Origin of the sequence: Haemophilus seminalis, assembly GCF_006384255.1 — a bacterium.
Lineage (GTDB): Bacteria > Pseudomonadota > Gammaproteobacteria > Enterobacterales > Pasteurellaceae > Haemophilus > Haemophilus seminalis.
Window position 1 is genome coordinate 57,672 of record NZ_VCED01000005.1, and the last position, 114,822, is coordinate 172,493.

The 114,822-nt window shown below is 38.7% G+C and carries 127 protein-coding genes, 1 tRNA gene, 1 other RNA gene and 3 pseudogenes (2 of these 132 running past the window's edge); 95 read left to right on the forward strand and 37 right to left on the reverse strand.

Annotation, left to right across the window (positions count from 1 at the left end):
• From FE813_RS07440 to hmrM, 5 genes are all read right to left on the reverse strand, one after another.
• Positions 1-282, reverse strand: the beginning of a protein-coding gene (locus FE813_RS07440) for a glycoside hydrolase family 32 protein (RefSeq protein ID WP_139990071.1). 1,173 nt of this gene lie to the left of the window's left edge; 282 of the gene's 1,455 nt are visible here — the first part of the coding sequence; the start codon lies at positions 280-282; its stop codon lies off the left edge, out of view.
• Between the two features lie 78 nt (positions 283-360).
• The gene (gene cscK, locus FE813_RS07445; RefSeq protein WP_139990072.1) at positions 361-1,287 is read right to left on the reverse strand and encodes a fructokinase; all 927 of its coding nucleotides are present in this window, start codon (positions 1,285-1,287) and stop codon (positions 361-363) included.
• 69 nt (positions 1,288-1,356) lie between these two features.
• The gene (gene tyrS, locus FE813_RS07450; protein WP_139990073.1) at positions 1,357-2,544 is read right to left on the reverse strand and encodes a tyrosine--tRNA ligase; all 1,188 of its coding nucleotides are present in this window, start codon (positions 2,542-2,544) and stop codon (positions 1,357-1,359) included.
• A gap of 224 nt (positions 2,545-2,768) precedes the next feature.
• Positions 2,769-3,485, reverse strand: coding sequence for a DNA/RNA nuclease SfsA (sfsA, locus tag FE813_RS07455; RefSeq protein ID WP_139990074.1), 717 nt, complete (start codon positions 3,483-3,485; stop codon positions 2,769-2,771).
• A gap of 8 nt (positions 3,486-3,493) precedes the next feature.
• On the reverse strand, positions 3,494-4,888 hold the full coding sequence (gene hmrM, locus FE813_RS07460) for a sodium-coupled multidrug efflux MATE transporter HmrM (protein WP_139990075.1): 1,395 nt from the start codon (positions 4,886-4,888) through the stop codon (positions 3,494-3,496).
• Positions 4,889-4,930: 42 nt separating this feature from the next.
• Here hmrM and ribE point away from each other — a divergent pair, with 42 nt between their 5' ends.
• Positions 4,931-5,545, forward strand: a complete 615-nt coding sequence (gene ribE / locus FE813_RS07465; protein WP_139990076.1) for a riboflavin synthase — start codon at positions 4,931-4,933, stop codon at positions 5,543-5,545.
• Between the two features lie 71 nt (positions 5,546-5,616).
• Here the strand turns inward: ribE and FE813_RS07470 are convergent.
• The 8 genes and pseudogenes from FE813_RS07470 to FE813_RS07510 all read right to left on the reverse strand — a co-directional run.
• A pseudogene (locus FE813_RS07470) lies at positions 5,617-5,682 on the reverse strand (IS3 family transposase); the annotation flags it as partial.
• Between the two features lie 259 nt (positions 5,683-5,941).
• On the reverse strand, positions 5,942-7,087 hold the full coding sequence (locus FE813_RS07475; RefSeq protein ID WP_139990077.1) for an Arm DNA-binding domain-containing protein: 1,146 nt from the start codon (positions 7,085-7,087) through the stop codon (positions 5,942-5,944).
• Complete coding sequence (locus FE813_RS07480; RefSeq protein ID WP_235898320.1) at positions 7,054-7,257, reverse strand: excisionase; 204 nt, start codon at positions 7,255-7,257, stop codon at positions 7,054-7,056. The genes FE813_RS07475 and FE813_RS07480 overlap by 34 nt, the downstream gene beginning before the upstream one ends.
• 251 nt (positions 7,258-7,508) lie before the next feature.
• Positions 7,509-8,141: a BRO family protein gene (locus tag FE813_RS07485; RefSeq protein WP_139990078.1), complete on the reverse strand. Its 633-nt coding sequence runs from the start codon at positions 8,139-8,141 to the stop codon at positions 7,509-7,511.
• Positions 8,142-8,400: 259 nt separating this feature from the next.
• Complete coding sequence (locus FE813_RS07490) at positions 8,401-8,655, reverse strand: hypothetical protein (RefSeq protein WP_044332619.1); 255 nt, start codon at positions 8,653-8,655, stop codon at positions 8,401-8,403.
• A gap of 86 nt (positions 8,656-8,741) precedes the next feature.
• On the reverse strand, positions 8,742-9,242 hold the full coding sequence (locus FE813_RS07495) for a hypothetical protein (RefSeq protein WP_139990079.1): 501 nt from the start codon (positions 9,240-9,242) through the stop codon (positions 8,742-8,744).
• Between the two features lie 123 nt (positions 9,243-9,365).
• Positions 9,366-10,637 (reverse strand): hypothetical protein, encoded by a 1,272-nt coding sequence (locus tag FE813_RS07500; RefSeq protein WP_139990080.1) that lies wholly within the window; start codon positions 10,635-10,637, stop codon positions 9,366-9,368.
• Positions 10,638-11,035: 398 nt separating this feature from the next.
• Positions 11,036-11,257 (reverse strand): hypothetical protein, encoded by a 222-nt coding sequence (locus FE813_RS07510; RefSeq protein ID WP_118879933.1) that lies wholly within the window; start codon positions 11,255-11,257, stop codon positions 11,036-11,038.
• Positions 11,258-11,271: 14 nt separating this feature from the next.
• On the opposite strand from FE813_RS07510, the gene FE813_RS07515 reads away from it, so the two are divergent.
• Entirely contained in the window at positions 11,272-11,445 is a 174-nt protein-coding gene (locus FE813_RS07515; protein WP_139990082.1) for a YegP family protein, read from the forward strand.
• Positions 11,446-11,818: 373 nt separating this feature from the next.
• Here FE813_RS07515 and FE813_RS07520 read toward each other — a convergent pair whose 3' ends face one another.
• From FE813_RS07520 to FE813_RS07530, 3 genes are read right to left on the reverse strand one after another with little or no spacing between them, the layout of a single operon-like run.
• On the reverse strand, positions 11,819-12,637 hold the full coding sequence (locus FE813_RS07520; RefSeq protein ID WP_139990083.1) for a DNA adenine methylase: 819 nt from the start codon (positions 12,635-12,637) through the stop codon (positions 11,819-11,821).
• 42 nt (positions 12,638-12,679) lie between these two features.
• Positions 12,680-14,050, reverse strand: coding sequence for a ParB/RepB/Spo0J family partition protein (locus FE813_RS07525; protein WP_118808584.1), 1,371 nt, complete (start codon positions 14,048-14,050; stop codon positions 12,680-12,682).
• A gap of 57 nt (positions 14,051-14,107) precedes the next feature.
• Positions 14,108-14,806 carry a LexA family transcriptional regulator gene (locus FE813_RS07530; RefSeq protein ID WP_139990084.1) on the reverse strand — a complete coding sequence of 233 codons (699 nt, stop codon included), beginning with the start codon at positions 14,804-14,806 and terminating at the stop codon, positions 14,108-14,110.
• A 111-nt stretch (positions 14,807-14,917) separates the two neighbouring features.
• On the opposite strand from FE813_RS07530, the gene FE813_RS07535 reads away from it, so the two are divergent.
• The 19 genes from FE813_RS07535 (at position 14,918) to lysC (ending at position 24,945) form a co-directional block, all read left to right on the forward strand.
• Entirely contained in the window at positions 14,918-15,106 is a 189-nt protein-coding gene (locus tag FE813_RS07535) for a transcriptional regulator (protein WP_005679233.1), read from the forward strand.
• 48 nt (positions 15,107-15,154) lie between these two features.
• A complete protein-coding gene (locus FE813_RS07540; protein ID WP_139990085.1) occupies positions 15,155-15,598 on the forward strand; it encodes a YmfL family putative regulatory protein in 444 nt (147 codons plus the stop codon).
• Positions 15,599-16,176: 578 nt separating this feature from the next.
• Entirely contained in the window at positions 16,177-16,851 is a 675-nt protein-coding gene (locus FE813_RS07550) for a phage antirepressor KilAC domain-containing protein (protein ID WP_139990087.1), read from the forward strand.
• Complete coding sequence (locus tag FE813_RS07555) at positions 16,848-17,708, forward strand: phage replication initiator YdaU family protein (RefSeq protein ID WP_139990088.1); 861 nt, start codon at positions 16,848-16,850, stop codon at positions 17,706-17,708. Before FE813_RS07550 ends, FE813_RS07555 begins: the two co-directional genes overlap by 4 nt.
• Positions 17,705-18,340, forward strand: coding sequence for a replication protein P (locus FE813_RS07560; protein WP_139990089.1), 636 nt, complete (start codon positions 17,705-17,707; stop codon positions 18,338-18,340). Before FE813_RS07555 ends, FE813_RS07560 begins: the two co-directional genes overlap by 4 nt.
• Positions 18,337-18,918 carry a DNA N-6-adenine-methyltransferase gene (locus FE813_RS07565; RefSeq protein WP_139990090.1) on the forward strand — a complete coding sequence of 194 codons (582 nt, stop codon included), beginning with the start codon at positions 18,337-18,339 and terminating at the stop codon, positions 18,916-18,918. Before FE813_RS07560 ends, FE813_RS07565 begins: the two co-directional genes overlap by 4 nt.
• On the forward strand, positions 18,915-19,838 hold the full coding sequence (locus tag FE813_RS07570) for an N-6 DNA methylase (RefSeq protein WP_139990091.1): 924 nt from the start codon (positions 18,915-18,917) through the stop codon (positions 19,836-19,838). The genes FE813_RS07565 and FE813_RS07570 overlap by 4 nt, the downstream gene beginning before the upstream one ends.
• A gap of 4 nt (positions 19,839-19,842) precedes the next feature.
• Positions 19,843-20,268, forward strand: a complete 426-nt coding sequence (locus FE813_RS07575) for a recombination protein NinB (RefSeq protein WP_139990092.1) — start codon at positions 19,843-19,845, stop codon at positions 20,266-20,268.
• A gap of 223 nt (positions 20,269-20,491) precedes the next feature.
• Positions 20,492-21,052 (forward strand): recombination protein NinG, encoded by a 561-nt coding sequence (locus FE813_RS07585; protein ID WP_139990094.1) that lies wholly within the window; start codon positions 20,492-20,494, stop codon positions 21,050-21,052.
• 1 nt (position 21,053) lies between these two features.
• Positions 21,054-21,422, forward strand: coding sequence for an antiterminator Q family protein (locus FE813_RS07590; RefSeq protein ID WP_139990095.1), 369 nt, complete (start codon positions 21,054-21,056; stop codon positions 21,420-21,422).
• Positions 21,423-21,522: 100 nt separating this feature from the next.
• The gene (locus FE813_RS07595; protein ID WP_005653907.1) at positions 21,523-21,705 is read left to right on the forward strand and encodes a type II toxin-antitoxin system HicA family toxin; all 183 of its coding nucleotides are present in this window, start codon (positions 21,523-21,525) and stop codon (positions 21,703-21,705) included.
• Positions 21,706-21,736: 31 nt separating this feature from the next.
• Positions 21,737-22,186, forward strand: coding sequence for a type II toxin-antitoxin system HicB family antitoxin (locus tag FE813_RS07600; protein ID WP_139990096.1), 450 nt, complete (start codon positions 21,737-21,739; stop codon positions 22,184-22,186).
• Between the two features lie 284 nt (positions 22,187-22,470).
• The gene (locus FE813_RS07605) at positions 22,471-23,112 is read left to right on the forward strand and encodes a BRO family protein (RefSeq protein WP_139990097.1); all 642 of its coding nucleotides are present in this window, start codon (positions 22,471-22,473) and stop codon (positions 23,110-23,112) included.
• 216 nt (positions 23,113-23,328) lie between these two features.
• On the forward strand, positions 23,329-23,490 hold the full coding sequence (locus tag FE813_RS10495) for a hypothetical protein (RefSeq protein WP_168769761.1): 162 nt from the start codon (positions 23,329-23,331) through the stop codon (positions 23,488-23,490).
• Between the two features lie 32 nt (positions 23,491-23,522).
• Positions 23,523-23,596, forward strand: a tRNA-Trp gene (locus FE813_RS07610).
• Between the two features lie 58 nt (positions 23,597-23,654).
• Complete coding sequence (locus tag FE813_RS07615; RefSeq protein ID WP_139990098.1) at positions 23,655-23,912, forward strand: phage holin family protein; 258 nt, start codon at positions 23,655-23,657, stop codon at positions 23,910-23,912.
• Entirely contained in the window at positions 23,893-24,447 is a 555-nt protein-coding gene (locus FE813_RS07620; RefSeq protein WP_139990099.1) for a lysozyme, read from the forward strand. Before FE813_RS07615 ends, FE813_RS07620 begins: the two co-directional genes overlap by 20 nt.
• On the forward strand, positions 24,420-24,755 hold the full coding sequence (locus FE813_RS07625; protein WP_118785722.1) for a DUF2570 family protein: 336 nt from the start codon (positions 24,420-24,422) through the stop codon (positions 24,753-24,755). Before FE813_RS07620 ends, FE813_RS07625 begins: the two co-directional genes overlap by 28 nt.
• Positions 24,667-24,945: an Rz1-like lysis system protein LysC gene (gene lysC, locus FE813_RS07630; RefSeq protein WP_139990100.1), complete on the forward strand. Its 279-nt coding sequence runs from the start codon at positions 24,667-24,669 to the stop codon at positions 24,943-24,945. Before FE813_RS07625 ends, lysC begins: the two co-directional genes overlap by 89 nt.
• 118 nt (positions 24,946-25,063) lie before the next feature.
• Here lysC and FE813_RS07635 read toward each other — a convergent pair whose 3' ends face one another.
• Together FE813_RS07635 and FE813_RS07640 are read right to left on the reverse strand one after the other, a co-directional pair.
• Positions 25,064-25,411, reverse strand: a complete 348-nt coding sequence (locus FE813_RS07635; RefSeq protein ID WP_139990101.1) for a helix-turn-helix domain-containing protein — start codon at positions 25,409-25,411, stop codon at positions 25,064-25,066.
• A complete protein-coding gene (locus FE813_RS07640) occupies positions 25,395-25,646 on the reverse strand; it encodes a type II toxin-antitoxin system RelE family toxin (RefSeq protein ID WP_005643377.1) in 252 nt (83 codons plus the stop codon). Before FE813_RS07640 ends, FE813_RS07635 begins: the two co-directional genes overlap by 17 nt.
• A gap of 77 nt (positions 25,647-25,723) precedes the next feature.
• Here FE813_RS07640 and FE813_RS07645 point away from each other — a divergent pair, with 77 nt between their 5' ends.
• The 19 genes from FE813_RS07645 (at position 25,724) to FE813_RS07735 (ending at position 41,969) form a co-directional block, all read left to right on the forward strand.
• Complete coding sequence (locus FE813_RS07645; protein WP_139990102.1) at positions 25,724-26,227, forward strand: terminase small subunit; 504 nt, start codon at positions 25,724-25,726, stop codon at positions 26,225-26,227.
• Positions 26,220-27,455, forward strand: coding sequence for a PBSX family phage terminase large subunit (locus FE813_RS07650; RefSeq protein WP_139990103.1), 1,236 nt, complete (start codon positions 26,220-26,222; stop codon positions 27,453-27,455). Before FE813_RS07645 ends, FE813_RS07650 begins: the two co-directional genes overlap by 8 nt.
• A gap of 9 nt (positions 27,456-27,464) precedes the next feature.
• Complete coding sequence (locus tag FE813_RS07655) at positions 27,465-28,853, forward strand: DUF4055 domain-containing protein (protein WP_065265087.1); 1,389 nt, start codon at positions 27,465-27,467, stop codon at positions 28,851-28,853.
• Entirely contained in the window at positions 28,819-30,465 is a 1,647-nt protein-coding gene (locus FE813_RS07660; RefSeq protein ID WP_139990104.1) for a minor capsid protein, read from the forward strand. Before FE813_RS07655 ends, FE813_RS07660 begins: the two co-directional genes overlap by 35 nt.
• A complete protein-coding gene (locus FE813_RS07665; RefSeq protein WP_005705827.1) occupies positions 30,465-30,683 on the forward strand; it encodes a hypothetical protein in 219 nt (72 codons plus the stop codon). Before FE813_RS07660 ends, FE813_RS07665 begins: the two co-directional genes overlap by 1 nt.
• Positions 30,683-31,102 carry an HD domain-containing protein gene (locus FE813_RS07670; RefSeq protein WP_139990105.1) on the forward strand — a complete coding sequence of 140 codons (420 nt, stop codon included), beginning with the start codon at positions 30,683-30,685 and terminating at the stop codon, positions 31,100-31,102. Before FE813_RS07665 ends, FE813_RS07670 begins: the two co-directional genes overlap by 1 nt.
• Positions 31,103-31,200: 98 nt before the next feature.
• Positions 31,201-31,935, forward strand: a complete 735-nt coding sequence (locus tag FE813_RS07675; protein ID WP_118856334.1) for a DUF6651 domain-containing protein — start codon at positions 31,201-31,203, stop codon at positions 31,933-31,935.
• A gap of 65 nt (positions 31,936-32,000) precedes the next feature.
• Positions 32,001-32,951 (forward strand): major capsid protein, encoded by a 951-nt coding sequence (locus tag FE813_RS07680; protein WP_139990106.1) that lies wholly within the window; start codon positions 32,001-32,003, stop codon positions 32,949-32,951.
• Positions 32,952-33,090: 139 nt separating this feature from the next.
• Positions 33,091-33,528, forward strand: coding sequence for a DnaT-like ssDNA-binding protein (locus FE813_RS07685; RefSeq protein ID WP_065265040.1), 438 nt, complete (start codon positions 33,091-33,093; stop codon positions 33,526-33,528).
• A gap of 2 nt (positions 33,529-33,530) precedes the next feature.
• Positions 33,531-33,932, forward strand: a complete 402-nt coding sequence (locus tag FE813_RS07690) for a hypothetical protein (RefSeq protein WP_139990107.1) — start codon at positions 33,531-33,533, stop codon at positions 33,930-33,932.
• Positions 33,925-34,317 carry an HK97 gp10 family phage protein gene (locus tag FE813_RS07695; RefSeq protein WP_139990108.1) on the forward strand — a complete coding sequence of 131 codons (393 nt, stop codon included), beginning with the start codon at positions 33,925-33,927 and terminating at the stop codon, positions 34,315-34,317. The genes FE813_RS07690 and FE813_RS07695 overlap by 8 nt, the downstream gene beginning before the upstream one ends.
• A gap of 6 nt (positions 34,318-34,323) precedes the next feature.
• On the forward strand, positions 34,324-34,716 hold the full coding sequence (locus FE813_RS07700; RefSeq protein WP_118856326.1) for a phage tail terminator-like protein: 393 nt from the start codon (positions 34,324-34,326) through the stop codon (positions 34,714-34,716).
• A gap of 8 nt (positions 34,717-34,724) precedes the next feature.
• Positions 34,725-35,735: a phage tail tube protein gene (locus FE813_RS07705; RefSeq protein ID WP_118856324.1), complete on the forward strand. Its 1,011-nt coding sequence runs from the start codon at positions 34,725-34,727 to the stop codon at positions 35,733-35,735.
• A gap of 98 nt (positions 35,736-35,833) precedes the next feature.
• Complete coding sequence (locus FE813_RS07710; RefSeq protein WP_046949759.1) at positions 35,834-36,238, forward strand: phage-derived protein YdaY family protein; 405 nt, start codon at positions 35,834-35,836, stop codon at positions 36,236-36,238.
• A gap of 92 nt (positions 36,239-36,330) precedes the next feature.
• Positions 36,331-36,576: a phage tail assembly chaperone gene (locus FE813_RS10875; protein WP_444546725.1), complete on the forward strand. Its 246-nt coding sequence runs from the start codon at positions 36,331-36,333 to the stop codon at positions 36,574-36,576.
• A gap of 38 nt (positions 36,577-36,614) precedes the next feature.
• Positions 36,615-36,941 (forward strand): phage tail protein, encoded by a 327-nt coding sequence (locus FE813_RS07720; protein ID WP_235898322.1) that lies wholly within the window; start codon positions 36,615-36,617, stop codon positions 36,939-36,941.
• A 9-nt stretch (positions 36,942-36,950) separates the two neighbouring features.
• Positions 36,951-40,190, forward strand: coding sequence for a phage tail tape measure protein (locus FE813_RS07725; protein WP_139990111.1), 3,240 nt, complete (start codon positions 36,951-36,953; stop codon positions 40,188-40,190).
• Positions 40,191-40,284: 94 nt separating this feature from the next.
• Complete coding sequence (locus FE813_RS10545) at positions 40,285-40,746, forward strand: hypothetical protein (RefSeq protein WP_204628476.1); 462 nt, start codon at positions 40,285-40,287, stop codon at positions 40,744-40,746.
• Between the two features lie 335 nt (positions 40,747-41,081).
• Complete coding sequence (locus FE813_RS07735) at positions 41,082-41,969, forward strand: phage antirepressor N-terminal domain-containing protein (protein ID WP_139990112.1); 888 nt, start codon at positions 41,082-41,084, stop codon at positions 41,967-41,969.
• 160 nt (positions 41,970-42,129) lie between these two features.
• Here the strand turns inward: FE813_RS07735 and FE813_RS07740 are convergent, their stop codons facing one another.
• A complete protein-coding gene (locus tag FE813_RS07740; protein WP_065265030.1) occupies positions 42,130-42,510 on the reverse strand; it encodes a type II toxin-antitoxin system PemK/MazF family toxin in 381 nt (126 codons plus the stop codon).
• 244 nt (positions 42,511-42,754) lie between these two features.
• Between FE813_RS07740 and FE813_RS07745 the strand changes: the two genes are divergently transcribed.
• The 13 genes and pseudogenes from FE813_RS07745 to FE813_RS07800 all read left to right on the forward strand — a co-directional run bounded on the left by FE813_RS07745 (position 42,755) and on the right by FE813_RS07800 (position 52,118).
• Positions 42,755-43,273 carry a phage antirepressor N-terminal domain-containing protein gene (locus tag FE813_RS07745; protein ID WP_139990113.1) on the forward strand — a complete coding sequence of 173 codons (519 nt, stop codon included), beginning with the start codon at positions 42,755-42,757 and terminating at the stop codon, positions 43,271-43,273.
• 234 nt (positions 43,274-43,507) lie between these two features.
• A complete protein-coding gene (locus FE813_RS07750; protein WP_139990114.1) occupies positions 43,508-43,786 on the forward strand; it encodes a type II toxin-antitoxin system RelE/ParE family toxin in 279 nt (92 codons plus the stop codon).
• 9 nt (positions 43,787-43,795) lie between these two features.
• The gene (locus FE813_RS07755; RefSeq protein WP_139990115.1) at positions 43,796-44,101 is read left to right on the forward strand and encodes a HigA family addiction module antitoxin; all 306 of its coding nucleotides are present in this window, start codon (positions 43,796-43,798) and stop codon (positions 44,099-44,101) included.
• 88 nt (positions 44,102-44,189) lie between these two features.
• Positions 44,190-44,903 carry a phage minor tail protein L gene (locus tag FE813_RS07760; protein ID WP_139990116.1) on the forward strand — a complete coding sequence of 238 codons (714 nt, stop codon included), beginning with the start codon at positions 44,190-44,192 and terminating at the stop codon, positions 44,901-44,903.
• Positions 44,904-44,905: 2 nt separating this feature from the next.
• Entirely contained in the window at positions 44,906-45,640 is a 735-nt protein-coding gene (locus FE813_RS07765; protein WP_139990117.1) for a C40 family peptidase, read from the forward strand.
• Positions 45,583-46,170, forward strand: a complete 588-nt coding sequence (locus FE813_RS07770) for a tail assembly protein (protein ID WP_139990118.1) — start codon at positions 45,583-45,585, stop codon at positions 46,168-46,170. Before FE813_RS07765 ends, FE813_RS07770 begins: the two co-directional genes overlap by 58 nt.
• 10 nt (positions 46,171-46,180) lie before the next feature.
• Positions 46,181-48,719 (forward strand): annotated as a pseudogene (locus tag FE813_RS07775) (TipJ family phage tail tip protein); the annotation flags it as partial.
• 1,115 nt (positions 48,720-49,834) lie between these two features.
• On the forward strand, positions 49,835-50,260 hold the full coding sequence (locus FE813_RS07780; RefSeq protein ID WP_139990119.1) for a hypothetical protein: 426 nt from the start codon (positions 49,835-49,837) through the stop codon (positions 50,258-50,260).
• Positions 50,260-50,856, forward strand: coding sequence for a DUF6453 family protein (locus FE813_RS07785; protein ID WP_139990120.1), 597 nt, complete (start codon positions 50,260-50,262; stop codon positions 50,854-50,856). The genes FE813_RS07780 and FE813_RS07785 overlap by 1 nt, the downstream gene beginning before the upstream one ends.
• An 11-nt stretch (positions 50,857-50,867) precedes the next feature.
• Positions 50,868-51,161, forward strand: coding sequence for a hypothetical protein (locus FE813_RS07790; protein ID WP_139990121.1), 294 nt, complete (start codon positions 50,868-50,870; stop codon positions 51,159-51,161).
• A gap of 114 nt (positions 51,162-51,275) precedes the next feature.
• The gene (locus FE813_RS07795; protein ID WP_139990122.1) at positions 51,276-51,617 is read left to right on the forward strand and encodes a hypothetical protein; all 342 of its coding nucleotides are present in this window, start codon (positions 51,276-51,278) and stop codon (positions 51,615-51,617) included.
• Positions 51,614-51,769: a hypothetical protein gene (locus FE813_RS10500; protein WP_180978713.1), complete on the forward strand. Its 156-nt coding sequence runs from the start codon at positions 51,614-51,616 to the stop codon at positions 51,767-51,769. The genes FE813_RS07795 and FE813_RS10500 overlap by 4 nt, the downstream gene beginning before the upstream one ends.
• On the forward strand, positions 51,750-52,118 hold the full coding sequence (locus FE813_RS07800) for a hypothetical protein (RefSeq protein ID WP_139990123.1): 369 nt from the start codon (positions 51,750-51,752) through the stop codon (positions 52,116-52,118). The genes FE813_RS10500 and FE813_RS07800 overlap by 20 nt, the downstream gene beginning before the upstream one ends.
• Before the next feature lie 288 nt (positions 52,119-52,406).
• On the opposite strand, the gene ssrA is transcribed toward FE813_RS07800, so the two are convergent.
• Positions 52,407-52,772, reverse strand: a transfer-messenger RNA (tmRNA) gene (gene ssrA, locus FE813_RS07805).
• A 105-nt stretch (positions 52,773-52,877) separates the two neighbouring features.
• Here ssrA and FE813_RS07810 point away from each other — a divergent pair.
• From FE813_RS07810 to FE813_RS07895, 17 genes are all read left to right on the forward strand, one after another.
• Positions 52,878-53,381, forward strand: coding sequence for a hypothetical protein (locus FE813_RS07810; RefSeq protein ID WP_139990124.1), 504 nt, complete (start codon positions 52,878-52,880; stop codon positions 53,379-53,381).
• A 65-nt stretch (positions 53,382-53,446) separates the two neighbouring features.
• A complete protein-coding gene (gene dinB, locus FE813_RS07815) occupies positions 53,447-54,514 on the forward strand; it encodes a DNA polymerase IV (RefSeq protein WP_139990125.1) in 1,068 nt (355 codons plus the stop codon).
• A gap of 32 nt (positions 54,515-54,546) precedes the next feature.
• Positions 54,547-55,083, forward strand: a complete 537-nt coding sequence (locus FE813_RS07820; protein ID WP_139990126.1) for an elongation factor P hydroxylase — start codon at positions 54,547-54,549, stop codon at positions 55,081-55,083.
• A 200-nt stretch (positions 55,084-55,283) separates the two neighbouring features.
• On the forward strand, positions 55,284-56,375 hold the full coding sequence (locus FE813_RS07825; protein WP_139990127.1) for an SEL1-like repeat protein: 1,092 nt from the start codon (positions 55,284-55,286) through the stop codon (positions 56,373-56,375).
• On the forward strand, positions 56,375-57,586 hold the full coding sequence (locus FE813_RS07830; RefSeq protein WP_139990128.1) for an MBL fold metallo-hydrolase: 1,212 nt from the start codon (positions 56,375-56,377) through the stop codon (positions 57,584-57,586). Before FE813_RS07825 ends, FE813_RS07830 begins: the two co-directional genes overlap by 1 nt.
• Before the next feature lie 12 nt (positions 57,587-57,598).
• Complete coding sequence (locus FE813_RS07835; protein ID WP_139990129.1) at positions 57,599-58,258, forward strand: tetratricopeptide repeat protein; 660 nt, start codon at positions 57,599-57,601, stop codon at positions 58,256-58,258.
• 36 nt (positions 58,259-58,294) lie between these two features.
• A complete protein-coding gene (locus tag FE813_RS07840) occupies positions 58,295-59,356 on the forward strand; it encodes a tetratricopeptide repeat protein (RefSeq protein ID WP_258038744.1) in 1,062 nt (353 codons plus the stop codon).
• 109 nt (positions 59,357-59,465) lie between these two features.
• Positions 59,466-60,548 (forward strand): peptide chain release factor 1, encoded by a 1,083-nt coding sequence (gene prfA, locus FE813_RS07845; protein WP_180978718.1) that lies wholly within the window; start codon positions 59,466-59,468, stop codon positions 60,546-60,548.
• 52 nt (positions 60,549-60,600) lie between these two features.
• Positions 60,601-61,041, forward strand: a complete 441-nt coding sequence (locus FE813_RS07850) for an RDD family protein (RefSeq protein ID WP_180978714.1) — start codon at positions 60,601-60,603, stop codon at positions 61,039-61,041.
• Positions 61,041-61,919, forward strand: coding sequence for a peptide chain release factor N(5)-glutamine methyltransferase (gene prmC, locus FE813_RS07855; protein WP_139990132.1), 879 nt, complete (start codon positions 61,041-61,043; stop codon positions 61,917-61,919). The genes FE813_RS07850 and prmC overlap by 1 nt, the downstream gene beginning before the upstream one ends.
• Positions 61,919-62,722, forward strand: coding sequence for a SirB1 family protein (locus tag FE813_RS07860; protein ID WP_065264705.1), 804 nt, complete (start codon positions 61,919-61,921; stop codon positions 62,720-62,722). The genes prmC and FE813_RS07860 overlap by 1 nt, the downstream gene beginning before the upstream one ends.
• 14 nt (positions 62,723-62,736) lie before the next feature.
• Entirely contained in the window at positions 62,737-63,591 is an 855-nt protein-coding gene (gene kdsA / locus FE813_RS07865; RefSeq protein ID WP_139990133.1) for a 3-deoxy-8-phosphooctulonate synthase, read from the forward strand.
• A gap of 88 nt (positions 63,592-63,679) precedes the next feature.
• Positions 63,680-64,054 (forward strand): helix-turn-helix domain-containing protein, encoded by a 375-nt coding sequence (locus FE813_RS07870; RefSeq protein ID WP_139990134.1) that lies wholly within the window; start codon positions 63,680-63,682, stop codon positions 64,052-64,054.
• 245 nt (positions 64,055-64,299) lie between these two features.
• Positions 64,300-64,383 (forward strand): IS3 family transposase, encoded by an 84-nt coding sequence (locus FE813_RS10815; RefSeq protein ID WP_139990170.1) that lies wholly within the window; start codon positions 64,300-64,302, stop codon positions 64,381-64,383.
• Between the two features lie 114 nt (positions 64,384-64,497).
• Positions 64,498-66,453, forward strand: a complete 1,956-nt coding sequence (locus tag FE813_RS07885) for a site-specific recombinase (RefSeq protein ID WP_139990135.1) — start codon at positions 64,498-64,500, stop codon at positions 66,451-66,453.
• A 55-nt stretch (positions 66,454-66,508) separates the two neighbouring features.
• Entirely contained in the window at positions 66,509-66,883 is a 375-nt protein-coding gene (locus FE813_RS07890; RefSeq protein ID WP_139990136.1) for a transposase, read from the forward strand.
• Positions 66,880-67,686 carry an IS3 family transposase gene (locus FE813_RS07895; protein WP_180978715.1) on the forward strand — a complete coding sequence of 269 codons (807 nt, stop codon included), beginning with the start codon at positions 66,880-66,882 and terminating at the stop codon, positions 67,684-67,686. The genes FE813_RS07890 and FE813_RS07895 overlap by 4 nt, the downstream gene beginning before the upstream one ends.
• Before the next feature lie 61 nt (positions 67,687-67,747).
• On the opposite strand, the gene FE813_RS07900 is transcribed toward FE813_RS07895, so the two are convergent.
• Positions 67,748-68,188 carry a LexA family protein gene (locus tag FE813_RS07900; protein ID WP_139990138.1) on the reverse strand — a complete coding sequence of 147 codons (441 nt, stop codon included), beginning with the start codon at positions 68,186-68,188 and terminating at the stop codon, positions 67,748-67,750.
• Positions 68,189-68,475: 287 nt separating this feature from the next.
• On the opposite strand from FE813_RS07900, the gene sstT reads away from it, so the two are divergent.
• The 3 genes from sstT (at position 68,476) to FE813_RS07915 (ending at position 71,000) form a co-directional block, all read left to right on the forward strand.
• Positions 68,476-69,720 (forward strand): serine/threonine transporter SstT, encoded by a 1,245-nt coding sequence (gene sstT, locus FE813_RS07905; RefSeq protein ID WP_009500594.1) that lies wholly within the window; start codon positions 68,476-68,478, stop codon positions 69,718-69,720.
• Positions 69,721-69,840: 120 nt separating this feature from the next.
• Positions 69,841-70,449 (forward strand): NAD(P)H-dependent oxidoreductase, encoded by a 609-nt coding sequence (locus FE813_RS07910; RefSeq protein WP_139990139.1) that lies wholly within the window; start codon positions 69,841-69,843, stop codon positions 70,447-70,449.
• Positions 70,449-71,000, forward strand: coding sequence for a TorD/DmsD family molecular chaperone (locus FE813_RS07915; RefSeq protein ID WP_139990140.1), 552 nt, complete (start codon positions 70,449-70,451; stop codon positions 70,998-71,000). The genes FE813_RS07910 and FE813_RS07915 overlap by 1 nt, the downstream gene beginning before the upstream one ends.
• A gap of 47 nt (positions 71,001-71,047) precedes the next feature.
• Here the strand turns inward: FE813_RS07915 and FE813_RS07920 are convergent, their stop codons facing one another.
• A complete protein-coding gene (locus tag FE813_RS07920; protein ID WP_139990141.1) occupies positions 71,048-71,602 on the reverse strand; it encodes an NAD(P)H nitroreductase in 555 nt (184 codons plus the stop codon).
• A 97-nt stretch (positions 71,603-71,699) separates the two neighbouring features.
• Between FE813_RS07920 and sppA the strand changes: the two genes are divergently transcribed.
• On the forward strand, positions 71,700-73,553 hold the full coding sequence (sppA, locus tag FE813_RS07925; protein WP_139990142.1) for a signal peptide peptidase SppA: 1,854 nt from the start codon (positions 71,700-71,702) through the stop codon (positions 73,551-73,553).
• A 65-nt stretch (positions 73,554-73,618) separates the two neighbouring features.
• On the opposite strand, the gene mnmC is transcribed toward sppA, so the two are convergent.
• Entirely contained in the window at positions 73,619-75,631 is a 2,013-nt protein-coding gene (mnmC, locus tag FE813_RS07930; protein ID WP_065265006.1) for a bifunctional tRNA (5-methylaminomethyl-2-thiouridine)(34)-methyltransferase MnmC2/FAD-dependent 5-carboxymethylaminomethyl-2-thiouridine(34) oxidoreductase MnmC1, read from the reverse strand.
• A gap of 148 nt (positions 75,632-75,779) precedes the next feature.
• Between mnmC and fabB the strand changes: the two genes are divergently transcribed.
• Positions 75,780-77,000, forward strand: coding sequence for a beta-ketoacyl-ACP synthase I (gene fabB, locus FE813_RS07935; RefSeq protein ID WP_065265005.1), 1,221 nt, complete (start codon positions 75,780-75,782; stop codon positions 76,998-77,000).
• Between the two features lie 61 nt (positions 77,001-77,061).
• Here fabB and FE813_RS07940 read toward each other — a convergent pair whose 3' ends face one another.
• Positions 77,062-77,325, reverse strand: coding sequence for a GrxA family glutaredoxin (locus tag FE813_RS07940; protein WP_005628952.1), 264 nt, complete (start codon positions 77,323-77,325; stop codon positions 77,062-77,064).
• 116 nt (positions 77,326-77,441) lie between these two features.
• Between FE813_RS07940 and FE813_RS07945 the strand changes: the two genes are divergently transcribed.
• The gene (locus FE813_RS07945; protein ID WP_139990143.1) at positions 77,442-78,350 is read left to right on the forward strand and encodes a RimK family alpha-L-glutamate ligase; all 909 of its coding nucleotides are present in this window, start codon (positions 77,442-77,444) and stop codon (positions 78,348-78,350) included.
• 56 nt (positions 78,351-78,406) lie between these two features.
• Here FE813_RS07945 and hypF read toward each other — a convergent pair whose 3' ends face one another.
• Both hypF and FE813_RS07955 read right to left on the reverse strand, forming a co-directional pair.
• The gene (hypF, locus tag FE813_RS07950; protein WP_139990144.1) at positions 78,407-80,677 is read right to left on the reverse strand and encodes a carbamoyltransferase HypF; all 2,271 of its coding nucleotides are present in this window, start codon (positions 80,675-80,677) and stop codon (positions 78,407-78,409) included.
• Positions 80,678-80,762: 85 nt separating this feature from the next.
• Positions 80,763-81,989, reverse strand: a complete 1,227-nt coding sequence (locus tag FE813_RS07955; RefSeq protein WP_139990145.1) for an ATP-binding protein — start codon at positions 81,987-81,989, stop codon at positions 80,763-80,765.
• Positions 81,990-82,418: 429 nt separating this feature from the next.
• Between FE813_RS07955 and FE813_RS07960 the strand changes: the two genes are divergently transcribed.
• From FE813_RS07960 to hycI, 11 genes are all read left to right on the forward strand, one after another.
• Positions 82,419-83,018 (forward strand): 4Fe-4S dicluster domain-containing protein, encoded by a 600-nt coding sequence (locus FE813_RS07960; protein WP_046938549.1) that lies wholly within the window; start codon positions 82,419-82,421, stop codon positions 83,016-83,018.
• A gap of 42 nt (positions 83,019-83,060) precedes the next feature.
• Entirely contained in the window at positions 83,061-85,082 is a 2,022-nt protein-coding gene (hyfB, locus tag FE813_RS07965) for a hydrogenase 4 subunit B (RefSeq protein WP_139990146.1), read from the forward strand.
• A 9-nt stretch (positions 85,083-85,091) separates the two neighbouring features.
• Positions 85,092-86,054, forward strand: coding sequence for a respiratory chain complex I subunit 1 family protein (locus FE813_RS07970; protein ID WP_005631964.1), 963 nt, complete (start codon positions 85,092-85,094; stop codon positions 86,052-86,054).
• A 9-nt stretch (positions 86,055-86,063) separates the two neighbouring features.
• Entirely contained in the window at positions 86,064-87,509 is a 1,446-nt protein-coding gene (locus FE813_RS07975; protein ID WP_139990147.1) for a hydrogenase 4 subunit D, read from the forward strand.
• 10 nt (positions 87,510-87,519) lie between these two features.
• A complete protein-coding gene (gene hyfE, locus FE813_RS07980) occupies positions 87,520-88,158 on the forward strand; it encodes a hydrogenase 4 membrane subunit (RefSeq protein ID WP_005626080.1) in 639 nt (212 codons plus the stop codon).
• Between the two features lie 4 nt (positions 88,159-88,162).
• The gene (locus FE813_RS07985; protein ID WP_005636980.1) at positions 88,163-89,701 is read left to right on the forward strand and encodes a hydrogenase 4 subunit F; all 1,539 of its coding nucleotides are present in this window, start codon (positions 88,163-88,165) and stop codon (positions 89,699-89,701) included.
• 19 nt (positions 89,702-89,720) lie between these two features.
• On the forward strand, positions 89,721-91,451 hold the full coding sequence (locus FE813_RS07990; protein ID WP_139990148.1) for a hydrogenase large subunit: 1,731 nt from the start codon (positions 89,721-89,723) through the stop codon (positions 91,449-91,451).
• Between the two features lie 10 nt (positions 91,452-91,461).
• Entirely contained in the window at positions 91,462-92,037 is a 576-nt protein-coding gene (locus FE813_RS07995) for a formate hydrogenlyase complex iron-sulfur subunit (protein WP_005626087.1), read from the forward strand.
• Positions 92,034-92,810 carry an NADH-quinone oxidoreductase subunit B family protein gene (locus FE813_RS08000; RefSeq protein ID WP_139990149.1) on the forward strand — a complete coding sequence of 259 codons (777 nt, stop codon included), beginning with the start codon at positions 92,034-92,036 and terminating at the stop codon, positions 92,808-92,810. The genes FE813_RS07995 and FE813_RS08000 overlap by 4 nt, the downstream gene beginning before the upstream one ends.
• A gap of 261 nt (positions 92,811-93,071) precedes the next feature.
• Positions 93,072-93,479, forward strand: a complete 408-nt coding sequence (locus tag FE813_RS08005; protein WP_139990150.1) for a formate hydrogenlyase maturation HycH family protein — start codon at positions 93,072-93,074, stop codon at positions 93,477-93,479.
• Positions 93,472-93,930: a hydrogenase maturation peptidase HycI gene (gene hycI, locus FE813_RS08010; RefSeq protein ID WP_139990151.1), complete on the forward strand. Its 459-nt coding sequence runs from the start codon at positions 93,472-93,474 to the stop codon at positions 93,928-93,930. Before FE813_RS08005 ends, hycI begins: the two co-directional genes overlap by 8 nt.
• An 83-nt stretch (positions 93,931-94,013) precedes the next feature.
• Here hycI and FE813_RS08015 read toward each other — a convergent pair whose 3' ends face one another.
• The 8 genes from FE813_RS08015 to FE813_RS08050 all read right to left on the reverse strand — a co-directional run bounded on the left by FE813_RS08015 (position 94,014) and on the right by FE813_RS08050 (position 100,858).
• Complete coding sequence (locus FE813_RS08015) at positions 94,014-94,961, reverse strand: ribose-phosphate pyrophosphokinase (RefSeq protein WP_139990152.1); 948 nt, start codon at positions 94,959-94,961, stop codon at positions 94,014-94,016.
• A gap of 1 nt (position 94,962) precedes the next feature.
• On the reverse strand, positions 94,963-95,904 hold the full coding sequence (gene ispE, locus FE813_RS08020; RefSeq protein WP_139990172.1) for a 4-(cytidine 5'-diphospho)-2-C-methyl-D-erythritol kinase: 942 nt from the start codon (positions 95,902-95,904) through the stop codon (positions 94,963-94,965).
• Positions 95,905-95,915: 11 nt separating this feature from the next.
• Positions 95,916-96,536 (reverse strand): lipoprotein insertase outer membrane protein LolB, encoded by a 621-nt coding sequence (gene lolB / locus FE813_RS08025; protein WP_032825338.1) that lies wholly within the window; start codon positions 96,534-96,536, stop codon positions 95,916-95,918.
• A 71-nt stretch (positions 96,537-96,607) separates the two neighbouring features.
• A complete protein-coding gene (locus tag FE813_RS08030) occupies positions 96,608-97,858 on the reverse strand; it encodes a multifunctional CCA addition/repair protein (RefSeq protein WP_139990153.1) in 1,251 nt (416 codons plus the stop codon).
• 6 nt (positions 97,859-97,864) lie between these two features.
• The gene (locus tag FE813_RS08035; RefSeq protein WP_065249654.1) at positions 97,865-98,476 is read right to left on the reverse strand and encodes a TIGR04211 family SH3 domain-containing protein; all 612 of its coding nucleotides are present in this window, start codon (positions 98,474-98,476) and stop codon (positions 97,865-97,867) included.
• Between the two features lie 67 nt (positions 98,477-98,543).
• A complete protein-coding gene (locus FE813_RS08040; RefSeq protein WP_139990154.1) occupies positions 98,544-99,806 on the reverse strand; it encodes an inorganic phosphate transporter in 1,263 nt (420 codons plus the stop codon).
• A gap of 24 nt (positions 99,807-99,830) precedes the next feature.
• A complete protein-coding gene (locus FE813_RS08045) occupies positions 99,831-100,511 on the reverse strand; it encodes a TIGR00153 family protein (RefSeq protein ID WP_139990155.1) in 681 nt (226 codons plus the stop codon).
• 134 nt (positions 100,512-100,645) lie between these two features.
• A complete protein-coding gene (locus FE813_RS08050; RefSeq protein ID WP_139990156.1) occupies positions 100,646-100,858 on the reverse strand; it encodes an excalibur calcium-binding domain-containing protein in 213 nt (70 codons plus the stop codon).
• A gap of 163 nt (positions 100,859-101,021) precedes the next feature.
• Between FE813_RS08050 and FE813_RS08055 the strand changes: the two genes are divergently transcribed.
• The 8 genes and pseudogenes from FE813_RS08055 to tnpA form a co-directional block, all read left to right on the forward strand.
• Positions 101,022-102,059, forward strand: coding sequence for a CYTH domain-containing protein (locus FE813_RS08055; RefSeq protein WP_139990157.1), 1,038 nt, complete (start codon positions 101,022-101,024; stop codon positions 102,057-102,059).
• 125 nt (positions 102,060-102,184) lie between these two features.
• Complete coding sequence (gene radA / locus FE813_RS08060; RefSeq protein WP_139990158.1) at positions 102,185-103,561, forward strand: DNA repair protein RadA; 1,377 nt, start codon at positions 102,185-102,187, stop codon at positions 103,559-103,561.
• Between the two features lie 121 nt (positions 103,562-103,682).
• Positions 103,683-104,162 carry a leucine-responsive transcriptional regulator Lrp gene (gene lrp / locus FE813_RS08065; protein ID WP_139990159.1) on the forward strand — a complete coding sequence of 160 codons (480 nt, stop codon included), beginning with the start codon at positions 103,683-103,685 and terminating at the stop codon, positions 104,160-104,162.
• Positions 104,163-104,170: 8 nt separating this feature from the next.
• Complete coding sequence (locus tag FE813_RS08070; protein WP_139990160.1) at positions 104,171-106,978, forward strand: DNA translocase FtsK; 2,808 nt, start codon at positions 104,171-104,173, stop codon at positions 106,976-106,978.
• A gap of 17 nt (positions 106,979-106,995) precedes the next feature.
• Positions 106,996-107,613 (forward strand): outer membrane lipoprotein periplasmic chaperone LolA, encoded by a 618-nt coding sequence (gene lolA / locus FE813_RS08075; protein ID WP_005633722.1) that lies wholly within the window; start codon positions 106,996-106,998, stop codon positions 107,611-107,613.
• 60 nt (positions 107,614-107,673) lie between these two features.
• The gene (locus tag FE813_RS08080) at positions 107,674-109,014 is read left to right on the forward strand and encodes a replication-associated recombination protein A (RefSeq protein ID WP_139990161.1); all 1,341 of its coding nucleotides are present in this window, start codon (positions 107,674-107,676) and stop codon (positions 109,012-109,014) included.
• A 20-nt stretch (positions 109,015-109,034) separates the two neighbouring features.
• The gene (locus FE813_RS08085; RefSeq protein ID WP_139990162.1) at positions 109,035-110,210 is read left to right on the forward strand and encodes a multidrug effflux MFS transporter; all 1,176 of its coding nucleotides are present in this window, start codon (positions 109,035-109,037) and stop codon (positions 110,208-110,210) included.
• Between the two features lie 212 nt (positions 110,211-110,422).
• Positions 110,423-110,755, forward strand: a pseudogene (gene tnpA / locus FE813_RS08090) (IS200/IS605 family transposase); the annotation flags it as partial.
• A gap of 761 nt (positions 110,756-111,516) precedes the next feature.
• Here tnpA and FE813_RS10715 read toward each other — a convergent pair.
• The 3 genes in view from FE813_RS10715 to FE813_RS08105 are tightly spaced (at most 20 nt apart) and all read right to left on the reverse strand, a layout consistent with a single transcriptional unit that may run on beyond the window.
• Positions 111,517-112,767: a glycosyltransferase gene (locus FE813_RS10715; RefSeq protein WP_235898323.1), complete on the reverse strand. Its 1,251-nt coding sequence runs from the start codon at positions 112,765-112,767 to the stop codon at positions 111,517-111,519.
• Between the two features lie 20 nt (positions 112,768-112,787).
• A complete protein-coding gene (locus FE813_RS08100) occupies positions 112,788-114,023 on the reverse strand; it encodes a hypothetical protein (RefSeq protein WP_139990163.1) in 1,236 nt (411 codons plus the stop codon).
• 10 nt (positions 114,024-114,033) lie between these two features.
• Positions 114,034-114,822: the 3' portion of a DUF2827 family protein gene (locus FE813_RS08105; RefSeq protein ID WP_139990164.1), read on the reverse strand. It continues 342 nt past the right edge of the window; the window shows 789 of its 1,131 coding nt (coding positions 343-1,131); its start codon lies off the right edge, out of view — the gene reads right to left on this strand; the stop codon is at positions 114,034-114,036.

Sequence of the window (114,822 nt, forward strand, 5' to 3'; positions counted from 1 at the left end):
TAAATCATCTGCATGTTGGAAGACTTGAAAGTCATTTGTAATAAAATGTTTCCAGTGCTTCATCCCATGTAATGCATCAAAGGGAAACCATTGATAAAAAAGATGATATTTTTCACCATCAAACACTAAACCATTCGGATCATTTAATAACCCTATTGGTGGGGCAAGGTGATAGGTCGGATAGAAATCTTTATCGCTTTTCACCGTTTGACGTATAGTGTTGAGCTCACCTGGTTCTGCTGCAAGAATACTTTTGTATTTACCGTTGTTAAAAATGATCATTATGGTGTTGTGTCTAAATTGAAATGTGCGAATTCAGTGAAAAAAAGTGTGTGAACCTTTTATTCATACATTCAGCAACTAATTTTCTAAAAATTCAGTTAATTGATTTTTATTTGGCAGGGCGGACATCGCGCCTTTGGCTGTGGTTGCCAGTGCGCCACAAGCATTTGCTTGACGAATAATACGAACTAGCACATCAATATCACGCCAATTTTCATGTTGAGAAAGTCCTGCTAATAAACCACCCACGAAAGCATCACCAGCACCGGTGGTATCAATTGGTCTCAATGCCTTACCTGCAACGACATCCTTTTTCCCTGCAAGGTGATACAATGCCCCGTCTTTACCTAAGGTGACAATAATCAATTTCTCAGGATAAAGTGCGGTGATTTTTTCAAATGCTTTTTCAAGGCTGTCAGTATTGGTTAAAAGTATTAATTCTTCTTCGGAGAATTTCAATACATCAGCGAGGGCTACCGCATCCATCACAACGCTTTTCATTTCATCTAAGCTTGCCCATAGTGATTCGCGTAAATTGGGATCAAAGGAAAAAAATCCTCCTGCAATTTTAATACGGCGAATTGCTTCAAAAGTTGCCTCACGTGATGGGTTATTAATGAGAGCAATAGAACAACAGTGTAACCATTCACCAGATTTAAAATGAGGGAGATCATTGGTTTGTAAAAACTGATCCGCACTTGGATTAACCATAAAAGTGAAGCTACGTTCACCATTATCTAATCCCACTACTACCGTTGATGTACGATGTTGAGGATCGAGAATCATATGGGTTGTATCTACGTTTTCCGAATTAAGCGTTTCTTGCATAAATTGACCGAGAGGATCATTCCCCACTCTTCCGATAAATGCACTTTGTCCACCTAAACGCGCAACCCCTACCGCCACATTTGCAGGTGCGCCACCCGCACAACGTAAATAGTGATTTTCACCGTCTGAGATTAAATCGACTACAGCATCACCAGTTACCCAAATTTTTTGATTCATTTTACGTTCCTTTATACGACAAAATTGATTAAAAATAACCGCACTTTAAAGCGCGGTTATGTTATGTTCTTATTCTACCGTTATACGAGCAAATTTTCGTTTACCCACTTGGTAAACATTTGTACCTTTTGGTGCATTGTCTTTTACGTTATCGACTTTTTCACCATTGATTTTTACACCGCCTTGTTGAGCAGCGCGAATTGCTTCTGAAGTGGAAGGCACAAGCCCGGCTTCTTTTAATAAGGTAGCTAAACCCATTTCGCCAGAGAACGTAAATTCAGGCATTTCATCAGGCATTGCGCCTTTTTGGAAACGATTAATGAATTCTTGTTCTGCAGCGTTTGCTGCCTCTTCATTGTGGAAACGGGCAATTAATTCTTTTGCTAGTAAGATTTTTACATCACGAGGATTTTTGCCGTTTTCTACTTCCGATTTTAATTGTGCAATTTCACTTAATGGACGGAATGAAAGAAGGTTATACCAATCCCACATGAGTTCATCTGAAATAGACATCACTTTACCGAACATATCGTTTGGTGCTTCTGTTACACCGATATAGTTGCCAAGTGATTTAGACATTTTTTTCTCGCCATCTAAACCAACGAGTAATGGAAGTGTAATCGCAACCTGTGGTTTTTTGCCTGCTGATTTTTGTAATTCACGACCAACAAGTAAGTTGAATTTTTGGTCTGTACCGCCTAGTTCTACATCTGCATCTAATGCAACAGAATCATAGCCTTGTAGCAATGGATAAATAAATTCATGGATGGCAATAGGTTGATTGTTGCCAAAGCGTTTTTTGAAGTCGTCACGTTCAAGCATACGCGCAACAGTGTAATTACTTGCAAGACGAATCATACCTTCTGTACCAAGTTTGCTTAACCATTCAGAGTTGAAGACGATTTTGGTTTTTTGTGGATCGAGAATTTTATAAATTTGCTCTTTGTAGGTTTCCGCATTGCGCAATACATCTTCACGGCTGAGTGGAGGACGCGTTGCATTTTTACCTGATGGATCGCCTACCATTCCAGTGAAATCACCAATTAAGAAATAGACTTCATGACCGAGTTGTTGAAATTGACGTAGTTTGTTTAATACAACGGTATGCCCTAAATGAATATCTGGTGCGGTTGGATCGGCGCCTAATTTTACTTTTAATGGGCGATTTTCTTTCAGTTTTTCGATTAAATCCGCTTCTGAAAGGATTTCATCAGTACCGCGCTTTAGTTCCGCGAGAACGGTATTAATGTCAGTCATTATTATTTCCTAATTATGTTTTTTGAAAGGTTTTATTATAGGGATTCTTGGCGATTTGTGAATAAAAAAAACGCCTATTTGTGGGGAAATAGGCGGGAATGTTGGAGTGATTATCTGTTGAACGCTTCAAATTAAGAAAACGCTCTGTTATTGTTGGAATGACTAGATGATAATTGTTATCAATAATCTTGTCAATAGGAAAATGAAAATAATTCTCAAAAATATTATTTTATATAAGGCACCGATTCTGTTAAGGAAAGTGCGGTAGGAATTCCATTAGAAATTTCAAATTTACCCGCATAAGCATAGGCTTCAACGCCTTGTTCTATTGCTTCTTTTAATAAGCGATCATATTCGGGATCGATATATTCTGCGATTTTGAAACGATCAAAACCATTATGTAGCCCAGCAAATAGTACGACTGCACGATGACCTTGTTTTTTCATTGCGAGTAATTCACGGACATGTTTTTGTCCACGCGTAGTAACCGCATCAGGAAACATACCTAAATTTCCTTTGACTAAGGTGATGGATTTCACTTCCACATAACAATCAGGTAAGCCTTCAGATTTCAGTAGGAAGTCAATTCGGCTGTTTTCTTCGCCGTATTTCACTTCAGGATAAATTTCGTCGTACATTGACAATTCTTTGATTTGCTTATTTTGTAGTGCTTCAAAGACAAGCTGATTAGAACGATGCGTATTGATACAGCAAAGTTGCCCGTTTTCAAGTTGAGTGAGTTCCCAAGAATGAGGATATTTACGGGTTTGGCTATCGGAATGTGAATACCAAATTGTGTCGCCTTTTTCACCGCAGCCAGTCATCGCGCCTGTATTAGCGCAATGAATTGTCATAATATCACCCGTAGGCAGTTCAATATCCGCAAGAAAGCGTTTGTAACGACTAATTAACTTTGCCGATTGTAAAGCTGGAAGTTGCATAAAGTTCCTTATTTGAGTTTTTCTAAACGTTGTAAAATGGCGTTATCGCTCATGGCTTGCATTTTTTTCATTCTCAAAGAAAGTAAGAATGCCGCAAAAGTGAGTGAGACCACAAAGGCAATCCAGAAACCTTTCGCATCAATGTGAGGCACAAGCCAATCTGTACGACCGAGTATGTAGCCAAGTGGCACACCAATTACCCAATAAGAGAAAAGGGTGATGTATAAGATGACTTTGGTATCTTTATAGCCTCGTAAAATGCCGCCAACCACCATTTGGATGGTATCTGAAAATTGATAAAGTGCGGCAAATAATAATAAATTTGCCGCCATGGCGATGACAATTTCGTCTGTTACGAAAATAGAGGCAATTTCATAACGGAAGAAAATCGTAATTAATGCAGTAATGATTGTCACCGTTAGCCCTAATAATAAGGCGGCATAGCTTATTTTTTTCGCATTTTGTGGAGAGCCAGAGCCCAATGCTTGTCCGACTAAAATCGTTGTTGCCATACCAATTGACAGAGGGAACATAAAAATGAAAGAGCTGGTATTCAATGTAATTTGATGGCTCGCCACAACGGTTGAGCCTAGCGGAGAAAGCATTAACGAAGTGAGGGCAAATAACGCCACTTCACAACAAAGTGCAATAGCAATGGGCAAGCCTAAACGCAGTAGTTTTTTAAGCGTTTTGGGATTCGGCATTTCAATTAATTGGCTAAATACTTTTAGCGAACGTTCTTGAGCATTCGTGTAGGAATAGAACATCATCATTAAGCACATTGCCCAGTTCACAATCGCTGTCGCAATACCACAGCCCACTGCACCAAAAGCAGGCATACCAAATTTTCCATAAATAAAAATGTAATTAAGCGGAATATTGAGCAGTAAACCTAAAAAGGTAATGATCATCGCAGGCTTGGTTTTGGCAATCCCATCATTTAAACAACGAAAATTAATTAGCATCAAATAAGCAGGCAATCCCCACAACATCGCATGTAAATAATCACGTGCTAAATCTGACATTTTGCTTTCCATTTGCATATATTGCAGCGGAATTTCACAGAAATAAATCAGCAAGCCTAAAGGAAGACTCACGCCTAACACAAGCCAAATGCCTTGGCGAACTTGATGGGCAATGCGATGGCGTTGACCAGAACCGTTTAAATAAGAAATAGTCGGAGGCAGCGCCAATAATAAGCCTTGACCGAAAAGTACTAATGGCATCCAAATCGATGCGCCAACAGAAATGGCAGCCATATCAGTAGAACTCACTCGACCAGCCATAATGGTATCCGCTAATCCCATTGAGTTTTGTGCGATTTGCGCCAACAAAATGGGTAAAGAGATTTTAATTAATTTTTTAATATCAGCGTGATATTGGGATAAAAGACGAAAATTCATAAATTTGATATACTAAGAAAAATTTTTAGAAAAGGAGAAAATATGTTTACCGGAATTGTACAAGGCACTGCGCCTATTTATTCAATTACAGAAAAGGCTAATTTTAGAACACAAGTGGTAAAATTACTACCTGAAATGCGTAAAGACCTAGAAATTGGCGCATCGGTGGCAAATAATGGTGTATGTTTAACCGTGACTGAAGTCAATGGCGATCTCGTTAGCTTTGATCTTATGCAAGAAACCTTAAGAATTACGAATCTAGGCTTGTTGAAAGTAGGCGATAATGTGAATATCGAACGAGCCATGCAAATGGGAACCGAAATCGGTGGGCATTTGTTATCTGGTCATGTGTATTGCACCGCAAGCATTTCAAATATTATCGCCAGTGAAAATAATCGACAAATTTGGTTTGAGCTGCCAAGCGCAGATGTAATGAAATATATTTTAACGAAAGGATTTGTTGCCGTAGATGGCATCAGTCTGACTATTGGCGAAGTAAAAGGCACGCAATTTTGTGTGAATTTAATCCCTGAAACTTTACAACGAACCTTAATGGGGCAACGTAAAGTGGGCGATATTGTGAATATTGAAATCGATCCTCAAACTCAAGCCATTGTGGATACCGTGGAAAATTATCTGAAAGCGAGAAATTTATAGTCCATTGAAATAAAAAGAGCGGTTAAAAAACACAGAATTTTTAGCCAACTCTAAAGAGTTGGACTGTTAAATCAGGGCTGGGTCCTATAATTCACAGGACTTAGCCCCTTTAGTTTACATTGAATACGCTTATTATTTTAATAATGAATGCTATTCTATTAGCTTGTAGGATCTTTCTCTATTCGAGTGTTTTATAGTGACATATGGGGAATAAAAAAAGCCCTTGAAGTCAATATTTTCAAGGGTTTTTAGGATTTGATAAGTTTGCTTGGGATTGTTATTTGGTGGAGCTGGGGGGAGTTGAACCCCCATCTCGGTAATATATAACTTCATGATTTTATTATATAAAGTTTGTTTACTATTGAATCGCGGATCAAATGCGTATCTTTTGGGGAATTACTTCCTTGTATTCCCTTCGTATTCTTTTAGGTATCGACCATAGTGACGGAACAGCATTTCCGGTCCTTTATGCCCCATTTGATTGGCGAGCCAAAATAGGTTTTTACCTTGAGAGATATGCATTGTGGCAAAGGTGTAGCGAGTTTGATAGGGGTTTCTATAACGAATTCCAGCTTGAGTAATTGTTGGAATCCATGCTTTCTTCCGAATTGCATCAGCAGAAGCCCATGGTTTTTTTGTTTTCGGATCGCTAAACACAAAATCACTTTTTCGAGTGAAATTAAGTTGATCTTGTAGCGCATCTATTGCTACATCATCAAGCTCAATCAAACGAGTTCCAGATTTTGTCTTAGTGCCTTTGATTACACCTACAACTTTAGCTTTTTGTACGTGCGCCGTTTTCTCCTTAAAATCAATATCGATCCAGCGTAAAGCGCATAGTTCCGAGCTGCGCAAGCCTGTCCGTAAAGCAAACTTGAAAAGGTTTCGCCATTGCTCAAAACGGCAATTATCAAGAATCAATTCAATCTCTTGTGGCGTAAATGGATCGACTTCATATTCATCATCTTGCGATGCTGTTTTGTTAGTTGATTTATAGCGATCTACTGAGATCTGCGATACGGGATTAATTTGTAAAATGCCGTCTGTTACGGCTTCATCTATCGCGCTACGTAAAACGGACAGCTTGTTACGTATTGTTTTGGTTTTTGTGCGTTGCTGCTTAATCCAGTTTTTAATCATTGCTGGCGTAAGACTATTTACCGCTACTTTATGAAAATCAGATAGCTCATTAATCACCTTTTGATACCCCGCAATAGTAGATGGCGATAACCGGCGAACTTTAGCTGTTTCAATGTATTCATCAAGATAATGCTTAATGGTTACGCCTTCCACAAGTTTCCCGAAGATCCTTAATCTAGATGACGTTGGAAAGTAGTCGGCATAATTAAAAGTATTACGCTCTATTTTGTTTTGAATTTCGCCAAGCAAGCGGCCAGCATAATTAATATTTGATTGAGTTACAGGTAAAGAGAGTGGCTCGCGACAGCGCACTCCCTTAAATGTAAATGTGATATTAATTGTTTCACTTGCTTTATGTTTACGAATCGTTACGCCACGTGGATTTTGTTTTTTCGCGCCCATTTATCAACCTCTTCCAAATCTATGAAACGCTCCTTGCTACCATCTACCGATAAAACATGAACTCCTTTCTGCCATATACCACGATTTAATCGCATATTGATTTGCTCTGCTGTCAAACCAAATACTTTACAATAAGTCACAATAGGCATTGTTTTGGCTGGAATAATCATAATATTTTCCATATTTCCTCCAATAAAAAACCGCCCATAAGAGCGGTGGTTTGTTAATATTGTTGTATCTGTTCGGTGTGACAGATTTTGCCGTCACAGTCTTGATTAAGGTTTAGGGCGTGCGCTATATACACCACAAATGCACACACGAGCGTCATGATTAATTTGTTCATTTTCTGTTCCTTTTGTCGGATTTTAGGTGTGAGAATCCGCCACAGGCTTAAAAAAGTGCGGTCGGATTTTGTGGTGTTTTATTGGTCGATAAGGTTTTTCGCTCTTTCCCAGTTCATTCGATTAGATGCTTTAAATGGCGCAATCAATTTCTGAATAGTTGGGAGCGTGTTTTTGTATTGGCGTTGATATTCTTGGTGATGGCTGATCACCATACCAGTGAAATAAGAGCCGATAGTTTCTAACGGCTTAATCATATCGCCAAGTAGGGTATTCATCTGCTTGTGTCCACACCAAAGCCAGACAAGTTGTTCGAGTTCGTACTCGGTAAATTCAAAGGTGAATTTCTTTTCAGGCTCTGGCAAGGATAATTGTTGTGGTTGAAGTTGATATTTTCCTGTCTTTCTGATTGCCGGTAAAACTTCTGAAGTTATCCAACGTTTTACTTTTTTAGCTTGCTCTAATTTTGAACTCAAGACTAATGAATACATTCCGCTTTCATTCACGAAGAGAACTTGAGCACGTTTATTGATAGTATTCACGATCTCGCGTTTTGCTAGGTCGTCAGAATCAACGTGTTTTCTTAATGCGTCATGTGGATTTTTATATTGCAACAATTCTGCAAGCTGAGTTGCTCTAAAAAAGATTTCATTGTTTTCTACAATGGTTTGAACAGGAGTGTTTTCAAAATTGAAAATTGTAAGAGCTGACATTTTGTAATCCTTTTTGCTATTTGTTTGTTTAAACAAGCCACTTTCGACAGTGGCGTCGGGAGGTTCGAAAACCCTGCAAAAAGGAAAGGGCTGGACGTATTTCCAGAAGGTATTGTATTAGTCGCCCTCCCGACATAGTCAGGATTACGGATATAAAAAAATCGCCATATGGCGATCAGTTGAACTATCCGCCTTTTTGCATTAGGTTTCGACACCTGTGATGGATAGTAATATAAGAATTTTGGGTTGTAAAGCGAAATTATTTTTTTATTGCTTCTGACAAAACGTGAAATAACGTCGGATAAAACTGCTCAACACGCTGACGAATTTCACGCATTTGTTCGAGGTTTAAGTGCGGTAATCTTTCGATAATTTGCTGTTGTAAATTCACTCGTTCAGTTTCTTGCGTTTCACGTATATCACCAATCAATTTATTCAACGCGGCTTCTTCGGTAAGGTTATGGCTTTTGGCGTATTGTTTAATCCATTCTTGATGTTCTTTACTGACTTTCATTTTCTGCTCCTTTAGGTATAAAAAAAGCTGTCAAATGACAGCTTGAAAGTGAGAATATCCTAAATGATTGGGCGGTGGGTGTCAAATTAAATTGTAAAAGTTTTCATTACAAGCTGTTTATAGGCTTCAACAACTTGAGTAAATTTACTTTGCTCATCGTCATCAATACGAACCCCGAAAGAGGGCGTGCCGTCAATATTAGGAAAGACGAATCTTACGGAATTTTCTGAAAGATAATAAGCTGTGATAACAAGTCGAACCGGTTTTTTGGGGTAGATTGTTGGACCTTCTTCCAGTGTTAACGTTAATCCAAATGTGATATCCGGATTGTGTAAACAGTCATATTCGGCTTTAAGTTGGTGCGCGTCACTTGGCGCGCCATTGCAGTCAGTTATTTTCACATAAAGTTCTGTCGGGGCGGGGTCATTAAGTTGTTTTTTGTAGGTTCTCTCGAGTAGTCCCAAATCCATTGCCAGCGCTACTCTAAGCTGTCTGATTTGCTCTCTTAATGTTGCTCTGCGTTCAATTAGAACGTTGTTGTATTGTTGCTGTTGTTTACATAAGTCTTGGTATGTGAGTGATGCCATTTTGTTCTCCTGTGAATTTTGGGCACAAAAAAAGCCGTTGGAGACGGCTTAGATGTGGGGGGTATCTTAATCCGATGTGAGCGGTGTTGTCAATAAAAAGCGCTGAGAATTTGAGGGAGCGAGTTATTCATCATCAATTAATTCTTTTGTTTTCTTTGGAATGTCATTCACCTCTCCTTTAATACCATCAACAGCTTTATCCAGGCGTTTTCCTACGCCATCGATAATCGTTTCAAGTGGTGTGCTTTTTAAATCTTTATCAAAGACTTTGGTTGGATTTATCCCTAAATTATCCACTGCAATTTGCAGAAGTTGCTGATGTAATTTAGGGTCTTGTTCTTGTACTTGTTTCTTATAACCTTCAAATGCCATTGCTGAGGAATATTTGTAGTTATAATCCTCCCTTAATCTAAAGAGATAAGCCCGTTCTTTGGCTTTTAACCAGGCGATGACAAGTAACGGGATTGTCACAATAGACTTAGCAAGAAATTGTAAAATATTAAGACTGTCTGTTGCACTCAGGCTTGTTGAATAATTGATAAATGAAATAGCAGATGTTGCAACAAGTGAGCCAAGCAAAATTTTATCTACAGCTTTCATTTTACTATCGATATTTTCAGATTGAGTTTTAAACGAACCTGCCATGCTTGCTCGGTTGGCGTCTTCAATAATCATTTCAATCTCCTCTTTTTGTTTATTGAATAATTTAATCATACCTTCAATATCTTCATGATATCTCTCTATTTTTGGTTTATTGGTTTCCGCCGTGGTTGCTAATGTCGTGATTTTAGTAAGATTATTTTGTGCGGTGATTGCATAGGTCGAAATATTGTTACTTAATGTGTCTGACTGTTCGTGCCACTGAGAAATTTCAGTTATTTGTTCTTGTGCATCGTTATAAGATTTTTTGAGTGTAATCAGCGAGTTTTTTAAATTTTCGAACTCCTTTTTATCCTCTACTAACTGTTCTTCAAGTGAGATATGTTCTTCTAAATTCAATTTTGCTTTGGATATATCAGCAGCAATAGCATTGAGTTCTTCTTCTGTTCTTAATTCACCTTTAACTTCAATTAAATATAATTCCTTGATTGTCATTCTTAGTTTGACTAGAGATAAAATAAATGAATTTACATCATATTCATCCCATTTATTATTCGTTCTTTTTTTATTAAGGATACGAATTATTTTTTTAATTAATTGAAGAGAAATATATTTTGCATAGGAAATTTCAAGGGTTTTTCCAGATTTTTCTATTTTCTCTATTAAGGGATAAAGTTTCTCTATTTCTTTGATGATTTCGGGTGATTTTATTTCTCCCATCCACTCATAGTCTTTGTTGATTTTTGTATTAATTAAGTTTTTTAACTCAGTCAGTCTTGCTTTAACGGTTTTCATAGCATTCCCTTTATATATTAAAAATTACTTTGATTGTAAGGTAATTTTTCGGGATAAAAAAGCCCCCGTTTTACGGAGGGCAAACCTAAGGAACCGCATAAGTTTTAAGCCCTCATGCTCGGCTAACCTCGTTTGTTTTATGTTTGCCATTTCAAAACACACTTCATCTATCATTCGCAACGGTTTCACATGCCATTGTGTCTCTGTACTAGCAAATGTGTTTTGAAATGTGATATTGCGTTTAGCTTTTCCCACCGACTGGCTTCGTTTGTCATTACCGCAATATCTCACACTCATTGGTGCAGGGCTTTTAATCTGCAACTGGCGATTTTCACAAATGGCATTTCACGAGTGTGTTTTTATCCAAATTGTCTAAAATTGTGATGATTATCACTTACTTAAGTGAATTTTTTGACTATACTAACAATTAACCTTGCAAGCCATGATTTTTCCTTAACCGGAATATAAATAGAATGATGGATTACGCCATCTACAGTTGCTTGGGACATTGCTTTAACCTTTTCTTTCGCTTCTTCGAATGAATGAGCGTAAACTTCTGAGCTCCATTTGGAACCTTTAAAGTTGTAAGAAATGGCATAGCGTTTCATTTCATCTTGCATAAGGTACTACCTCTATGTATTTTCAAATTTTTAAAAGTAAGGCTAATAATCAATGGTACTGGCATTTAAAATCTGCCAATCATGAAATTATTGCTCACGGAGAAGGTTACATTAATAGAGAAGATTGCGTACATGCAGTTAATCTTGTAATGGACACCACTCGAAAAACTCCATTTTATGAAGCCTAATAACCAAGCCCTGTTCATCAGGGCTTTTTTATCACAATTTTTAAAGAGCATCGAGATTGTGTATCTCGTTTTGATGTGGATATTCTACTTAAAGTAGTTTTAATTGCAACTAAAATTTGTGCAAAAGTAGATATATTTTCTATTTAAAGTAGTAAATATTTGATTTTGAATTAGATTTATTTTTGACTATTTGCTGAATTTGTGACCTAGATCACAAAAAAAGAGAGTAGATGAGAGTGTGATTTTAAAAAGTGCGGTCGGTGTTTAGCACAAAATTGAGAAGAAATGGCAAAATTGAACAAATGAACTTGTTCAGTGAACAAAATAAAGTGCGGTAGGAATTGCAGGTAAAAGAAAACCGCCACGAGGGCGGTCATAAGATAAGATTATCACTGTAAATAACAATTTCAGTCGCTTTCATCTTTTTATTAGCTGAGTAATTCAGCGAGTATTCACTTTGGCGGTATTGGTGGTAAATTTCTCTAATGTTTGGGTGATTATCATAAGAGACAACCCAATGCATTTTTACCTTGGCCAACTTTTCTTGAATAGCAACGTGGTCCTTATGTTGGTAATAGTTACGATAAAGCCCTTGCCCTTTTTCATAGTATGGTGGATCGAGATAAATTAGTGAGTTAGCAGGAATGTTATAATCAAGCGTAGAAAGCCATTCCTCGGTATCAAAATTGGTAACATGAATATGCTTGGCCACACTACCAATTCTTTCTATTCGCTGAATTAAATCCGCTTTATTAAAACGGCTATCTAGTTTGTAATTGCCAGTTTGATTTAGTCCACCAATAACACCTGCTTTCAGAATGCCCGAGCGGTTGGTGCGATTAAGAAAGAATGCAGCAAAACCATACTCTAAAGGAGAGATATTTTCTTTCTCTTTGAGTATATTTTTTTGTTTGTGCCACTCTTCAATGGTTACTTTGGTATCGTTGGCCAAGCGGATAAAATCTTCGGTTTGTTCGGTAATAGACTTCCAGAAATAGTAGATGGCTAAGTCTAAATCATTGATGTGAATATCGGTACAATAGTCACTAAAGAGTAAATCCAATGCAACACCAGCCCCACCAGCGTAGGGTTCTACATAGTGCCCGTGCAGATCATTATTTTCAATAATTGATTTTATTGTCGGGGCAAATTTAGCTTTGCCCCCTGGATATCTTAATGGAGTATGATACATAATCAGGGCCTATTATTAATACATGCTCGTCATTATAATTCTTTAGTTTGTATTTGGCCAGCGGAATTTTTGCCACATTGCAATAATAAATGGACGAAGATTATTATGTGCGCTAATAATTTGTTCTGCGCAAATATTGTGCGCATAATTGTGTAGTACGCCATGTAATAAATTCAATGTTCCCACACCATCTTTCTTTGTAGCGCATTCATTGGTTAGAGCAGATAACTCTTTATCCTCTAAATGTTGATTTGCCTTGAAATACTGTGCGATGCCAAGAATCTTTTCTCTAAGTTTTGAATTCTCATCAGTTCTTTGAGTCTTAGAACCTTCATGAAATTGTATAGAGTTTCCAGATTTTAATAGAAAATAGTCACAACTTTGTTCAATTAGAGCACGTAGTAATGCTGCTGTTGCGTAGGGATGCTTTTCTATATCCATGGTATTAATTTCAGAATAAATTGATTGTATTTTACTTACGGGGATATCTAAATCATAATCAATTAATTGTGCTGATTTACCTTTAGTCGTCCTAGTAGTTCTCTTTTGTATAGTATTTTTTTGTGAAATGGCACTGCCTGTAGGTGTTGTAGATGATATACCTGGAATTAATTCAATTTCTTTATCTAACCTGTTGCTTGGAATTTTTCCAATACTTTTTAGGTGTTGAATATAGTCTAGTCGATTCCTTTTATTTGAGCGGGACCCTATATTGTAATTTGGGTCATCAAAATCATTAAAATATTGGGTAATGATCGCAGTGAATTCTTCTTTTGTAATATTAATGAGGATATTGCGTTCTGTGACACCGGTGGTAATACCGAAAGCATCTCTTACCTCTGGAGTACTTAACATACGTGTTATTGTTGTAATCACTTTCTGAGATTTCTCAGGAGAAATTAAATTATTCTCTAATGAAAAATCAAGAATAGTCAATGCCGCAGCATGATCCGGTTTTCCATCAACGCTTTGATCAAATCGAGTTTTTTGTTCAGGGCTCCAAGGCTTTCTTGATGTATTTGAACTAGATGTATGCAAAGTAGATAACCAAGGTAGTGCCTCGTCCCTATTTGGAAATACATGAACGGGAATTTTTGTGATTTGATTTTTTACTTTTCCTTGTAGAGTTGTAAAATATCTTTGGTACTTTTTAGGTGCCAAACACGGTTTATCTAATAGCTTTAAAGCACAAACTCGACGATTACCTTCGACTACTAATTTTTTGTTATTTTCGGTGATAATCCCAACAAGATCTAATGGGTTCGTCATCCCCTTTTCAGCAATATCTTTCGCAAGATCTTTTACCTTCTCATTCTCAATGAGATAACTGATAATTGCTTTTTGATTTTCAATTGGGATATGTCTTGGATTTTTAGGGTCCAAATATAATGTTCTAATGCTTACGTTAGCCATATTCTTTCCTTAGGTCTTGGTTAGTTATTACAGATCAACAATATCCAGTGTTAGTTTCTATAGTAAAACTGAATACCAAAAGACTTTTCCAATGACTGATATATCTTGCATGTCAGCTATCTCATCCGGATGTTCTTCGCTGTTGTAACTACGTATTTTCACTTGTTCGTTTGGCATATTGTAGAGTAGCTTTATGCGCAACAAGCCGCCGTGATTGATAGCGTATATCTTGCCGTCTCGGATTGTCTTATTGCCCAAATCAATTCCCACCGTTGTTCCATCCGGAATAACCGGCTCCATTGAATTTCCATCTGCAATTACACATACCGCATTTTCGTACTGTACGCCTTGTTTACGTAGTGTTGCTTTGGAAAAACGTAATTTGAAGTTGTTATAGTCCATTATGTCATCAGCAAAGCCGTTTCCGGCAGCAAGCCTAATATCTTGATAAAACGGAACGGCATATTCATCGCTATTTAGTGGGGTATTGCGATCCCATAAGTCGAATGAGCCAACGTCTTTCACATTAGAAGTTAGTTGATTTTCTAAAGAATCGGCTGTGCCGTATTTCAAATGAGCGGGACTAACTCCAAAGTACTTCGCCATAGCTTCAATTTTCTTATCTCTCGGGGTTGCAGTGCCTAAAGTGTAACGTCTAGCCATTTCATAAGTTACGCCAATAGCTTTTTGTAGATCCACAATATTTTTGCCTTGTTTAGCCATTAATTCATTAAGTCGGCTTGCTAAATCTGTCATAGACGCTCCTTTAATTCTACTAAAGGTAGAAGATACAAAATTAAAATAGTTGATTCAATTCTATTTTTAGTAGTAGAATTACACTACTTTAAATAGAGTGAAGAGGTTAAAATGCTACCAATCGAAAAAGCTTATGAAATCGTGGGCGGTATTTCGGCTATGGCTCGACATTTCAATCTTACCCCTTGGGCTGTTTCCAAGTGGCGTGAAAAAGTACCTGCGGAACGTTGCGCAAAGATTGAAGAACTTACAGCTGGAAAAGTCAAGAAATCCGAATTACGTCCTGATTTATGGGATTAATTTACCAACACCAACAGAAAAGAAAACCATAAAAACAAGGCAAAAATTATGGAAATGAAGAAAGTTATTATCGAAATGATTGATCGGATCCCTGGGGGGAGAAGTGCGGTAGCAGGATTTCTAGGTTTTACCGAAAGTGAATTAAAGAATCGCCTTTATCAAATAAAAGGGCAACGATTCAAAAACGAAGAATTGATTGCACTGCAACTTGAGTATGGATGCACTGATTTTATCGATGAGCTTTGCCGTACCGCTGGTGGTCGTTTTGTACCTGATGTGGCAGAGGATGAATTAGACAAGGTTGAGCTTGCTAATTTACAACTGCACGAGCTTTCGGCTCGTGGCTTGTTATTTGCTGTATTAGAAAAGGCTTTAGAAGACGGTGAAATCACTTCACAAGAAGAAGACAAAATCCGTCAAGCATTGAGTAAACATTTGGCAGCAACACAACATTCAGTTGAACTTGCGATTTCTTTGTATAAGCCACAATGAAGAGCTAAGGATCATTTTTGATTTTTCTTAAAAAATTTATCTAGCACAACAGGCAGAAGAATAAGGCTCCAAAAGAAAAATGACAATTTGAGTACAAAGTAAGGCCAACTTGACTCAGTTAGCAAAAATTTAAAACCAAACTCAATAAGTTCTTCTTTACTAAATGAACCAAGTGTAGTTAGAACGGCAATGCACATCATTGATGGAATGTAGGCGTAGTTATCTAAAGTTTGTTGATATTTCCTTACTCCCCATTTGTGCAATAAAACTAATCCCAGAGGGATGCCGTTTACAAGTATTCCAATGAGCCAATACGGAATATCACTTCCAATAATTAGCCGTGGAAGTAATAGAAAGACAATAAAACATAACCCGACGAATAAATCACGGAATGTAACAAAGGACATAAAAAGAATGAGTAAATTGAAAAGTAGATTGCGCATTATTGCACAAATCTGGCGAGAGGATAGCGAGTTTCGTTACTTTACGGCGATTGCCATTCTTTTTGTGGTTGTGAGTTTTTTTTAATAAAAAAGCCACGAGGAGATTTCGTGGCTAATTCATTAAGGAACATACAGATGAACCAATTATTAACGATTACGAAAGAAAACACAAGTACTTTGACGATGAGTAGTCGTGAAATTGCGGAGTTAATCAATAAAAACCACAGCGATCTGTGTCGTTTAATCGAAAGACTTATCGCAAAAGAGGTGATTGGGGGGTATCAGCCAATGGCTTACACCCATCCACAGAACGGTCAGACTTATTATGAGTACCATCTAAGCAAACGAGATAGTTTAATTGTTGTTGCTCAGAATTGTCCTGAATTTACTGCGGCAATCGTTGATCGCTGGCAAGCGTTGGAAAATCAACAAAAACCAACCGCACTTATTCCGCAATCTTTTTCTGAGGCGTTGATGTTAGCCGCTCAATTACAAGCAGAAAAAGAGCGTAATGCGCCTAAAGTCGCTTTTGTTGATCACTATGTGGAAGTAGGGACGAGTAAATCATTTCGTGAGACGGCGAAGATTTTAAAAATGCCTGAGCGTGCATTGGTCAATCGCTTGGTGGAAGATAAATATTTGTATCGTCAATCAGGCGTGCTTTTGCCTTATCAATCAGCGCACACCAAAGATCTTTTTACGGTTAAAACAGGTACCGCTGAACACGGTCACAATTACACACAGACACGCGTCACAAGCAAAGGCATTGAATTTATTGCGTCACGTTATGCTTCGGAGTTGATGCTATGAGTCGATTTATTCCAAATTCTTTTCAAATACCAAATTCTGTTATTGATGAATTACTAGCAAAACTCACTTGCGCAGAACTTAAATGTTATTTGTATGTTGTACGCAAAACTAAGGGGTGGAATAAAGACTCAGACAACATTTCAGTAAGTCAATTTATGGAAGTGACAGGGTTAAGCAATCGTTCTGTGATTACTGCTTGTGAAAGTCTTGTTCAAATGGGTTTACTTGAGCGTTCAGGCGGTGAACGCAAATTGAATACTTATTCAGTAAAAGCATTTGAGATTTCACAAACTGGTGAAAAAAGTTCATCAGAACAATCTGGTGAAAATTTTTCACAAACTGGTGAAAAAAGTTCATCAGAACAATCTGGTGAAAATTTTTCACAAACTGGTGAAAAAAGTTCATCAGATCTGGTGAAAAAAGTTCACACACAAAATAACAATAAAAACACTATACAAAATCACCCCCCTATATCCCCCCAAGGGGAATCGGCTACGCCTGCAAATGGGAAAATCAACGCAGAAAATATTCCTTTGCCGGATTATGTCGATCGTGAGACATGGATCGCTTATTGCCGAATGCGTAAAGCCAAGCGGGCGGAAATTAAAACTGAAGATACGATTAAGCGATGTTTGCGAGACTTGGAAAAACTCTGTGGGAGAAGTCCTGATTTGGCTAGGGCGATTTTGGATCAATCTATCGCCAATACCTACACAGGATTATTTGCTCTGAAGTCCTTACCTAATCAAACGGTAAACTCAAGTGCAAGCAATGACCCTTTCGCCGATAACGGCACATGGGGCGTGGGAAGAAAATTAAACGTCGATCCAAGTTTAATTCCGGAGTATTTACGATGAACGCAATCACACCAACTCAGAAAAGTGCGGTCGAAAAATCCGATGTTTCCAGCAATGCAACGGAATTAATTGACCGGATGTTTACCCGCTTGAAGTCGCTTTTCCCCGCTTGGAAACAAGCATTTGACAGCATTGAGACTTACAACGAAACCAAGCAAGTGTGGCTTGAAGAATTGATCAAAGCGGATGTGATGACCCCATTGGCATTAAAACGAGGATTGGATCGTGCAGCAGGTTCTGAAAGTCCATTTTTCCCAAGTGTCGGACAATTTATTGCTTGGTGCAGTGAAGACTATCACGGATTGGGTTTACCGAACGAAGCGGAATTATACCAACGTTATAACACTTTCTTAGGTTATGCCCGATTCAATCTGAATGAATTTCAATATCGTTCAAAAGTGGAATTTTGGTTGCTTAAAAATCTGTACGAAAAGTGCAAGAAAAAATCGGAAGAGGACACGTTGAAAGCTATTCCGAAATTACTCACAGAAGCGGCAGAAAAAGTGCGGTCGAATTTTCCTTTTGAGGATATTCCAAAGATGATTCCAGCAAAACCAAGTTTTTACGATAAAGCTAAGGCTGATAAGGCGCGCGATAGCTTGATGGCGATGATGAAAGGAGCATTGCAATGACAGAACAACAATTTGATAAAAATACATGGCAAACACCAGACTATGTTTTTGAATGGCTATCTCAACGTTTCGGATGGATCGATCTTGATGGTTGCGCAACAGCAAACAACGCCTTGACATGTCACTATATCGGCGAACCTAACTCAGACAATGATGAGCATCAATCAATCGCAGATGACTTTCTAATGCCGATTGAGCAAATGTTAGATGTATTGTTGGATGAAGTCGCGGAACGTTGTTCGGCTCCGTTAAGAATTTATGTGAACCCGCCTTATTCCAACGTTACACCATATCTACAACGCGCAAAAGAATTATGTGATGCCGGTTATTTAGTCGTGATGTTACTCAACAATGACAAATCTACTCAATGGTATCAAAACCACATTCAAGGCGTGGCAAATGAAGTGATTGATATCACAGGTGGTCGAATTGCATTTATCAACCCTGTAACAGGAAAAGAAATTAAGGGGAATAGCAAAGGGCAAATGGTCGTAGTCTTTGATCCAACAATGGAAGATTTTGTCACACGTTCAATTAGCCTTGATTTTATTAAAAAGGTTGGTGGGTATAGTAAATGAGTTTTGAAGAGCATAACAATCGAAAGAAAGCGAACAAATTTGCTGAATATATTACGGGTGAATCTCTGCGCCGATATTTGGCTGGGAAAGTCGAGAAATACTTAGGTAAAAATCCAAGCGTTTTTGATGGTGCAGCAGGCAGCGGACAGCTTGAGCAATTTATTCAACCAAGCAAGTTTATTGCAGTAGAAATTCAAGCGGAATCATGCGCGGCATTAGCCAATAATTATCCAGATGCTGAAATTCATAATACGAGTTTTTTCTTGTATCAAAGTGAGCCAAAAAGTGATTGTGTTGTAATGAACCCGCCATTCTCACTTAAATTTAAAGAACTTGCCGAAGAAGAAAAGACCGCTATTCAAGCAGATTTTCCGTGGAAAAAATCAGGTGTACTTGATGATGTTTTTATGCTGAAAGGATTAGCCAATGCGCATCGTTTTGGGTTTTTCATTATGTTCCCAGGTATTGCCTATCGAAACACCGAAAAAACACTCCGTGAAGTTATTGGGAATCAATTAGTCGAGTTGAATTTGATTCAAAATGCCTTTGAAGATACGCCAATTTCAGTGCTTTTCTTAGTGGTTGATAAAACCAAGTCGAATAACAAAACATACCGTGAATTGTATGACTGTGCCACGAATAAAATAATTAACGCTGATGAATGGTTAATTAATTCTGATAAATGGGACACGGTTTCACCGCCAGAGCTGCCAAAAGAAAAAGTAGATCCAATGAAATTAGAGTTGATCTCGCAAGCTCAATTAAAAGAGCAAATTCGCGCTCAAATTCAATTTAGCGGTATGGTATTTGATTTAGAAGGCTGGCCACGTGAAGAATTTGAAAAATTCTGCGATGAAGTCTGTGCATTGATTCAGGAAGAGAAAAAATTAAATCGATTTTTATTTGGCTGGGGCGAATGATGTTATGAGCCAATACAAACCTTTCTTTTTACGCGATCAACGCATTAAAAATAATTGTTTGGATTTAATCAAAGAACTGCCAATAGACGATAAAAAACCGTTGGTAGTCAAAATCCAACCAATAACACGAAACCTTGAGCAAAACGCCAAGTTTCACGCTATGTGCCAAGATGTCGCAAATCAGGCGGAATTTATGGGGCGTAAGCTCACAATGGAGCAATGGAAAGTCTTATTTATTTCGGGCCACGCAATCGCCACAAATCAAAAAGCAGATGTTGTGCCAGGTCTTGAGGGCGAATTTGTGAATATCCGTGAAAGTTCGGCTCAAATGAGCGTTAGCAGAATGGCGAGCCTTATTGAGTATGTCACAGCTTATGGTGTGGCGAACGGGGTTAAATTTAACGATAAATGGGGATTTTTCGGACGATGATTGAGGTAGGAATTATGATTTTATTTTTGATTGCATTTTCGGCTATGTTGTTTTTTCTTTTCGACGAGCCCCTTGCTGCCACCCTTGTCTTGTGTGGAGCTTGTTGGCTTTCTGGTTGGTATTTTGCTCATAGCACGGTTGCAACAGAGTGCGAGAGATTAGGAAAGTTTTACGTTGGCAAAAACGTTTATCAATGCTCAAAAATCGAGAGCAAGGATGAGTGATGAGTAAACTTAAACCCATCAAGCCTAAAAAATGCAAGTCATGTGGCATGGAGTTTATCCCACAAAACTCTCTCCAAAAAGTCTGCTCGCCTAAATGCGCACTTGATTTAACTCGTCAAAATGCGCAAAAAGCACAAGAACGAGCAGAAAAGAAAAAACAAAGGGAACGTAAAGCTAAATTAAAAAGTCGTTCAGAATGGCTGAAAGAGGCTCAGTCAGTATTTAATAAATTTATCCGTTTACGGGATAAAGACCAGCCTTGTATAAGTTGCGGTCGGTATCATCAAGGACAATACCATGCAGGGCATTATCGGAGTGTGGGAGCGTGCCCTGAATTACGATTTTGTGAGCTCAACGTACATAAACAATGCGCACCATGTAATGACCACAAGAGCGGCAACATTATTGAGTATCGAATCAATCTCGTTAATAAAATCGGTGCAGATAAGGTAGCTTGGCTAGAACGGCAAGACCACGAACCGAAGAAATACACCATTGAAGATTGCAAGGCGATTATTAAGTATTACAAGACAAAAATTAAAGAGCTGGAAGGAGAGTAGAATGTCGTATAGCGTTGAGAGAGTATTAGAGAAGTGGGGTAATTGCTGGGGCAGAGACCGTATTGGCACAGAATACCCAAGCACCACAATTTCTATTCCTGTTTTACCTACCGTGCGCAAGGCTCACATTCGATTCTTAACTGATGACGAATGCTTAAAAATTGAGGAGCAGATTATAAATCTACACGAGGATAGTTTGCTGCAATACCAAATCTTAATGGCGTTATACGTTCAACAAGCGAATGAACGAGATATTTGTACCGCACTTCATATTTCCCCTGCTTGTATGTATCGTGAGCGTGCTAAGGGCGTGAGATTCCTAAAAGGTGCATTTACTGGGGCGAAGATTAAATTTATGTTTTTAGGGTAGGGAAGTGCGGTCGATTTTGACCGCATTTTTATTACACTTCATCTTGACTTGTGTGTATTTGTGTATTATAATTCATCTTGATTAAGACAAAGGAGGATGCATGCACTCAGGTGACTTAATCAAGGAGCTTAAAGCAAATGGTTGTTATTTTGTTAGACATGGAAAAGGTGATCATCAAATTTGGTTCTCGCCGAAAACTGGAAAGCGATTTCCAGTTCCGCACCCCAAACAAGATTTAGCAATCGGAACTTTAAAATCCATTAAAAAATCGGCAGGGCTTTAAGCTCTGCCGAGCTTAATCGGAGGAGTATTAAATGATTTTTACCGTAGGTGTTGAAACCCCAGAAAATGAAAACCAAGCATACGGAATGATCGTTCCTGCACTTTGTCAATTAGATTATGGTTGTTTTAGCGGTGCTGACGATGTTGATGATTTATTACCAATGGTGTCAGAAGCCATTACAATGATGCTTGAAGCGATGGTTGAAGATGGTTTTGATCTTACCACGCTAAAAGATAAAGGCGTAACGCACTATAAAGCCGATCCTGAATATGCTGATTTTGATACTTGGCTTTTAGTTGACGTTGATATTTCAGAATACTTAGGTAAAAAACAGCGTATTAATGTGTCTTTACCTGAATATTTATTAACGCGCATTGATCGCCGTGTTGCAGCAATGGGTAACTACTATAAAGATCGTAGCCATTTCTTAGCAAATGCGGCGCACCGAGAATTGCATGCGCATTCAGATAAAGAAATGTAATCTCTGACTACCCTTGACAAGCTCCTATTTCAAGGGTAGGATTTATCCCAAGGTCTCAAAAGCCTTTTACACAACGGAATTAATTCACCCCGTCAGCGTGATTTTTTTGTATCTAAAATTTGAGAATTTTACCGCCATTATAAAGTTCTCAAAGAATCAATGACCGACGGTGCGAGGAATACAATACCGAAAGGGAATAACTCCGCCAGATTGTGTACTGGTTTTGAGCCGTTGGTCGCCCAATTATGGGTAAATTATCAATCCTCTCAAAAAGGAAATACACAATGAAAAATCAAGTTCAATTTTCAGCATTTACTTTCAAATCTAATTCTGTTCGAGTCATCACTGATAAAAATCAGGAGCCTTGGTTTTGTGCGAATGATGTTTGCGATATTCTCGGTTACTCAAACCCACGTGATGCTATTTCAAAACACTGTAAAGCAGGGGGTGTAGCGAAACGCGACACCCCTACCAAAAGTGCGGTGCAAGAAATGACATTCATCAATGAACCAAATCTTTACCGCCTGATCATCAAATCTCGTAAACCAGAAGCTGAACCATTTGAAGCGTGGGTATTTGAAGAAGTTCTTCCGCAAATTCGTAAAACAGGAAAATATCAACTTCAACCGCAACAGTTATCTTTGCCTGAGCCTGAAAAGAAATACACGTTTGAATTTACTGAGTATGAACTTGAACAGCTCGTTTGGCTTTGGTGCGGACATAAACAAATGAACACTCTACTTGGAGATATGATTAAGCCGTTAGAAACGATCGGCTCTTATTTCACAGGAATGGTAATCAGCCATCATCAAGAATATCAACGCCAATACAAAAACACGCTCCCAACTATTCAAAAATTGATTCAGCCATTTAAGGCATCTAATCGAATGAACTGGGAAAGAGCGAAAAACCTCATCGCCCAATAAAACACCGAAAAATTTATAAAAACACTTGATTACTTGCAAGTGAAAGTGTACTATATTAGGTAAGTTGCGGTTTTAGCGCACAGCAAACGCACAAAAGAATTTTACAGCCCTGATCGGAAACGGTCGGGGCTTTTTTGTATGCAAAAGAAAAGCCGAGGTGGTGGAACACTTCGGCTTTTTTCATTCCTGTTAAGTTCGATTTAAAGGAACGAATTTATGATTAAGTATACACCAAAACATCAAGTTAAGGTAGGTGGGAAAATGTCAGAAAAAGCAGCAGATAAAGTTGGAAATAAATTAGCTAATGCCGCACTCATTATTACTACTTGTTGGGGTATAAGCGCAATTATTTTTGCGGTAGCTTATTTTGTTAAATAATCTCTAGTTGTTAATACGACTAGGGTATCAATAAGGGCGTAGTCTAATGGTAAGACAGCGGTCTCCAAAACCGCTAATCGAGGTTCGATTCCTTGCGCCTTTGCCACATCACAAGCTCACGTTAATACGTGGGCTTTTTTATTGCCCTGAAAATGGGGTGGAGTATGAAAATGTTTAAAGACCCTGGAAGTCAAGCTTATGTATGGTCAGGGTTTTCTAGTGTACTGGCTTGGTTAGGCGATCAGAATAACCTTATGTTGCTTAGTTTGGCTATTGGTATTTTGACCGCACTTGTTAATGTCTATTCAAAATTTGTCGAATGGCGAATGATGAAAAGAGAAAATAAGCGCAAGGAAGAAATACATAAGGTGCGCATGGAACGGTTAAAACGAGGGCTACCTGATGAAATTAGCGAGGACTAGAACCACGCTTGGTGCAACAGGATTTGTCTGTGCAGTATCGAGCATTATTACGTTGATGTATGCGCAGTTTGGTGAGGAGCTTATCCTTAGCCCTAAGGGTGCAGAGATTATTGGCAATGCGGAAGGTTGCAGACGAGACCCGTACAAATGCCCATCCGATGTTTTAACTGTTGGTATTGGCTCAACAGCATATAGCGGTCAACCTGTCGATCCAAAGCACCGATACACAGATTTAGAGATTGCGGAGCGATGGAAAAATGATATTCAAGTTGCCGAAAAATGTGTGCTGAATTATGGCAATGGCCGAGCATTGCCTCAGTCTGTTTTTGATTCAGCCGTATCGATTACCTTTAATGCAGGTTGTGGCGCTGTTCGCAACTCAACCTTATTCAAACAATTGCGAGCAGGGAACTATCACCAAGCCTGTTATGAATATCCTAAATGGGTATATGCAGGCGGAAAGATATTACCTGGCTTAGTCTCTCGTCGAGAAAAAGAGAAAGCATTATGTTTAGCCGATTTGAAACAGCCTTAAAGCTAACCGCACTTTGCTTGATTTTGGGCTTGTGCGGTTGGACTTGGTATCAATCTCAGAAGATAAGTAGCTTAAAGGCCGAGAACCAAGCACAAGCCCAAACCATCCAGCAACAAGAAGATGCGAACAAGGCATTGACCATTGCTCTACAACAAGAGCGTGATGCAGTCATTGAGCAACAGCAACGTAATGATGAAATAGAAAGGATAGCAACAGAAAATGCTGAATCAGTTAAAACAATCATTAAGACACAACCTTGTGCTCACACTCGTTTGCCTCAGTCTGCTCTTGACCGCCTGTACAAATAAGGTCACGACCAAAGCAGAATATATTTACCCACCTCAAGCCTACACTGCACCTTGTGTTAAAACAGCGTTTACTGGTGAGACATATGGTGATGTAGTCATACAACTTGTTAAGGTAACAGCAGAGCGAGATAAGTGCGCAAGCCAAATAGATAATATTCGTAAATTTGTAGAGAAAAATAAGAAAAATTAAAGACGGGGCTAGTGCTAGACACTATCGGAGGAAATAGTCGGAGAGTGTACATACCCGATTTCTTAGCGCTCTCGTGAGTTTAAGCTAGACCGAAAAAAAGCCCAACAAGGGCTTTTGTTTAGAAATCTAATTGACTTGGATTGATGCCAAGAGCATTTGCCATTTTTATGCGAGTTGTTTTCCGCAAGGTCTGTGAATTTTCGTGTTGCGAATAAGCTGCTTGAGAGATGCCTAAGCGTCCTGCAACTTGCACTTGTGTTAAACCTAAGTGTTCACGCCAAGCGCGCAATGCAGAATAATCGTTTAATAACGCTAATTTGGCGACAGATTCAGGGATACCTGTTTCAATAGGGTCTGAAAAATTAGCTTTTTGTTTTAGCCAGTTAAGCGTGGCAATTGGCATAACAGCAAAAGCAGGTACGCCTTGCTCATTATTAATATATTGAATATTAGTAAGTGCGTTCATCTCTTTTTTTAACCTCTTCAATAGATACGATATTCATCGTATTGCCAACGATATTAAAGAAAACACGATAATCACCAACACGGTAACGATATTCGTAAGTGTGATTGGTCAGTGCTTTGATATTAGAACAATCGGGAAAGGTTTTAAGCGATTCACATTTTTCAATTATATGTGCTTTTGTTGGAATCTTTCTCAATTGTTTTAATGCTTTTGGCTGATAGATGATTTCTTTCATAGCTAAAGTATTACGTTTAATTAATAAGTATTTTATAGGTTTTATAAGTTTTATTCAAGTTATTTTAAGGATTTTCTATGTCAGACGTGAAAGGAAAATCCACGTCTGATGGCGTGGGGAAGTTAACTGATAAACAAAAGCGATTTGTTGAAGAATATCTTGTTGATTTAAATGCAACGCAAGCTGCGATTAGAGCAGGATATAGTGAGCAAACAGCCTATTCAATCGGACAGCGGTTGTTGAAAAAAGTTGAAGTGCAAGAGGCAATTCAACAAGCCCAAAACAAGCGGTCGGAACGCACACAAATCACCCAAGACGAAGTGATTCGTCGCTTAATTGAAAATGTGGATATTTCAATGGGTAAGAAAGCAACGGTTATCACCATTCCAAGCAAAAGCGAAAATGGTGGAGTGGTAGGCAATGATGTAGCACAGTTTGTGTATGAACCTTCTGCGGCAAATAAAGCGTTGGAGTTACTTGGTAAACATTTGGGTATCTTCAAAGACGGTGTCGATATTACTTCAGGTGGCAAACCATTACAGCCAACTATTATCGAACTTGTCGGGGTAAGCAGTGAGTAAAGTGCAGCTTTCTATTCCTGCCAAATTGATTGATGTATTCAAAGGTGAATGCCGTTATCGCGGTGCTTATGGCGGACGTGGCTCTGCCAAAACACGCACCTTTGCTTTAATGACGGCTGTTTGGGCGTATAAGCGAGATATGGCAGGCGACAGCGGTGTGATTTTATGCGCCCGTGAGTTTATGAATTCATTGGAGGAGTCTTCGCTTGAAGAGGTAAAACAGGCGATTCGCTCAACAGAATGGCTGTTGCCACATTTTATTATTGGTGAGAAATTTATTAAAACCAGAAGCGGTCGGATTTCTTACGTTTTTGCAGGCTTAAGGCATAACCTTGATAGCATTAAATCCAAAGCCCGAATTTTGCTGGCGTGGGTAGAAGAAGCGGAAACCGTTAGTGAAATGGCGTGGCAGAAATTAGAGCCAACGGTGCGTGAGCATCAATCTGAAATTTGGGTAACGTGGAACCCTGAAAAACGAGGTTCGGCAACTGATGAACGATTTCGACAGCATAAGCCTGAAAACAGTAAGATTGTAGAAATGAACTACCACGACAATCCGTGGTTTCCTGCTGAGCTTGAGCAAACACGTCTGGCAGACAAGCAGCGTCTCGATGATGCTACTTATCGTTGGATTTGGCAAGGTGATTATCTCGAACAATCTGAAGCACAGATATTCCGTGATAAGTTCAAAGAACTGATGTTTACGCCGCAATCTGATTTCAACGGTCCATATTACGGATTAGACTTTGGTTTTGCGAACGACCCGACTGCTGCGGTGAAATGCTGGGTGTTCAACAATGATTTATATATTGAATATGAAGCGGGCAAAGTGCGGTTAGAGTTGGACGAAACGGCAGAATTTATCACACAACGTATTCCTGAATTTGCTCAACATAAAGTGCGGGCTGATTCGGCTCGACCTGAGTCGATTAGTTACCTTAGACGACACGGTGTGCCGCAAATGGAAGGTGTGAAAAAATGGCAAGGCTCGGTTGAAGATGGTATTGAGCATATCAAGTCTTACAACAAGGTGTACATTCACCCACGTTGCAAAGAGACGCTCAATGAATTTCGCTTATACAGCTACAAAACAGACCGTTTGTCAGGTGATGTGTTACCACAGATTATCGATGCAAATAACCATTACATTGATGCATTGCGGTATGCCTTAACGCCTTTGATTAAGAAACGAGGCGATTTTAAACAAACCAGCCTCAAACTCTATTAAGGATTCACTATGTCAGTTCATCTTCCCACCGCTGAAATGGTGGAATTAACCAAGAAAACCAAAATCATTGATGATTTACTCGGTGGCACAGCAACAATGCGGAAAGCCGCACAAACCTATCTTTTCCAAATGGAAATGGAAGAATCCGATAGTTACCGCAAACGCCTTGAGCGTTCGACCCTTTATCCTGCATTGTCGGAAACCCTTTCGCAAATGACAGGTCGAGTGTTCTTCAACCCGATTGACGTTGCCGATGTAACAGAAACGGTGCAAGCCCTTTTTGATGATGTGGATTTAGCAGGCAATAACCTTGATGTATTCGCCTCCCGTTGGTTTTATTCCGCCTTGGCGTATGGTTGCTCGTTCGCTCTGATTGATTTTACCCGCGTAGAAGTCGTGAAAAGTCGCGCAGAAGAGAAAGCCTTAAATGCCCGTCCATATTGGGTACATATTAAACCGCATCAAGTACTGGGTATTAAAACCGCACGAGTAAATGGTAAACAAGCGATTACTCAATTCCGCTATGTTGTAAATGAACAGGTTGAGGATGGCGAATTTGGCGTAAAAACCGTGAAACACGTTTATGTGTACGAAATCGGTAAAGTGCGGAAATTTAGCGAAGCGGAAGGCGAGTTTCGTCTTGAATCGGAATTGCTCCTCACTGCCCAAAATCGACCTCTTGATTTTGTGCCTGTCGTGCCATTTATCACAAAGCGTAACGAACTCACCAATGCCATTGAGCCGCCTTTAATGGAGTTGGCGTATTTGAATGTAAAACACTGGCAGTCTCAATCGGATCAGGACAATATCACTAACATTGCTCGCGTACCGTTGTTAGCGATTTATTCTAATGATGAAGTGAAACAGCTTGCTATTGGTGGTAGCGCGATTCATTTACCTGTTGATAGCTCAATGCAATTTGTCGAACATTCAGGACACGCAATTGCTTCAGGTGTTGAAAGCCTGAAAGATTTGGAAGAGCAAATGAAAACCGCAGGGGCGAAGTTGCTTACCAAAACCGCCTTAGCAATGACTGACAGTCAAGCCCGTGATGAAGCAGGCAAAGAAATTTCCCAGCTACGTTTACTGGCAAACCGATTTGAAGATGCTATTGATTTAGCCTTGGAATATACAGGGCATTGGCTTGGCATTGCCAAAGAGCAAGTGGGTAACGTGCAGATTTCTGGCAACATTGAAAACGATCTCGACCCGTCCGCTTCAATGGCAAGTGTGATTCAGTTACGTAATGCTGGCGTGATTTCGAATCAATCCACCTTTGACGAAGCCAAACGTCGTGGTTTATTAGCCGACGGCTTAGAATGGAACGCAGAGCAAGAACGCCTGCAATCGGAGGGAATGAGTTTTGGAAACGAAGAAACATCAGAAACCAACGCTTAGACAACGCATTGCCCACGCCTTAACCGACCGCAAAATCTTGCATTTTCGCTATGATGCTCACTTGCGACAACAGGTGTACAAGCGGTTAAATACATTGCAAAAATCGCTGATTAACCGCATCAGTGCTATCGGTATAGAAGGCTTGTCCGCAAAGAAACTAGATAAACTGCTTACAGAACTGCAAACGGAAATTGCAAAAACTTACCAAGAAACAACCGCTTACACGCAAGACGAGTTAAGCGGTTTTTTATCGCTTGAAGCCAGCAAAATCAGCCAGCTTTATAACGATGAAATCGGCTTTGATTTGTTTAATGATGTGCCAAAAGAACGTATTAAAGCGATTAAAAACGTTGCTGTGATTGAAGGGCAACCGTTAGAAGCATGGTGGAATAAACAGCGTGCCGATTTAGCCTTTAAGTTTGAGGGAATTATTCGCACAGGCGTTGCCGAAGGCAAACAAAACGGACAACTTGCCACCGAAGTACGAGAGTTAATGAGCGTTAGCCGTCGCACAGCGGATACTTTAGTCATTACCGCTGTCGCAAAAGTAGCTGACACCGCCCACGAAGCCTTGCGCGATGCCAATCTTGATATTCTGCAAGGCGAAGAGCATCTTTCCACCCTTGATATGCGAACCTCCACCGTCTGCCAAGTGCGAGACGGCAAACGATGGGATTTGGACAAAAAGCCAATCGGGCATAACATTCCCTACAAACGCCCACCGTTGCACCCACGTTGTCGCAGCATTCTTCAGCTTGTCACCAAAAGCTGGGAGGAATTAGGCGTGCAAGGAATGGAGGAAATGCCAACTAGCACCCGTGCTTCAATGAATGGACAGGTGGATGAGCGGATTAATTATGAGAGTTGGCTCAACAATAAAACGGCTGAAGAGAAAGAGCTGGTTCTAGGCAAAGGTAAAGCAGATTTATGGGAACGTGGCGTGATTACGTTCTCGGATATGTTAGATCAGAGTGGTAGACCGCTGACGTTGAAAGAGCTATACTCTAAATCTAGCTTAGTGCAAGAATATAATCCTATGGATGTAACAAAAAAATATCAGCAAGCGGCTGAAATAGAACCCAAAATCACAAAAGCTGTGACAACTATTATCGCTTCTGTAGATGGCGAGGTTGCTGGACTCGAATATCGCTTAAAATCAATGGATTCGTTGAAGCGTAAAATAGAAACTGAAATGATGGCAGGGATTTCTGAGCAACAAGCAATAGATAACATTAAAGATGTTATTCGCTATACAGCAATATTCTCGCCTGAAAATTTTGTAACACAATATAGGGAAATGCAATCCGCTTTAGAAAAACAAGGGTATAAAACAATTATTGTTAAAAACACTTGGAAGGACGGTGCTGTTTATAAAGGCATTAATACATTCATCACTACTCTTGTAAAGAAAGATAATGTAATTTTCGAGATGCAATATCATACAAGTGAAAGTTTTGCGTTAAAAAATGGTGAATTACATCAGCTTTATGAACGTTTTCGCGACCCAAATACCGAACAAGAAGAAAAAGAAAAATTGTATATTGAAATGCAGAAATTAAGTGCTAAATTAGTTACGCCAAAAGATATTCAAAAAATCAAAGGAGTAAAATAATGTATCAATACTACTTAGCTCAGTTAGATGATAATCAACAAAAATTGATTCGTGGTATGGGTAATAATTTACTTTCATTTGCTACCTATGAACCTCATAAAGAAGATTGGGATAAAAAGTTTGGTTCGTTTTGGGCGGATAAAATCTTAGTCAGCGATTTTGATGCTTATCGTGAAATTAGTGAAAAAGAAGCCATTCAATTTATCAAGGTGCATTAATGTGGGCAGAAAAAGCTGAAGTATTGGCAAGATGTTTGCATCACGGTCAGAAAGATAAAGCCGGTAAGCCATATATAGAGCATTTGGAATTTGTTGTAGAACATTTAGACGATTCAACAGATGAAATGCGTGCTGTTGCTTGGTTGCACGATAGCGTGGAAGACACGGCAATTAGTATTGATGAAATTCAAGAACAATTTGGTAATGTGATCGCAAATGCCATCTTGGCTATATCAAAACGTAAAGATGAAGACTACCAAGATTATTTAATTAGAGTTAAGCAAAACGCTTTAGCGCGTTCAGTTAAATTAGCAGACTTACAGCATAATGCCGATCTTTCTCGATTGCCTAGAATCAAAGAAGAAGATATTCTCCGTAAAGAAAAATATTTAGCGGCCATGGCATTTTTATTATCTTAACCTAACAAACATTATCAACCGCTTGTAGCGAAAGTTACAGGCGGTTTTTTTACGCCTTGGAAAAGGCACAACCTTAACTAACTGGAAGGAAATCCAATATGAAATTAAAACTTGATGAAAATGGGCACGTGGTTGTTGAAAACGGGATGCCTGTGTATGTTCACGAAGACGGGAAGGAAATTCCGTTTGATGCCACAAAAGCCACAGCCAAAATCGCAGAGCTTAACAGTGAGGCGAAAAAACACCGTGAAGCCAAAGAGCAGGCGGAGGCAAAACTCTCGGCATTTTCGGGGATTGACGATCCGAAAGCAGCAATCAAAGCCTTGGAAACGGTGAAAAATCTCGATGATAAGAAGTTGATTGATGCGGGCGAAGTGGAAAAGGTGAAAGCAGAAATGCGTAAAACCTTTGATGAACAACTGGCAGAATTCCAATCTCAAGCTGAAAAACTGCAATCGCAATTGCACGCAGAACTAATTGGTGGTTCGTTTGCTCGCTCTAAATATGCCGCAGAACATTTAAATTTACCTTCTGATGTGGTGCAAGCCTTCTTTGGTAAGCATTTCAGTATTTCAGATGAAGGTAAAGTGGTGGCGAAGTTCGCCGATGGCAATGAAATTTACAGCCGTTCACGCCCAGGCGAAAAAGCCGATTTTGAGGAAGCATTAGAGGCGTTAGTCGGTGCGTATCCAAATAAAGATGCGATTTTAAAACCATCAGGTACATCAGGTTCAGGTATTGGCGCGGGAACAGGCGGCAGCAATGCCCCTAAATCCCTTGCCGAATGCAAAACTGACGCAGAAAAAATTGCGTATATGCAACAACATTCATAATCGGGTGCAAGAGATTGCACCTTTTTTATTCACGGTGCAATCGCACCATAACATAGGAGCTTATTATGGCTTTTGACTTACAAGTCTTTAACAAACAAACGCATTTAGCGTTAACTGAAACTGTCGATCAGGATATTGAAAAATTCAATCAAGCCTCAGGTGGCGTGATTACATTGCAAAATGCGCTAACACAAGGTGATTTTGATATTCGTGCGAGCTTTAAAGCGATTCAAGGCTTAGTGCGTCGTCGTAATGCTTATGGCAGTGGTACGGTGCAAGCGAAACGCCTAGAGCAATTACTCAATGTAGCAGTAAAAGTGGCTGCAGGTACGCACCCGATTGAGTACGAACCGCAACAATATCGCTGGGTATTACAAAACCCTGAGCTTGCTGCGGTAGAAATCGGGCAACAACTTGCCAAAGCCCGTTTAGCGGATATGTTAAATACCGCAATTTTAGGGGCGGTTGCTGCGATTGGCGGGCAAACTACTGCAGTGTTAGACGACAAGAAAAACGCCCCGAATTTCCGCACGCTCAACAAAGCGGCAGCATTATTTGGCGACCGCTCCAGCGCATTAAAAGCGTGGATTGTTCATTCAACCACCTTACATACTTTGTACGACAATGCCTTAACTAACGCAGAACGTTTGTTTACTTACGATAACGTGAGTGTGATGCGCGATCCGTTTGGTCGCTTGTTTGTGGTCACGGATAGCCCTGCGTTAGTTGATAGCACCGCTTCAGCCTATAACACTCTAGGCTTGCAAGAAGGGGCGATCGTGGTAAGCGGTAACAACGATTTCAATAGCGAAATGCAACCGAAATTAGGCGGTGAAAATATCGCAGCAGTTTATCAAGCAGAATGGACTTATAACTTAGGTATTCTCGGTTATGAATGGGATATGACTGCAGGCGGTAAATCCCCCGACGACACCAAGTTAGGGGCATCAGCCAACTGGCGTAAAACCGCAACTTCATTGAAAGACACCGCGGGCGTATTGGTTAAAACCAAGTAGCCATATCGCTAAAAAAGCACCCCCAAGTAACGAATTACTCGGGGGTTCTTATTTCCCTTGCCCATTAATTGCAAAAGGAAATAACTGTGCGAAATTGTACCAAAACAAAATTGAAGATTCTTCTAAATAAGGAGAAAAAATGAGCGCTTATGTTTCTGTAGAAGAAGCTGATGCATATCATAATCTCAGAATGAGTGCAGAAATATGGGGGGCACTAAGTGCAACAGAAAAGGCTCGCCGATTAGTCAATGCATCGGATTATATTGATAGTGGCTATATCTATTTAGGAAAGCCATCCGATAAACATCAATTACGAGCGTTCCCACGTAATGGGGATACAGACGTGCCAGTAAAAGTAAAAAATGCAGTCTGCGAATTAGCTTTGGAAGAAAATTTAACTCAAAATCCAACCGCACTTAAAAGTGCAGTGAAAGTTGGTGAACTTTCTGTAACGTATTCTTATCCTTCAGCTGCAAACGGTGTAGAGAATCAGCGATTTAGTTATGTGGCGCAGTTGTTGAGAGAGTTTGTTCGAGAGAAAGGAGCTATGCGTAGAGTATTGCTTGAACGGGGGTAAGAATGGGATTTTATGATGAGTTGGCTGATACTGCAAAGACCTTGTTAACCGAATTTGGGGTGCCATGTAGTATTGAGCAAAACATTACCAGTGATTACAACGTTAAAACAGGTGAGGCAACTCGACGCAAGCGTCGCTTATTGGGTGTTTGTATATTTAACCAATTGACCTATGACTTTCCTCAATTCCAAAGTTCTGGTGTTTTAAAAGGTGAGGCAAGCTTAGTTCAACAAGGCGATGTGTCTATTACGTTAAGCCTATCATCTCCTCTTTCGAGAGAAGAGCTGCTTTTAAGTGTGCTCCTTGTTAATGGAGAGCGTTGGCAAATTGTGAATTGTCAGCCATTAAAACCATCTGGTATGACGATTTATTACAAGCTTCAGGCAAGATTAGTAAATGGGTAAATTTGTAGCTGAAATTGATGCTTTTAGAGAACGAACGATGCAACGTGCAGATATGTTGGTACGGAAAATCGCATCGGATACATTTAAAAAAGTTCAATCTAAAACGCCTGTCGATAGCGGGCAGTTACGTCGGAGTTGGACAGTCTCGGTGGGAGAAGCGCCATCTGTATTTAATGGTTCTAATGAAGTGATTAACAATGCAAAATTTGGTAATACGCTTTACATTGCGACGGATAAGCCTTATGCCTTGACGCTGGAATATGGTTTATACCCTAAACCAGGAGGGCGTAAAACAAACAATGGCTTTTCGATTCAGGCTCCAAAAGGCATGGTGAGGATTACTGTGCAAGAAATGGAAGCGTTATTAAAGAAAAGTAGGTGGTGATTTTAGATGAAACAAATTATTCGGTCTGTATTGCAAACACACTTAAACCAATTAGGACAATTTAATACCGCATGGGAAGGCGTTTTAAGTACGCCCAAACTACCATATCAAACGCTCCACTTAACTATTTCATCTAGCGATACAGGTGCAATCTCTGATCGGCCACATGCTGAAGAATTAGGTTTTTTGCAATTAACGTTATTTTATGAGGCAGGATTAGGCACGAAAGCCATTGAGGAGCGTGCGACAGCTATTCGACGGCATTTTTACGGTCAGTCCTTTATTAAGGATAACGTTCAAATCATCATCCATAAACCGCCACTTATTGGCGGTATTTTTTTAAACGATAATAAACTGGCGTTGCCAGTTACAATCAATTTTACCGCTTATGAACTCTAGGAGGTTATATGGCAAATGCACAAGGTGTAAAACGTAAGGTTACGTTTGCAAAAGAAACAACATTTGGAGTACGTGCTGCAAAAGGTATTGGTAAAGTGATGCCTCGCACAGAAAGCTCATTGAACTCAACCTTTGATTCATTCTCAAGTGAGGAAATTCGAGAAAATATGCAACGCTCTCCATCCATTGTTGGATTTGAAAAAGTGGAGGGCGATTTGAAAGGGGAATTGTCTGCAGGTCAATGGTCTGATTTTTTTGCAGCCGCATTGCGAGGAGCATGGACAGAAGCGAAATCGCCTGTATTAAAGAAAACTAGCACTGGGGCAGGTGAAAAACAAGGTAAATTACTCGTAATTCCTGAAACTGGCCATACAACTGATTCCTTTACGCTTGAAGACACCTTCGCAGATATTGGATTAAGTCGCATTTATACAGGTTGTCGAGTATCTAAAATTAGCCTAGATATTCAACCGAATGGTATAGCATCGATTGCGGTCACCTTTTTAGGACAAAAAGGCGAGGAGAGTCAAACTGCATATTTTACTGGTGCGCAGGAAGTGACTCAATCAGCTAAGGTTGCAGGTGTAAATGGGCAGCTGATGGTTAACAAAACCAAAGCAGCGTTAGTTACTGGTTTGAAGATGGACATTGATTTGAATGCGTCGAGTGAGGCGGTACTGGGCGCGAAATACGCACCTGACGTGTTTATTGGCACAGTGGCAATTAGCGGATCGTTTACGATGTATTTCCAAGATAAAACCATGATTGACGCAGTGCGTAGCGGCGCGAATCTTTCTCTTGCTTTAAGAATGGATGCCGAATCAGTCGACAACGGAGATTATTTAACGTTCATCTTGCCAGGCGTGAAAGCAACTTCTATTGAAATTGATGACGGTGCAAAAAACCTTATTCAAACCCTAAACTTTGATGCTTTCCCCGCGATTTATGATGCGGAAAGTACAATTGATGATGTATTAAAGAAACCAACAACACTCATCATTCAAGATTCATTAGCCTAAAGCGCGATGAAATTTAGTCATACTTTATAGAAAACAACCCCCGAAAGTTCATCACTTTCGGTTTTTTTTATTTCAATCCAATTTATAAGGAAAACACAATGGACTTTTCTAAATTAAATACTGTTAAAGCCTCTGAAAATACCTATCGCTTTGAAGTCACTCACCCGATTACCGGGGAAGGAACAGGCGCAATGATTGATGTTTATGCCTCGCAAAGTGATGTTGTACAGCGTTTTCAATCTAACGTCTTACGCAAATTACAAAAGCAAGAATTTGAAAACCAGCGCACCCGCAAACCACAATTTAAAGAACTCTCTGAATTGAAATCGGAAGCTCTTGAAAACGCCATTGTGCGCGTAGCTAGCTGGGAGAATTTAGAATGGGAAGGAACTCCTCTTGAGTTTACCCCCGCCAATGTGAAAATGCTGCTTACCCAGTGTCCTTGGTTGGCTGAACAAATTATTGAACAGTCAGAAGACTTGGGAAATTTCTTGAAGGCCTGATCGAACATCTCTACGAGTTTGCTCAGGCAGAATTTCGTCTTGATAAACGACCAGACAATTCCAAAGCGACACAACGCGAGCATCTTCAAGTTATTGAGCAACAATTAGGTATAACGCCCGAAGAGCTAAACAACCCTCCGCCCAATATTGCGGTGGGTTATTTGCTTGAGTATTTTTATGCCGTATCCTCCTCTCGACAGTGCGGAATGTCCGCTAACCCTATTACTTTTAGTGAAATATTGGCATGGTCTCAATTGACTAATACTTCATTGGCAAGATGGGAAATTGAGGTGATTAAACGACTTGATGTATTGTGGTTGAATATTCAAGCTGAATAGCTCAAGGTTTGGCTTGAGCCTTTTACTAAGGAATGAATATGAAAGAATTTACTTGGCAAGCCGACTGGAATATGAAGCGGAAAAAAAAGCCGAATGTAAATATAATTCGATTTGGTGACGGTTATGAACAGCGACAATCAGATGGCATTAATAATAACCTAAGGACTTACGATGTAGTCTTTAGTGGTTCAGAAGAAAAGATCAAGGCAATAGACATGTTCCTTGATGAATGTCGTGGGGTGACAGCCTTTTCGTGGCAACCTTACGGAGATAAAAAAGGATTGTTTACCTGTGGTGAATGGGATGAAACCAAAAAAACAGGATATAGCACGCTAACAGCAACCTTTAAGGAAGTTGTTGCATAGAGGTAAATTATGGCAGATTTCGCACAATTAGGCATAGAGTTACGTTCTATAGGGGTTGATAAAGTTAATCGTGATATTCGTTCGGTGACGGATAACGCAAAATCTACTGAGCGCTCAGTGCAATCTCTTTTAGGCGTAATGGGTAAATTAAAAGTCTTAATGACAGCTGGATTGGGAATTCAAGGCCTTGGGCAATTTATTCAAATGTCCGACAAAATGAAAACCCTTGCTGCCCAGGTGAAATTTGTCACGAATTCATTTGAAGAATATAAAGCTGTTCAAAGCCAGCTTTTCTCTATTTCGCAACGCACACGCGCTGATTTAGAGGCTACAACCACAATTTACGCTCGCTCTGCTCGAGCATTGAAAGATTATGGTTATAGCCAAGAGCGGATTCTAACTTTTACTGAAACGTTAAATAAAGCGATGGCAGTAGGTGGAGTGGGCGCACAAGAGCAGGCGAGTGCACTTTTCCAGCTTTCACAAGCATTAGGTTCAGGTCGGTTACAAGGTGACGAGTTCCGTACTATTGCTGAAAGCGCCCCCATTATTTTAGATGTTGTTGCTCAGTATATGGGGAAAACCCGTTCAGAAGTGAAACAACTTGCTTCTGAAGGTAAAATCACCTCTCAATTGTTATTTGAAGCTATTACAGGCGCAACTGAGAAAATTTCAGCAGATTTTGAAAAAATGCCTTTGACTTTTGGTCAGGCAATGACTCAATTGAAAAACCAAACACTTAAATTTGTTGATGATGTCGGTAATCGCAGTGGTATCTTTGATGGGATGGCTGCATCTGTCTCATTTTTAGCCAAAAATATTGACTATCTTTCGGTAGTGATTGGTTCGGTTCTGCTAGGACAATTAGGTAAAGCCTCTGTAGCAGGGATTAAGTCTGTATTAACTAAACGGCAAGAGGCTCTTGCGGCTTTAGAGGTTGCACAGGCTACATCTGTTCAAGCTACGGCTGAATTAAGACTAGCACAAATACAAATGCAGTCTTTACGCGCCCAATTAAGTTTAGCTCAATCAGAACAAACAAGAATGGCGCTACGTGGTCAAATGGCCGCCCAAGCCTCTCAACTTACAGTATTAATGAACGCAGAGAGAGAGGCAACAGAAAGGGCGGCGCTTGCTAAACAAAAACTATCTTTGGCTGGGCGAGCATCAAGTGGTGTTTTAAGTCTATTAGGTGGACCTATTGGACTGGTCACCACTGCGCTTACTTTGGGGGCGGGGGCATTTTATACCTGGAAACAAAATGCAGAGCAAGCCAAACAAGAAAACCTTGATTATGCGAAAAGTCTTGATGTAACAAGTGATGCTCTACAAAAATTGACCGCAAATCAGCTAGAAGCAATGAGCGCAAAATTGAAGCGTTCTATGGCAGAGCAGAAGAATCAAATCCAATCATTGATTGAAGAAAAATCAAGAATGGAGCGCGCATTATCGATTCAAACTAAAAGTATGGATGAGGGGAACCTTTGGCAAAATCAATATGCACTGAAACGCTATAATCAACTTCTTGAAGATTTAAAAATCAAGAAAGGCGAAATAGATTCAGCTAATCAGCAGTTAGCGAAGTCAGAGCGAGATTTAAAATCTATTGGTGCAGAGGAGTCAGTTCAACGCCTGAAAGAGAGCGTAGAAAAACTCTACCCTGAATTACAATTTAATAAAGACAAATTTGTTGAGTTAAAACTTTCAACAGAAGACTTTAAAGATTTGTTACCAGACGCCAATGGTAAAATCTTAGGGATGGCTGATGCATTAGCTCAGGCGGCGCAAAAAGCAAGATTGCTAATTAGCGGTGTAATTGGCGTAAAAGAAGAAACCGCAGGTATTGGCGCAGATGCTCAAAAGGTTATTGACGATCTTCGCCTTGATCGAAAAATTGCTAATGCAAAAACGCCGCAAGAAAGAGCAGCGGGAGAAACAGAAAAATATATTAAACGGCTTTCTGAGCAAGGCAAATATAATAAGTCTGAACTTGATGCAATCGAAAAAGAATATCAAGCCAATGCGTTAGCTAGAGAGAATAGATCTAGCGGGGCAAAGGGGAGTGGGAATAAAGTTGATTATGTCAAACAGTACACTGATCAAGTGACCCAACTCCAACAACGCCTAGCGGACATAAAAGCCAATCTACAAGATGGTGGAATTAGCCAATATCAAGAGTTAAAAAAACTCACAAACGATATTGCTGCCAATGGTGAAAAATATGCGCACTTTGGTGCAGAAGGGCTTGCGAATCTAAAACGCCTTGCCAGTGAAATTGACAGTGGGCAACAGCAAGTTGCAATCCGTGATTTAGGCGACAATTACAAAGAGCAGATTGAGGCTCGACAATTTGAATTGACACTTATTGGTCAAACAAGTGAAGCGGTAGATCAGTTACGTTTTAATCATCAACTAGAGCTTGAAACGGCAAAATTGCGCAAAGGCATGACGCAAGAAAATATTGCCTTACTTGAGCAGACAATTGATGAAATTAAACGCTTAAAAGAAGAACAAGCTAAACAAACCGAATTACTAAAAGGCGATCCAGTGGCAGGATTCAGAGATGGTTTCCAAAAATTCCGAAACACGGTGGAAGATGTAATGGGCAACGTATCTCAAATCACGTTAAATGCGTTTAATGGAATGTCGGATGCCTTAACTAATTTCGTATTAACTGGTAAAGGAAATTTCCGAGTCTTTGCACAATCAGTGATTAAAGATATCACTTCAATGATTGTAAAAATGATGATTTTTGCATCAATTAAGGCAGCGTTCGAAGGAACATCTTTTGGCAAAATTCTCGGGTTGTCTGGAGGTGGCTTAGTCCCTGAATCAAAATATACTGGCGGACTCGTTGGATTTGATGAAGGGGGATTTACTGGCCAAGGAGGAAAATATACGCCAGCTGGTATTGTTCACAAAGGCGAATATGTCTTTACCAAAGAAGCAGTAAGCCGTTTGGGGGTTGATTACCTGGATCAGCTCAACTATCAACGCAAGGCTAAACCACAGGGCTACGCAAACGGCGGTTCAGTGGGTGGATACGCACCAAGCACACCAATGAATGCGAATAATCGGGGCGTGAAGGTAAACATCATCAACAACGGTGAGCCAACAAACGCCAACGTAGAAACCAAAGAGACCAGTGGCGGCTTAGAAATTACTGTGGAATTAGTGCAAGCCATTGCTCGAAAAGAGGCAGGAACAATAATGCAACAAAATATGCGACCGGGTGGAATGTTCGCCTAATTTTAGGCGAATTTTCCATTTTGTGATCTTGTTCAATGTTTTTTAATTTTTTCAAAATATAATATTCCCCATAACCGTTATGTGGAGAATATTAATGAAAAAATTATTATTAACTGGGTTAGCTTGCGCATTATTGGTAGGGTGTGCTCAAGAACCGTTAAAAAAACAAACATCTTCAGGAAAACCTGAGACTGAATTTCCAAACAAAACTGTAGATCAGGTTATTAATGGAATCACTGAATATTGCAATGACAAAGGATTTGTTGTTGAAGAACAAAATAAAAACTATGTAGTTTGCGCAAAAGAAGCTGAAGGAGCTCAAGGATTCTTTACTCAGCTTGCTATAGGTAATGCCTACTCAACTACTCCACAAAATAAATTAAGATTTTCAGTATCAAAAAAAGGAAATGGTTCTAAAGTTTGGGTAAATGCTTGGAGCGAAACTCAAATGGCTATGGGGCAAGTAAATAAAATGCCTTTTGAAGGTAATAAAGCACAAAATCAAATGCAAGATATGCTTGATCTTTTATTACCTCAATATGTAAATAAGCAATAAAATAAATATAAGCCCCTTGACACCCAAGGGGCTTTTTCATTATGATTTTTATCAAGCAGATAGTTATCTGCTCAAGGTGTCGAAACCTTATATCACAAGCGGTTAGTCCGCTCCCGATAGCATAGCGGTTTTTTTATGCGTGAAATTTAGTAACCTTGTTTGTTTATTGCCATTAAACATTCATTGCGCATAATCACATCTTATCTATGCCGAGAGGGCGGAGAATAAAATACCCGAAAGGGGAATAATCCCAGCCTACTTGTGAAGGCTTTCGAACCTCTTGGCGACCCTATGAGGTCAAATCTTAATATCGAAAAATTCACAAGGAGACAGTTATGTCTAATCAAATTTCAACCCAAACAATTTCATTCAACAATCAGTCATTAATTACCGTTGAACAAAATGGCAATCACTATGTTGCTATGAAGCCAATTTGTGAAAATATTGGTCTTACATGGGAACCTCAAGTATTACGTATCAAACGTGATGAAGTTCTTTCTCAAGGTATGATCGTCATGATCATACCTACTAATGGCGGCAACCAAAATATGATCTGCTTACCAATCGAATATTTAAACGGCTGGTTATTTGGTATTGATATTAATCGTTGTAAACCAGAAATCCGTGACACATTAATCAAATACAAAAAAGAGTGTTATCAAGCGTTACATGATTATTGGTTTAATGGTAAAGCAGAGCGTAAAACCACGGTAGATGATCGCACAGGCTTACGCAATGCTGTGAATATGCTCGTGAGCAAAAAGGGATTAATTTATTCTGATGCTTATCATTTAGTCCATCAACGCTTTAATGTGGAAAGCATCGAAGATTTAACATTAGAACAGTTACCGCAAGCAGTAGAGTATGTTCACAGAATCGTGCTTGAAGGTGAGCTTATCACTGAACAGAAAAAAGATGAGCTATTCATCCGTGAATTTACAGAGCATGATCTGCAACAGCTCGTTTGGGCGTGGTTCGCTTTATTGCGTGGCACGGAACTTTGCCAAGTACTTCACCCAGCATTAAAACAAATTGGTTCGCACTATGCTGCACCGGTGCATGACATGGCTTATGAATATCGTAGCACTCTCCGTCAGGCGCAAAAAGTATTAGAGCGAATCACTGAAAAATTTGAGTGCAAACAAGGCAATAACTGGCGTGTCTTAAAATATCTTCGAGCCTACAACCCTAAAGCAACAGGATTTCAGCTAGATATCCTATAAAACACCACAAAATCCGACCGCACTTTGGGAAAGAAGAAAAACAAAGGGGAGCCTAATGCTCCCCACTTCACGATTAAACTGGCTTGTTATCGCCTTTGTTTAATCGACCAACTGTTTTTCAAATTGGTTTTGCAAGCCCCTCTCGGGTACGGGTAAGATTTTACCTTAGTTTTAGGGCTATTGCAGTACAATTTTTAATCAACTGGAAATCTTCGTCACACACAACAGGAACGATATAGGTTCTTTTATCAATCTTATATCGATCTAACCTAGATAGTGACACTGTGTAAACCATATCGCACTTTGCCCAACATTGAATATTTGCTTTGTCTGGTAGCGGATTTACAGGTAACGCATAATGATAATTTTCTAGGGGATTAGGTTCGGTTGTACTCAATGGGATAACAGTAACAAGTTCTCTGTTTCTCTTATGTCGAGCTATGACAACAACAGGGCGAACCTTTGTCATTTCTGGTGACTTGAATTGAGAAAAGTCACACATTAAAACCGATTTTTCCTTTGGTTGATATTTTAAAGTCATAAGATTTATTGATGTTTTTATTAGATCTTATATGACGCTATGACGGAGATCAACCATTAGATTTTCCTATAGAGTAGGGTTTACCTGCAACATGGAATAAACACAATAATACTAACAAATAACCGCTCTTATGGGCGGTTTTTTATTGCCTGTAAGATAGCGATGTACACGTGACAAGCGGTGCTTCCTTTCTCCACTCACTGCTTCTTACAGGCCCCTTTTTGTGGAGAAAACAGGAAGAAATATGCAAACATTAACTGCAGAATTTTTAGGTAAAGAAGTTACTTTAGTGGATAACAACGGCGTGGCTTATGTAGCAATGCGTGAGATTGTGGAAGGAATTGGGCTGGATTGGAAGGTTCAACATAGAAAACTCACCTCTCATTACCAAAAATTCAGTTGTGGTCATATCACCACAACTGGTAAAGACGGCAAAAAATATGAAATGCTTTGTATGCCAATCAAGAAATTAAATGGCTGGCTGTTTAGCATTAACCCAAACAAAGTGCGCGCCGATTTAAAAGAACGCTTGGAAAATTACCAAGAGGAATGTTTCTTGGCGTTGTGGGACTATTGGACGGAAGGTGTCGCCCGCCGTGATGAAGTCAAAAACAAGTTGGCATTGTGGCAACAAAAGAAAGCCGAATACACGCAACGAGCTGGTGAATGGGGAAAATTATTGCAGCAATGCAAATCGGAAAAGCAAGCCCTTGAGCGTGAGCTTTTACAAATTAAACAGTTAGATCTTTTCGTGAACTTATAACCGCACAATCTTTTAGAAAGTGCGGTTTTTTATTATTCCTAGGAGTTCTCATGAAAGCAATTAATTACGGCTATTCGGTGGTGATGATTTTTAACTTTACAACCACAAATTTGAGTAGTGGTATCTCCCCACGGTCTCTTGAAATAAATTTGACTAAAAGGGTTACAGAAATATTTTGCATTTAGTAACGAAAGACGTTACTATACAGACATATTAACTCAATGCGTTATCAATATGATTTCACACTTCGCCTGTAAAGATACCAAAGCTTTTTTTGAGGGAGGACGCATTCGCCGTTTTATTCCCTTTGAAAAAGTGGCGATGCGGAAGCTTCAACAGCTTAACGCGGCGGCGGATTTGAATTTTTTGAGAATCCCGCCGGGCAATCATTTAGAAATGTTATCAGGCGATAGACAGGGACAATATAGCATTCGGATTAACGATCAGTGGCGAATTTGCTTTACTTGGTTAAATGGTCATGTTGCTGATGTGGAAATTGTGGATTATCACTAAGGAAATAAGATGGCACGAGAAATCCCACTTGCTCACCCCGGTGAGATTCTTTTGGAAGAATGGTTGAATCCGTTAGGTATTAGTCAGTATGCGTTGGCCAAAGCGATTTCGGTTCCGCCGCGTCGCATTAATGAAATTGTGAAAGGAAAACGCGCAATTACGTCTGATACGGCATTGCGTTTAGCTGCCTATTTCGGTACGGACGCGCAAAGCTGGCTCAACTTGCAATCTCATTATGATATGGAGCAGACTAGAGCGATGATTAATGACGATCTTAATCATATCTTCCCTTGTCAGTTTGAGCGAACCGCTTGAGTTAGATTGACTTAAACGAATTTTACAGTAGTTATCACAAGATAGCCGAATTGTAGCGATACAGTTCGGCTTTTTTATTGGAGCAAATATGCCACAACTAATTAGCAACAAATTCAAGTTAGACCTTGCCAAGCTAGAGCAAAACGCATTAATTGAGCTATTTGAAGTGGATTTGCGAGGTTTAAAAGATGCTGACGGTATAAATGGCGAGCTCTATCGCTTTTACGTAGGCAAAAATGAAAAATCGCAATCTATCGTATGGCAAGGCAAAACATTTGAGCCATTTGCTGTAAAAGCAGATGGTTTTGAAATGTCAGGTAATGGCCCAAGTAATCGACCAACTCTCACTCTGGGAAATATTAACGGATTTATTACCGCACTTTGTAACCGCTTTGATCAATGTTTGGGTGGAATTGTCAGACGCAGATTAGTCTATATGCACTATCTTGACGCGGTGAATTTTGCAAATGGCAATAAAAAAGCAGATCCAACGCAAGAGGCATTAAGTTACTTTGTGATTGAGCAATTATCCTCATTAAATCGAGATATTGCCCAATTTACACTGGCTTTGCCATCTGAGACTGACAACGCATTAATTGGTGCAAGAATGATTACATCCACTTGTAGTTGGTTATACCGTAGCGTTGAGTGTGGCTATACAGGCGGAGCAGTCGCAGATGAAAAAGACCAGCCAACTACAGATCCTCAAAAGGATAAATGCAGCGGATTATTGACTGGATGTAAATTGCGAAACAATACGCATAACTATGGCGGATTTGTTAGCGTTGATAAGTTGGGGTAACAATGGACGGCAAATTACATAACGAAATTATTAGTTATTCAAAATCAAAAGAACCGCAAGAAAGTTGCGGTTTTATTGTTTTAGTAGGTGGTGAAAAAGTCTTTATCCCTTGCGAAAACGCATCAGAAGATAAAGAAAACCATTTTGAAATATCGCCAGAAGATTACATTGCAGCAAGTGAGAAAGGCGAGGTTTTTGCCTTAGTCCACTCACACCCACAAGGCGAGCCAAAACTATCACAAGCAGATTTACAAACACAACTTTATAGCCAGTTAGATTTTTGGTTAGTTTGTGATGAGCAAATCCATATTTTTCCGAAGATTCCATTTTTAATTGGCCGTGATTTTAAACACGGTGAAATGGATTGCTACACATTATTTAGAGATTTTTACCGCTTATCTGGTTGTAATTTACCTGATTTTGAGCGTGATGATTACTGGTGGGAAGATGGCTTTAATCTCTACCTAGATAACATGGCTAAACATGGTTTTGAGCAAGTAGAAGAACCACAAATAGGCGATGTTATTTTAATCAATATCGGGGCTGATGTACCCAATCACGCGGCAATTTATGTGGGCAATCAAATGGTACTTCATCATGCGCCAAAACGATTATCTAAGCGTGATTTATATGATGGATATTGGCTTAAACACACTCATAGTATTTGGAGATATAACGCATGGTCAACGTTAGATTTTACGGCAGCCTTAAACACTTTGGATCTGAATTTAGGCTAGATTGCCAAACTACGGCGGAGATAGTCCAAGCCTTAACGAGCCAAATTCCTAAATTGCGTCAATCCATCCAGCAAGGATTGTTTACCGTGCGAGTAGGGCGAGACTACTTTGATAATCGCTATCTTGAGCAAGGATTGAGCCACAAGCTAAAAGATGATGCAACAGTCCATTTTACACCTGTTTTAAAAGGCTCAAAACGTGGCGGATTATTTGGCGTGATTGCCGGTGTCGCAATTATTGCGGGTGCAATCGCTTTAGGCCCCCTTGGATTTGGTCTTCTTAGTAGCAATGCGGCTTGGATAGTGGGTTCTGTTGGAGCGTCTCTATTATTGGGTGGTGTTGCTCAAATGCTCACAAAAATGCCAGAAATGAAGATGGGCACTGAAAAAGAAAAGAAACAATCTACGGCATTTTCAAACCTGTCGAATATGACAGCGCAGGGAAAACCTATGCCATTGGCGTATGGGAGAATGAGAGTAGGCTCTCTCATCATATCTCAGGGTGTAGAAACGATGGATACTGAAATTTAAGGAGTTTTCAATGGGTAAAGGTGGCGGTGGTGGCGGACATACGCCAGTCGAGGCAAAAGAGAGTGGAAGAAGTAAGCAACTTGTTAAAATTGTTGAAGTAATCTCTGAGGGCGAGGTTTACGGTTTAGCCGATGGGATGAAGTCCATCTATTTTGACAAAACACCAGTACAAAACAAAGACGGCTCTTATAATTTTAAAAATGTGCAGGTAGAGGGGCGTGTAGGCGGTCAAGTACAGGATTTAATGGCTGGGTTTAACACCTCGGAAAAAGAAGTAGGTGTTGGCGCTCTAGTTAAAAAAAAATCTACCGCTTACAAGAACTGTGACGGATGCCAAAGTATCTCGATTACGCTTAACTATCGGTGTCCAATCGCTTTTTAAGCAAGAGGATAATGGCGACACAAACGGAACAACGGTAAACTTTATCATTACCATTGGCTCAAGAACTTACCCTGTGTCAATTAGTGGCAAGTATAGCTCTCAGTATTTGCAACATCATACTTTTGACAATCTGCCTAGTGTGCCATTTATCGTGAAAGTTGAACGAACTACAGACGATAGCACAATACAGCGCCTACAAAATAACACCATTTGGTCTAGCTACACTGAAATTATTGATACCGAGTTTACTTATCCAAACACCGCTTTAATGGGGGTTAAGTTTGACTCGGAGTATTTTAGCAATATCCCTACTCGTACCTATGACTTACTAGGTTTAAAAGTCAAAGTACCAAGCAACTATGACACTCGCACGCGTCAATATACTGGTATATGGGATGGCACATTTAAAATTGACTGGACGGATAATCCTGCTTGGGTGCTCTATGATGTGGTGACGAATAAACGCTATGGCTTGGGCGGAAGACTTGGTGAGTTTGGCGCGGATAAATGGGCGTTATATCAAGTCGCTCAATATTGTGACCAATTAGTGCCAGATGGTTTTGGTGGGCAAGAACCAAGATTTACTTGTAATGCTTGGTTAACCGAACAACGCTCGGCTTACCAAGTTATTAATGATATTTGCTCAATTTTCAGAGCAATGCCAGTTTGGAATGGTCAGCAACTAACCGTGGTAATGGATAGACCTGCAGATCCAGTTTGGACTTATACAAATGCCAATGTGGATGAAAACGGATTTAGTTATACATTTTCAGCCAGAAAATCCCGCCACAACGCAATACAAGTTGAATACGCAGATAAAGAGAATAGCTATGAAAAAGCCATTGAGTATGTCTCTGATGACGAATCTATCCGTAAAAACGGATTAAACGTTAAGAAAATCACGGCTTTTGGCTGTACATCAAGAGGGTAAGCGCACCGTACAGCTCTATGGTTGTTGCAAACAGAAAAACTAGAAACTAAAACCGTTACCTTTACTGTTGGCGCGGAAGGGCTAATGCATATACCTGGAGACATTATCAAAGTCGCTGATACGCACTATGCTGGTACGAATATTGGAGGTCGAGTTTTAGCTATTAATGGCACGACCGTTACATTAGATCGCGAAATTACCCTTAGCGGCAATAGTTATCTTAGCTATATCAATGCTAACGCTAAGCATCAAAATATTAAGATTATCTCAGTCAATGGTGCAGAGGTCACACTCGACCAACCGCCAGTAGGTTTGGAACTCTACGGTGTATGGTCTTTAGCTACTCAACAAGTAACAAGCCAATTATTTAAGGCGCTATCTGTAAAAGAGGAGGATAAAGGCAAGTACACCATTATGGCGTTACAACACGAGCCACAAAAAGAGGCGATTGTTGATAATGGCGCCAAGTTTGAGCCAGTAGGAACGAGCGTACTTACTACACCGCAAATTAGTAACATTGGTGTGGCAGTAAATGCAGATGGTAGCGTATCAGTTGACAGTAGCGTGACTGGCGGTAATGGCATCGTCAAATACGATATCCGCATTTACAAAGGCGGTGTGCTATATGACGTACGATTAGGGCAATCGTCTCCCAATCTTAATATAGATAGTCTCGAAAATGGGGATTATAGCGTCCTTATCCAGGTTAAAAATGATAATGGGCAGTTATTGAGTGAAAAAACTCAGACTTTTACCATCAATAAACCGCCAGCGCCAACAGGCGTAAGAACAACTGGCGGTCTGGGTAATATCACGCTTGAGTGGGATTGGGTTGATGATGCGACGGCAACAGAAATTTTTGCCAGTGAAACAGATGACATTAAAACAGCCAAACGTTTGACGAAAGTCACGGCAAGAATGTACACGCACGAAGTTGGCGCAAAACAGGTTAGATATTACTGGTTGCGACATACTCGTGGTGTGAATGTTGGCCCATTTAATCAGCAGTCAGGAATTAAAGGCGAAAGTGCGGTAGATATTGATGCCGAATTAGAGGTGCTGAATAAAAAGCTATCTAAGAACATTGTAAATGAGGTAATTGATACTGCGTTGCCAGCTCGCAACCTTGAAATGACTAAAACCGTAACAGGGTTAAACGTCAATAAATTTATAGGCTACAAGCAAGTCTATAATACGGCCGATGGAAAACTATACACTTGGAACGGAAGTAAATACATCGAAAATGGGGTTGATGTAAACGGCATACGAATCAATACAACTCAATTAGTAGGCACGTTACAAGCTAATCAGATTGGTGTAAACACAATTGGAGCTGGAGCGTTACAGGCTGGAGCTGTGCGAGCCGAACACATGGCAGCAGGGCAGGTTACTGCTGATAAAATGGCTATAGGGCTAGGTGGAAATTTATTATACAACCCTATTTTTGCTAATAATGGTTATGGTTGGAATACATTTTTTAATAATAATGCAACAGGAACCCATATAGCTCATCAACGTTCTGATACTTGGGGAAATTTATGTTATTTACCAAATGAGAATATATTTACAGGTAGTTTTAACGTTTCTAATGCTAGTATTGCTAACGGTGCTAGAGTTGGTGGTGTTTATATCAATGTACCTGTTATTGCTGGAAAATGGTATATGTTGTCTTGTTATGTTGGTTGTCATCGTGGCGTTATTCGAGTCTCACCTGAGTTTAGAACGGCTAACGGTGGTTGGGTTGGCATTAAATATAGCAAGACTTCTAACGCAGGATTTACAGGAGGACTAAAAGGAGCAGAAAGAATATATGTTCTAGCACAAGCTCCTAATGATGCAATAAGCGTTGATTTTTTTATTTCTGTTTATAAAACAGAAAATACAAGTAATCTTGCTTGGTTTGCTCAACGTCCAATGCTCGAAGAATGCACTGAACACACCCGCGAACCTAGCCCATGGCAAAACGCAGGTGTAACCGCTATTCACGGTGGGTCGATTGTTACTAACTCAATCACCACGCAACAAATGGCAGCTAATAGCATTACAGCTAATGAGATTGCAGCTGGTGCGGTTGCTGCAAGACATATTGCAGTAGGTAGTATCGGAGCGGATCATATTGCTACACGGTCATTGACTGCCGACAAGCTTAATGTGTCTCAACTCTCTGCTGTTAGCTCTAATATGGGCGATATTAACGGTGGGTCACTTAATATTAATAATAGATTTAAGGTTAGTCGAGATGGCCAAGTTGAAATGAGGGCAGCAACTGGCAAGGTCGGAATGGTTGTAAACAACGACAGTATTATTGTTTATGACGAGAGAGGTAACGTGCGAGTTAAAATAGGTAAATTATGATTAGTTTAATCTTATTTGTATCGATTGTATCGGTTGTTTTGTTATTGGTTCTGCTGAAGAGAAAACGGAGGGTAAAGGTGGCCAATCAAGGAATTGAAACTTATGACGCCTTAAACAATATAACATTCTCAACAGAGAATAGGTTATTTAAGTATATAGGTTATAAAGACTTACCGATAGGCAGGTTTAGTATAACCGCTGGAACGAATGTTGGAAACGTTGTTTTTATTCCAATTACGCTCTCGACCAACAATCAAGAGCTATCTCATCAAGTGGCTATAGCAGTTGATATGCCGTATATTTCAGAGGCGAGAGTTAGCGGGAATACTTTTACGGGGACGGTTAAATCACCTATGGATTTTCGTTATGAGGGAAACCTCAGAACTAAACCATTAATCAGAATTTTTTATGGAGTCTATTAATGTACGGATTTTCAGGCATTACAGATGTAAATGACGGCTTTTTAAGTATGTCTCTACAAAGACGAGGGCGCTCTCAATTCTCTAACAACTTCGCTAATATTGCTGTATCTGACACCGATATTATTGTTATATCTAGTTGTAATGGTGATGTAGCGCAGTTTAAGAAAAATGGCGGAAATATAGTTTTATACAGCCCAAATGCAACATACGTTGAGTATTTAATATTTAATACAAACACAGCCAAAAGCAGCGGATATGGAATAGAAACGTATGATAGCAATGGTCGAGTTGTTTTCTCATCAAACCATAAATTCCTTAGACCAATCAAAATTGTAGATACAAATTTAAACAAAGGCACTTTCACCGAAACAGTAAAAGCAGGCGGAAAATATGGAGTTATCCTTTCTAACTACGGATTCCGTATAAACATCACACCAGATTACTGTCGCAAAATAATGAGAAGTATCAGGATTGATAATCAAATCAAATTCAGCTCTATCAATCACGATGATCAAGGTGCTGGAAGAATAGGTATGACATATAACGATGATTCATTCTATGCTAATGCAATCATTGTTGACATTACATGGTATTAACAGGAGCAAATATGACAACATTCAACAAAATCTTAAACCCAATGTATTCGGTGATTGCGGCATACTCAAGACAAGAGGATGGCTCAATTAATGCTAAATATGTACTTGGTACTGGCACAGACAATGACGGGGAAGTGACAGACTTTACTCCGATCATCTCGGAATATAAATGGATTGATCCAGCCGCAGCAAAAAGCATTTTTGGTAAGCCATTAACTCAAGATGACATTGGCAAAACAACGGAGCAAATCGATTTAGATCGCATCTATGCTTACTTAAAAGAGCAAGGACAAATTGTTATCTAATCATCTAATTATTAGAGATACCGCCTACGGGCGGTTTTTTGTTGGAGGGGAAAATTAAAATAATCGATTTGGAAATGATTCGTGGAAATGACGAACTATTTAGGGAGGATAAGAATGGATGAGATTATTTTTGAGTGGATTCGTGGCGATGATGAAGTGGAAACCTTAGTTTTTATTGAAGAAAATGGAGATCCTTTGGATTTTACAGGCTGCCATTTTGATTGCGACATTGAGCCTTTAAATAAGAAGGGTGATAGGATTCATTTATCCACCGATAATCAAGGCATTATTATCAACGGGAATGAAGTCAGCCTTATCATCGCCCATGAACAAACGGAAAATGTGACGTGGAAAGAGGCAAGATTTGACCTGCAGCAAACCACGCCAGACGGAAAAATTAAAACGTGGTGTGGTGGAGAAGTGCAGTTACACCACGATATTACACGGAGAGTATGATGCAAACTATCCAAGTAAAACCCAAGCAAACTGTGCAAATCAAGGTTAAGCCTTGTGTAAAGCTGGCAAGCCTTGCACTGTTTGATAAAGCACTTTTAACAATTTACAACCAAGCTAAAGAGGACTACAAACATGGAAAAATTAGAAATTAACCAACAAGACCAAGGTTTTGCGTATCAAGTTGGCAAAGATATTACTCAATTACAAGAGGCTGTAGCAGCATTACAAGCCGCCGCTACCGCTCAACAGGGGACAAAAACTCAATGGGTACAGAAAGTGACGGCTAAACCAGGTACGGTTTTTGGCGGGATGACACAAATCAAAGTCCATCCTAACCTGGTCAACAAAATTTGTGCTGTTAAGTTAGGGGATTATTCGCCGACGTTCGAACAGTTGGGCGAATACTTCGAAACACAAAAAAACGAAGATTCTTTTCCTATCTATTTTATTGCCCTTGCAGACCAACATGAGCATGTGGATTTTGAGACTGAGGTGGAGTGATAAATGTGACGGCGGGTAATTCCGCTGTTTCTTATATCTAATTTAAACGCCCTTTAATGATGATTTAAAGGGCGTTTTTTATCTAGGTTTAATCTGTGATTTATGCAAAAAATTTTGCGAACTTATGCACGCATTATTCTTTCCAAGAAATTTAATACTCAGGGAATAGAACAGTCCGCGGATCATTCACGGATCATTTTAAGTTATTATTTAGTTATATCGCCGTTAGTGAATTCCCTATAAGGTATTGTTTTTATTGGCGTTGTTATGGCAAGGTTATTTAAAATTTGGTGGAGCTGGGGGGAGTTGAACCCCCGTCCGAAATTACTCTACCTTCAGTACTACACGTTTAGTCTAGTCTTTAATTTCACTTAAGCATGCGGACAGACACGCTAAACTTAAGCTAGTTTGATTCAGTTTAGTGCTTCGATCCTCAAACGGTGGCTTCCACACGATCTCGTTTTGGTTTGACTCCGCGTTATCCCCGTCTTACGAGCGGAAGCTAGGGCGCGAAGGCTAAATGCAGGTTATTAAGCTGCTAAAGCGTATTGTTCGTCGTTTGCGACTATTTTTTTGCGGTTTATTTACGAGGCCTACCGCACCTCGACGTGCACCTTGGGCTTCGCTAATCCCGTCGAATCCAGAATCAGCCCCAAAATTATGCACTAGTCTAACAAAAAACAAGCAGAAGAAAAAGAGCGGTATTTATTAAATGCGTGAGTTAGGGTAAAATTTCGGCGTTTTTTATAGGAGAAAATAATGTCATTTTTTAAATATTTAGTGCTCGCTTTGTTTGCAGCTAGTTGTTCAATTTCTTCTGCAATTGCAAAAGAAAATGTTTCAAAGGAAAAACCTAAAAGTGTAGAAAAAACTGCAACTGCAGAAAAAAGCTACCCTAAGTATGTTAACTATGCTATTTCTATTGATGTTGGCGATAGAGATATTGTGGTAGGCGAGGATGGTCAAGTGCTTTCTCGCTTTAAATATACCATTACAAATAAAAGTGAATTCCCGATTCAAAATATTCAATGGATGAGTGTGTATGTGCATAATCGTCAAGTTGTGCATAGTCAAGATATGCAAATAGAATTAGAAAATACCTTATTACCAGGCAAGTCTCTGACAATCAATTTACAAATTCCATTTGCTCAAATTGATGAAAAATACCGTTCAATTTTTATGAATACACAAGAACCTATTCATGTTTATAAAATTGAACGTTCAGTCATGTTTAAAGATAAGAAAGTCGTTTCTGATAATTAAGTATGTATGTTTGAACATTGATTAAAGTGCGGTTATACTAAATAAAATTTAACCGCACTTTTTTTATGCTACAAGATAAAAAAATTATTCACATTGATATGGATTGTTTTTACGCATCGATTGAGATTCGTGAAAATCCTAATTTGCAGGGAAAACCTGTTGCTGTAGGTGGTTCTTCTCGTCAACGTGGTGTATTAACAACTTGTAATTATGAGGCGAGAAAATTTGGTTTGCATAGTGCAATGCCAACGGCTCAAGCCATAAAAAAGTGTCCTAATCTCATTCTCGTGCCCGTGAATATGGCGTTGTATAAACAAGTTTCGGCACAAATTCATCAAATCTTCCAGCGTTACACTGATATTATTGAACCACTTTCTTTAGATGAAGCTTATTTAGATGTCACACACTGCCAAAAATGTTCTGGCTCAGCGACTTGGATCGCACAAGAAATTCGCCAAGCCATTTTTGATGAGTTGAATTTAACTGCCTCGGCAGGTGTGGCGCCTTTAAAATTCCTTGCCAAAATTGCCTCGGATATGAATAAACCTAATGGGCTATTTGTGATTAAGCCTAATGAAGTCGAGGAATTCATTAAAACCTTATCTTTAAATAAAATCCCTGGCGTGGGTAAAGTGACATCACAACGATTACTCAATATGGGATTAGAAACTTGTGCTGACATTCAAAACTTTGATCAAATTGTCTTATTAAACCAATTTGGTAAAGCGGGTAAACGTATTTGGGATTTTAGCCACGGCATTGATGAGCGTGAAGTACAAGCCCATCGTGAACGTAAATCAGTTGGCGTAGAACAAACTTTGCTTGAGAATATTCACACAGTTGAGCAAGCTTTAGCCTTATTAAATAATCTTTATCAAGAGCTAATTCGTCGCCTTGAGCGTGTTAGCCGTAATATACCGTTATCTGCATTTCGTAAAATTGGCATAAAGCTTAAATTTGAAGATTTTCAAGTAACAACTTTGGAGAAGACAGGTTTGCCACTTTCTTTGGAGAGTTTTCAACAATTACTTCCTCAAATTTTTATGCGAGCAAAAGGGCGAGCGATTCGTTTGATTGGGCTACATGTCAATTTACCCGAAGAAAATAAACAAGAACAAATGAGCCTCTGGTGATATAATCTCGCGGTTTTTTAGGAGTCGATACCATGGAACATAAATTAGAAGATATTATTGCAATTTTTAATCAATGTTTTGAAGATGAATACAACACTCGCTTAGTCAAAGGTGGTGAAGAACCCATTTATTTACCCGCAAATGATGACGTGCCTTATAACGCGATTTATTTTGCTAGAGGGTTTTATAGCAGTGCATTACATGAAATTGCCCATTGGTTAGTGGCAGGCAAAGAACGCCGTAAACTAGAAGATTTTGGTTATTGGTATGAGCCAGATGGACGTTCTGAAGAACGTCAGCGTGATTTTGAAAAAGTTGAAGTTAAACCGCAAGCATTAGAATGGATTTTGGCAACGGCGGCAGGTTTCCGTTATTTTGCCAGTGCGGATAATTTGAATGGCAATCCAGGCGATACACAGCCTTTTAAACAAGCCGTGTATGAGCAAGTGAAAACCTATGTAGAAAAAGGTTTGCCAAAACGAGCGGAAATATTACGCAAGGCGTTAGTGGCATTTTATGGCACAGAAGATGAAATTGATCTGGCAAAGTTTGATATCGCTCGTATTTAATAGCAGAAAGTGAGCAAGATGGCTCACTTTTTCAGTCTTAATACCCACTAATTCCTCCCTAACTAAATAGTCTAATTTTTAATCATTTTACACCCAGTATACTGGGTGTTGTACTCTCTTTACAGAGAGTACAACAAAACATCTTGCTAAACAAAAAATATTTGGTTATTTCAATTATTGATTAATAAATGGACGATTTTATGAAATTCTCAAAAACACTTATTACTACTGCTATTCTTGGCTTTTCACTTGCTTCTTTTCATTATACTGCTTGGGCAGATACGCCTGCGCAGCAATTCCAACAAGGTTTTGAAGCCGCTACGAGAGAGGATTATCAAACAGCCTTTAAACTTTGGCTGCCTTTGGCAGAGCAGGGGGATGCAGATGCTCAATATAATTTGGGCTTAATGTATGACAACGGGCGAGGCGTCAAACAAGATGATTTTGAAGCGGTGAAATGGTATCGCAAAGCGGCGGAGCAGGGGTATGCAGATGCTCAATTTAATTTGGGTAATATGTATGCCAATGGACGAGGCGTAAAACAAGATGATTTCGAAGCGGTGAAATGGTATCGCCAAGCGGCAGAGCAGGGGTATGCAGATGCTCAGGTTAATTTGGGCGTGATGTATGGCAACGGACAAGGCGTCAAACAAGATGATGTTGAAGCGGTGAAATGGTATCGCAAAGCGGCGGAGCAGGGGAATGCAAGTGCTCAATATAATTTGGGCTTAATGTATGGCAACGGACAAGGCGTCAAACAAGATGATGTTGAAGCGGTGAAATGGTATCGCAAAGCGGCGGAACAGGGGAATGTAAGTGCTCAATTTAATTTGGGCGTGATGTATGACAACGGACAAGGCGTAAAACAAGATGATTTTGAAGCGTTGAAATGGTATCGCAAAGCGGCGGAACAGGGAGATGCAAGTGCTCAATTTAATTTGGGCTTAATGTATGGCAACGGACAAGGCGTCAAACAAGATGATTTTGAAGCCGTAAAGTGGTTTAAGAAAGCAGCGGAGCAGGGGTATGCAGATGCTCAGGTTAATTTAGGTTCGGCTTATAGTGCAGGGCGTGGTGTCAAACAAGATGATTTTAAAGCCGTAAAGTGGTTTAAGAAAGCAGCGGAAAATGGTAGTGAAAATGGGCAGTTTAAATTAGGTCTGTCGTATCTTATTGGACGAGGTATTCAGAAAGATAGAACACTCGCTAAAGAATGGTTTGGTAAGGCTTGTGATAATGGATATCAAATAGGATGTGAATATTACGGTAAGCTAAATAGAGGGGAACTCTAATGCCAACTTTACAATGCGAATTTTGGAATGTGGGGCAGGGCTTATTTTCAAGTGGGCATATTCAAATGGGAGACGCTCTGGCTTTCCATTGGGTTTATGATTGTGGCACAAGTTCAAGTCAAAAACTTATTCAAAATGCAGTAAATAAATATAATTCTAATAAAAATCAAGGGGATATTGATTTATTAGTACTTTCGCATTTTGATAAAGATCATATTAGTGGTGTAAAAGAACTACTCAAAAATAGGCGAAAAATAAAACGCTGGGTTGTGCCTTATTATCCTTTATGGCAACGCTTAGTAATTGCTTCTCTTTTAGAGATTCAGCCAGATGATGAAGAATGGGCATTTTATCAAAACCCTATTCAATATTTCAAAACTGATTTTGCTGAAGAATTAAAAGAAACCCAATTTCTCTTATTACCTGCAAAAGAAAATGAGAATGAAATTTCGATAAGTCTTGAACCAAGTAATTTTGATGATGTACTTTCTTTTGAAACTACTAAAAAATTATCAGATGAATTTGCTAACTTAGAACAAAATGTACATTGGCTCAATCCTGATAAAGCCCTTTTATTAAGAAAAGGCGAAGAACAGTTTGAACTTGTTTTATATAACGTGCCATTTCATTTGCTTGCAAAAGTGCCAACAAATTTGACCGCTTTTCAAAAGCAGGTTAAACAAATTATTCAATCTCATCAGTTTAATTCCACAGATCCAACTCCAGCCTTAAAAACACTCTACACTCTTGCATTTGGAAATGGAAGTAAACACAAAAATATTATTTCTCAATATTTATATATTCGAAATATAAAACTCTCTTCTTTTTGGAGAATGGGAAATAATCATATTTTTGATGTTTCGATAGACAATGAAAATGAAATAGCGGTTATTCCAAAGGATAAAACAAAAAATGCCATTTTATACACTGGCGATGCATTTTTAAATGATTTGCTATTATTAACCGATTTAATGCAATCATTAGGTGCGGAGAGAATGGCGAGAATTTATTGCTTGCAAGTTCCCCATCACGGTTCAAAGCATAATTGGCAACAAGGATTAGCGAAGATATTGTCGCCTTGTATTAGTGTATTTTCAGCTGATAGCCAACGAAGAAAAGGGCATCCACATGGTGAAGTACTTAAAGATTTTGCAATTTATACGCCAATTTTAGTGAATAAAACTAAAAGATTATCCATTCATTCAATTTAATAGGAAATTAAAATGAAACTCACAAAAAACCTTTTAACCACCGCACTTTTCGGTGCTTCTGTATTTTCTTTTCAATCCACCGCTTGGGCGGATACGCCTGTGCAACAATTCCAACAAGGTCTTGAAGCAACGACGAGAGGCGATTATCAAACTGCCTTTAAACTTTGGTTGCCTATGGCGGAGCAGGGATATGCAGGTGTTCAATTTAATTTGGGTGTGATGTATGAAAATGGACAAGGGGTAAAACAAGATTATTTTGAAGCGTTGAAATGGTATCGCAAAGCGGCGGAGCAGGGAGATGCAAAGGCTCAATTTAATTTGGGCTTAATGTATGGCAACGGGCGAGGCGTAAAACAAGATGATTTTGAAGCGGTGAAATGGTATCGCAAAGCAGCAGAGCAGGGGGATGCAGATGCTCAGGTTAATTTAGGTTCGGCTTATAGTGCAGGGCGTGGTGCCAAACAAGATGATTTTAAAGCCGTAAAGTGGTTTAAGAAAGCAGCGGAAAATGGTAGTAAAGATGGGCAGTTTAAATTAGGTCTGTCGTATCTTATTGGACGAGGTATTCAGAAAGATAGAACTCTCGCCAAAGAATGGCTTGGTAAGGCTTGTGATAATGGCGATCAACAAGGTTGTGAGTTTTACGGTAAGTTGAATAGAGGGGAGATGTAATACCACGTTTACAGCTCATATTGGCGAGTAAAAATTGTGTTTTATTTAATTATAAGTCTAATAAGGATAAAAATAATGAAGAAAAAATTAACCTTAGCCGTTTTATTATTAGCAGTAATTGGTGGCGGAGCAGTGTATTTTACCCAATATTACCCAGAACAGGCAGAAATTCGGAAGTTGGAACGTTTATTAGAGCGTGAACAGCATTATGCAGATATAAAGGCAAGCGAGGAATTAGAAAACTTTCCTGCTGAGCGTTTGCGTGTATTGGCTGAAAAAGGTTATCCAGCTGCACAATTTCAGTTGGCTAAAATCTATAAAAGTAATGATCAAGAAGAATTTGCTAAAAAATGGTATGAGAAAGCTGTGGCACAGAATTATGCTGAGGCTTATTATCAATTATCGAATTTATATAAGCAAAGAAAAGATGAATACCTTGAAAAAGCTATTCAATTAGGAAGTTATAATGCGAAAGATTCCCAGGCACTCCGCTTGCTTGCTAAAGGAGATAAATTAAGTGCAATAATGTTATTGACCCAAAACGCTGAAGCAGGATTTCCAGCGTCTCAAGCACATTTAGGAAATGCCTATTTTTATGGTGATGGTGTGCAACAAGATTGGCAGAAAGCATTTTATTGGTATAGTGAAGCTTATAAAAATATAAAAATAAATAGTTCATCTGATTTTTTTCTACTATTACTTGGACGTGTAGATTTTGATATTTACCAAAATCTAGCCACGCTTTATTTATTAGGTTTAGTTAGTCCAAAGAATGAGGAAATGGTTGAAGAACTACTGAATAGATGTAATGAACATTCGACTTGTAAAGAGAAAAAAATTACTGATATAACCGATTTTAAACTGAATATTCTTAGTCGTGATGATTTACCAAAACAACCTGAGCTTCAAGAAAAAATCGAAGCGATTAAAGAAGAATTGGTGTTAAGTAAAGATCCGAAAGTGTTAATTAAGCTAGGCGAGTTGGAAAAAGATAAATCCAAAGCCAAAAAATACTTTGGCGATGCTTGTGATTTACGCAGTCAAGAAGGGTGTGATAAATATCGTGAGCTTAATCAAAAAGAAGACATCAATAAATAGTGGGTAAATCACAAATAAAGCGTCTGAGATTCTTAATTTCCTTTTCGCTGTCAATTTTCCCTAAAATCGGCTAGAATACGCCGATTTTATTTTCGGTGACTTATAAATGATGAAAGATTCCATTATTGCAAAATTAGAAAGTTTAAAAGAACGTTATGAAGAGCTAGAAGCCTTATTGGGCGATGTTTCTGTAATTAGTGATCAGGATAAATTCCGTGCGTATTCTAAAGAATATTCACAACTTGAAGAAGTGGTGAAATGTTTTAATCGTTGGACGCAATTAAATCAAAATATTGAAGAAGCTGAAATATTGCTCGACGATCCTGAAATGAAAGAAATGGCGCAAATGGAAATCGAAGAATCCAAAGCGGAAATTGAAGAAGTGGAACAACAACTTCAAATTCTTTTACTGCCGAAAGATCCTAATGATGAATATAACTGCTATTTAGAAATCCGTGCGGGAACAGGCGGTGATGAAGCGGGTATTTTTGCGGGTGATTTATTCCGTATGTACAGTCGCTATGCTGAAAGTAAACGCTGGCGTGTAGAAATGCTAAGTGCTAATGAAAGTGAGCAAGGCGGTTATAAAGAGGTGATTGTTAAAGTCACTGGCGAAGGTGTGTATGGTCAGTTGAAGTTTGAATCTGGCGGTCATCGTGTGCAACGCGTACCAAAAACTGAATCACAAGGGCGTATCCACACTTCTGCTTGTACTGTTGCGGTAATGCCAGAATTGCCTGAATCTGAAATGCCAGAAATTAATCCAGCAGATTTGCGTATTGATACTTATCGCTCATCAGGTGCAGGTGGTCAGCACGTAAATACGACGGATTCTGCGGTGCGTATTACACATATTCCAACAGGTATTGTGGTGGAATGTCAGGATGAGCGTTCACAGCACAAAAATAAAGCGAAAGCAATGTCGGTATTAGCGTCACGTATTGTTCAAGCAGACCAAGAACGCCAAGCTGCAGAACAAACAGATATGCGCCGTAACTTATTAGGTTCGGGCGATCGTTCTGATAAAATTCGTACATATAATTATCCGCAAGGTCGAGTAACAGATCACCGTATCAATCTCACTATTTACCGTTTGGATGAAGTGATGAATGGTAAAATTGATGAACTGATTCAGCCGATTATTACCGAATATCAAGCGGATCAGTTGGCGGCATTGTCTGAACAGAATTAATGATAGGGGCATCTGATTTCAGATGTCCTTTTTAACTTTACAGGGAAATAAAATGATCATTGAAAATCAAAAAGATGCTGAATTTTCTTCTGCTTTCAAGCCTTCTCAACCTGCTCAAGCAAGCCGTTTTAAACGTTGGCTTGCGAGTATGATTAATGGGCTTGTACTTTGGGTGATGGTTGCTCTCGGTTTTGCATTGGGGGATTTTGCCGGTGTAGTGGGGACGATTGTATATGCTGGTTTTCAGTTATATTTCATGAAAACTTATGGTCAAACAATAGCAAAACGCTGGTTAGGCTTGCGTGTATTTAATTATCATACCAATCAGCCTGTTGAATTTGGTAAATACATCGGCCGTGAGATTATTGATATTTTATTGGCGTGGACGAGTTTCTTATTGATTATTAGCGGTATTGTTGCACTTGTGCGCGATGATCGTCGTTCTTTAACTGATTTAGTGGCTGGCACAATTGTGTTAAAAGACGAAAAATAATGAATTATAAAGAATGGCTGGCACAAGCGATGGCGGATTTAGCACAAAAAAATCCCTCTGAAAATAGTAAAATTGATGTACTTGTGCTTCTTCAACATGCTACTGGCAAATCGCGTACGCAAATCCTTGCTTTTGATGATACCGAGATTGATGAAAAAGTGCGGTTAAAATTGACCGCACTTTTAGATCGTCGTCTAAAAGGCGAACCTATTGCTTATATTCTTGGTGAAAAAGAATTTTGGTCGTTGCCGTTAAATGTCTCAAAAGGCACCTTAATTCCAAGACCAGATACTGAAATTTTAGTGGAAAAGGCATTACAAATTGCTTTAGAAAAATTACAAGAAAATCCACCGCACTTTCGTATTCTTGATCTTGGCACCGGTACAGGCGCTATCGCGTTAGCATTAGCCTCGGAGCTTTCCTCTATTTGTCAAAAACAGCCGATTTCATTAGAAATCATTGGTGTTGATCTTATTCCTGATGTTGTGGCGTTAGCTCAATTTAATGCAGAAAGAAATAAGTTAAATGTGCAATTTTTGCAGAGTCGTTGGTTTGAAAATATAACAGGGCAGTTTGATCTTATTGTTAGTAATCCGCCTTATATTGATGCTCAAGATGAACATTTACGTCAAGGTGATGTGCGTTTTGAACCCCTTTCTGCATTAGTTGCCAATGATGCGGGGTATGCTGATTTACGTCATATTATTGAATTAGCACCGAGTTATTTGAATTCTAATGGCGTATTATTACTTGAGCATGGATGGCAACAAGGCGAAAAAGTGCGGTCAATTTTCCAAGAAAATCATTGGGAAATGGTTGAAACCGTGCGTGATTATGGCGACAATGAGCGCGTCACTTTAGGTTTTTGGAAGAAGTAATGAAATATTATCGACGTGCGTTATACGATCAATTTGTGCATTTTTATAATACCATCTCAGATGATGGCACATCAGAAGCGCAACTTCGGGGAAAAATCGGTGGGTTTGTGCGTCGAGCGCGTAAAGAAATTTCGCCAGATTGGCCGAAAGAAGAGCAGATTCATCAGTTACTACAGCTATTTTATGGTGATTGGGGCTTTCATTGTGATTCAGAAGAGTATTTCTACGCGCGTAATTTATATTTGCCTTATGTGTTGGAGCACCGCCAAGGAATGCCAGTGACGCTTGGGGCAATTGTGCTTTATTTAGCCGAGGTATTGGATTTGCCGATTTACCCGGTAAATTTCCCAACACAGCTCATTTTACGTGCCGAAGTAAGAGATGAAGTGGCTTTTATTGATCCTTGGGATGGCACTTATATATCGCAAGAAAAATTACAGCAACTTTATGAAGGGGCATTTGGTTTTGGTGTGCAAATTCAAGCTGAAGAACTTGATAGAGCCGATCTTTCTTTGCTTTATTCTCGTTTTGAGCAACTGGCGAAGAATTCGCTCATCCGCGAAGAGCATAACGACATGGCATACCGTTATATTGAGAATTTACTGATTGGCAATGATGAAGATCCTTATCATATCCGCGATCGCGGTTTAGTTTTAGCTCAGATGGGTGCCTATCCTTCAGCATTGAAAGATTTAGAATTTTTTGTGGAACGTTGTCCGGAAGACCCAACTGCGGCTTTAATCCGAACTCAACTTTTAGAACTTAAGGGCGAGATTGATAAAGATACTTTTCCCCTCCATTGATTTAAGGAAAATTTATGCAAAATAAAATTGTAAAAATTGGCAATATTGATGTTGCAAATGACAAACCTTTCGTGCTTTTTGGCGGAATGAACGTTCTTGAAAGCCGAGATATGGCAATGCAAGTGTGCGAAGCCTATGTGAAAGTGACGGAAAAATTGGGCGTGCCTTATGTGTTCAAGGCTTCTTTTGACAAAGCGAATCGATCATCTATTCATTCTTACCGTGGCCCAGGTATGGAAGAAGGATTAAAAATTTTCCAAGAATTAAAAGATACATTCGGTGTAAAAATTATTACCGATGTACACGAAATCTATCAATGTCAGCCTGTTGCAGATGTTGTCGATATTATTCAACTTCCCGCCTTTTTGGCGCGTCAAACAGATCTCGTTGAAGCGATGGCAAAAACAGGCGCAGTGATTAATGTGAAAAAACCACAATTTTTAAGCCCTGGTCAAATGGGTAATATTGTGGAAAAAATCGAAGAATGTGGTAACGATAAAATCATTCTTTGTGATCGTGGTACAAACTTTGGATACGATAATTTAATTGTGGATATGCTTGGCTTCAGCGTTATGAAAAAAGTATCTAAGGGTAGCCCGGTTATTTTTGATGTAACCCATTCGCTTCAATGCCGTGATCCATTTGGGGCAGCATCAGGTGGCCGTCGTGCACAAGTAACCGAATTAGCGCGTTCAGGTTTAGCGGTAGGAATTGCAGGTTTATTCTTAGAAGCGCATCCAAATCCAAATCAAGCGAAATGTGATGGCCCATCTGCATTGCCTCTTTCTGCGCTTGAAGGCTTTGTGTCTCAAATGAAGGCGATTGATGATTTAGTAAAATCTTTCCCAGAATTGGATACTTCTATCTAAGAAAATATTTAAGCAAAAGTGCGGTTAATTTTGACCGCACTTTGATCTGCACCCCAAAAACCTGGACACCTATTTTGAGGTGCAGATTATGTCTTACTCTTATCCATTTCGTTTGAAAATTATCAAACTCGTCACCGAGCAGGATTATGGTATCCGTGAGGTGGCTAAACTTCACCAAATTTCCCATTCTCTCGTCATTTATTGGCTAAAAGCATTTCGGGAAAGAGGACTTGATGGCGTAAAATCGCATTATACAAACCTTCAAACCCCGAAAATAGTGAAGCCAAAGATGAAAAAGAAAGACATTGAAATTCCAGAAACCACAGACTTTTCACCTAAAGCGTTTAAAAAGTTACAACGAGAGCTCGCCTTGGCTCGTGCGGAGATTGCTTACCTAAAGGAGTTGGAAGCGCTCGACCGTCAAAAACAACGACAGAAAAAAGAAAAATCATTGAAAGCTTGAAGCCAAGCCACGCGTTAAATGATTTACTTCGAGTGGCTAAAATGCCTCGCCAAGCTTTTACTATAAAGAGATTAAGCGAAACTATCACGAAGCTAAAGATGCTATTTTATCGCCGTATAAAAAGAACAAAAACCGAGATGGTTATCGCCCCATGACGCTCAAATTACGCCAAAAGGTAAAGCGGTGCAAAGTATGAGTCGCCGAGGAAATTGCTACGATAATGCGGTGATTGAAAGTTTTTTGCGATACTAAAATCAGAGTGTTTTCACTCACGGACTTATCATTCAATTGCTGAATTACAGGCTGAAATTGAAGAATATTTAAGTTAACTAACCTGTCCAACTTTTTGGGGGGCAGATCGCTTTTTCCGTTAATTTTTACTTTATCCAACAGCGCTGTATAATGTCACGCTTTTGAATATAAACGATATGAGGGGGAAGCTCATGATTAAAATCGATACCTTACCGCAATTTTTGCGTAACAAAGTGGCGGAAAACGATGCCTTTGGTCTCGTGGAGGGCTTGTGCCAATTATTACGTAGCAGCCCCACAGAAAAAATTTCTCCGACCTTGCATTTGTTTAAGTTTATCTTAAAGAAAGATAAAGAATTAGGATGTTCTGTTTCGAAATTATTATGTGGTTGGTTATGTGGTTTACGCCTTTATCCCTTGTTTATTAGTAGCGGTATTCTTACACGAGGCGGTTTTGGACAGGAAATGAAAACGCGTATTTATGAGCGTTTTAACCCCTCTTTTAAAGATATTAATGATTTACGTGATATTTTTTATTTATTGTTTAGTGATAAAAATGATGCGCGCTGGATTGATGCCGTCCCATTAAAAACGTGGCGAGGCGTATTTGGCGTTTTAACCCGTTATACAGAACAAAAAGATCGGGAACGTTTAAAAAATCATATTGAAAGTGAAGGGCTATTTGCCATAGAGATGCTTTCAATTTGGATTGCAGCTGAAGATATGGATCCTGAGCTGATGCGAATGGAACCCTCTCTGTTAAATGCTGATTCACCTTTTGTTGCTTTACACCATGAGGTGGTTGATTGGGTAGCAGCGCGTCGCCAATCAATAGATTTTGATGATAGCCATTTACAGGTAATGTTTGATCAATGTAAGGCATTGATTATTGGCTTACAGAAACGTGGGGCAGTAGTGGGGTCTTCCTTAAATACAGCGTATTTATTAGAACGTCTTTCCCAGACTTTAGAACGATTAGAAACGTTGATGGCAATTTTTGTTTCAAATCGCTATTTACCGCGTCGAATATTGTTATTAACGGGTTGTTTTGCCCGTGCAGCTGCAGAGCGACATAGTATTTCCCGATTATGGAAACAAAGCTCAGGATTAATTTCACGTAGCATTACCCAAAATGCGGGCGATCATGGCGAGCATTACATTACGCGAGATAAAAAAGAGTACTGGGCAATGTTTTATTCTGCGGCTGGTGGTGGTGTATTAATTGCACTGATGGCGCTATTTAAAACCTATTTAGGCAGCATTATTGATGATAAAGTTTGGAAAGGTCTTGCCGAAGGTTTAAATTACGGCTTCGGTTTTATGGTGATCTTTATGTTGCATTTCACGGTTGCAACCAAACAGCCAGCCATGACAGCTGCTCGTTTTGCTGAGGCAGTAGAGAAAAATCCACAAGGCAAAACATTAAATATGAAATTAGCCCAGTTATTAGTGGATGTATTTCGTTCCCAAAGCGTGGCCGTTTTAGGCAATGTAGTAGTTGCTATGGGATTAGCGGCATTAATTGCTTTTGTTTATCAACATCAAACAGGTGAACCATTGATGAATTCAGAGAAAATAGCCTATCAATTACACCGTATTGATCCTTTAGATGGTTCTTTATGGTTCGCAGCTATTGCAGGTGTATGGTTATTCTGCTCCGGAATTATTTCTGGCTATTTTGATAATCGTAGCAATTATTTGAATATGCGCATGCGTTTAGTACAACATCCGTTATTAAAAAAATTGATGTCTGAGAAGTCTCGCGTTAAATTTGCTAATTATATGCATGAGAATTATGGCTCGCTTATTGGTAACTTCTGTTTTGGTATGTTACTTGGGCTTACCGGTTTAGTGGGATATTTAACTCATCTCCCGTTAGATATTCGTCATGTTGCATTTTCATCAGCGAATTTAGGATATAGTGCAGTCAGTGGACAATTTGCCTATCCATTCTTTTTACAATGCATTGCTTTTGTGTTGCTGATTGGTTTAGTGAATTTAATGGTCAGTTTTTCATTGACACTTTGGGTCGCACTGCGCTCTTTAAATACGGAAATTGACAGCTGGTGGGCAATTTGGCATGAAGTTTGTCAAATTGTGAGAAAACGTCCATTAAGCTTATTTCTTCCTGTTCAATTAGATAAATAATCGGCTTAAGTGATCTGCACCCCAAAACCTGGACACCTAATTTGAGGTGCAGATTATGTCCTACTCTTATCAATTTCGTTTGAAAATTATCAAACTCGTCACCGAACAGGATTATGGTATCCGTGAAGTGGCTAAACTTCATAAAATTTCCCATGCTCTCGTTATTTATTGGCTAAAAGCATTTCGGGAAAGAGGGCTTGATGGCGTAAAATCGCCTTATGCAAACCTTCAAACACCGAAAATAGTGAAGCTAAAGATGAAAAAGAAAGACATTGAAATTCCAGAAACCACAGACTTTTCACCCAAAGCGTTTAAAAAGTTACAACGAGAGCTCGCCTTATTTAGAGCGGAGATTGCTTACCTAAAAAAGTTGAAGGAGCTCGACCGTCAAAAACAACGACAGAAAAAAGAAAACTCATTGAAAGATTGAAGCCAAACCATGCGTTAAATGATTTACTTCGTGTAGCTAAAATGCCTCGTTCAAGCTTTTACTATAAAGAGATTAAGCGAAATTATCACGAAGCTAAAGAAGCTATCTTATCGCTGTATAAAAAGAACAGAAAACGAGATGGTTATCGCCCCATGACGTTTAAATTACGCCAAATGGGTTTTAATTTGAATCATAAAACGGTGTTAAAGCTGATGAACGAGTTAGGGATTCATTCCATTTTACGCAAGAAAAGATATGGGAAACGTGGAAAAACATCGCATATTGCCCCGAATTTACTGAATCGTGATTTTACAGCGACGGCACTCAATCAAAAATGGGTAACGGATGTAACGGAATTTCAGGTTGGGCAAGAAAAGCTTTATTTTTCACCGTTAATGGACTTGGCTAACCGAGAAATTATTGCCTATAATTTTGCGACACGCCCGAAGTTTTCATTGGTAAAAAAGATGTTAGAACAAGGGCTTAGTAGGATTAAACCAACAGAATGTCCGATTATTCATAGCGACCGAGGTGTATTGTATGGCTCGGCGGAATGGGTAAAGATGTTGAAGGGTAAAGCGGTGCAAAGTATGAGTCGCCGAGGAAATTGCTACGATAATGCAGTGATTGAAAGTTTTTTTGCAATATTAAAATCAGAGCGCTTTTACTCTCGAACTTATCATTCAATTGCTGAATTACAGGCTGAAATTGAAGAATATTTAGTGTATTACAACCAAAAACGAATTAAACTTGGTTTCAAAGGATTGAGCCCAGTGCAATACCGAGCTCAATATTTAAGTTAACTAACTGTCCAACTTTTTGGGGGGCAGATCAAAATCACCGCACTTTTTTATTTGCTTTTAACTATGCTGCCCATTTCATTTTATCGCGACGTTTCATTTGGTGAATCGTATTGGTTACTGTGCCGACAATAGGTAAATTCGACCAATCTTTTGTATTTATATTTGGTGTAGTGGAATCCAATGACATGAAAAGGTAATTGCCGTTATGCGCCATAAATTCATAGACATGAAATTCATTGTTTTCTTCAAGTACAACAAGATCACCTGAATAAAGATCGTCATTTTTTTCGACGACTAGCATATCTCCACTTTCAATTCCCCAAGCTAACATGTTTGGATTGGTGACATGAATAAAACAGGTCTGCTTTGGACGTTTGATACAATAAAGATTTAAGTCTAGTTTTTTATTGAATTTAAGGCTGTCATCCATATCATTGAAAAAAGGCAGTGGATTATAAGAAAAATCCATTTCATATTGTGCAGTCAAAGTTTGGTTGTTCATTCTCTTATCTCCTGTTAAATAATATGGATAAATAACCTTTTACCTTGTTTTTTTGTACAGTTAAATTTTACTGGTGTTTCATACAGGGTGTCAATAGGTTAAATAAAAAATTTTTTTATAAGTATGTTTTTAAAAAATATCTAATAAATTCAGAAAAAAGTTCACTTATTGGATAAAAAATAACAAAAAATATTTTCTTTCGATAAGAATTTACGCTATCTTTAATTCCCTTGTAGGTGGATTGGTAACAATCTGAAGTTAAATTTATTAAAAAGAAAGATAAAAGTATGAACACATCTCGTTTATTTCGTCTGTTATTCCAGGGCAATTTAGTAAAAAGAATTGCGACTGGTTTAGTTCTAGGGATCATTATTGCGCTTGTTGGACCTGCCCTCGAAGGTGCTTTAGGTTTTAATATTGCGGAAAAAGTGGGCGTTTTAGGTACCATCTTTGTTAAAGCATTGCGTGCTGTTGCGCCAATTTTGATTTTCTTCCTTGTTATGGCTGCGCTTGCAAACCGTAAGATTGGTACGAAAAGCAATATGAAAGAAATCATTGTGCTTTACCTTCTCGGTACATTCTTAGCAGCGATTGTTGCAGTTATTGCGGGTTTCGTATTCCCAACGGAAGTGGTTCTTGCAACGAAAGAAGATGCAAGTTCAGCGCCGCAAGCTGTTGGCCAAGTTTTATTTACCCTTATTTTAAATGTGGTAGACAATCCATTAAATGCGATTTTCAAAGCAAACTTTATTGGTGTATTAGCATGGTCTATCGGTTTAGGTTTAGCGTTACGTCATGCATCTGATGCTACTAAGAACGTATTATCTGATTTTGCAGAAGGTGTATCAAAAATTGTTCACGTCATTATTTCTTTTGCACCATTTGGTGTATTCGGTTTAGTGGCTGAAACCTTATCTGATAAAGGATTAGTCGCATTAGGCGGTTATGTGCAATTACTTGCAGTATTAATCGGTACAATGTTATTCACTGCTTTTGTTATTAACCCAGCATTAGTTTATTGGAAAATTCGTCGTAATCCGTACCCATTAGTATGGACTTGTGTACGCGAAAGTGGTGTAACTGCATTCTTCACTCGTAGTTCTGCGGCAAATATCCCAGTGAATATTGAATTAGCAAAACGTTTAAACCTTGATGAAGAAACTTATTCTGTTTCTATTCCATTGGGTGCGAACATCAATATGGCGGGTGCTGCAATCACGATCACAATTTTAACGTTAGCGGCAGTACACACATTAGGTGTGGAAGTATCTTTTGTTAGTGCGATTTTATTAAGTATCGTGGCTTCTCTTTGTGCTTGCGGTGCATCTGGTGTGGCAGGTGGTTCATTATTATTAATCCCATTAGCATGTAGCTTATTTGGTATTTCTGATGATGTCGCTGCACAAATGATCGGTGTTGGTTTCATTATCGGTATTTTACAAGACTCAACTGAAACGGCATTAAACTCATCAACTGACGTATTATTTACTGCGGCAGTATGTATGGAAGAAGAACGTAAAAACGCAGCATAATGATGATGCAAATAAGAGAGCGGGCTATGCCCGCTTTTTTTATGTGATTTTATATGCAAAGTGCGGTCTATTTTGATAGACTTCTGCCACGTTTTATTTCCCTACAAATAGGTAAGAAAAATGAACCACTTAATTATTTTTGCTCACCCTAATTCAGAACGTAGTTTTGGGCGAGCGATTGCTAATCGTATTGAGCAAATTAGTCAAGAAAATGGTGTAAATGTATTTTTTCGTGATCTTTATGAAATGAATTTCAATCCAATTTTATCTCATGAAGAATTGCAGAATGCTAACAAAGGTGTTATTCCAGAAGATATCCAGCAAGAGCATAATTTTATCCTTCAAGCGGATTTAATTACGTTGGTCTATCCCCTTTGGTGGATGGGATTTCCATCAATTTTGAAAGGCTATTTAGATCGCGTATTAAGTCACGGCTTTGCCTATAAAACGGAAAATGGCGAATCAGTGGGATTGCTAAAAAATAAACAAATGCAGCAATTTATTACTATTGGCAGTAATCTTGATAAATATAAAGAATTTGGTGTGGATAAATCGCTTAATCATTGTTTAATTAATGGATTGTTTAATTACTGTGGCATTGAAAATGTCGAGTTTGAATTATTCGGTGATATTCATTTAATTGATGATGAGGCGCGTAAAGCAATGATTGAAGTTGCCGCTCAAAAAACACAAGAAAAATTGACCGCACTTTTAAAGGAAAAAGCGTAATGTCTGAAAAACAAATTAATAATTTTTCATTAATTAGTCGATTATTCGGTAATCTTTTTTATCGTTCTCCTACCGATGAAGTACTTGCAGGCGCGTTCACTTGGTTGCAACAAAAAGGTTTGAATCAAGTTTGGGCATTAGATACTGATAAAGAAAGTGAATTAGCGCTGAATAGCCTACAAGCTAAAATTGATCTCGATTTATTGAACCAAGAGTATCAAAAATTATTTGGTACCAATGGTAAAGTTATGATCTCTATTTCAGCTTATGGCATTGATGTTGAAGAATTTATGAATTTTCGCCTTGTACGCAATATGCCAGAAGTGGAAAGTGCGGATCATTTTGCTTTATTATTGCTTACCGCCTCTTGGCTTGAAGATAATTCGGATTCTTTAGTGGCCCAACAAGAATTGTTTGAAACCTTTTTATTGCCTTGTGCAGCGAAGTTTTTAACTCAAGTAGAAACTCAAGCAACTTTGCCTTTTTATCGTGCATTAGCCCTTCTTACACGAGAAATATTGGCAGCGATGGCGGATGAATTAGAAGAGTAGAGCAATATTTTGCCTTCCTCAGAGTTTCGAAGAAGGCAAGAAATGTTTTATAGATAGCTTACAAAATCTTTTGTCTCGATAACACGGTATTCGCGTTCTGCTTTCTCTATGCCCGTGCCAATCATGACTAACGCAATCACTCGATCTTGTTCACGACATCCGAAAGCTTCTCGTAATGCAGTGCCATTAACCCATTTCCCTGAAATCCATACATTATCAAATCCTTGTGCTTGTGCAGCCAGTTGTAATCCATAAGTTGCACAGCCAGCACTTAACATTTGTTCCCATCCAGGTACTTTAGCGATAGTTGGATCGACCTTTGCTACGACACCAATCACCATAGGTGCGCGATGTGCTAAATTTTCAGCTTTCTTTAATTTTTCTTCACCCAAATCAAATTCTACAACGGCAGCTTTAAGTAGCGTTTCTAATTTATTTAAGCTCTCGTTTTCCATTACAATAAAATGATAAGGATGTAATTTTCCATGATCAGGTGCACGCATTGCTGCTTGAAAAATTTGTTCTAATTGTTCAGCATTGGGCGCTGGTGCGGTTAATTTTTTATTTGATTTTCTTGTGGTTAAGAGGGTAAGTGCATTCATTGTATTATTCTCTGTCAATAAAAGTGCGGTAGATTATAGCATAGTTTTTGACAAGGCTTTGTGATACGCTAGCGCAAATTTTTTAAAGGTAATTCGTATGTTTCGAGTATTAAAATTATGTTGGAAAGCGCTGTGTTTCATTCGTGATCTCGTGATGAATGTGGTGTTTCTAGGTTTTGTCCTATTGCTAATGGCGATTATTAGCTTTTCAAGTGGTGGAAAAAAATCTACAACATTAACAGAGGAAGGCGGCTTATTGCTAAATTTAGATGGTTATTTAGCGGATAATCGTGATGACACACTTCGTTGGCAAGATGCGTTAAGTGAATTGAACGGTGAGTATGTACCAAGAAAAATTTCAACATTTGATGTTGTGTCAGCGATTGAGTATGCGCAACAGGATCCTCAAATTAAAGGATTAGTGCTCGATCTTAATCATTTTGAAGGAGCTGATTTACCTGCTTTAGATTTTATTGGTGCAATGATTAATCGCTTTAAAGAAAGTGGAAAACCTGTTATTGCTTATGCAGATAATTATACTCAGGGGCAATATTATCTAGCCAGCTTTGCGAACGAGATTTATCTTAATACAATTGGTCAGGTGGATATCCATGGTCTGGCGCAAGAGAATTTATATTTTAAAGATATGCTCGATAAATTGGCAGTGACACCACATATTTTCCGCGTAGGAACTTATAAATCAGCAGTAGAACCTTTTATGCGCAACGATATGTCAGTTGAGGCAAAAACGAATATGCAGCGCTGGTTAAATTTAATGTGGAATCACTATACCTCAATGGTAAGCGAAAATCGTCATATTAAATCAAATGAACTGTTGCCTGCGGCGAAACAATATTTAGCTGAATTGAAAACATTGAAAGGGGATTCGACACGCTATGCGCAAAAACGTGGTTTGGTGACCCATTTGACAACACGTTTTGATTTAGAGAAAAAATTAACCGCACTTTTTGGCAAAAATGCAGATGGGGAAGCTAATTTAGTCGCATTTGATGATTATTTAACACAATTCCCTGATCGTTTAACACCACAGGATAATTCGCCAAATAAAATTGCCGTAGTGAATGTGGAGGGCACGATTATTGATGGGGAAAGTGATGAAGAAAATGTCGGAGGAGATACCATTGCGCGTCTTTTACGAAAAGCTTATGACGATAAAGCTGTAAAAGCGGTGATTTTACGCGTTAATTCTCCAGGTGGAAGTGCATTCGCTTCGGAAATTATTCGACAAGAGGCTGAAAATTTACAGAAAATTGGTAAACCTGTTATCGTATCTATGGGAGCAATGGCCGCGTCGGGTGGTTATTGGATTTCATCTACTTCAGATTATATCATTGCCGATGCAAACACCATTACGGGTTCTATTGGTATTTTTGCGATGTTCCCAACTTTTGAAAATAGCATTAAGAAAATAGGAGTGAATGCTGATGGCGTTTCAACTACTGAATTAGCCAATACATCAGCTTTTTCTCCGTTAGCAAAACCTGTGCAAGATATTTATCAAACAGAAATTGAGCATGGTTATGACAGATTTTTGGAAATTGTCAGCAAAGGCCGTCAAATTTCAAAAACACAAGTAGATAAACTTGCTCAAGGTCAGGTTTGGTTAGGCAGTGATGCATTCCAAAATGGTTTAGTGGATGAGATTGGTTCTTTTAATGAAGCAATCAATAAAGCTGAACAATTAGTGAATCAACGTCAAGAAAAAGCAATGGAATCTTTTAGCGTAGAATGGTTGATAGATGATGATAGCAATAGTTTTGTAAAGACATTATTACACGATACGAAAAAAACAACGCAACGTGCTTTTTCTAGCTGGATAGGGATACCAGCTCCAATTCAAAAATTACAAAAAGAATTGAATGTATTAACTAAATTTAATGATCCTAAAGGACAATATTTGTATTGTTTGAATTGTGGAAGCGTGAAGTAAAATTTACGTTTATTATGTTAACAGCACAAGTTTAATACCTGTGCTGTTATTTTTTTGAAGTAAAATTATTTCACGACACTTCCTTTCAACCATTTTCTCACCCAAGCTCGGTTAGCTGAAAGATTATGTAATATAGCTTCGCTTATAGGCAATGGCTCGCCATAAATGATTGAAGCTAAGGTTTCACCTAAGAGTGGAGCGGAGGTAAGCCCACGAGAACCTAAGGCTGCCGTTAAGAAAAGATTCTGAAAATTGGCCGCACTTTGAATAGGTTGTTTACGACGGCGGAGGTTGAATAAATTGTAATAATCCGCTTGTTGCTGTTCAAAATGGGGTACGTTTCCAACCATTGGGGCAAGATCTCTTACAGAGCAGCGGATTCCTACACGAGCGAGATTGCCTGATGTATCCACATCCTGCGTCCAAGATTGGGCGATATTTTGTTGGAGTTTTTGTTGATTTTCTTGTTGTTCTTGTTCGCTAAAATGGCGATCAACATTATCACGAACATGGCTTGCGCCGATGCAATGTGAGGTTTTTAATTGATCGGCTGGAGTAAGATAGCCATCATAACAAAGCACTGATTTCAGTTTGAGTAAGTTTTCTGATGTTGGAATTTGGCTGACTTGCCCGCGGATAGGGTAGAGCGGTAGCTTTTCTGTTTGAACAAAATCAGTAATTTTATATCCGTTCGCAAGAATGATGACTTCATGGCAGTATTTTTGACCTTGCGTATTTTCTAGTTCCCAGCCTTTTTCTTGTTGAGAAAGTGCGGTAATTTTTTGTGAGGTTTTAATGACGACACCCTGTTTTTCAAGAAATGAAAAGGCATTTTGAACAAATTGTCTTGGTGCAAGCCAAGCCCCTTGTTCAATCCAACCGCCTTCGCAATTAAGCGGTAATCCCACTTTTTCACTGAATTGTTCAGCATTTAGCATTTGGAATATTTCACTCGGCAAACCAAGTTGAGAAATCTTTGTTAATTTGACCGCACTTTTTTCGTTGTAAGCACATAGTGCCACGCCACAAAATTCGTGTTCAAACGCTATGTTTTGTGCGATTGCCCAATCAAGTAATTGGCGACCGTAACTGAAAGCGTGCAGGTAAAAATCAACGGTGAGCGCATTATCATCGCTAAGTTGCGGATAAAATGCGCCTTGTTTATTGCCTGAGGCATTAAGTGCGAGCGCGTCATCTTCACAATAAATAGTGACTTTTGCCCCTCGTTTAACTAAGGAAATGGTAGTACAAAGAGAAGCAACACCTCCGCCGATAATAGCGACATCTTGTTTTTCCATTTTCGCAGGCTGAGCGAGATACCAAGGTGTAGAAAGTGCGGTAGATTTTGATTGTATTTTTAGCCCACTTAAGCATTCTCGTTTCTTGCCGAAGCCTTTACGTTTTGTCACATTAAAACCAGCGGATTCAAGTCCTTTTCTGACCGCACTTGCTGCAGTGAAGGTGGCAAAAGAACCATTGGGTTTCGTGAAACGGAACATCAGGTTATAGAGATCATCATTCCACATTTCAGGATTTTTGCTTGGCGCAAAGCCATCTAAAAACCAAGCATCAATACGTTCATTCATATAATCGCCAAGTTGTGGCAAGTTTTCTGATACATCACCAAACCATAAATCTAATGTTGTCTCTCCAAAATGGATACGATGGCAACCGAGAATCAATGAAGGCCAATAATGTTGCAAATGAACGCTTAAATCTTCAAACTGAGGATAGGCAAGATGCGCTTGCGAAAGTGCGGTAATTTTTAGCGGATATTTTTCAAAGGAAATAAAATTTAGGCATTTTAAAGGATGATTCTCATGTTGCTGGCGAAATTCACGGAATAATTGGGTTGCCGCAAAGAAATTTAATCCTGTACCAAATCCTGTTTCTGCGATAACAAAATTGGCTTCTTTGTGGGTCATCCAACGTTCCCAAAGTTGATTACCTTGTAGAAAAATATAATCTGTTTCTGCTAATCCATTTTCGTTAGAAAAATAGACATCATCGAATTGATCTGAGACGGGAATATGGTTTTGATTGAAGTGAATCTCAGCATGTTGGACACTAAAGGTCATTTTTTATTCCTTCCTTGCCTAATGAAATTTACGTATAATAACGCGATTTTCTAAACTGGTCGAACAAATGAATTATTGCTTGAAATATTTTTATTTCGTAGTAATTTTGAGCCGTTATTTTTACATATAAAACAATAAGGAAGAAGCAATGAGAAGAGCTGTAATTACAGGCTTTGGGATTATTTCAAGTATCGGTAACAATAAAGAAGAAGTATTGGCTTCATTAAAAGCAGGGAAATCAGGTATTGAAGTTGTGCCTGAGTTTGTAGAAATGAATATGCGTAGCCATGTTGCCGGAACAATCAAATTAAACCCAAGCGAGCACATTGATCGTAAAGTGTTCCGTTTTATGGGTGATGCAGCGGCTTATGCTTATCTTTCTATGCGTGAAGCGATTGAAGATTCTGGCTTAACAGAAGATCAAGTTTCTAATGATCGTACCGGTTTAGTGATTGGTGCGGGTACGGGTTCTGCACATAACCAGTTAGTGGCGTGTGATGCGGTACGTGGCCCTCGCGGTGTAAAAGCGATTGGTCCTTACGCTGTAACGAAAACCATGGCATCAAGTGTTTCTGCTTGTTTAGCCACCCCTTATAAAATCCGTGGTGTGAACTATTCAATCAGTTCAGCTTGTGCAACCTCTGCACATTGTATTGGTCATGCGGTTGAGTTAATTCAATTAGGCAAACAAGATGTCGTTTTTGCTGGTGGTGCAGAAGAATTATCTTGGGAATGTGCTACTGAATTTGATGCAATGGGTGCAGTTTCAACTAAATACAATGAAATGCCAGAAAAAGCATCTCGTGCTTATGACGCAAACCGTGACGGTTTCGTGATTGCTGGTGGTGGTGCAGTTGTAGTTGTGGAAGAATTAGAACATGCACTTGCTCGCGGTGCAAAAATCTACGCTGAAATTGTAGGTTATGGCGCAACTTCTGATGGTTACGATATGGTTGCTCCAAGCGGTGAAGGTGCAGAGCGTTGTATGAAACAAGCAATGGCAACTGTAGATACCCCAATTGATTACATCAACGTACATGGCACATCTACACCAGTAGGTGACGTGAAAGAATTAGGTGCAATCAAAAATGTATTTGGCGATAAAATCCCAGCGATTTCTTCAACTAAATCAATGACCGGTCACTCTTTAGGGGCTGCAGGTGCACACGAAGCAATTTACACGTTATTAATGCTCGATAATGACTTTATTGCACCAAGCATTAATATCGAAACCTTAGATGAAGCCGCTGAAGGTTGCAACATCGTTACTGAGACGAAAGAAAATGCGGGATTACAAACTGTAATGTCAAATAGCTTTGGTTTTGGTGGTACGAATGCAACATTAATTTTTAAACGTTATAACGGTTAAAACTCTTCTATGAAAAAAGCCACTTTCGATTAAAAGTGGCTTTTTTGTAAATTAAAAAAAATTAAGCAACGATACCAAATTGTTCTTTCATTAATGCTTCAAAATCAGTGCAACCACCGATTGGTTTTTCATCAATAAAGATTTGTGGTACGGTTTCTACTGGTTTACCAACAGATTTTGATAAATCTTCTTTAGTAATGCCTTCAGCATGAATATCCACATAACGATAGTCAAAATCAGCAACTTCGCCTTTTAATTTTTCAGCAAGGTTTTTTGCACGCACACAGTAAGGGCAGCCAGGACGACCAAAAATAACAACGAACATAAGATTTCCTTTTTTGAGTTAAAAATTCTAGGCAATTCTACCTGATTTTTATCGTATACATAAAGTGTTTTTATTCGTGTAATATACGGAACATCGTAGACAATGAGTTAAATATTATGAAATTACTAATGCTTTGCCGCGAACCTCGTCTTTACAGTTGCCAACGCTTAAAAGAAGCTGCTAAACGCCAAGGGCATGAGATGGATATTTTAGATCCGAGTCGATGTCTCTTAAAACTCTCACAAAATCCACCGCACTTTCAGATTTTTTATCAAGAAAATTCCGAGTCGAAACCTTATTTATTGCCTGATTATGATGCCATTTTACCTCGATTTGGTACAACGAGTACGCAAATGGGATGCTCAGTCTTACAGCATTTTGAAGGCAAAGGGACTTTTTGTTTAAATTCATCTCAGGCATTTTTAAATGCGCGTAATAAATGGAAAAGTTTGCAACTTTTGCTGAATGCTGGTGTTCCTGTTCCCAATTCACTTTTAAGTGGCAGTGAAGTGCAAGCTCAGGCGACGACACCTCATATCAGTTCGCCGACAATTTTAAAAACGCTAAATGGTTCACAAGGAATAGGGGTGATTTTGGCTGAAAAACCACAAAGTGCGGTGAGCATTATGGAAGCTTTTAAACAAACCAATATATCTATGTTGCAGCAAGATTTTATCGAAGAAGCGGGCAATGCAGATATTCGTTGTTTTGTGATTGGTGATCAAGTCGTGGCAACGATGCAGAGAATTGGACAAGATGGTGAGTTTCGGGCAAATTGCCATCGTGGCGGAAAAACCGAAAAAATTACCCTAAGCGATGACGAGAAACAGATAGCCATTAGAGCAACAAAAGCCATCGGTTTAGATGTAGCTGGCGTGGATTTAATTCATTCAAAAAATGGATTATTGGTTTTAGAAGTAAATGCAAGCCCAGGCTTAGAAATGATTGAAAAAACAAGCGGGATTGATATTGCCACTCAGATAATTGCTTATGTCGAAACGGCTATAAGCTGTCATGTGAAATAGTATTACTGGTATATTTGATAATAAAAGCGCGTGTTTAGTATTCCACGCGTTTTTTATTAGTCAGATAAATTTGCGGCTATCATTGTTTGCCCTAAACTCAACCCGCCATCGCCCATAGGGTATTGATGGGCACTTAACACATTAAATTCTGCTAAATTTTCTTTTAATAGTTTGCGTAATAGTTGATTATGCATCACGCCACCAGAAAGTACGATAGTTTTACAATGGTGATATAGGGCTTGTTTCCGCGCTAATTCTGAAAAGCCTTGTGCTAAGGCATAATGGAAAGCAAAGGCTTTATTAGCTTTAGACGTGTCGTAAGCAAGCCAGCTTTGCCAGAAAGTTGATAAATCTAATTGATTATCTTTAATTGCCATTTTAACGGGAATATTCATCGTGCTTTTGTTTTCTTTAATAAAATCAGATTGTGTAGCAAGCGCTTCTAAATGGCAAGCCGCCTCTCCTTCCCAAGAGAGTTTAGTCTCTGTAATCCCTAAACCATAGGCGACCGCATCAAATAATCTTCCTGCTGATGAGATAAGTGGTGAGTTAAGTTTTCGTTGAATCGCATTGGTGAGGGGCTCCCAAGGTAAATGAGAGCAAGTTTTTGTTGCAAATGTCTGCCAATGAGGAACAAACTGTTGTAAATGGGCGATCCAATTACGCCAAGGTTGGGTTGCTGCAAGATCACCGCCAGGTAAAGCTACGGCAGGTAATCCACCAAGATGTTGGCAAGTTTCTCCCTCTATAAGCAAACATTCTCCGCCCCAAAGTTGTCCATTCGCGCCCATACCAATACCGTCTAATGCGATGCCAATAGCTTTTTCCTTGCAATGATGTTCGGCTAATACGGCTGTAATATGTGCATGATGATGTAAGACGGTGACATAAGGAATAGAAAATTTTTTTGCCAGATTTTTGCCTACTTTTGATGAAAAGTAGCCAGTATGAGCATCAATCGCAATTAAATCTGGTTTAAATTGATAAATCTGACAAAATAAATCAATGTTATTTTCTAATTGTTGTTGTATCAGTTCATTCGCTGTGTCGCCAATATGTTGGCTGACAATGGCTTTATTTTGTTTAAGTAGGCAAAAGGTATTTTTAAGATCGGAACCCAATGCCAAAATATTTTTTTCATTTTGGGTATTTAGGACAATTTCATCGGGTACATATCCTCTTGCTCTACGTAAGGTTTCCACACCGTCAAAGGCTACACGAACTAAACTATCATCTGCGCGTTGTAAAATATCACGATTATGGCAAAGATAGAAATCAGCCAAATGACTTAATTTTTTTACCGCATTTTGGTTGTCTAGTACGGGCGGTTCTCCACTCGGATTGGCAGACGTCATCACAAGTGGTTGATTTATCTCTCGTAAAAGTAAATGTTGTAATGGATTACTTGGTAACATAATGCCGATTTCATTTAGATTAGGGGCAATATTTTCTGCTAAATTAGGCACTTTATATTTATTTAATAAGACGATTGGTGCTGCTGTGCTAGTGAGTAATTTAATTTCAGCTGGCGTTAGGTTTTGTAGAAAATCTAAACTAGGCACCATTACGGCAAGTGGCTTGCTAGGTCGATGTTTACGTTCACGTAATAATTGAACGGTATGAAAAGCTTGTGCATCACAGGCTAAATGGAAACCACCAATGCCTTTTATCGCAATAATTTTACCTTTTTTGAGTAAATCAGCAGTTTGTTTTAGCGCATTTTCATGTATTGAAAGTTGTTGATATTGATCTTGTAACCAAATGTGTGGCCCACAAACGTTACAAGCGTTAGGTTGGGCATGAAAACGACGATCTGCGGGATTTTTGTATTCATGTTCACAATCAGGGCAAAATGGAAAATCAGACATAGAAGTATTTTTACGATCGTAAGGGATTTTTTTTATGATCGTAAAACGTGGGCCACAGTGAGTACAATTTGTAAAAGGGTAGTGATAGCGGCGATTTTGAGTGTCAAACAAATCAGCGATACAAGCAGAACAGGTTGCCGCATCAGGTACAATTTGTGTATCCATGTCATTATTTTCACTTTCACGGATAACAAATTCTGAAAAGTGCGGTAAATCCTCCCAATATTTTTCTTGCTGTTGGATATCCGTAATTAATGCTAAAGGAGGAAGTTTTGTCTGTAAGTCCTGTAGAAAAGCAGTAAGACTCTTTTCCTCTGGTTCGATAAAACGGATGAGTACGCCTTGGCCATCATTATTGACATCGCCTTTTAATCCATATTCATTGGCTATAAGCCATACAAACGGGCGAAATCCCACGCCTTGTACTTTTCCTTTTATACGTAATTCGATTCCTTTCATCATTTTTCCTGATGTGATATTGAGTGTATTTATAGTAACTTGAAATAGAAAAGTGAAATCTGATCTTTGTCAAAATTTGTTATTTTTAAATCCACCACACTGGCAATGCCACCAAATCTTCTGCAAGCCATAATTTTTGCGGATATTGATTAATAATCACGCCGTTCCCTATTTGGATTTCATCGGGCGGGAGATTATCTTTCAAAATACCAAAGGCTTTTGTCATTTTCTTGTTGGGGCTGGCAGTAGTCTTAATTTCGATGGGGTAGAGTGTGCGATTATGTTCAATCAAAAGATCGATTTCTTTTTGATTGGTATCGCGATAAAAATAAATAGGTGGCTCAATGCCGTTATTGTAGAAAGATTTAATGACTTCACTTACTACAAAAGTCTCAAAAAATTGACTGCTCTTTGCCCCTTGTTGAATAGTTTCCGGTGTCAACCATTTAGTTAACCAAGCCATTAAACCAGTATCCATCATATAAACTTTCGGAGTTTTGATTGCACGTTTTAGATGATTGTTGTGATACGGCTGAAGCAGATAAATGATGCCTGATGTTTCGAGAATTGTCGTCCAGCGTTTAATGGTATCAACGGAAACACCAACTTCTTGCGCAACATTGCTGTAATTTAGTAATTCACCACTTCGTGCGGCGATAGCGATCATAAATCGCGTGAAATCAGTGATGTTGGTGATATTGGTGAGTGCGCGTACGTCTCGTTCAATATAGGTGGAAACATAGGATGCATAATAAATATCCCAGCTGGTTTCTTGTTGATATAGGCGTGGCATATAGCCTTGGTGGATAATTTGCCAAATATTTTCTACAGGTTTAATAAGTCTTTCGCGCGTGTTGAGATAATCCATATTGGGCAGAAAAGGCGAATAAAACACCACATCTTGAATTTCACGCAGAGAAAATCCTTGTAATTTTAATACTGCAATACGACCCGCTAAGGTTTCGGTAACATTTTGCATCAGTTGAAAAGCTTGTGAGCCAGAGAGCAAAAAGAGCCCATTGATTTTTTGTTTATCAATGGCAAGTTTTAAACAGGAAAATAATTCAGGCGCATATTGTACTTCATCAAGGATTAATTTGCCTTGATGGTTGAGCATAAATAGGGTTGGTTCGTTACGTGCTTGATCGAGTAAGATAGGATCATCAAAGGTAATATATTGATGTTCTTTGCTGATATGCTGTAACAACGTGGATTTTCCTACTTGGCGTGGGCCAGTAATGAGAATTGCTGGAAATTGTTTTATCAAAGTTTGCAATAAAGGTTGTATTTGACGTGAATAAAAATCTGACATGATGAAAATTAAGTTTAATTTAAGATTGCATAGTAAATTAAACTAAAAAATAGATAAGAAGTAAAGATAAAATCAGTTTAATTTAAGATTATATCGTAAATTAAACTTAAAATTGCCACAATTTCACATTTAAGTATCGACCTAAATGAAACATTATCAACAGCATTTTAACATTCCATTAATAATTATAATGCTAATTAATTCAATTGCTTACAATCATAACCTATGGAAATAAGAGTCAATCTCAATAATTATTTTACGCATTAAAAAATCGAAAAAATTTATGATCTCAGTCAATAAAACAATTGTTTTACTCTAGTCTGGGTAACTCCGAAGGAGTATCCTTATTTCCAGAGTGGTTATTGGACGTTTGGGTGTAATGCCCTCCACTTACTTTCTGTTTCTATCTATTATAATTTGGGGGAAAATATGAACCGTTTTGTTATAGGTGATCCGAAAGATTGCATTGGATGCAATACCTGTATGGCTGCTTGCAGCGAAGTACACAAAGCTTTTGGATTACAATCCTTTCCGCGGTTACAAGTAATGCGCAACGACGATATTACTGTGCCGATCTTATGTCGTCATTGTGATGATTCACCTTGTGCTACAGTATGTCCTGTGCACGCGATAAAGCATGATAATGACACCATTCAACTCAATGAAAGTTTATGCATTGGCTGTAAACTTTGTGCTATCGCTTGTCCATTTGGGGCGATTACACAACATGGTAGCGCACCATTAGATGCACCAAACCATTATGACAGTTTTTCTTTCACTGATGCGGTAAAACGTGATATTCGCACTGCACCAAATAATACCGATGTTCACAATATGCTTGCATGGGAACCAGGTGTAAAAGCTATCGCAGTGAAATGCGACCTTTGCTATTTCCGTGAAGAAGGTCCTGCTTGTATGCAAACTTGCCCAACCAAAACTTTATTTTTAATTAGTGATGAGAGTATCGAACAAGCAAATCGCAAAAAACGCGAAATGGCAATGATGGGTTCTCCTGTCGTGCCAAGATAAAAGTTTATTGTTTGTTTACTCGTTAATCAATGGAGTGAAATTATGAGTTCTTCAATCAGTTTACTCATCACGTCCTTGTTGATTTATGTCGTTGGTGCGTTTATTTCTCTCGCTATGCGAAAAAATGAACAACTTTCAATCAATATATCCGGCGTGACCGGTGTACTTGGTGGCTTGTTAGGCATTGTTGCCTGCATTCCCGTGCTTATCAGCAACGATACGGTCGTTGATGTGTTTTCAACCCCTTTCGACTTCGCCCAATTTTCAATCCGTATTGACGGATTAGCTGCGTTTATGGTGTGTGTAATTTCTTTAATGGTTATTATCACCGCACTTTATTCCTTTTCTTATGTGAAAGAATACATTGGTAAAGGCGCTGGCACGATGGGCTTCTTTATGAATTTGTTTATTGCCTCAATGGTTGCTTTAGTCACCAGCGATAACGCTTTCTACTTTTTAGTATTCTTTGAAATGATGTCTTTGGCATCTTACTTCTTAGTACTCACCGAACAAGATGACAACGCAACCAATGCGGGCTTATTGTATTTCTTCATTGCTCACGCAGGTTCTGTGTTGATTATGATCGCTTTCTTTATTTTCTATTGCTACGCAGGTAGCTTTGAATTTGAAGCCTTCCGCCACACTGAGCTTTCAATGCCTTTAGCCTTTACGGTATTTATCTTGGCATTTCTTGGTTTCGGTGCAAAAGCAGGGATGATTCCATTACATAGCTGGCTACCAAAAGCTCACCCAGCTGCGCCTTCTCATGCTTCTGCAATGATGTCTGGCGTAATGGTTAAGATCGGTATCTTTGGGATTATTAAAGTTGGTATTGATCTACTTGGCGCACACAATATGTGGTTTGGTGTGATTGTGCTTGCTTTTGGCGCAGTTTCTTCTGTGCTTGGTGTACTTTATGCCTTAGCAGAACATGACATCAAAAAACTTTTGGCGTATCACACCGTAGAAAACATCGGCATTATTATGATGGGTGTGGGTGTCGGTATGATTGGTATGGCAATCCATAACCCTGTACTTGCTATTGTCGGTTTACTTGGCGGTTTATATCACTTACTTAACCATGCAGTATTCAAAGGCTTATTGTTCTTGGGCGCTGGTTCTGTGATGTACCGTTTACATTCAAAAGATATGGATTTAATGGGCGGACTTGGTAAATTAATGCCATTTACTGCTTTCTGTTTCTTGATTGGTACCATGGCAATTTCTGCATTACCACCGTTTAACGGTTTTGTGAGTGAATGGTTTACTTATCAATCTTTATTCAGCCTAAGCCAACACAATGATGTGGTATTACGTATCGCTGGCCCTGTTGCAATCATTATGCTTGCCTTAACTGGTGCGCTTGCCGCACTTTGTTTCGTGAAAGTGTATGGTATTAGCTTTGGCGGTGCACCACGCAGCGAAAAAGCAGCACATGCACGCGAAGTACCGAAACCAATGGTGATTGCAATGGCAATCTTGGCATTATTCTGCGTACTTTTAGGCGTGGGCGCTTCTGTTGTTACTCCAATAATTGCCAATATTGCAACTGCACTTTCTCATAATGAAATGCTTAATTTAGCAGAAAATGGCGTAGTGGTAGCAAGCAATACACCGAATACGGCACTTTCTACACCAATGGTGAGCATTATGTTGATTGCATTCTTTGTGTTGCCGTTTATGTATTACGCTTACACCAAAGGCAATCGTATGGCAGATCGTGCAAAAGGCAATCCTTGGGCTTGTGGTTATGCTTACGAAATGGATATGGCAGCCTCTGCGGGTAGTTTTACTCGTCCGCTTCGTATTATCTTCAAACCACTTTATACCTTGCGTCAAGTGCTTGATCCTGCGCCTGCTGGTGCAAAAGGTATCAATGCATTAATTTCAGGTGCGACCAAAACAGAACCATTCTGGGAAGAAAAAGTAACAATGCCGATTGCGCATTTTATCCCATGGTTAGGTCGTAAAATTCAATGGCTACAACAAGGCGACTTCCGCGTTTATTGCGTGTACTTCGTGATTGCCTTGGTTGTATTATTACTTTCCATTGCGTTGATGTAGGAGGAAATTATGATTTCATTACCTTCAGAAATTTCCACTTCCGCTGGAATGTTCCTTTTAGCCATTGTGCAAGCGTTAATTCTTCTTGCTTTGGCACCGCTCTTTTCAGGCATTTCACGGATGATTCGGGCTCGTATTCAATCTCGTCGTGGCCCGGGCTTGTTACAAGATTATCGCGACATTGCTAAATTAATGACTCGTCAAAACATTTGGCCAGATAATGCGGGTTGGGTATCTCGTGTTATGCCTTATGTGTTAATTAGCACAGTCATGGTGGTTGCGATGAGTTTACCCATGTTTACTCATCACTCACCGTTTGGGGCAGGCAGTGATTTAATCACCGTTATTTATTTGTTCGCGTTGTTCCGCTTTTTCTTCTCAATTGCGGGTTTGGATTCCAACAGTACTTTCTCAAGTTTAGGTGCAAGCCGTGAAGTGACATTAGGCGTACTTGTTGAACCCATCTTAATGTTGGCATTCATTGTGATTGCTTTAATTGCAGGTTCTACAAATTTTGCAGTGATTAGCACCGCACTTTCTAGCCAACCTTGGCAATATCCCGTTGCAACGGTGATTGCCTTAGTTGCCGCTGCTTTTGCGATCTTTATTGAAATGGGCAAAATTCCATTTGACTTGGCAGAAGCAGAACAAGAACTTCAAGAAGGCCCACTTACTGAATATTCAGGCCCTTCTTTCGCCTTATTGAAAGTCGGTTTGAGTTTAAAATCAATGGTGGTTGCCTCTATCTTTGTGAGCGTGCTTTTCCCATTCGGTGCAGCACAAGAGTTCACAGTAAGTGCGGTCATTTTAGGCATCGTTTCTTTCTTTGTGAAATTACTCGTGGTATTTATCGCCGCATGTGTGTTTGAAAACACATTGGCTCGTACCCGCTTTATGCTAACAGGACGTTTAACTGTGGTCGGTTTCGGCATTTCAGTGTTGGCGTTTGTGTTTTACTTCACAGGATTGTAAGGAGGAAATATGGAACGTTTAGCACTAATTACAATCATTTTGCCGTTTGTCGGTGCATTTATTGTGGGGTTGAACAAACAATCTTTCCCCAAAATTGCCACAATTTTTGCCGCACTTGCTACCCTTGGCACACTTGCTGTGGCGGGGCAGTGGTATGCAAATGGCACACAATCTGTCACCTATGATTTAGTCAAATTTGGTGATACCGCAATCTTCGGCGTGACCTTAGATGCAGTGAGTACATTAATTGCCTTTACCGTTGTGGGTTTAGGTTTCTTAATTTGCTTATATTCTTGTGGCTACTTAACTGATAAAAACCGTGAACATCCGCATAACGGATTACCTCGTTTTTATGCTTTCTTATTGATTTTCATTGGTGCAATGGCAGGCTTGGTGTATTCATCAACTTTAGCGGGTCAGCTGCTTTTCTTTGAAATCACAGGGGGATGTTCTTGGGCATTAATCAGCTATTATCAAAGCCAAAAAGCAATGGCGGCTGCGATGAAAGCGTTGATTATCACTCACGTAGGTTCATTAGGTTTATATCTTGCCGCCGCTTATTTATTTAGCCAATCTGGCACATTCTCTATCACCGCGTTAGAACATCTTGCGCCAGAAGCGAAAACCATCGTGTTGTTTGGTGTGATGTTTGCCGCATGGGGTAAATCAGCACAACTTCCAATGCAAATTTGGTTACCAAATGCGATGGAAGCACCAACACCAGTCAGTGCGTATTTGCACGCGGCATCAATGGTAAAAGTGGGTGTCTATATTTTCGCTCGTTCCGTGATGTCTGCTGGTGAAATTCCGCACATTGTGGGTGAAGTGGGAATTGTGATGGCAATGATTACATTGATTTATGGTTTCTTAATGTACTTGCCACAAGCTGATTTAAAACGCTTACTTGCGTATTCAACTATTACTCAACTTTCTTACATTTTCATTGGGCTTTCTCTTGCAGCATTAGGTTCTAAATTAGCTTTTGTTGCAGCGATTGCTTATATCTTTAACCACGCCTTTGCGAAAAGCTTATTCTTCTTGGTTGCGGGTTCATTGAGTTATGCCACAGGTACACGTTCAATGCCTCGTTTACAAGGGATTATGCGCACCATGCCTGTTGTTGGTACAGGATTTGGTATTGCTGCGTTGGCTATTGCAGGTGTGCCACCATTTAACGGTTTCTTCAGCAAATTCCCATTGTTTGCCGCAGGTTTCGACCTCGGGCAAGAATATTCATGGGTAACTTGGTTAATGGTGATTGCGTTGATTGAATCTACTGCAACATTTGTTTGGTTGCTTTATAAATTTGGTCAATGTGTTATCGGTAAACCATCTGAAGACGTGCAAAATGCGCAACCATTGCCATTCTCTATGACATTTGTTTTAGTGATTTTAATGGTGATGTCTGTGTGTTCTAGCTTTATCGCTGCCTATTGGTTAGGTCTTGCGGGTTAAGGAGAGAATTATGTTAATGATCAATGTATTAGCGAGTTTACTCATCATTACATCGCTTTGTGTCATTATGGCAAAAACCGCAAAAAAATCCGCGTTGTGCTATGGCTTACAGTCTCTTGTATTGGTGGTGTTATTCGTTTATTTGGCATTTGAAATGCAAGCTCACGAACTTTATATGTGGTCCATTAGTGCATTCATCACGAAAGTATTATTAGTGCCAGGAATTTTAATCTTTTCTTTACGAAAAATTGACGAAAGTCAAACTCCTGCAGGAATGAATGTCGCTTGGTTGATCCCGATCACATCTATCATCGTTTGCTTATGTTACTTTGTTGTCATTCCAGTGAACTTACCGTTAGTTGAACATTTAAAACCAGCGTTGTCAGTATCACTTAGCCACTTCCTTTTAGGTTTAGTGTGTATTGTGAGCCAACGCAATATTGTGAAACAAGTTTTCGGTTATTGTTTAATGGAAAACGGTGCGCATTTAACGTTGGCTTTACTTGCCAACAATGCGCCAGAACTAGTTGAAATCGGCATTGCCACCGATGCGATTTTTGCGGTCATCATTATGGTGGTGTTGGTGAATAAAATTTACCGCACTTTCAACACTGTTGATGCTAAACAACTTATGAGTTTGAAGGGGTAACGCTATGTATGAACAATGGATAATTGCGTTATTAGTCGCACCTTTAGTCATCGCTTTTGAAAGCTTTGCACTACGCGGAACAAAAAATCGGACAGTTTGTACCGCATTCCATATTACCGGGTTAATTTTGATGTTGTTCTTTTCTGTACAGGTCATTTCTGGCGTGTTGGAAAAAGGCAGTATCAGTGCATTTAACAACTGGGTGTATGTTGATAGTCTTTCTGCCATTTTCTTAGGCTTAATTGCTGTCGTGGGTTCACTTGCTGGGGTGTATTCTATCGGTTATATGAACACAGAATTGGAAGAAGGGCATATTGATTTTAAAACCTATGCTCATTACCACGGTTTCTTACACTTGTTCTTCTTTACGATGATTGTGTCAGTTATCACCAATAACTTAATTTTAATGTGGGTTGCCATTGAAGCGACAACATTAAGCTCTGCGTTTTTGGTCGGTACTTACAAACAAAAAACATCCCTTGAAGCCGCGTGGAAATACATCATCATCTGTTCTGTGGGCGTTGCCTTCGGTTTATACGGCACACTTTTAACCTTTGCTAATGCAAATGGCGTGCTTGCCGATCCAAGCCAAGCGATTTTTTGGTCAGCAGTGAATCAACAAGCCACTGGTTTAAACCCAATGTTGATGTATATCGCATTCGCTTTCGTATTGATTGGTTTCGGCACGAAGTGCGGTCTATTTCCAATGCATACTTGGTTATCAGACGCACACAGTGAAGCACCAAGCCCAGTGAGTGCAATTTTATCAGCAGTGTTATTAAACTGTGCAATGCTTGTGGTATTGCGTTACTACACATTGGTTTCAAAAGCAGTTGGCGCAGAATTTCCACAAACTTTAATGTTGATCTTTGGTTTACTTTCAGTGCTTGTGGCGGCGTTATTTATCATCGTGCAATTTGATATTAAACGTTTGCTTGCTTACTCAAGTATCGAAAATATGGGCTTAATTAGCTTTGCTTTCGGTCTTGGTGGCCCAATTGGGGTATTTGCAGGTTTACTTCACACCATCAACCACAGTCTTGCGAAAACTTTATTGTTCTGTGCATCGGGTAATATTCTATTGAAATATAAAACTCGTGATATGAATCAAGTGCGTGGATTATGGCGTGTTGCACCAGTGAGTGCGGTGCTTTTCGCAGGTGGTGCGTTGGCATTGGGTGGTATCCCTCCATTTAACGTATTTGTGAGTGAATTTAGTGTTGTGGTCGCAGGGATTACAGCGGGTAAAACTTGGTTAGTTATTTTATGCTTAATTTTACTTACCATCGTGCTTGCAGGACTTGCCTTAATGCTATTAAAAACAGTACTTGGTAAACAACCCGATAATGTGGAAGCTGGCGAAGTCAGTAAAGTCTCTTTGGCGGCAATGGCCATACTATTGTTGTTAATGTTTGTAATGGGTATCCATATTGCAGAGCCAATCTTGCAGTTACTAAAAAGTGCGGTAGGAATTGTGCTTGGATCTGAACATGTGTCCTTTGGCGATATGCTAGTTTTACCTTGGCAAAGTTTAGCGAAATGATCGACAACTGGGGGAAAAAATGGAATTAACTAAAAATACATCGGTCGATCCGGTAAAAATGCTCGGCAAAAATTATATTGAAGCCGTTAATGCAAAATTTCCGAATACAATTTTAGATGAGGAGTGGTCTACACCGAATCAAGTAACTTTAACAGTGAAAACGAATATGTTACCTGATGTGGTGGAATATCTTTACTATCAACATGAAGGCTGGTTGCCATTAGTTTTTGGTAACGATGAACGTTCAATTCATGGTCATTATGCCGTTTATTACGTGCTTTCTATGGAAGGTGTCGTCAAAACTTTTGTGACGATTAAAGCACTCGTAGATCCTATTACACTGGAATTTCCTTCCGTGACACCGAAAGTCAAAGCGGCGGTGTGGGGCGAACGTGAATTATTTGATATGTACGGTTTAAAAGCCGTTGGTCTTCCCGATCAACGTCGTTTAGTGTTACCAGATGACTGGCCAGATGATCTTTACCCATTACGTAAAGATTCGATGGATTACCGTTTGCGTCCAGATCCAACTACGGCAACGGAAACCTATGAGTTTATTAACGAAAAAGGCGAAGCGCGTATTGTGCCTATCGGCCCTCTCCATATTACATCTGATGAACCGGGACACTTCCGTTTGTTTGTCGATGGGGAAGATATTATTGATGCGGACTATCGTTTATTCTATGTACACCGTGGTATGGAAAAATTGGCAGAAACCCGAATGGATTACGATCAAGTCAATTTCTTGGCTGACCGTGTGTGCGGTATCTGCGGTTTTACTCATAGCGTTGCTTATGCTAACTCAGTCGAAAATGCATTAGGTATTCAAATTCCTGAACGGGCACAATGGATTCGTGCAATTTTGTTGGAAGTTGAACGCTTGCACAGTCATTTATTGAACTTAGGTTTATCTAGCCACTTTACTGGTTTTGATACTGGCTTTATGCAATTCTTCCGTGTTCGTGAAAAATCGATGACACTTGCGGAGGTGCTTACTGGTGCGCGTAAAACCTATGGTATCAACTTAATCGGTGGTGTACGCCGTGATATGTTGAAACACCAACGTGAACAATGCATTAAGCTTATTGCAGAAATGCGTGAAGAGCTTAAAACTTTGGTAGATATTTTACTCAATACGCCAAATATAGAACAACGTACTGTGGGCGTAGGAGTGCTTGATCGTCAAGTTGCGCGTGATTTCAGCCCGGTCGGACCGATGATTCGAGGTTCTGGCTTCGCACGTGATGTGCGTAAAATTCACCCCTTCTCTGGCTATGGCGATGTACCATTCAATATGTTCACCGAACAAGGTGGCGATGTGATTTCTCGTGTGAAAGTGCGGGTAAATGAAGTGTTTGAATCCATGAATATCATTGATTATATGGTGGATAACTTACCAACTGGTGCGATTATTACGGAAGGTTTCAATTACACCCCTGGACGTTTTGCCTTAGGTATCACGGAAGCGCCGCGTGGTGAAGATATTCACTGGTCAATGCTTGGCGATAACCAAAAATTATATCGCTGGCGTTGTCGTGCAGCGACTTATGCAAACTGGCCAACTTTACGTTATATGTTGCGTGGCAATACGGTATCAGATGCGCCACTTATCATTGGTAGCCTTGACCCTTGCTATTCTTGTACTGACCGTGTGACTGTGGTGGATGTACGTAAACGCAAAGCACAAACGGTTTCTTACAAGGAAATCGAACGCTACGGCATTGAACGTAAAAATTCACCATTAAAATAGGGGGCGCACAATGTTTAAATTACTTAAAACCGTATTAAATGCGGGGGATGTTACCACAAAATATCCGTTTAAACCCTATGAAGTTGATCCTGATTTCCGTGGTAAACCAGAACTGAACTCTGATCAATGTATTGTTTGTGCAGCCTGTACAATGGCATGTCCGGCTAATGCGCTTACCATGCGTACCGATCCAGAAACAGGTGAACGTACTTGGTCATTATTTTTAGGCCGCTGCATTTTCTGTGGCCGTTGTGAAGAAGTTTGCCCGACAAAAGCGATTCGTTTAAGCCAAGATTTTGAATTATCAGTCAGCAATAAACAGGATCTTTATCAAGAAACAACCTTCACTACAACGATTTGTCATCAATGTGGTCAGCCTTTTGTTTCTCATAAAGAACTCAATTATGCAGTGGATTTATTCAAACAAACATTGGATAACGATGAACTAGTAAAACATAAATTAGCGGTGCTCAACACTTGCCCAACCTGTAAACGCCAAAACAGTTTGGAAAAAACCGCCGATATGGAATCCAATATGCGCGTGAAATTGGCGTTATTTGATCACGTTAGGGAGATTGCAAGATGAACACACAAATCCCAATGCCCGTGAATGGTATTTCAACGCCATTTAGTGTGGATGAAAACATTGCGAAAATGAAACAAACTTTGTTGAAAAATATTCAACGTTCCGCTTATGTTTACCGTGTTGACTGTGGCGGTTGTAATGGTTGTGAAATTGAAATTTTTAGTACCATTACACCAACCTTTGACGCAGAACGTTTTGGGATTAAGGTTGTTGCATCACCTCGCCATGCGGATATTTTATTATTTACTGGTGCGGTAACTCGTGCAATGCGTACACCGGCAATGCGTGCTTATCAAGCTGCCCCCGATCCAAAAATCTGTATTTCTTATGGGGCGTGTGGCTGTGGTGGTGGTATTTTCCATGACTTGTACTGCGTGTGGGGCGGTAGCGATCAAATTGTGCCAATTGATGTGTATATTCCTGGTTGTCCTCCAACTCCAGCCGCGACTATTTATGGTTTTGCAATGGCACTTGGTTTACTTGATCAAAAACTCAAAGGCAAACAAGAAATTGCCGATCCTAATGCTGAGGCTAAATTACGTTTTCAAAATATTCCATTAGATTTACGCGTGGAATTAGAACGTGAAGCACGTCGTTTGGCAGGGTATCGACAAGGTGGAGACATTGCTAATCAATTTATGAGTATGATGTCTGAAAAAGATCAGGTTCCATTTGGTGTTCGCCTTGGCGAATTTTTGGAACGTGAAGCGGATCCTCGTTTGAGTGAAATCGTAAACCGATTACATGCAATTAGTATGCCGTTTTCGGGATAGTCTAACGATTGCTCAATAAACTAATAGCTCTGTTTTGATTTCTGTCAAATCTCCCCTTACCCCTCTTTGCTAAAGAGGGGAATAAGAGCGGTCAATTTCAATCTAGTTTTCTGCATTAACAACAGAAAATTAAAATGAGAGAGAAGATGCTTTATTGCTAAAGAAGAATTTCTCTTTAGCAAAGAGGGGTAAGGGGAGATTTGGCAGTATTGATTAGCGAAGAAATTACGTTATTACTTTACAAGTTTTATAGGACGTACCATGACAACCCAAGTTTTTTTCTATTTACTCAATGAGCGTTTTGTTGAAAACGATGAGCAAGTCCCTGAGCAAGCCAAGCAAGTAATGTATTATTCCCTTGCGATTGGTCACCATGTTGGTGTGATTGACTGCTTTAAAAAATTGCTAATTTGTGATTATGCAGATTATCAACGTTTTGTAGATACCTTCCCTGAAGGGGATGCAAAACGTAAGTTTGCGGGCTTAATGAAATTTGGTGAAATAGTGATTGATTCGAGTCATGTGAATTTATTAGCTAAGGCACTCGATGAAAATAGACCTAATTTTTCGCCGGAACATCAAAAATGGGTCGATATTTTAATGGACACGCTTGCTTCCATCCAGTGTGAACCTGTGATGTATATTATGGTGAAACGTCGTGATGAATGAAAATGTAATTCTAACTGTTGGTAACACAATGATGGGCGATGATGGGGCGGGTCCTTATCTTGCTCAGCTTTGTAGTGAAAATCCGTTGCCAAATTGGACCGCACTTGATGGCGGTTCAGCACCAGAAAATCTTGTGCATCAGATCCGTGCCATGAAACCAAAGCGTTTAATTATCTTTGATGCAACAGAAATGGAACTGCCCGTTGGTAAAATTCGTATTATCGATAAAGAACTCATTGCAGAAATGTTTTTCGTCAGCACGCATAATTTGCCACTTAATTTTTTAATCGAGCAATTAGAGGAAGATATCCCTGAGGTTATTTTTATTGGTATCCAGCCTGATCTTGTTTCCTTTGGTTTTCCGATGAGTGAAGCTGTAAAAAGTGCGGTGGAATTTTTCTATGGATTTCTAAAAGAGGATGGTTCGTTAAACGAAATTGCAAGATTATAAAGTACATCTCAACAAAAGTGGGAATTTCACAAATATTGTTAAAATTCCCACAGTTCTTAAAGATCATTGTCTAGCATTTTAATTTAATTAAACATAGCTGAAATTGACTCTTCATTACTAATACGACGGATAGCTTCAGCAAGCATTGCTGACAGAGTAAGTACGCGTACGAGACCTAATGCTTTGATTTCATCAGAAAGTGGGATTGTATCTGTTACAACGATTTCATCAATAGCGCCACTAGCCAAATTTTTCGCTGCAGCACCAGAGAATACAGCATGAGTCGCATAAGCAAATACGCGTTTTGCACCGCGTTCTTTTAATGCTTCAGCTGCTTTGCAAAGCGTACCGCCTGTATCGATCATATCATCGACAAGAATACAATCGCGACCTGCTACATCACCGATAATATGCATTACTTGTGCTACATTTGCACGAGGGCGACGTTTGTCAATAATAGCCATATCAGTATCGTTTAATAATTTGGCTACTGCACGAGCGCGAACAACACCACCAATATCTGGAGAAACAACAATTGGATTTTCAAGATCAGATTTTTTCAAAATATCGTGAATTAAAACTGGAGAACCAAACACATTGTCTACTGGTACATCAAAGAAGCCTTGGATTTGTTCTGCGTGTAGGTCGCAGGTTAATACGCGGTCAATACCAACAGTTGAAAGTAAATCTGCCACAACTTTAGCGGTAATAGGTACACGAGCTGATCGTACGCGACGATCTTGACGAGCATAACCAAAGTAAGGAACAACAGCAGTGATACGACCTGCAGATGCACGACGTAATGCATCCACCATCACAATCAATTCCATTAGGTTATCATTGGTTGGTGCACAGGTTGATTGTATAATGAATACATCTGCACCACGCACATTTTCATTGATTTGAACTTGGATTTCACCATCACTGAAACGGCCAACAGTGGCATCGCCTAGTGAAATATATAAACGTTCAGAAATATGTTTTGCAAGTTCTGGTGTTGCATTACCCGCGAAGAGTTTAATGTCAGGCATTTTATAAAACCTCAGGTTTAGATTGTCGATGAGTATGAATTGGTGATAGCTGCTTCAACATTGCGTGCAAGGGAGAAACATTGAGTCCTTTAGCGATAAAGCCAAAAAATTCTTCTGGTTTTTGCCTAAATACCGCTTGTGCCTCTGCTTCATGATCAAATTCAGCAAAAACACATGCTCCCGTTCCTGTTAATCTTGCCGGCGCATATTGTAGCAACCAGTTTAGCGCTTTTTCAACGTTTGAATAATGATTTATCACAACTTTTTCGCAATCGTTTACATAAGGCTCGCTCAAAAGTTGTTCTAGGGATTTTTTAGGTGTATTACGTGGTAAATTTGGATCTTGAAATATGACAGCCGTCGATATTGAATCATCAGGTTTCAATACAACAAACCATTTTTCGGCTGGTTCACAATAAGTGATTTTTTCCCCGACACCTTCAGCAAAAGCTGCATGTCCATGTACAAATATTGGCACGTCCGCGCCTAGTGTTAATCCTAATTTTGCTAGTTCATCAATGGATAAATTGGCTTGCCATAAATAATTTAATGCGACTAATGCGGTTGCCGCATTAGATGAACCACCACCAACACCGCCTCCCATTGGAAGAATTTTATCTAAATGAATATTTGCCCCCAATTGAATACTGGCTTTTTCTTGTAAAAGTTTTGCAGCTCGATAAATCAGATTATCTCCCGTTTTTAGATTTGGAATTTCTGGCGTTAAAACAATTTGATTATCTTTTTCTCGAATACTCATTTCTAACCAATCGCCAAAATCTAAAAATTGGAAAAGGGTTTGTAATTCATGATAGCCGTTCGGTAATTTTCCGTTGATATAAAGAAATAAATTCAGTTTGGCTGGGCTAGGGAAGCGAAATGGCTTCCCATTTGATTGTGTTGTATTTTGAGAAAGTGCGGTAGAAAATTGATGTGATTTCATTAATGTATTCATTAGTAAATCCACTCATCCACGCGAATTTTTAGAGTTTGTTTCGTGCTGTCATTTTTTAGCAGAATATTTTCAGGCATCGAATTATTTGAGTGATAAGTGAGATAATCTGCTGTCCATTGAGAACCATCCACATGATAAGTAAATGCGCCAAGTAAATGGTTGGTACCCACTTGATAATCCGCATTCATTGCCGGTTGACCTTTCAGCCAATAAGCTAAGTGTTCTAATGGCACATCCATTCCAATGATCTCTTGTAATAATAGTTTAGCATTGGCTGCAGATTGTTGATTGCCGTTGTTATCGGAAATTGTCATTCCACTTTGATGCATTTGAATCCAAAGGGTCGATTTACTGATTAAAGAATAGAGTTTAAGCGTATAAGATTTTGGATTTTGGTATTGCCATTCAAAGCGGCTAGAAAAACGTTCTGTAGGACTGATATAACCAATTTGTCCTTTAGCTTGATAGGATTGAATTTTTTGAATCTTTTGTAAATGCTGTTGCCATGTGGCGTCCGTTTTATCGATATATTGCACGTTAACTGGACGTTCAGCATCCATTGTACAGGCTGTAAGTATGCTGGTTACAAAAAGTGCAGTGAGAAATTTAAACGTTTTCATATTATTCATCAAGTTAATAAGCTCGCGTATTTTAAGGATTTAGTTTAATTGAGTAAAGTTACTTTTATTTGTTAATTTTTGGGGTAATTTGCTTTTGTTTGTTTAACCGCTAAGATTCTTCGTTTCGTCAATTCATTTCTGATTTCTTGTTTCTCAAATCCATCTGCAATAATTTGCTGTACATCTACTTCATTTGCCGCTTGTAATAATTGATTAATATAATCTATTTGTGGATAGTCTTTATTTTCAAAACCGGTTCTACCTCGAGTATCAGCTAGACATACTTGTAGAAATTCTTGAAAGCGTTGTGGTTTTCTCCACACATCAAAACGATTAAACAGCGTTATGACGGTTTCAGCTCGAAGCTCAAAGGCTTTGTGAATATGCGTATGAAATTCACAAGTTAGTTCTGCAAGTTCTTGAAAATAACTTGGAACCTTCAAGCGTTTGCACAATGATCTAGTTGGTTTTATGCCAGCTTGCTCATGCCCATAATGATGAGGAAGAATATTTTGAGGCGTAAGAGCCTTGCCTAGATCATGACAAATTGCGGCAAAACGGACCGCACTTTTATTTAAGATAGGGTTATTTTCAGTCAAATTAACCGCTTGTTTTAATACCAACATGGTATGAATAAAACTATCCACTTCTGGATGATGTTTTACTGGATTTGGCACACCATAAAGGGCATCGATTTCAGGAAATAAAACTCTTAATGCACCTGTTTTATGTAAGGTTTCAAAATAAATTTCAGGATTTTTTTCGTTTAAGGCTTTTTCTGTTTCTAGCCAAACTCGCTCAGAAGTGAGATGTTGTAATTCTCCCGATTGGGCAAGTTCTGCCATTAGGGATAGCGTTTCCGAGGCAATTTTAAAACCGAGAGAATGATAACGGGCTGCAAAGCGTGCCACACGCAATACACGTAAAGGATCTTCTGAAAAAGCAGGAGAAATATGGCGTAAAATTCGATTTTCTAAATCTTGTTTTCCACCATAAGGATCGATAATTTCACCGTCTTCGCTTTGAGCCATCGCGTTAATAGTGAGATCTCGTCGAATTAAATCTTGTTCTAATGTAATTGTTGGGGAGAAATCACAAATAAAGCCAGTGTAACCTGCACTAGATTTACGTTCTGTTCGGGCAAGCGCATATTCTTCTTTTGTTTTAGGATTGAGAAAAACCGGAAAATCTTTGCCTACTTGTTGATAACCGAGAGAGAGTAGCGTAGCGGGGTCTGCGCCTACCACAATCCAATCACGATCTTTTACCAGTAAACCTAATAATTGATCGCGAACAGCCCCACCAACCAAATAAACTTTCATTCGTGATTATGCCCAACCATCACGACGGCGACGTTTTGGTAAAACATAAGGAATAAGCAAGCCGAAGAGTAAGCCTACGCCCAACACTGAACCGCCATAAATAAACCATTGGATTGCAATTTCTCGTTTACCTGCATCAAGCATCGCTTCTAAATCACGATTTTTATTTTTGGTCATTTCAAGTTCGCGTTTCAGTTGAGAATTTTGTTCTAAAAGATCCGCACTTTGCTGCTCAGCTTGTTTGGTTCGACGTTGCATTTCGACGGTACGTTGTTGCCAATCGCCATCTAAACGACTAAGTTTTAAGGTTAATTCTTGAACTTGAGCTTTTAATTTTGGATTTTCTTCTTTACTACTTGGCGTGCTACTTAAGTCTGAATTTAAAATCCAAGCTTCACGATTTTTATTGTCGCGAATGAGTGTGTATTTACCTTGGCGATCTAATACATTCACCGCTTCACCCGCTTGAATTGAACCTGCAATTTTAAATTGTTCACCAGCACCGCGGCGTAAGAACGTACTGAGATTTTCGGTAACATATTGTGTTTCTGCATGAGCAGTTGCAATACCTGTACCAAGTAAGGCGCAAGATAAAAGAGTATTGTAGATTTTTTTCATGCTTTCTCCTTAAAAATAAAAACAACAAAAGTGCGGTTGAATAAACCGCACTTTTTGTTGCAATAAATTAATTAAACACCGCACGCAGTAAATAGAAGATAATAATTGCGAAGAATGCGCCGGCTGGTAAAGTGATTATCCAAGAACTAATGATGTTTCGGATAACCGTTAAATTGAGTGCTGCGATACCGCGAGCAAAACCGATACCTAAAATTGCCCCAACAAGTGTTTGTGTTGTTGAGATCGGCAAGCCTGTACCTGATGCAACTACAACAGTCATCGCAGTAGCAAATTGAGCGGCAAAGCCTCGGCTTGGCGTTAAATCGGTGATCCCAGATCCAACAGTCGCCATTACTTTTTGTCCCATAGTAATTAAGCCTACAGCAATACCTAATGCACCTAATGGTAAAATCCACCAAGTTAAGGCTCCGCCTGAAACAATTTTACCGCCTTGTTCCACGATAGACACAACTGCTGAAAGTGGACCAATTGCATTGGCTACATCATTCGAACCGTGAGCGAAAGCCATCGCACAGGCTGTTAATAACATTAAAATGCTGAAGACTTTTTCTACCGCACCAAAAGTACCTTTGCTTGCAGATTGAGTGAATGTTTTGCTTTTAAAGTAGAAATGGCAAAACAGCATGCCTACAAGGCTAATGACAAGTGAAATGACTAAAGTTTCTTTATTGGAAAGATTTAAACCAACATGTTTTAAACCTTTTGTCATGGTTACGATACACAGCACAAATACGGTTATCCCCATGTAATAAGGACCATATTTTTGTGCATTTTTCAGAGGGTGTTCGGTATCAAAAATAAGTTTTTGCGTACTTGCAAAGATTGCATAGGCGAGAATACCTGCAATAACAGGCGTGATGAACCAGCTACCAACAATGCTCCCAATATTTGACCAATCTACTGCGCCAGGGCCAATCGTAATGCAGGCAAATCCAATAATTGCACCGATGATAGTGTGAGTACCTGAAACCGGCCATCCCATTTTTGTTGCGATAAATAACCAAGCACCAGATGCAAATAAAGCAGAAAGCATGCCCAGTGCTAAAATATCGGGCGTATCAACAAATTGCATTGGATCGATTACGCCACTTTTAATGGTTTCTGTTACTTCACCACCGGCTAGATATGCGCCAGCAGATTCAAAAATTAACGCTATAATAATTGCTTGTTTGGCTGTTACAGTACCGGAACCTACGGATGTACCCATTGAGTTTGAGACATCATTGGCTCCAATACCGAAAGCCATAAAAAAGCCGAAGGCTGCTGTAATCCACACCAACCATGAACCATATTGACTAATAACTTCCATAGTTAATTTCCTATGTTTTGTTGATTATGAACGCGCCAGCATTAATTCAATGCGTGAGCCAACACGTTGTGCTTGGTCAGCCAGCACACCAACCCATTCAATAATTTTATATAAGAACATCACATCAATTGGGTTATAACGGCTTTCGATGGTGTAAAGCATTTTACGCAGTTTGATCTGCATTTGGTCGGTATCATCTTCAATTGCATCGAGTTCTTGAATCATATTGTTAACTAATTTTAGTTCACGGCCTTTAAAACCGGTTTCTAAAAGTTGATCCATTTCTTCGATTACTCGATGAGCTTGATGAATAGCATCTAAACTACGTTTTACGTAACGTAAGAATTCTTCCTGCATTTCTTCAGGAATACCAAATTGACGACCAATCATACGCCCTGCAATATCTTTAGCAAAATTTGCTAATTTATCTTGTTGCGTGACTAATTCTAAGAGATCAGTACGATCAATAGGTAAGAATAAACCACGTGGCAATTTCAAACGAATCTCACGTTTCAAGCTATCTGCTTCACGTTCACGCTGAGAGATTTCTAAGCGTTTTTCTTCCGCTTTTTCCCAATCCTTTGAGAAGGTGGTTTCAAAAAAAGGAATTAAAAGATCGCAACATTCAGTGACTTTTTCCGAATGCTTTTGCAATGGTTTTAAAGGCGAATGGGCAAATAATCCGAGAATATTATTCATTGCCATAAGTGATTTACTCCATAAGGGGTTAAAAATTCGTGCGCATATTACCCGATTTTTATTAATAATTAAATGTATTTTAGGCAGCCATCCCTTCCCTGAAAAGGAAAAGACGAATTTTTCATCTTTTCAACGTATCATTAATATTTCTTACAACGAGATGAGCCGTATTTACTACCGCCAGGCAAACATTCACAGGCTTCACCGTCTCGATCTCTATCTAAATGATAGGCATGATGGGTTTCATAATAGTGCTGTGCTTCCTCTTGCGTATTAAAATCTGAACAACGAACGCCAGCATTTATAGGCAATGTGATGCTTAGAAGCATAGAAAATAGAAACAATTTTTTCATAGAGATCCTTTATTAATTCGTTATTTAAAATTAAGTCAAATTATATCCCTTTATATCTATTTTTCGATGTTTAATTTTAAGGAATATAAATCTATAAAACGCTTGATTTATCTATTTTTATCTGTATATTTGAACAGTCTTAAGTTGAAGGGAGTATAATTTTATGAGTAATGAAATTGAAATCAAATTAGCGGTATCTGACCAAGCATTTAATGAATTAGAAGAACATTTAAAAAACTTTACTTGTTTAGCGCATAAAAAACAGTTTCTGAGCAATACTTATTATGATTATCCTGATCATTTCCTTGCTAAACGAAAGATGGGATTACGTATTCGTCAAGAAGATCAGGAACTTACATTAACGCTTAAAACCAACGGCAAAGTTGTTGGTGGATTGCATAGTCGCCCAGAATATAATTTACCATTAACCGAAAAAGAAACGCCAACTAATGCCCAATTAAGAGAGCTTTACCCTTTTGAACAATTACCTAGTTCTACACTACAACCTATTTTCTCCACAGATTTTAACCGCACTTTTTGGTTAGTTGAATTTCAACAATCCAAAATTGAAGTGGCGTTCGATCAAGGCCAAATTATTGCAGGCGAATCTGAGCAACCTATTTGTGAAATTGAGTTTGAATTGAAATCTGGCAATGTGCAGGATCTTTTTGATTTTGTAGAAACCTTGCCTTTCGAAAGAGATATTTATTTTAGTAGTGCAAGTAAAGCGAAGCGAGGTTATTTGCTGGATTCAAAACAATTTTTAACAGATTGGTTAAATAAATGGCGTGATTTCTTAAAAGAAGAACGAGAAGAAAGTGCGGTAGATTTTTGTGCAAAATTTAATTCCGTGTTGAAAATGGAACAGAAACTTTTGGAAGAAACCTTATCCTTTTCTCCCGCACTTTTTAGCCAAGATTTTATGAAAACAGTGGAGCGAGTTGGGGCATTTTTTAATCTTTATCATTATTATGATGAAAATGGAAAAATCCTAGAAGCGATGGTAACAGAGAAACAAAAAGAAACGTTCTTACCAGCTTTATTAGAAAGCAATCAAACAATCTTTGCTGAAATCCGTGATTTGATTCGTTTTCATAGTGAAACGAAAGACAATGAAAAAACTATTGAAAAATTGACCACACTTTTGAAAAGTCGAGTTTATTTTGAGCGAATGATCAAATTAATGAGATTCTCGGCATAATGCGAATCAACCGTGCAAATGGGTAAGCTATATTTCTAAGCATTATGTAAGCTTGCCTTGAATAATATAACGATATTTAGCTGTAGGTATATGAATACTCGGTTAAAGGATGAGAAGGATAAAAAATGGCTAAAGCTCCGAAAACAGCTTATGTATGTAACGATTGTGGTGCGGAGTTTTCTCGTTGGCAAGGGCAATGTTCAGCTTGTAAAGCGTGGAATACAATCACCGAAGTGCGGTTAATTTCCACGGCAAAATCAAAAAATGATCGTTTTAGCGGCTACGCGGGGGAAACTCAGGCAAAAATTCAAACGCTTTCTGAAATTAGTTTACAAGAAACACCACGTTTTTCCAGTGGCTTTAATGAATTAGATCGGGTACTGGGCGGCGGGATTGTACCAGGCAGTGCGATTTTAATTGGAGGGCATCCTGGTGCAGGGAAAAGTACATTGTTATTACAAGTCATGTGTAGTTTAGCGAAAAATATGACCGCACTTTATGTGACGGGAGAGGAATCGTTACAACAGGTTGCGATGCGTGCAAGTCGATTGGGATTGCCAAACGATCAATTAAAAATGTTATCAGAAACCTCTGTGGAACAGATTTGTAATTTGGCGGATCAGTTAAAACCACAAATTATAGTGGTGGACTCGATCCAGGTAATGCATTTGGCAGATATTCAATCATCGCCAGGCAGTGTGGCACAAGTGCGTGAATGTGCTTCTTTTCTCACTCGTTATGCGAAAACCCGCCAAGTCGCCATTATTATGGTGGGGCATGTAACGAAAGACGGAACTCTTGCAGGGCCGAAAGTGTTAGAGCATGCCATTGACTGTTCATTACTATTAGAAGGTGAAGCCGATTCTCGCTATCGTACCTTGCGTAGCCATAAAAACCGTTTTGGTGCGGTCAATGAATTAGGTGTATTTGGTATGACCGAGCAAGGCTTGCGAGAAGTAAAAAATCCATCGGCGATCTTTTTAAGTCGAGGTGATGAGATTACATCGGGCAGCTCTGTTATGGTACTTTGGGAAGGTACTCGTCCTCTTCTAGTTGAAATTCAAGCCTTAGTGGATCATTCAATGCTAGCGAATCCTCGCCGTGTTGCGGTGGGTTTAGAGCAAAATCGCTTAGCGCTATTATTGGCGGTGTTACACCGACATGGGGGCTTACAAATGGCTGATCAAGATGTCTTTGTGAATGTCGTTGGTGGTGTAAAAGTCAGTGAAACAAGTGCGGATTTAGCTTTGTTGTTGGCGTTAATTTCAAGTTTCCGTAATCGCCCCTTGCCACAAGATTTAGTGATTTTTGGTGAAGTTGGATTAGCGGGAGAAATTCGTCCGGTGCCAAGTGGGCAAGAACGTATTAGTGAAGCGGCAAAGCATGGCTTCAAACGTGCTATTGTTCCTTTTGGTAACAAGCCGAAAAGTGCGGTCGAAAATATGCAAGTTTTTACGGTGAAGAAACTTTCCGATGCGTTAGCCGTGTTGGATAATTTCTAAATACTTCATTAGAGATAATTAATAGCCTCAATGGAAATGAATTATCTATGGCCGTTGTACTGAAAACGTTAGCAAAATTTGTTAAAATAAACATACTTTTTATTCAAAGAAAAATAAGAAAATGGAAAAAAAACTGAATAAAGCGCTGGATGCGATTGATATAAAAATTCTTAATGAATTACAACGCAACGGTAAAATTTCTAATATTGATTTGTCGAAAAAAGTAGGGCTTTCACCCACTCCTTGTTTAGAACGTGTGAAACGTTTAGAAAAACAAGGCGTAATTATGGGATATCGTGCGTTGTTGAATCCTGAATTATTGGAAGCACCTTTGCTTGTGATCGTGGAAATCACGTTAGTTCGTGGAAAACCTGACGTATTTGAGGAATTTAATGCTGCGATTCAAGAGTTGGAAGAAATTCAAGAATGCCACTTAGTGTCGGGTGATTTTGATTATCTTCTAAAAACTCGAGTTGCTGATATGGCAGAGTATCGTAAATTGCTTGGCTCAACTTTATTGCGCTTACCAGGTGTAAATGATACGCGCACTTATGTGGTGATGGAAGAAGTAAAACAAACTAATTATCTTGTATTGAAATAATAAACTATATGATTAAACGAATTACAGAACGCTTTACACCAAGACAGTATTTAGCTGAATTATTATTAGCATTAACCGCACTTTTTGGACTTTATTTAATTATTGCTTGGTCTAGTTATACACCTTTAGATAATTCTTGGGCAACGGCTGCATCTCATGATGGAACAATTAACAAGGCTGGAGCATTCGGCGCTTGGGTAATCGATCTCCTTTTTGTCTTTTTCGGATATGTTGCACATATTTTTCCTTTTACTACGTTTTTAGTGCCAGTTTATCTATTAAAAACTAAAGCGGTTAAACAGCTTTCATGTACGCGAATTATTTTACGTAGTTTTGGTTTTTTTACTTTAATCATCGGTCTTTGTGTGATGAGTATGTTGCTTTTATCAAGTAATTCTTTTTATTTGAGTGGCGGTGTGCTTGGTGGTTCACTTGTAGTGAATTGGATTTATCCTGTACTCGGTAAATTAGGTGCAATATTAATTGGGCTGGTCTTTGCTGTCATTGGATTCATTTTTTGTTCTGGTGCCTCATTTATTCGATTGCTTGTGACGTTTTATCATTGGTTTACTATGAAAAATGAACAAACTGAAGATGTTAAACAAGATGAATCTGGAGAGGAATTAGAGCAAATTTTGATTCAGAAACCAGATTTTATTCAAAATATGATATTGCCAGAAGTTGCGGAACAAAATGAACATAATCCAAAATTTGTAGAAGATAAGAATGATAGTGAGCTTGGAGAAAACGAAAAGTTATCTAATGAGCAAATGATAAATATTAGTGGATTAACACAAAATATCGCTATTCAAACAGATTATAACGAACTTAATTCACAAAATATTGATGAACAATTTATTTCTGATTTAGGTATGGAAAAATTGCCTAGTGTTCATATTTCAAATGAGTTAAATCATCAAATGCCGAATGAAAATGATTTTGTCCCAGTGTGGATTAATAATAAAAAAGAAAAGGGACAGTTGAATAAATCAGAAAATGAAATAAGTGCGGATAATTTTTCAGAAGTTTCTTTACTACAAGATGATGAAATCCCAACGGTTTCCTTGCGTGAGGGTTTAGCGCATCAGAATGATGAAGAAAATAATTTTTCACATCTTGCTAAAGAATTTGCAGCTCGTGAAGCAGCACGTTTTGCTCAAGCTGATGAACAAGTTCGTTTAGCAGATAATAATTCAGAAATGATGGTTTCTTTACAGAATGAGGTGACTGAAGAACAAGTTAAAACTACAGAGAATACACCTCATTATCAAGGTTATAGTGGTTCACTAATTCATCCAGCATTCCAACAGCAAACAACTAAACGTGAAAAGCCTAGCACGCCATTGCCAAGTTTAGAGTTATTATCGAAGCATCCGGCGGTAGAACAAAATATTACTCAAGAAGAAGTTTTGGAAACATCTCAACGTATAGAGCAACAATTACGTAATTTTAATGTGAAAGCGACTGTAAAAGATGTGCTTGTTGGCCCTGTTGTTACGCGTTATGAATTAGAATTACAACCTGGGGTGAAAGCGTCAAAAGTAACGAGTATTGATACCGATTTAGCGCGTGCATTAATGTTCCGCTCGATTCGTGTAGCGGAGGCTATTCCTGGTAAGCCTTATATCGGTATTGAAACACCTAATCTTCATCGTCAAATGGTGCCATTACGTGACGTGTTAGATAGCAGCGAATTCCGTGATACTCATGCCACTTTGCCAATGGCTTTAGGTAAAGATATTAGCGGAAAGGCAGTGATTGTTGATTTAGCGAAAATGCCACATTTGTTGGTTGCAGGATCAACGGGATCGGGTAAGTCTGTTGGCGTGAATACGATGATCTTAAGTTTACTTTATCGTGTTCAACCAGAAGATGTGAAATTCATCATGATCGATCCTAAAGTCGTTGAACTTTCTGTTTATAATGATATTCCGCACTTGCTAACGCCTGTTGTAACAGATATGAAAAAAGCTGCTAATGCATTGCGTTGGTGTGTAGATGAAATGGAACGCCGTTATCAGCTGCTTTCTGCGCTACGTGTACGTAATATTGAAGGCTTTAACGAAAAAATCGATGAATATGAAGCAATGGGAATGCCAGTGCCAAATCCAATTTGGCGACCTGGCGATACAATGGATACGATGCCACCTGCATTGAAAAAATTGAGTTATATTGTGGTTATTGTCGATGAGTTTGCTGATTTAATGATGGTAGCGGGTAAGCAAATTGAAGAACTCATTGCTCGCTTGGCACAAAAAGCGCGAGCTATTGGTATCCATTTAATTTTAGCGACGCAACGTCCTTCTGTCGATGTGATTACAGGTTTAATTAAAGCAAATATCCCAAGTCGGATTGCCTTTACGGTTGCAAGTAAAATTGACTCACGCACAATTCTTGATCAAGGTGGGGCTGAGGCGCTTTTAGGTCGTGGTGATATGCTTTATTCGGGGCAAGGTTCATCGGATTTGGTGCGTGTTCATGGTGCCTTTATGAGTGATGATGAAGTTATTCGTATTGCGGATGATTGGCGAGCACGTGGTAAACCTGATTATATCGATGGCATTTTAGAAAGTGCTGACGATGAGGAAAGCACAGAAAAAGGAATATCAAGCGGTGGAGAATTAGATCCACTTTTTGATGAAGTAATGGATTTCGTTATTAATACTGGTACAACTTCAGTATCTTCTATTCAACGTAAATTCAGCGTAGGTTTTAACCGAGCAGCGCGTATTATGGATCAAATGGAAGAGCAAGGAATTGTTAGCCCAATGCAAAATGGTAAGCGTGAGATTTTATCGCGTCGTCCGGACTACTAATTTAAAAGGAAAGTAAAATGAAAAAAACAACGTTAAAATTTGCCGCACTTGCGTTACTTGGTTTGAGTAATTTGGCATTGGCTGATGCGGCAAGTGAATTGCAAATGCGTTTAGCTAAAGTTGATGTGTTAAGTGCAGAATTTGTGCAAACAGTGACTTCTGGAAGTGGCAAAAATGTTCAACAGGGAAGTGGCAAACTTCAAATTAAACGTCCAAATTTATTCCGTATGGATACTAAAACTCCTCAAGAAACCCAGATTATTTCTGATGGTAAAACCTTGTGGTTCTATGATCCATTTGTGCAACAAGTAACAGCACAATGGGTGAAAGATGCGGTAAATAATACACCATTCGTATTGCTCACAAGTAACGATAAAAGCCATTGGGATCAATATTCGGTCATGCAACAAGTGGATACTTTCGTATTGAAACCTAAATCTTCGAAAAGTAATATCAAGCAATTTGATATTCGCGTCGATGCTAATGGCGTATTAAGAAATTTCAGTACGACAGAGAAAGATGGGCAAACCAATCTTTATGTTTTACGTAATATTACTAATCAAACTTTGTCTGATAGCTTGTTCCAATTCAAGCCAGAAAAAGGCGTTGAAGTGGATGACCAACGTAAAAAATAACAAATGATTATTTTAAATAAGGGCGTAGAAATACGCCCTTCAATTTTGTGAGAAATAAAAATGTCTAACCTCAATTTTGATTTTGCCGAAAATGATTTTCGTCCACTGGCAGCTAAGATGCGTCCAACGAGTCTAGAGCAGTATTTTGGGCAAACTCATCTTATTGGTGAAGATAAGCCACTGCGTAAAGCGATTCAAGCTGGGCATATTCATTCCATGATTTTCTGGGGGCCACCAGGTACAGGAAAAACAACACTCGCAGAAATTATTGCGCAACGTATTAATGCAGAAGTTGAGCGAATTTCTGCGGTGACGAGTGGTATCAAAGAAATTCGTGAAGCTATTGATCGTGCAAAACAAAATCGTCTTACAGATCGTAAAACTATCTTATTTGTGGATGAAGTCCATCGTTTTAATAAAAGCCAGCAAGATGCATTTTTACCGCACATTGAAGACGGAACCGTTATTTTTATTGGGGCTACAACAGAAAATCCATCTTTTGAGCTAAATAATGCGTTGCTTTCTCGTGCCAGAGTATATGTGCTGAAATCACTCACCTCGGCTGAAATTGAACAAGTTTTGCAGCAAGCTGTAGAAGATCCTGAACGAGGATTGGGTAAAGAGCGGCTAATTTTAGAAGAGAATTTACTACAAGTGCTTGCCGAATATGTTAATGGGGATGCGCGATTAGCCTTGAATTGCCTCGAATTAATGGTGGATATGGCGAATGAAACCGAAAATGGAAAGAAAATCGACCGCACTTTATTAAAAGAAGTCTTAGGCGAACGTCAAGCGAGATTTGATAAACAAGGCGATCGTTTCTATGATTTAATTTCTGCGCTACATAAATCTGTTCGAGGTTCTGCACCAGATGCTGCATTGTATTGGTATGCACGAATTTTAACGGCAGGCGGTGATCCTTTATATGTTGCGCGCCGATTACTTGCCATTGCTTCAGAAGATGTGGGAAATGCCGATCCTCGTGCTATGCAAGTCGCATTGGCTGCATGGGATTGTTTTACTCGAGTGGGGGCTTATGAAGGGGAGCGCGCCATTGCTCAAGCTATTATCTATCTTGCGGTAGCGCCAAAAAGTAATGCGGTTTATACCGCATTTAACACTGCCAAACAGCAAGTGAAAGATTTACCCGATTATGATGTTCCACCACATTTACGCAATGCACCAACTAATTTAATGAAAGAGCTTGGCTATGGTGCTGAATATCGTTATGCCCACGATGAACCTAACGCTTATGCGGCAGGTGAAAATTATTTCCCGCCTGAATTAAAAGACACTCAATATTATTTTCCGACGAATAGAGGTATGGAAATTCAGATTAAGGAAAAATTAGAACGATTACGTGAGCAAGATAAAAGTGCGGTGAAAAAACGGTATAAATAATTTTTATTTAGGATATATAAATGCAAAAAACAAATTCAAAAGCCTTTTTAGTGATTTTACTTGGTGTACTTTCTGCCTTTGGACCATTTGTTGTCGATCTTTATTTGCCATCATTGCCACAGCTTGCACAATTTTTTGATACAACAGCCTCAATGACACAATTAACGCTCACAACGGCAATGATCGGTTTAGCCGTTGGGCAGCTATTACTTGGCCCGATGAGTGATAAATTTGGACGCAAAAAGCCGCTGATTATTTCACTTTTAATTTATATCATCAGTACGATTTTACTGATTTTCTCACCGAATATTGAAACGATGATTGTATTAAGAGCGGTACAAGGGCTTTCCTCTGCTGGAAGTGTAGTAATTTCTCGTGCGATAGCGACGGACTTATATCGTGGTCGTGAAATGACACGTTTTTTTGGGCTATTAATGACGATTAATGGTATCGCACCGATCATTTCACCTATTCTAGGCAGTTTATTATTAGAATATATTGGTTGGAAAGGCGTATTTTTCTTTTTAGCAATTATTGGTATTGTTGTATTACTATTTTGTCTTCGTTTAAAAGAAAGCCTAATTATTGAAAAACGTTTGAAAGGTTCTGTACTTTCCACATTCTTTACATTTGGCAAGATTATAAAAAATAGAATGTTTATGAGTTATGTTGGTATTGAAAGCTTTTTGCTTGCCGCCATGTTTGCGTATATTTCCGCTTCACCTTTTATTTTGCAAAGTTTTTACGGGTTAAGTGCGTTTACTTTTAGTTTATGTTTTGGAGCAAATGGTGCAGCATTAGTTATTGGAGCAAATATAGGTGGTAAGTTGTCAAATCGTACAGCCCTTTCTTTTGGAGTATTGGGCTTTGGGATTGTTGTTCTTTACACCATTTCGACACTTATTATTCAACCTAACTGGTTTTTAGTTGAAATTGGCTTCTTTCTTATGTTATTGATGATGGGGCTTACCTTTCCTGCAATTTCTTCATTGGCAATGGAAAGTGAACGTCAATATGCCGGAAGTGCTTCTGCATTACTTGGTTTTACTCCCTTTTTTCTAGGGGGCGTTGTTTCACCATTAGTCGGTATTGGTAATATTTTCTATGCAACAGCTGTGGTGATTTTAGTTTGTGCTTTCATCAGTTTGATAATTTATTTTTTAATTCGTACTAATATTAAGGCATACACAGAATAAAATTAATCGTATTTTCTTATGGCTAAACGGAAGTCTGTCCATGAGTGGCATACGTATAGAGCCAAATTGCTTAAGCGATGAACAGAAAAATTCTCGCTATATAACGAACAAGCTTTGCAACCAAAATTCAATATATAGGAGGATTATCATGGTAAAGTAAAACCAATGGCGATTCGTGTCTATCACACACAAAATGAAACGGTAAGTACCCCATTGTATTTATTCCGAAGTTCAGAAGAAAAGTAATTTATGGAAAGTTGAGAGCAGATATAGGGCAAATATTGAGGCAGTTATATGGCTATAAAAACGTGGAGATAATAGAAGCGCAGGTAATGCTAGCCCCTATCCATATGCTCTTAAAAATTCCACCTAAAATATCGGTATCAGATTTTATGGGCTATCTGAAGGGCGAGTCAGCGCTGATGATTTTTGAAAGACATGCGAACTTAAAATATAGATATGGAAATAGGCATTTCTGGGCGAAAGGATTTTTTGTAAGCACAGTAGGGTTAAATACAAAAGTGGTAGAGGATTATATAAGAAACTAAGAAAAAGAAGATATGGTTCAAGATAATTTATTAACGAAAGAACATGTTGACTCCTTTTTTAGGGGTAATCAAAGAAATAATTAGACGCGGTTGCCGGTTCTCACAAGCCTCTTGAGGGTTGAAGTATAGATCTTTATGGGGAAGTCTAAAAAATGCATATTTTACGTGAGGATTGTTATTTAAAAAGCGGGATATTATTACTCTTACCAATTCGATTATTACCCAATATCTTTAGAATATTTCTATCTCTTATTTACTGATGGAAAATTACTCAGGGCAGAATGTGTAAAAGAAGAACAATTATTTTCTTGGTATGATTTTATAGAAAGATAAAGACGTATTGATTTTTAAAATGCATATTTTATAGGGGACTATTTTAGAAGTTACCTAAATTAAAACTAGACTATAGTTACAATTACCAGAATGATAATTATGGATTATAATAAGTAACAATATTATTCACTTAAGAGTTATGGTGGCTACTCTGTATAGGATATTAAATAGTTGATACGTTTACTTTCTGTAATTTAACGACGAAATAAGTTAATTTTCAATAAATTGTTATTGATTTTACTATAAGAAGAAAATTTAATGTATCTTTTTGCACCTGATTAATATAGTTCTATTGATAGCCATCAATAAAGATTATTTATTTCTTTTTCTGATAACGATGGTTTTAGATAAGTAGAAATTCTCTCAGAAAGAACATATTTAATAGCATAGCTATTATCTCTCCCAATAGCTATGCTATAGTTGTTTCATTGCTTTACAGATTCTGAAACTCTTACTAACAACTTCTCTAATTCATTACTTACTCTATCAATATTAAAACGCGCAATAGATTCTGGTAAACGATGAATATAGGTATTTCTTTCAATATCATTATTTAATAGCGCATAAACTCGGTTTACGAATTCAGTTTTATTGCCTAAAGGAATTAATGCACCAAACTCTCCATTTCCCAAAATATCTCTAGGTCCAGTAGGGCAATCCATTGCTACAACAGGGGTTCCACATACCATGCTTTCTAAGAATACTGTAGGTAATCCTTCAGACAAAGATGTATGGATAAAAAGTTTTGCATGTTTCATAAATATATAAGGATTATCTCGTCTTCCCAGTAATAAGCAATCACCTTCCAAACCTAATTCTTTAATTCGTTCTTCTAATTTTGAATAATTTGGCCCAGCTCCAATAATATATAACTTTTCTTTTATACCTTTCTGTTTTAATTGAGAATAAATATCTAGCATTGTAAAATGATCTTTATAATCAAATAAGCGTGCAACTTGTAAAATATAATTTTCAGAAATTAATATTTTGTCATTTTCAGTAATTTCTTTTTCTTGAATAGATAGTTTTTCTTTTATATCTTTTTCGTCAATTGGATTAACTAATGTAACAATAGGTTTATCTACTCCTAACTCTGGTAAAATTTGAGAGCATTTTTCTGACATTTCATTACAGATATTAACAAGGTAGCTATGTTTATTTAATAAGTATTTATATAAATCAGGATTGTTCTTCCATGTTGTAAAATTGGTGTCTGAATGGATCCATCGGATTATAGGAAGTTGATTTGTTATATCATATTTTTTCAAGAAATCATCAAAATGACTATCGAAATTGATGATGATATCATGATTTCCTGAATTAATAACATTTAATATATTTTTATTACAATAATCGGTAATTTGATCATCCCAACTGCTAAAAAATTTCTTTTCAGATATAGAATAATGTCCTTTATTTCTTTCAATTGAACAGTAAATTTGAAACATTTCTTCAAATACACTCAATCCCCTGAAATTGAATGTTGTATTAATGTTTTTTGGTATAATAGCTAAGTCATCTTCTGTTATTTCTTTTAACAATAAAAGATCAACTTTACATTTTTCTTGTGTTACAAATTTAGATAATATTTTCAAATATGAAATTAAAACGGTTTCAACTCCTCCACGGCCAAAGGGTGGAGATAAAGTAGGATGAACTATTAGTATATTAATCATTAAGTATTTCCTCTATAAAATTAAACAATCTGTAAACTAGCAAAAACCCACTGGATGCGATTTTCTTCAACATTTAAATCTTGCGTGTTAAAACTGATAGTTTTACCCGCTCCTATAATATCTTTATAATAACAATTTTGTTTGGGGGTAAAAATATCGCCATTATTAACATAAATTCGAGTGCATTCAGGATAAGTTGCAATTCCACTATAAAGCCAATATAAAATTACTGGAGAATCCTGATTATTTATAAAAGAAATAGTACTTTCTCCTGAACATTCAACACATAGAGCACCTTTCCTAAAAAGGTCACCACTATCAAATTTTATTAAAAGATGTCCGTTGGCTTTTGCATAATTTAGTGATAATTTAGTTTGGCTTTCACTATTATTTGTCACTAAACTTTCTCTAGTGATGTTATAAAGTATATAATTTTCTGTTTGGAAGGCTTTTCCCCTTTTGTAAAAATCATCAGGATAAAGTCCATTAAACGTAATTAATTTATCTTCACGATGATTCCTTGTAATATGAAATCCCTCTACTTGTTCATTTTCTATAAGAAAAAGATGATGATTATTTTTTACGAGATGTTTCACTCCCCACAATGGAGTACAATTATACTTTGTAGGAAGTAAACTTACTTTATTTTCATCATAGGAATAGCGATTTAAAACGGTAGCATCTATCCCATATTTCATAGAAAAATTATTCTTTAATAATAGATTTTCAGTGTAATTCTTATATTTTATAAATGCGTTTTTATGCCCTAATATTACCCCAGCTTGCCAAACATATCCATATTTACTCTCAATTTCATCAAGTTTTTTATATTCATTTTCTTGTTGTTCATTTGGAACAACATCAGCTAAAAAACTGCAACGCCAAGCATCATAAGCGCAATATAAATTATCCTGATAAATAATCTGATCAAAAATAGTCAGTCTTTGTGAGGGAAACCAAATATCTGCATCATAAAATGCAATTTGCTCATAAGCATATTTTTCTGCAATATCTGCAACAGAAATATGTCTATCTAAAAGCATTTCACTATAACAATGAGAAGGGGGGAAACAAAAAATATTATTTTTTTCTAAAACGGCCTTTTTTTCTAGAGAAAGGCCGTAATCTAATACACCAATATCACCTTTTTTCTCGGTATAGAAATCTGTTTTTTGTAAACTCAATATAAAGGGTAAGAATTGCTCATACCAAATAGTATTATTGTTATCTAATGCGGTTAAAATAATTCTTTTCATTTATATTTTCCTATTTAAACAAACGTTTTAATTCATTTTCATAAATAGCAAGATTAATAGGATTATATGGATGTAGAGAAGCTAAATAGTCATTTGCTCTAGCAACATATTCATCATGGTGTTTATCATGATTTTCAATGACATCAATTAAAACTTTTGCACCATCAAAAGCATCAAATTGATCGTAATAATATCCTACACCTTTAGGTAGAAATTTAGAATTATGTATTAGTGGATACCCTCCATAAAGTACATCATTATAAGCATTATTTAAGCCGTTTTCCCACTGTGTACTTAAGACTATATCTGTGTATTCTGATAAAAAAAATGGCATATGAAAGCGCCCTTCTGTAGAAATTTTCCCACTTTTTAATAAATCTGTTTTTCCTATAAAATCTTTAAAAGAAGGACGCTCTCTTTTATCATAAGTATTACATAAATAAACATGTTCAATTAATTCAGGTCTATATCTATAGGCTTGCTCTGCAATTAATATATTAGTAAAACAATTTTTTAAAACAGATAAGTTAGGTTCAAAAGAGGAAATTCTTTTTTCTTTCTTAGAAAAATTTGTACTATCAAAATAGTGAAATGGTTTCTTTAGATCTTTTGCTGCTTTATCAAAAAATAAGGGAGACCAAATATAAGGAATTTTACGAGCTACTGAACGTTGCATTATTGCAAAATATGATGCGTTTGTATTCATATGATGAGGAAGAATCCAATGTGCATCAAATAATGTTCCATTAAAACTACTATTAGATTGTCTATTATTTACAAAGGATTCAACATCATAAAT

Coding starts and splice junctions, on each gene's coding strand:
- FE813_RS07960 (WP_046938549.1), top strand. CDS start 82,419: ATGAACCGTTTTGTTATAGGTGATCCGAAAGATTGCATTGGATGCAAT.
- FE813_RS07710 (WP_046949759.1), top strand. CDS start 35,834: ATGGACTTTTCTAAATTAAATACTGTTAAAGCCTCTGAAAATACCTAT.
- FE813_RS07985 (WP_005636980.1), top strand. CDS start 88,163: ATGTATGAACAATGGATAATTGCGTTATTAGTCGCACCTTTAGTCATC.
- FE813_RS07485 (WP_139990078.1), bottom strand. CDS start 8,141: ATGTCAGCTCTTACAATTTTCAATTTTGAAAACACTCCTGTTCAAACC.
- lrp (WP_139990159.1), top strand. CDS start 103,683: ATGGAAAAAAAACTGAATAAAGCGCTGGATGCGATTGATATAAAAATT.
- FE813_RS07800 (WP_139990123.1), top strand. CDS start 51,750: ATGGAAAAATTAGAAATTAACCAACAAGACCAAGGTTTTGCGTATCAA.
- FE813_RS07795 (WP_139990122.1), top strand. CDS start 51,276: ATGGATGAGATTATTTTTGAGTGGATTCGTGGCGATGATGAAGTGGAA.
- kdsA (WP_139990133.1), top strand. CDS start 62,737: ATGCAAAATAAAATTGTAAAAATTGGCAATATTGATGTTGCAAATGAC.
- lolB (WP_032825338.1), bottom strand. CDS start 96,536: ATGAAAACGTTTAAATTTCTCACTGCACTTTTTGTAACCAGCATACTT.
- hypF (WP_139990144.1), bottom strand. CDS start 80,677: ATGAAAGGAATCGAATTACGTATAAAAGGAAAAGTACAAGGCGTGGGA.
- sppA (WP_139990142.1), top strand. CDS start 71,700: ATGTTTCGAGTATTAAAATTATGTTGGAAAGCGCTGTGTTTCATTCGT.
- FE813_RS07890 (WP_139990136.1), top strand. CDS start 66,509: ATGTCCTACTCTTATCAATTTCGTTTGAAAATTATCAAACTCGTCACC.
- FE813_RS07945 (WP_139990143.1), top strand. CDS start 77,442: ATGAAATTACTAATGCTTTGCCGCGAACCTCGTCTTTACAGTTGCCAA.
- ribE (WP_139990076.1), top strand. CDS start 4,931: ATGTTTACCGGAATTGTACAAGGCACTGCGCCTATTTATTCAATTACA.
- FE813_RS07850 (WP_180978714.1), top strand. CDS start 60,601: ATGATCATTGAAAATCAAAAAGATGCTGAATTTTCTTCTGCTTTCAAG.
- FE813_RS07870 (WP_139990134.1), top strand. CDS start 63,680: ATGTCTTACTCTTATCCATTTCGTTTGAAAATTATCAAACTCGTCACC.
- FE813_RS07690 (WP_139990107.1), top strand. CDS start 33,531: ATGGGATTTTATGATGAGTTGGCTGATACTGCAAAGACCTTGTTAACC.
- FE813_RS07590 (WP_139990095.1), top strand. CDS start 21,054: ATGTCGTATAGCGTTGAGAGAGTATTAGAGAAGTGGGGTAATTGCTGG.
- FE813_RS08070 (WP_139990160.1), top strand. CDS start 104,171: ATGATTAAACGAATTACAGAACGCTTTACACCAAGACAGTATTTAGCT.
- FE813_RS08040 (WP_139990154.1), bottom strand. CDS start 99,806: ATGGAAGTTATTAGTCAATATGGTTCATGGTTGGTGTGGATTACAGCA.
- FE813_RS10715 (WP_235898323.1), bottom strand. CDS start 112,767: ATGATTAATATACTAATAGTTCATCCTACTTTATCTCCACCCTTTGGC.
- sstT (WP_009500594.1), top strand. CDS start 68,476: ATGAACACATCTCGTTTATTTCGTCTGTTATTCCAGGGCAATTTAGTA.
- FE813_RS07515 (WP_139990082.1), top strand. CDS start 11,272: ATGTATTTTCAAATTTTTAAAAGTAAGGCTAATAATCAATGGTACTGG.
- FE813_RS10545 (WP_204628476.1), top strand. CDS start 40,285: ATGAAAAAATTATTATTAACTGGGTTAGCTTGCGCATTATTGGTAGGG.
- FE813_RS07525 (WP_118808584.1), bottom strand. CDS start 14,050: ATGGCTAACGTAAGCATTAGAACATTATATTTGGACCCTAAAAATCCA.
- FE813_RS07940 (WP_005628952.1), bottom strand. CDS start 77,325: ATGTTCGTTGTTATTTTTGGTCGTCCTGGCTGCCCTTACTGTGTGCGT.
- FE813_RS07885 (WP_139990135.1), top strand. CDS start 64,498: ATGATTAAAATCGATACCTTACCGCAATTTTTGCGTAACAAAGTGGCG.
- radA (WP_139990158.1), top strand. CDS start 102,185: ATGGCTAAAGCTCCGAAAACAGCTTATGTATGTAACGATTGTGGTGCG.
- FE813_RS07495 (WP_139990079.1), bottom strand. CDS start 9,242: ATGGCATCACTCACATACCAAGACTTATGTAAACAACAGCAACAATAC.
- FE813_RS08050 (WP_139990156.1), bottom strand. CDS start 100,858: ATGAAAAAATTGTTTCTATTTTCTATGCTTCTAAGCATCACATTGCCT.
- FE813_RS07565 (WP_139990090.1), top strand. CDS start 18,337: ATGACAGAACAACAATTTGATAAAAATACATGGCAAACACCAGACTAT.
- FE813_RS07990 (WP_139990148.1), top strand. CDS start 89,721: ATGGAATTAACTAAAAATACATCGGTCGATCCGGTAAAAATGCTCGGC.
- FE813_RS07575 (WP_139990092.1), top strand. CDS start 19,843: ATGAGCCAATACAAACCTTTCTTTTTACGCGATCAACGCATTAAAAAT.
- FE813_RS07685 (WP_065265040.1), top strand. CDS start 33,091: ATGAGCGCTTATGTTTCTGTAGAAGAAGCTGATGCATATCATAATCTC.
- FE813_RS07655 (WP_065265087.1), top strand. CDS start 27,465: ATGTCAGTTCATCTTCCCACCGCTGAAATGGTGGAATTAACCAAGAAA.
- FE813_RS07720 (WP_235898322.1), top strand. CDS start 36,615: ATGAAAGAATTTACTTGGCAAGCCGACTGGAATATGAAGCGGAAAAAA.
- FE813_RS07530 (WP_139990084.1), bottom strand. CDS start 14,806: ATGACAGATTTAGCAAGCCGACTTAATGAATTAATGGCTAAACAAGGC.
- fabB (WP_065265005.1), top strand. CDS start 75,780: ATGAGAAGAGCTGTAATTACAGGCTTTGGGATTATTTCAAGTATCGGT.
- FE813_RS07665 (WP_005705827.1), top strand. CDS start 30,465: ATGTATCAATACTACTTAGCTCAGTTAGATGATAATCAACAAAAATTG.
- FE813_RS08000 (WP_139990149.1), top strand. CDS start 92,034: ATGAACACACAAATCCCAATGCCCGTGAATGGTATTTCAACGCCATTT.
- FE813_RS07995 (WP_005626087.1), top strand. CDS start 91,462: ATGTTTAAATTACTTAAAACCGTATTAAATGCGGGGGATGTTACCACA.
- FE813_RS07765 (WP_139990117.1), top strand. CDS start 44,906: ATGGACGGCAAATTACATAACGAAATTATTAGTTATTCAAAATCAAAA.
- FE813_RS07600 (WP_139990096.1), top strand. CDS start 21,737: ATGATTTTTACCGTAGGTGTTGAAACCCCAGAAAATGAAAACCAAGCA.
- FE813_RS07640 (WP_005643377.1), bottom strand. CDS start 25,646: ATGAAAGAAATCATCTATCAGCCAAAAGCATTAAAACAATTGAGAAAG.
- FE813_RS07735 (WP_139990112.1), top strand. CDS start 41,082: ATGTCTAATCAAATTTCAACCCAAACAATTTCATTCAACAATCAGTCA.
- FE813_RS07605 (WP_139990097.1), top strand. CDS start 22,471: ATGAAAAATCAAGTTCAATTTTCAGCATTTACTTTCAAATCTAATTCT.
- FE813_RS08100 (WP_139990163.1), bottom strand. CDS start 114,023: ATGAAAAGAATTATTTTAACCGCATTAGATAACAATAATACTATTTGG.
- FE813_RS08015 (WP_139990152.1), bottom strand. CDS start 94,961: ATGCCTGACATTAAACTCTTCGCGGGTAATGCAACACCAGAACTTGCA.
- hmrM (WP_139990075.1), bottom strand. CDS start 4,888: ATGAATTTTCGTCTTTTATCCCAATATCACGCTGATATTAAAAAATTA.
- FE813_RS07625 (WP_118785722.1), top strand. CDS start 24,420: ATGTTTAGCCGATTTGAAACAGCCTTAAAGCTAACCGCACTTTGCTTG.
- FE813_RS07975 (WP_139990147.1), top strand. CDS start 86,064: ATGGAACGTTTAGCACTAATTACAATCATTTTGCCGTTTGTCGGTGCA.
- FE813_RS08045 (WP_139990155.1), bottom strand. CDS start 100,511: ATGGCAATGAATAATATTCTCGGATTATTTGCCCATTCGCCTTTAAAA.
- lysC (WP_139990100.1), top strand. CDS start 24,667: ATGCTGAATCAGTTAAAACAATCATTAAGACACAACCTTGTGCTCACA.
- FE813_RS07860 (WP_065264705.1), top strand. CDS start 61,919: ATGAAATATTATCGACGTGCGTTATACGATCAATTTGTGCATTTTTAT.
- dinB (WP_139990125.1), top strand. CDS start 53,447: ATGCTACAAGATAAAAAAATTATTCACATTGATATGGATTGTTTTTAC.
- FE813_RS07535 (WP_005679233.1), top strand. CDS start 14,918: ATGCTACCAATCGAAAAAGCTTATGAAATCGTGGGCGGTATTTCGGCT.
- FE813_RS07695 (WP_139990108.1), top strand. CDS start 33,925: ATGGGTAAATTTGTAGCTGAAATTGATGCTTTTAGAGAACGAACGATG.
- FE813_RS08080 (WP_139990161.1), top strand. CDS start 107,674: ATGTCTAACCTCAATTTTGATTTTGCCGAAAATGATTTTCGTCCACTG.
- FE813_RS07755 (WP_139990115.1), top strand. CDS start 43,796: ATGGCACGAGAAATCCCACTTGCTCACCCCGGTGAGATTCTTTTGGAA.
- FE813_RS07780 (WP_139990119.1), top strand. CDS start 49,835: ATGATTAGTTTAATCTTATTTGTATCGATTGTATCGGTTGTTTTGTTA.
- FE813_RS07910 (WP_139990139.1), top strand. CDS start 69,841: ATGAACCACTTAATTATTTTTGCTCACCCTAATTCAGAACGTAGTTTT.
- FE813_RS07500 (WP_139990080.1), bottom strand. CDS start 10,637: ATGAAAACCGTTAAAGCAAGACTGACTGAGTTAAAAAACTTAATTAAT.
- FE813_RS07750 (WP_139990114.1), top strand. CDS start 43,508: ATGATTTCACACTTCGCCTGTAAAGATACCAAAGCTTTTTTTGAGGGA.
- mnmC (WP_065265006.1), bottom strand. CDS start 75,631: ATGACCTTTAGTGTCCAACATGCTGAGATTCACTTCAATCAAAACCAT.
- FE813_RS07955 (WP_139990145.1), bottom strand. CDS start 81,989: ATGTCAGATTTTTATTCACGTCAAATACAACCTTTATTGCAAACTTTG.
- lolA (WP_005633722.1), top strand. CDS start 106,996: ATGAAAAAAACAACGTTAAAATTTGCCGCACTTGCGTTACTTGGTTTG.
- FE813_RS07670 (WP_139990105.1), top strand. CDS start 30,683: ATGTGGGCAGAAAAAGCTGAAGTATTGGCAAGATGTTTGCATCACGGT.
- sfsA (WP_139990074.1), bottom strand. CDS start 3,485: ATGCAACTTCCAGCTTTACAATCGGCAAAGTTAATTAGTCGTTACAAA.
- FE813_RS07475 (WP_139990077.1), bottom strand. CDS start 7,087: ATGGGCGCGAAAAAACAAAATCCACGTGGCGTAACGATTCGTAAACAT.
- FE813_RS07700 (WP_118856326.1), top strand. CDS start 34,324: ATGAAACAAATTATTCGGTCTGTATTGCAAACACACTTAAACCAATTA.
- FE813_RS08085 (WP_139990162.1), top strand. CDS start 109,035: ATGCAAAAAACAAATTCAAAAGCCTTTTTAGTGATTTTACTTGGTGTA.
- FE813_RS07680 (WP_139990106.1), top strand. CDS start 32,001: ATGGCTTTTGACTTACAAGTCTTTAACAAACAAACGCATTTAGCGTTA.
- FE813_RS07480 (WP_235898320.1), bottom strand. CDS start 7,257: ATGATTATTCCAGCCAAAACAATGCCTATTGTGACTTATTGTAAAGTA.
- prfA (WP_180978718.1), top strand. CDS start 59,466: ATGAAAGATTCCATTATTGCAAAATTAGAAAGTTTAAAAGAACGTTAT.
- FE813_RS07620 (WP_139990099.1), top strand. CDS start 23,893: ATGAAATTAGCGAGGACTAGAACCACGCTTGGTGCAACAGGATTTGTC.
- FE813_RS07740 (WP_065265030.1), bottom strand. CDS start 42,510: ATGACTTTAAAATATCAACCAAAGGAAAAATCGGTTTTAATGTGTGAC.
- FE813_RS07915 (WP_139990140.1), top strand. CDS start 70,449: ATGTCTGAAAAACAAATTAATAATTTTTCATTAATTAGTCGATTATTC.
- FE813_RS08030 (WP_139990153.1), bottom strand. CDS start 97,858: ATGAAAGTTTATTTGGTTGGTGGGGCTGTTCGCGATCAATTATTAGGT.
- FE813_RS07705 (WP_118856324.1), top strand. CDS start 34,725: ATGGCAAATGCACAAGGTGTAAAACGTAAGGTTACGTTTGCAAAAGAA.
- prmC (WP_139990132.1), top strand. CDS start 61,041: ATGAATTATAAAGAATGGCTGGCACAAGCGATGGCGGATTTAGCACAA.
- FE813_RS07490 (WP_044332619.1), bottom strand. CDS start 8,655: ATGAAAGTCAGTAAAGAACATCAAGAATGGATTAAACAATACGCCAAA.
- FE813_RS07830 (WP_139990128.1), top strand. CDS start 56,375: ATGCCAACTTTACAATGCGAATTTTGGAATGTGGGGCAGGGCTTATTT.
- FE813_RS07900 (WP_139990138.1), bottom strand. CDS start 68,188: ATGAACAACCAAACTTTGACTGCACAATATGAAATGGATTTTTCTTAT.
- FE813_RS07970 (WP_005631964.1), top strand. CDS start 85,092: ATGATTTCATTACCTTCAGAAATTTCCACTTCCGCTGGAATGTTCCTT.
- FE813_RS07635 (WP_139990101.1), bottom strand. CDS start 25,411: ATGAACGCACTTACTAATATTCAATATATTAATAATGAGCAAGGCGTA.
- FE813_RS07510 (WP_118879933.1), bottom strand. CDS start 11,257: ATGCAAGATGAAATGAAACGCTATGCCATTTCTTACAACTTTAAAGGT.
- FE813_RS07585 (WP_139990094.1), top strand. CDS start 20,492: ATGAGTAAACTTAAACCCATCAAGCCTAAAAAATGCAAGTCATGTGGC.
- hycI (WP_139990151.1), top strand. CDS start 93,472: ATGAATGAAAATGTAATTCTAACTGTTGGTAACACAATGATGGGCGAT.
- FE813_RS07675 (WP_118856334.1), top strand. CDS start 31,201: ATGAAATTAAAACTTGATGAAAATGGGCACGTGGTTGTTGAAAACGGG.
- FE813_RS07595 (WP_005653907.1), top strand. CDS start 21,523: ATGCACTCAGGTGACTTAATCAAGGAGCTTAAAGCAAATGGTTGTTAT.
- FE813_RS07810 (WP_139990124.1), top strand. CDS start 52,878: ATGTCATTTTTTAAATATTTAGTGCTCGCTTTGTTTGCAGCTAGTTGT.
- FE813_RS07725 (WP_139990111.1), top strand. CDS start 36,951: ATGGCAGATTTCGCACAATTAGGCATAGAGTTACGTTCTATAGGGGTT.
- FE813_RS07820 (WP_139990126.1), top strand. CDS start 54,547: ATGGAACATAAATTAGAAGATATTATTGCAATTTTTAATCAATGTTTT.
- FE813_RS07835 (WP_139990129.1), top strand. CDS start 57,599: ATGAAACTCACAAAAAACCTTTTAACCACCGCACTTTTCGGTGCTTCT.
- ispE (WP_139990172.1), bottom strand. CDS start 95,904: ATGAAATCACATCAATTTTCTACCGCACTTTCTCAAAATACAACACAA.
- tyrS (WP_139990073.1), bottom strand. CDS start 2,544: ATGACTGACATTAATACCGTTCTCGCGGAACTAAAGCGCGGTACTGAT.
- FE813_RS08035 (WP_065249654.1), bottom strand. CDS start 98,476: ATGAAAAAAATCTACAATACTCTTTTATCTTGCGCCTTACTTGGTACA.
- FE813_RS07770 (WP_139990118.1), top strand. CDS start 45,583: ATGGTCAACGTTAGATTTTACGGCAGCCTTAAACACTTTGGATCTGAA.
- hyfE (WP_005626080.1), top strand. CDS start 87,520: ATGTTAATGATCAATGTATTAGCGAGTTTACTCATCATTACATCGCTT.
- FE813_RS10495 (WP_168769761.1), top strand. CDS start 23,329: ATGATTAAGTATACACCAAAACATCAAGTTAAGGTAGGTGGGAAAATG.
- FE813_RS07920 (WP_139990141.1), bottom strand. CDS start 71,602: ATGAATGCACTTACCCTCTTAACCACAAGAAAATCAAATAAAAAATTA.
- FE813_RS07555 (WP_139990088.1), top strand. CDS start 16,848: ATGAGTCGATTTATTCCAAATTCTTTTCAAATACCAAATTCTGTTATT.
- FE813_RS10500 (WP_180978713.1), top strand. CDS start 51,614: ATGATGCAAACTATCCAAGTAAAACCCAAGCAAACTGTGCAAATCAAG.
- FE813_RS08055 (WP_139990157.1), top strand. CDS start 101,022: ATGAGTAATGAAATTGAAATCAAATTAGCGGTATCTGACCAAGCATTT.
- FE813_RS07785 (WP_139990120.1), top strand. CDS start 50,260: ATGTACGGATTTTCAGGCATTACAGATGTAAATGACGGCTTTTTAAGT.
- FE813_RS07570 (WP_139990091.1), top strand. CDS start 18,915: ATGAGTTTTGAAGAGCATAACAATCGAAAGAAAGCGAACAAATTTGCT.
- FE813_RS07745 (WP_139990113.1), top strand. CDS start 42,755: ATGCAAACATTAACTGCAGAATTTTTAGGTAAAGAAGTTACTTTAGTG.
- FE813_RS07615 (WP_139990098.1), top strand. CDS start 23,655: ATGAAAATGTTTAAAGACCCTGGAAGTCAAGCTTATGTATGGTCAGGG.
- cscK (WP_139990072.1), bottom strand. CDS start 1,287: ATGAATCAAAAAATTTGGGTAACTGGTGATGCTGTAGTCGATTTAATC.
- FE813_RS07645 (WP_139990102.1), top strand. CDS start 25,724: ATGTCAGACGTGAAAGGAAAATCCACGTCTGATGGCGTGGGGAAGTTA.
- hyfB (WP_139990146.1), top strand. CDS start 83,061: ATGAGTTCTTCAATCAGTTTACTCATCACGTCCTTGTTGATTTATGTC.
- FE813_RS07540 (WP_139990085.1), top strand. CDS start 15,155: ATGGAAATGAAGAAAGTTATTATCGAAATGATTGATCGGATCCCTGGG.
- FE813_RS07790 (WP_139990121.1), top strand. CDS start 50,868: ATGACAACATTCAACAAAATCTTAAACCCAATGTATTCGGTGATTGCG.
- FE813_RS07760 (WP_139990116.1), top strand. CDS start 44,190: ATGCCACAACTAATTAGCAACAAATTCAAGTTAGACCTTGCCAAGCTA.
- FE813_RS08005 (WP_139990150.1), top strand. CDS start 93,072: ATGACAACCCAAGTTTTTTTCTATTTACTCAATGAGCGTTTTGTTGAA.
- FE813_RS07520 (WP_139990083.1), bottom strand. CDS start 12,637: ATGTATCATACTCCATTAAGATATCCAGGGGGCAAAGCTAAATTTGCC.
- FE813_RS07560 (WP_139990089.1), top strand. CDS start 17,705: ATGAACGCAATCACACCAACTCAGAAAAGTGCGGTCGAAAAATCCGAT.
- FE813_RS07550 (WP_139990087.1), top strand. CDS start 16,177: ATGAACCAATTATTAACGATTACGAAAGAAAACACAAGTACTTTGACG.
- FE813_RS07825 (WP_139990127.1), top strand. CDS start 55,284: ATGAAATTCTCAAAAACACTTATTACTACTGCTATTCTTGGCTTTTCA.